Source organism: Nonomuraea sp. NPDC004702 (genome assembly GCF_053601695.1).
In genome coordinates, this window is sequence record NZ_JBSGCE010000018.1 from 1 (window position 1) to 109893 (window position 109893).

At 71.6% G+C, this 109893-nt stretch carries 111 protein-coding genes (1 of these 111 only partly in view); 55 read left to right on the forward strand and 56 right to left on the reverse strand.

Translation table 11 applies throughout. The features are described 5' to 3' along the window. Positions 1-159: 159 nt before the first annotated feature. Both ACWEJ6_RS22830 and ACWEJ6_RS22835 read right to left on the reverse strand, forming a co-directional pair. On the reverse strand, positions 160-366 hold the full coding sequence (locus tag ACWEJ6_RS22830; protein ID WP_452425982.1) for a DUF397 domain-containing protein: 207 nt from the start codon (positions 364-366) through the stop codon (positions 160-162). Beyond that, positions 354-1169 carry a helix-turn-helix domain-containing protein gene (locus tag ACWEJ6_RS22835; RefSeq protein WP_452425984.1) on the reverse strand — a complete coding sequence of 272 codons (816 nt, stop codon included), beginning with the start codon at positions 1167-1169 and terminating at the stop codon, positions 354-356. The genes ACWEJ6_RS22830 and ACWEJ6_RS22835 overlap by 13 nt, the downstream gene beginning before the upstream one ends. A gap of 246 nt (positions 1170-1415) precedes the next feature. Between ACWEJ6_RS22835 and ACWEJ6_RS22840 the strand changes: the two genes are divergently transcribed. Next, positions 1416-1835: an ATP-binding protein gene (locus ACWEJ6_RS22840; protein WP_452425986.1), complete on the forward strand. Its 420-nt coding sequence runs from the start codon at positions 1416-1418 to the stop codon at positions 1833-1835. On the opposite strand, the gene ACWEJ6_RS22845 is transcribed toward ACWEJ6_RS22840, so the two are convergent. After that, positions 1804-2403: a dihydrofolate reductase family protein gene (locus tag ACWEJ6_RS22845; protein ID WP_387669026.1), complete on the reverse strand. Its 600-nt coding sequence runs from the start codon at positions 2401-2403 to the stop codon at positions 1804-1806. The two genes, ACWEJ6_RS22840 and ACWEJ6_RS22845, sit on opposite strands and share 32 nt — an antisense overlap. A gap of 179 nt (positions 2404-2582) precedes the next feature. Here ACWEJ6_RS22845 and ACWEJ6_RS22850 point away from each other — a divergent pair, with 179 nt between their 5' ends. The 7 genes from ACWEJ6_RS22850 (at position 2583) to ACWEJ6_RS22880 (ending at position 9961) form a co-directional block, all read left to right on the forward strand. Then, entirely contained in the window at positions 2583-3833 is a 1251-nt protein-coding gene (locus ACWEJ6_RS22850; RefSeq protein ID WP_452425989.1) for a 6-phospho-beta-glucosidase, read from the forward strand. Then, entirely contained in the window at positions 3827-4804 is a 978-nt protein-coding gene (locus ACWEJ6_RS22855; protein WP_452425991.1) for an N-acetylglucosamine kinase, read from the forward strand. The genes ACWEJ6_RS22850 and ACWEJ6_RS22855 overlap by 7 nt, the downstream gene beginning before the upstream one ends. A 112-nt stretch (positions 4805-4916) precedes the next feature. Next, a complete protein-coding gene (ngcE, locus tag ACWEJ6_RS22860; RefSeq protein ID WP_358282445.1) occupies positions 4917-6344 on the forward strand; it encodes an N-acetylglucosamine/diacetylchitobiose ABC transporter substrate-binding protein in 1428 nt (475 codons plus the stop codon). 3 nt (positions 6345-6347) lie between these two features. Beyond that, positions 6348-7229: a carbohydrate ABC transporter permease gene (locus ACWEJ6_RS22865; RefSeq protein WP_452425993.1), complete on the forward strand. Its 882-nt coding sequence runs from the start codon at positions 6348-6350 to the stop codon at positions 7227-7229. A gap of 1 nt (position 7230) precedes the next feature. Continuing rightward, positions 7231-8052 (forward strand): carbohydrate ABC transporter permease, encoded by an 822-nt coding sequence (locus ACWEJ6_RS22870; protein WP_358282444.1) that lies wholly within the window; start codon positions 7231-7233, stop codon positions 8050-8052. Positions 8053-8054: 2 nt separating this feature from the next. Next, positions 8055-9191 (forward strand): ROK family transcriptional regulator, encoded by a 1137-nt coding sequence (locus ACWEJ6_RS22875; RefSeq protein ID WP_452425996.1) that lies wholly within the window; start codon positions 8055-8057, stop codon positions 9189-9191. 8 nt (positions 9192-9199) lie between these two features. Next, positions 9200-9961 (forward strand): PIG-L deacetylase family protein, encoded by a 762-nt coding sequence (locus tag ACWEJ6_RS22880; protein WP_452425998.1) that lies wholly within the window; start codon positions 9200-9202, stop codon positions 9959-9961. A gap of 10 nt (positions 9962-9971) precedes the next feature. Here ACWEJ6_RS22880 and ACWEJ6_RS22885 read toward each other — a convergent pair whose 3' ends face one another. Together ACWEJ6_RS22885 and sigJ are read right to left on the reverse strand one after the other, a co-directional pair. Beyond that, positions 9972-10472 (reverse strand): carboxymuconolactone decarboxylase family protein, encoded by a 501-nt coding sequence (locus ACWEJ6_RS22885; RefSeq protein ID WP_452426000.1) that lies wholly within the window; start codon positions 10470-10472, stop codon positions 9972-9974. A gap of 66 nt (positions 10473-10538) precedes the next feature. Next, on the reverse strand, positions 10539-11432 hold the full coding sequence (sigJ, locus tag ACWEJ6_RS22890; RefSeq protein ID WP_452426002.1) for an RNA polymerase sigma factor SigJ: 894 nt from the start codon (positions 11430-11432) through the stop codon (positions 10539-10541). Positions 11433-11601: 169 nt separating this feature from the next. Between sigJ and ACWEJ6_RS22895 the strand changes: the two genes are divergently transcribed. After that, complete coding sequence (locus ACWEJ6_RS22895; RefSeq protein WP_452426004.1) at positions 11602-11979, forward strand: hypothetical protein; 378 nt, start codon at positions 11602-11604, stop codon at positions 11977-11979. On the opposite strand, the gene ACWEJ6_RS22900 is transcribed toward ACWEJ6_RS22895, so the two are convergent. The 3 genes from ACWEJ6_RS22900 to ACWEJ6_RS22910 all read right to left on the reverse strand — a co-directional run bounded on the left by ACWEJ6_RS22900 (position 11913) and on the right by ACWEJ6_RS22910 (position 13761). Then, a complete protein-coding gene (locus ACWEJ6_RS22900) occupies positions 11913-12416 on the reverse strand; it encodes an N-acetyltransferase family protein (protein WP_452426006.1) in 504 nt (167 codons plus the stop codon). The two genes, ACWEJ6_RS22895 and ACWEJ6_RS22900, sit on opposite strands and share 67 nt — an antisense overlap. Positions 12417-12478: 62 nt before the next feature. Then, positions 12479-12868 carry a VOC family protein gene (locus ACWEJ6_RS22905; RefSeq protein ID WP_452426008.1) on the reverse strand — a complete coding sequence of 130 codons (390 nt, stop codon included), beginning with the start codon at positions 12866-12868 and terminating at the stop codon, positions 12479-12481. Positions 12869-12948: 80 nt separating this feature from the next. Next, positions 12949-13761 (reverse strand): helix-turn-helix domain-containing protein, encoded by an 813-nt coding sequence (locus tag ACWEJ6_RS22910; RefSeq protein ID WP_452426010.1) that lies wholly within the window; start codon positions 13759-13761, stop codon positions 12949-12951. 89 nt (positions 13762-13850) lie between these two features. Between ACWEJ6_RS22910 and ACWEJ6_RS22915 the strand changes: the two genes are divergently transcribed. Together ACWEJ6_RS22915 and ACWEJ6_RS22920 are read left to right on the forward strand one after the other, a co-directional pair. Then, positions 13851-14297, forward strand: coding sequence for a hypothetical protein (locus tag ACWEJ6_RS22915; protein WP_364326095.1), 447 nt, complete (start codon positions 13851-13853; stop codon positions 14295-14297). 39 nt (positions 14298-14336) lie between these two features. Further along, positions 14337-14723 carry a DUF5713 family protein gene (locus ACWEJ6_RS22920; protein ID WP_364326098.1) on the forward strand — a complete coding sequence of 129 codons (387 nt, stop codon included), beginning with the start codon at positions 14337-14339 and terminating at the stop codon, positions 14721-14723. 4 nt (positions 14724-14727) lie between these two features. On the opposite strand, the gene ACWEJ6_RS22925 is transcribed toward ACWEJ6_RS22920, so the two are convergent. Then, positions 14728-15555: an AraC family transcriptional regulator gene (locus ACWEJ6_RS22925; protein ID WP_452426013.1), complete on the reverse strand. Its 828-nt coding sequence runs from the start codon at positions 15553-15555 to the stop codon at positions 14728-14730. Between ACWEJ6_RS22925 and ACWEJ6_RS22930 the strand changes: the two genes are divergently transcribed. Then, entirely contained in the window at positions 15554-16099 is a 546-nt protein-coding gene (locus tag ACWEJ6_RS22930) for a TIGR03086 family metal-binding protein (RefSeq protein ID WP_452426015.1), read from the forward strand. The genes ACWEJ6_RS22925 and ACWEJ6_RS22930 overlap by 2 nt on opposite strands. Positions 16100-16127: 28 nt before the next feature. On the opposite strand, the gene ACWEJ6_RS22935 is transcribed toward ACWEJ6_RS22930, so the two are convergent. Together ACWEJ6_RS22935 and ACWEJ6_RS22940 are read right to left on the reverse strand one after the other, a co-directional pair. Beyond that, positions 16128-16634, reverse strand: a complete 507-nt coding sequence (locus tag ACWEJ6_RS22935) for a DoxX family protein (RefSeq protein ID WP_452426017.1) — start codon at positions 16632-16634, stop codon at positions 16128-16130. Between the two features lie 139 nt (positions 16635-16773). Further along, positions 16774-18168 carry an NAD(P)H-quinone dehydrogenase gene (locus ACWEJ6_RS22940; protein WP_352325471.1) on the reverse strand — a complete coding sequence of 465 codons (1395 nt, stop codon included), beginning with the start codon at positions 18166-18168 and terminating at the stop codon, positions 16774-16776. 247 nt (positions 18169-18415) lie between these two features. On the opposite strand from ACWEJ6_RS22940, the gene ACWEJ6_RS22945 reads away from it, so the two are divergent. Beyond that, positions 18416-18841: a gamma-glutamylcyclotransferase gene (locus ACWEJ6_RS22945; RefSeq protein ID WP_387669057.1), complete on the forward strand. Its 426-nt coding sequence runs from the start codon at positions 18416-18418 to the stop codon at positions 18839-18841. Here ACWEJ6_RS22945 and ACWEJ6_RS22950 read toward each other — a convergent pair. Further along, positions 18838-20142: an MFS transporter gene (locus tag ACWEJ6_RS22950; RefSeq protein ID WP_358282416.1), complete on the reverse strand. Its 1305-nt coding sequence runs from the start codon at positions 20140-20142 to the stop codon at positions 18838-18840. The genes ACWEJ6_RS22945 and ACWEJ6_RS22950 overlap by 4 nt on opposite strands. 114 nt (positions 20143-20256) lie before the next feature. On the opposite strand from ACWEJ6_RS22950, the gene ACWEJ6_RS22955 reads away from it, so the two are divergent. From ACWEJ6_RS22955 to ACWEJ6_RS22970, 4 genes are read left to right on the forward strand one after another with little or no spacing between them, the layout of a single operon-like run. Beyond that, positions 20257-21237: an Lrp/AsnC family transcriptional regulator gene (locus ACWEJ6_RS22955; RefSeq protein ID WP_352361981.1), complete on the forward strand. Its 981-nt coding sequence runs from the start codon at positions 20257-20259 to the stop codon at positions 21235-21237. Continuing rightward, complete coding sequence (locus tag ACWEJ6_RS22960) at positions 21234-22538, forward strand: M20/M25/M40 family metallo-hydrolase (protein WP_358282414.1); 1305 nt, start codon at positions 21234-21236, stop codon at positions 22536-22538. Before ACWEJ6_RS22955 ends, ACWEJ6_RS22960 begins: the two co-directional genes overlap by 4 nt. 3 nt (positions 22539-22541) lie before the next feature. Beyond that, positions 22542-23345, forward strand: coding sequence for a purine-nucleoside phosphorylase (locus ACWEJ6_RS22965; RefSeq protein ID WP_352361985.1), 804 nt, complete (start codon positions 22542-22544; stop codon positions 23343-23345). A gap of 47 nt (positions 23346-23392) precedes the next feature. After that, complete coding sequence (locus ACWEJ6_RS22970; protein ID WP_387669272.1) at positions 23393-25027, forward strand: phospho-sugar mutase; 1635 nt, start codon at positions 23393-23395, stop codon at positions 25025-25027. A gap of 34 nt (positions 25028-25061) precedes the next feature. Here ACWEJ6_RS22970 and ACWEJ6_RS22975 read toward each other — a convergent pair whose 3' ends face one another. Then, on the reverse strand, positions 25062-25430 hold the full coding sequence (locus ACWEJ6_RS22975) for a YciI family protein (protein WP_364338275.1): 369 nt from the start codon (positions 25428-25430) through the stop codon (positions 25062-25064). A 157-nt stretch (positions 25431-25587) separates the two neighbouring features. Here ACWEJ6_RS22975 and ACWEJ6_RS22980 point away from each other — a divergent pair, with 157 nt between their 5' ends. Next, positions 25588-27093, forward strand: coding sequence for an MFS transporter (locus tag ACWEJ6_RS22980; protein ID WP_452426021.1), 1506 nt, complete (start codon positions 25588-25590; stop codon positions 27091-27093). Positions 27094-27101: 8 nt separating this feature from the next. On the opposite strand, the gene ACWEJ6_RS22985 is transcribed toward ACWEJ6_RS22980, so the two are convergent. Genes ACWEJ6_RS22985 through ACWEJ6_RS22995 form a run of 3 tightly spaced genes read right to left on the reverse strand, consistent with a single transcriptional unit; the run spans position 27102 to position 29352 of the window. Next, a complete protein-coding gene (locus ACWEJ6_RS22985; protein WP_452426023.1) occupies positions 27102-27587 on the reverse strand; it encodes a GyrI-like domain-containing protein in 486 nt (161 codons plus the stop codon). 14 nt (positions 27588-27601) lie between these two features. Next, a complete protein-coding gene (locus tag ACWEJ6_RS22990; protein ID WP_452426025.1) occupies positions 27602-28573 on the reverse strand; it encodes a sigma-70 family RNA polymerase sigma factor in 972 nt (323 codons plus the stop codon). After that, positions 28534-29352, reverse strand: coding sequence for a MerR family transcriptional regulator (locus tag ACWEJ6_RS22995; RefSeq protein ID WP_387669064.1), 819 nt, complete (start codon positions 29350-29352; stop codon positions 28534-28536). The genes ACWEJ6_RS22990 and ACWEJ6_RS22995 overlap by 40 nt, the downstream gene beginning before the upstream one ends. Before the next feature lie 111 nt (positions 29353-29463). Between ACWEJ6_RS22995 and ACWEJ6_RS23000 the strand changes: the two genes are divergently transcribed. The 3 genes from ACWEJ6_RS23000 to ACWEJ6_RS23010 are packed head-to-tail and all read left to right on the forward strand — an operon-like array spanning position 29464 to position 32313. After that, positions 29464-30141 (forward strand): TetR/AcrR family transcriptional regulator, encoded by a 678-nt coding sequence (locus ACWEJ6_RS23000; protein ID WP_452426028.1) that lies wholly within the window; start codon positions 29464-29466, stop codon positions 30139-30141. After that, entirely contained in the window at positions 30101-31588 is a 1488-nt protein-coding gene (locus ACWEJ6_RS23005) for an AMP-binding protein (RefSeq protein WP_358282403.1), read from the forward strand. The genes ACWEJ6_RS23000 and ACWEJ6_RS23005 overlap by 41 nt, the downstream gene beginning before the upstream one ends. Continuing rightward, the gene (locus ACWEJ6_RS23010) at positions 31585-32313 is read left to right on the forward strand and encodes an enoyl-CoA hydratase/isomerase family protein (protein ID WP_452426030.1); all 729 of its coding nucleotides are present in this window, start codon (positions 31585-31587) and stop codon (positions 32311-32313) included. Before ACWEJ6_RS23005 ends, ACWEJ6_RS23010 begins: the two co-directional genes overlap by 4 nt. Positions 32314-32375: 62 nt before the next feature. Here ACWEJ6_RS23010 and ACWEJ6_RS23015 read toward each other — a convergent pair whose 3' ends face one another. The 4 genes from ACWEJ6_RS23015 to ACWEJ6_RS23030 form a co-directional block, all read right to left on the reverse strand. Further along, entirely contained in the window at positions 32376-33011 is a 636-nt protein-coding gene (locus tag ACWEJ6_RS23015) for a PH domain-containing protein (protein ID WP_358282399.1), read from the reverse strand. Further along, positions 33008-34081: an adenosine deaminase gene (locus ACWEJ6_RS23020; protein WP_364338267.1), complete on the reverse strand. Its 1074-nt coding sequence runs from the start codon at positions 34079-34081 to the stop codon at positions 33008-33010. The genes ACWEJ6_RS23015 and ACWEJ6_RS23020 overlap by 4 nt, the downstream gene beginning before the upstream one ends. A 132-nt stretch (positions 34082-34213) precedes the next feature. After that, the gene (locus ACWEJ6_RS23025) at positions 34214-34564 is read right to left on the reverse strand and encodes a cupin domain-containing protein (RefSeq protein ID WP_352324870.1); all 351 of its coding nucleotides are present in this window, start codon (positions 34562-34564) and stop codon (positions 34214-34216) included. A 5-nt stretch (positions 34565-34569) separates the two neighbouring features. After that, the gene (locus tag ACWEJ6_RS23030) at positions 34570-35172 is read right to left on the reverse strand and encodes an AMIN-like domain-containing (lipo)protein (RefSeq protein ID WP_364338266.1); all 603 of its coding nucleotides are present in this window, start codon (positions 35170-35172) and stop codon (positions 34570-34572) included. Between the two features lie 124 nt (positions 35173-35296). On the opposite strand from ACWEJ6_RS23030, the gene ACWEJ6_RS23035 reads away from it, so the two are divergent. Continuing rightward, positions 35297-37240 (forward strand): hypothetical protein, encoded by a 1944-nt coding sequence (locus ACWEJ6_RS23035; RefSeq protein WP_452426034.1) that lies wholly within the window; start codon positions 35297-35299, stop codon positions 37238-37240. 69 nt (positions 37241-37309) lie between these two features. On the opposite strand, the gene ACWEJ6_RS23040 is transcribed toward ACWEJ6_RS23035, so the two are convergent. Then, complete coding sequence (locus ACWEJ6_RS23040) at positions 37310-38716, reverse strand: MFS transporter (RefSeq protein WP_452426036.1); 1407 nt, start codon at positions 38714-38716, stop codon at positions 37310-37312. Between the two features lie 87 nt (positions 38717-38803). Between ACWEJ6_RS23040 and ACWEJ6_RS23045 the strand changes: the two genes are divergently transcribed. Further along, the gene (locus ACWEJ6_RS23045) at positions 38804-39199 is read left to right on the forward strand and encodes a MarR family winged helix-turn-helix transcriptional regulator (RefSeq protein WP_358282389.1); all 396 of its coding nucleotides are present in this window, start codon (positions 38804-38806) and stop codon (positions 39197-39199) included. 60 nt (positions 39200-39259) lie between these two features. Here ACWEJ6_RS23045 and ACWEJ6_RS23050 read toward each other — a convergent pair whose 3' ends face one another. The 6 genes from ACWEJ6_RS23050 to ACWEJ6_RS23075 all read right to left on the reverse strand — a co-directional run bounded on the left by ACWEJ6_RS23050 (position 39260) and on the right by ACWEJ6_RS23075 (position 46124). After that, positions 39260-40531: a thymidine phosphorylase gene (locus ACWEJ6_RS23050; RefSeq protein WP_352324864.1), complete on the reverse strand. Its 1272-nt coding sequence runs from the start codon at positions 40529-40531 to the stop codon at positions 39260-39262. Between the two features lie 2 nt (positions 40532-40533). Continuing rightward, on the reverse strand, positions 40534-40929 hold the full coding sequence (locus tag ACWEJ6_RS23055) for a cytidine deaminase (RefSeq protein WP_387669077.1): 396 nt from the start codon (positions 40927-40929) through the stop codon (positions 40534-40536). Next, positions 40926-42215, reverse strand: coding sequence for an ABC transporter permease (locus tag ACWEJ6_RS23060; RefSeq protein ID WP_358282385.1), 1290 nt, complete (start codon positions 42213-42215; stop codon positions 40926-40928). Before ACWEJ6_RS23060 ends, ACWEJ6_RS23055 begins: the two co-directional genes overlap by 4 nt. Continuing rightward, complete coding sequence (locus ACWEJ6_RS23065; protein ID WP_352362017.1) at positions 42212-43354, reverse strand: ABC transporter permease; 1143 nt, start codon at positions 43352-43354, stop codon at positions 42212-42214. The genes ACWEJ6_RS23060 and ACWEJ6_RS23065 overlap by 4 nt, the downstream gene beginning before the upstream one ends. After that, a complete protein-coding gene (locus ACWEJ6_RS23070) occupies positions 43354-44961 on the reverse strand; it encodes an ABC transporter ATP-binding protein (protein WP_387669082.1) in 1608 nt (535 codons plus the stop codon). The genes ACWEJ6_RS23065 and ACWEJ6_RS23070 overlap by 1 nt, the downstream gene beginning before the upstream one ends. Positions 44962-45056: 95 nt before the next feature. Beyond that, on the reverse strand, positions 45057-46124 hold the full coding sequence (locus tag ACWEJ6_RS23075) for a BMP family lipoprotein (RefSeq protein WP_357702386.1): 1068 nt from the start codon (positions 46122-46124) through the stop codon (positions 45057-45059). 289 nt (positions 46125-46413) lie between these two features. Between ACWEJ6_RS23075 and ACWEJ6_RS23080 the strand changes: the two genes are divergently transcribed. Then, the gene (locus ACWEJ6_RS23080; protein WP_452426041.1) at positions 46414-48294 is read left to right on the forward strand and encodes a Xaa-Pro dipeptidyl-peptidase; all 1881 of its coding nucleotides are present in this window, start codon (positions 46414-46416) and stop codon (positions 48292-48294) included. 47 nt (positions 48295-48341) lie between these two features. Here ACWEJ6_RS23080 and ACWEJ6_RS23085 read toward each other — a convergent pair whose 3' ends face one another. Then, positions 48342-49565 (reverse strand): M20 family metallopeptidase, encoded by a 1224-nt coding sequence (locus tag ACWEJ6_RS23085; protein WP_364389280.1) that lies wholly within the window; start codon positions 49563-49565, stop codon positions 48342-48344. Between the two features lie 486 nt (positions 49566-50051). On the opposite strand from ACWEJ6_RS23085, the gene ACWEJ6_RS23090 reads away from it, so the two are divergent. Then, the gene (locus ACWEJ6_RS23090; protein ID WP_452426043.1) at positions 50052-51443 is read left to right on the forward strand and encodes a peptide ligase PGM1-related protein; all 1392 of its coding nucleotides are present in this window, start codon (positions 50052-50054) and stop codon (positions 51441-51443) included. Here the strand turns inward: ACWEJ6_RS23090 and ACWEJ6_RS23095 are convergent. Next, positions 51415-51645, reverse strand: coding sequence for an SCO4848 family membrane protein (locus ACWEJ6_RS23095; RefSeq protein ID WP_352326812.1), 231 nt, complete (start codon positions 51643-51645; stop codon positions 51415-51417). The genes ACWEJ6_RS23090 and ACWEJ6_RS23095 overlap by 29 nt on opposite strands. A 198-nt stretch (positions 51646-51843) precedes the next feature. On the opposite strand from ACWEJ6_RS23095, the gene ACWEJ6_RS23100 reads away from it, so the two are divergent. Further along, the gene (locus tag ACWEJ6_RS23100) at positions 51844-52836 is read left to right on the forward strand and encodes a D-alanyl-D-alanine carboxypeptidase family protein (RefSeq protein ID WP_452426045.1); all 993 of its coding nucleotides are present in this window, start codon (positions 51844-51846) and stop codon (positions 52834-52836) included. A 25-nt stretch (positions 52837-52861) separates the two neighbouring features. Here the strand turns inward: ACWEJ6_RS23100 and ACWEJ6_RS23105 are convergent, their stop codons facing one another. After that, on the reverse strand, positions 52862-53872 hold the full coding sequence (locus ACWEJ6_RS23105; RefSeq protein WP_452426047.1) for a YihY/virulence factor BrkB family protein: 1011 nt from the start codon (positions 53870-53872) through the stop codon (positions 52862-52864). A gap of 34 nt (positions 53873-53906) precedes the next feature. After that, positions 53907-55187: an amidohydrolase family protein gene (locus tag ACWEJ6_RS23110; RefSeq protein ID WP_452426049.1), complete on the reverse strand. Its 1281-nt coding sequence runs from the start codon at positions 55185-55187 to the stop codon at positions 53907-53909. A gap of 61 nt (positions 55188-55248) precedes the next feature. Here ACWEJ6_RS23110 and ACWEJ6_RS23115 point away from each other — a divergent pair, with 61 nt between their 5' ends. Next, a complete protein-coding gene (locus ACWEJ6_RS23115; RefSeq protein WP_452426051.1) occupies positions 55249-55755 on the forward strand; it encodes a MarR family winged helix-turn-helix transcriptional regulator in 507 nt (168 codons plus the stop codon). Positions 55756-55812: 57 nt separating this feature from the next. Here ACWEJ6_RS23115 and ACWEJ6_RS23120 read toward each other — a convergent pair whose 3' ends face one another. After that, positions 55813-56673 (reverse strand): haloalkane dehalogenase, encoded by an 861-nt coding sequence (locus ACWEJ6_RS23120; RefSeq protein WP_387669096.1) that lies wholly within the window; start codon positions 56671-56673, stop codon positions 55813-55815. A 92-nt stretch (positions 56674-56765) separates the two neighbouring features. Here ACWEJ6_RS23120 and ACWEJ6_RS23125 point away from each other — a divergent pair, with 92 nt between their 5' ends. The 3 genes from ACWEJ6_RS23125 (at position 56766) to ACWEJ6_RS23135 (ending at position 58860) form a co-directional block, all read left to right on the forward strand. Then, the gene (locus ACWEJ6_RS23125; RefSeq protein ID WP_452426054.1) at positions 56766-57239 is read left to right on the forward strand and encodes a MarR family winged helix-turn-helix transcriptional regulator; all 474 of its coding nucleotides are present in this window, start codon (positions 56766-56768) and stop codon (positions 57237-57239) included. A 134-nt stretch (positions 57240-57373) separates the two neighbouring features. Then, complete coding sequence (locus ACWEJ6_RS23130) at positions 57374-58564, forward strand: helix-turn-helix domain-containing protein (RefSeq protein WP_387669099.1); 1191 nt, start codon at positions 57374-57376, stop codon at positions 58562-58564. A 95-nt stretch (positions 58565-58659) separates the two neighbouring features. Next, on the forward strand, positions 58660-58860 hold the full coding sequence (locus ACWEJ6_RS23135) for a hypothetical protein (RefSeq protein WP_358282364.1): 201 nt from the start codon (positions 58660-58662) through the stop codon (positions 58858-58860). 40 nt (positions 58861-58900) lie between these two features. Here ACWEJ6_RS23135 and trpS read toward each other — a convergent pair whose 3' ends face one another. Both trpS and ACWEJ6_RS23145 read right to left on the reverse strand, forming a co-directional pair. Next, positions 58901-59905, reverse strand: coding sequence for a tryptophan--tRNA ligase (gene trpS / locus ACWEJ6_RS23140; RefSeq protein ID WP_364338250.1), 1005 nt, complete (start codon positions 59903-59905; stop codon positions 58901-58903). 14 nt (positions 59906-59919) lie between these two features. Further along, positions 59920-61233, reverse strand: coding sequence for a hemolysin family protein (locus ACWEJ6_RS23145; protein ID WP_452426057.1), 1314 nt, complete (start codon positions 61231-61233; stop codon positions 59920-59922). Positions 61234-61319: 86 nt separating this feature from the next. Here ACWEJ6_RS23145 and galE (ACWEJ6_RS23150) point away from each other — a divergent pair, with 86 nt between their 5' ends. After that, positions 61320-62270 carry a UDP-glucose 4-epimerase GalE gene (gene galE, locus ACWEJ6_RS23150; RefSeq protein ID WP_387669103.1) on the forward strand — a complete coding sequence of 317 codons (951 nt, stop codon included), beginning with the start codon at positions 61320-61322 and terminating at the stop codon, positions 62268-62270. 219 nt (positions 62271-62489) lie between these two features. Beyond that, positions 62490-63722, forward strand: a complete 1233-nt coding sequence (locus ACWEJ6_RS23155) for an MFS transporter (protein WP_452426060.1) — start codon at positions 62490-62492, stop codon at positions 63720-63722. Between the two features lie 34 nt (positions 63723-63756). Here the strand turns inward: ACWEJ6_RS23155 and ACWEJ6_RS23160 are convergent, their stop codons facing one another. The 3 genes from ACWEJ6_RS23160 to ACWEJ6_RS23170 all read right to left on the reverse strand — a co-directional run bounded on the left by ACWEJ6_RS23160 (position 63757) and on the right by ACWEJ6_RS23170 (position 67711). Beyond that, on the reverse strand, positions 63757-64731 hold the full coding sequence (locus ACWEJ6_RS23160; RefSeq protein WP_452426062.1) for a malate dehydrogenase: 975 nt from the start codon (positions 64729-64731) through the stop codon (positions 63757-63759). Positions 64732-64786: 55 nt separating this feature from the next. Then, positions 64787-66889: a serine/threonine-protein kinase gene (locus tag ACWEJ6_RS23165; RefSeq protein WP_452426064.1), complete on the reverse strand. Its 2103-nt coding sequence runs from the start codon at positions 66887-66889 to the stop codon at positions 64787-64789. 288 nt (positions 66890-67177) lie between these two features. Beyond that, positions 67178-67711, reverse strand: a complete 534-nt coding sequence (locus ACWEJ6_RS23170) for a hypothetical protein (protein ID WP_452426066.1) — start codon at positions 67709-67711, stop codon at positions 67178-67180. Positions 67712-67779: 68 nt separating this feature from the next. Here ACWEJ6_RS23170 and ACWEJ6_RS23175 point away from each other — a divergent pair, with 68 nt between their 5' ends. Together ACWEJ6_RS23175 and ACWEJ6_RS23180 are read left to right on the forward strand one after the other, a co-directional pair. Next, a complete protein-coding gene (locus tag ACWEJ6_RS23175; protein WP_452426068.1) occupies positions 67780-69444 on the forward strand; it encodes a hypothetical protein in 1665 nt (554 codons plus the stop codon). Then, the gene (locus tag ACWEJ6_RS23180) at positions 69441-70523 is read left to right on the forward strand and encodes a hypothetical protein (RefSeq protein WP_452426070.1); all 1083 of its coding nucleotides are present in this window, start codon (positions 69441-69443) and stop codon (positions 70521-70523) included. The genes ACWEJ6_RS23175 and ACWEJ6_RS23180 overlap by 4 nt, the downstream gene beginning before the upstream one ends. Here ACWEJ6_RS23180 and ACWEJ6_RS23185 read toward each other — a convergent pair. After that, the gene (locus ACWEJ6_RS23185) at positions 70517-71545 is read right to left on the reverse strand and encodes a polysaccharide deacetylase family protein (protein WP_397165237.1); all 1029 of its coding nucleotides are present in this window, start codon (positions 71543-71545) and stop codon (positions 70517-70519) included. The genes ACWEJ6_RS23180 and ACWEJ6_RS23185 overlap by 7 nt on opposite strands. Positions 71546-71653: 108 nt before the next feature. Then, complete coding sequence (locus tag ACWEJ6_RS23190; protein ID WP_452426072.1) at positions 71654-72151, reverse strand: SgcJ/EcaC family oxidoreductase; 498 nt, start codon at positions 72149-72151, stop codon at positions 71654-71656. 66 nt (positions 72152-72217) lie between these two features. Between ACWEJ6_RS23190 and ACWEJ6_RS23195 the strand changes: the two genes are divergently transcribed. After that, positions 72218-72676, forward strand: a complete 459-nt coding sequence (locus ACWEJ6_RS23195; RefSeq protein ID WP_397170516.1) for a MarR family winged helix-turn-helix transcriptional regulator — start codon at positions 72218-72220, stop codon at positions 72674-72676. A 102-nt stretch (positions 72677-72778) separates the two neighbouring features. Further along, positions 72779-73294: a pyridoxamine 5'-phosphate oxidase family protein gene (locus ACWEJ6_RS23200; protein ID WP_452426074.1), complete on the forward strand. Its 516-nt coding sequence runs from the start codon at positions 72779-72781 to the stop codon at positions 73292-73294. Positions 73295-73319: 25 nt separating this feature from the next. Here ACWEJ6_RS23200 and lysA read toward each other — a convergent pair whose 3' ends face one another. Continuing rightward, positions 73320-74555 (reverse strand): diaminopimelate decarboxylase, encoded by a 1236-nt coding sequence (gene lysA / locus ACWEJ6_RS23205; RefSeq protein WP_452426076.1) that lies wholly within the window; start codon positions 74553-74555, stop codon positions 73320-73322. A gap of 122 nt (positions 74556-74677) precedes the next feature. Between lysA and ACWEJ6_RS23210 the strand changes: the two genes are divergently transcribed. Genes ACWEJ6_RS23210 through ACWEJ6_RS23230 form a run of 5 tightly spaced genes read left to right on the forward strand, consistent with a single transcriptional unit; the run spans position 74678 to position 79492 of the window. Continuing rightward, positions 74678-75547, forward strand: a complete 870-nt coding sequence (locus ACWEJ6_RS23210; RefSeq protein ID WP_358282336.1) for an ABC transporter substrate-binding protein — start codon at positions 74678-74680, stop codon at positions 75545-75547. Further along, a complete protein-coding gene (locus ACWEJ6_RS23215; protein WP_358282334.1) occupies positions 75544-76374 on the forward strand; it encodes an amino acid ABC transporter permease in 831 nt (276 codons plus the stop codon). The genes ACWEJ6_RS23210 and ACWEJ6_RS23215 overlap by 4 nt, the downstream gene beginning before the upstream one ends. A gap of 1 nt (position 76375) precedes the next feature. Further along, positions 76376-77128 (forward strand): amino acid ABC transporter ATP-binding protein, encoded by a 753-nt coding sequence (locus ACWEJ6_RS23220; RefSeq protein ID WP_387669274.1) that lies wholly within the window; start codon positions 76376-76378, stop codon positions 77126-77128. Positions 77129-77159: 31 nt separating this feature from the next. Beyond that, positions 77160-78743 (forward strand): amidohydrolase family protein, encoded by a 1584-nt coding sequence (locus ACWEJ6_RS23225; protein ID WP_397165229.1) that lies wholly within the window; start codon positions 77160-77162, stop codon positions 78741-78743. Next, entirely contained in the window at positions 78740-79492 is a 753-nt protein-coding gene (locus tag ACWEJ6_RS23230) for a serine hydrolase (protein ID WP_452426079.1), read from the forward strand. The genes ACWEJ6_RS23225 and ACWEJ6_RS23230 overlap by 4 nt, the downstream gene beginning before the upstream one ends. Here the strand turns inward: ACWEJ6_RS23230 and ACWEJ6_RS23235 are convergent. After that, on the reverse strand, positions 79461-80384 hold the full coding sequence (locus ACWEJ6_RS23235; protein WP_357969738.1) for a LysR family transcriptional regulator: 924 nt from the start codon (positions 80382-80384) through the stop codon (positions 79461-79463). The two genes, ACWEJ6_RS23230 and ACWEJ6_RS23235, sit on opposite strands and share 32 nt — an antisense overlap. Positions 80385-80436: 52 nt before the next feature. Here ACWEJ6_RS23235 and ACWEJ6_RS23240 point away from each other — a divergent pair, with 52 nt between their 5' ends. After that, complete coding sequence (locus ACWEJ6_RS23240; protein ID WP_452426081.1) at positions 80437-81018, forward strand: GNAT family N-acetyltransferase; 582 nt, start codon at positions 80437-80439, stop codon at positions 81016-81018. Positions 81019-81116: 98 nt separating this feature from the next. Here ACWEJ6_RS23240 and ACWEJ6_RS23245 read toward each other — a convergent pair whose 3' ends face one another. The 3 genes from ACWEJ6_RS23245 to ACWEJ6_RS23255 are packed head-to-tail and all read right to left on the reverse strand — an operon-like array spanning position 81117 to position 83805. After that, positions 81117-82334 carry an NADP-dependent isocitrate dehydrogenase gene (locus ACWEJ6_RS23245; RefSeq protein WP_397218350.1) on the reverse strand — a complete coding sequence of 406 codons (1218 nt, stop codon included), beginning with the start codon at positions 82332-82334 and terminating at the stop codon, positions 81117-81119. Between the two features lie 53 nt (positions 82335-82387). Continuing rightward, positions 82388-82687 carry a DUF3017 domain-containing protein gene (locus ACWEJ6_RS23250; protein WP_358282322.1) on the reverse strand — a complete coding sequence of 100 codons (300 nt, stop codon included), beginning with the start codon at positions 82685-82687 and terminating at the stop codon, positions 82388-82390. Further along, a complete protein-coding gene (locus ACWEJ6_RS23255) occupies positions 82684-83805 on the reverse strand; it encodes a citrate/2-methylcitrate synthase (protein WP_387669126.1) in 1122 nt (373 codons plus the stop codon). Before ACWEJ6_RS23255 ends, ACWEJ6_RS23250 begins: the two co-directional genes overlap by 4 nt. A gap of 181 nt (positions 83806-83986) precedes the next feature. Between ACWEJ6_RS23255 and ACWEJ6_RS23260 the strand changes: the two genes are divergently transcribed. Next, positions 83987-84637, forward strand: coding sequence for an FHA domain-containing protein (locus ACWEJ6_RS23260; RefSeq protein ID WP_352362084.1), 651 nt, complete (start codon positions 83987-83989; stop codon positions 84635-84637). 233 nt (positions 84638-84870) lie between these two features. Here ACWEJ6_RS23260 and ACWEJ6_RS23265 read toward each other — a convergent pair whose 3' ends face one another. After that, positions 84871-86283, reverse strand: a complete 1413-nt coding sequence (locus ACWEJ6_RS23265) for a glycoside hydrolase family 10 protein (RefSeq protein ID WP_387669128.1) — start codon at positions 86281-86283, stop codon at positions 84871-84873. Between the two features lie 205 nt (positions 86284-86488). Here ACWEJ6_RS23265 and ACWEJ6_RS23270 point away from each other — a divergent pair, with 205 nt between their 5' ends. Next, entirely contained in the window at positions 86489-87919 is a 1431-nt protein-coding gene (locus tag ACWEJ6_RS23270) for a glycoside hydrolase family 3 protein (protein WP_452426085.1), read from the forward strand. Beyond that, a complete protein-coding gene (locus ACWEJ6_RS23275; RefSeq protein WP_352328557.1) occupies positions 87904-88776 on the forward strand; it encodes a MurR/RpiR family transcriptional regulator in 873 nt (290 codons plus the stop codon). Before ACWEJ6_RS23270 ends, ACWEJ6_RS23275 begins: the two co-directional genes overlap by 16 nt. Positions 88777-88815: 39 nt before the next feature. Here the strand turns inward: ACWEJ6_RS23275 and ACWEJ6_RS23280 are convergent, their stop codons facing one another. Then, a complete protein-coding gene (locus tag ACWEJ6_RS23280) occupies positions 88816-89430 on the reverse strand; it encodes an IclR family transcriptional regulator domain-containing protein (RefSeq protein ID WP_452426087.1) in 615 nt (204 codons plus the stop codon). Between the two features lie 59 nt (positions 89431-89489). Between ACWEJ6_RS23280 and ACWEJ6_RS23285 the strand changes: the two genes are divergently transcribed. Both ACWEJ6_RS23285 and ACWEJ6_RS23290 read left to right on the forward strand, forming a co-directional pair. Then, on the forward strand, positions 89490-89627 hold the full coding sequence (locus ACWEJ6_RS23285) for a hypothetical protein (RefSeq protein ID WP_452426089.1): 138 nt from the start codon (positions 89490-89492) through the stop codon (positions 89625-89627). Continuing rightward, positions 89624-91207 (forward strand): thiamine pyrophosphate-dependent enzyme, encoded by a 1584-nt coding sequence (locus ACWEJ6_RS23290; RefSeq protein ID WP_452426091.1) that lies wholly within the window; start codon positions 89624-89626, stop codon positions 91205-91207. The genes ACWEJ6_RS23285 and ACWEJ6_RS23290 overlap by 4 nt, the downstream gene beginning before the upstream one ends. A 6-nt stretch (positions 91208-91213) precedes the next feature. Here the strand turns inward: ACWEJ6_RS23290 and ACWEJ6_RS23295 are convergent, their stop codons facing one another. Continuing rightward, complete coding sequence (locus ACWEJ6_RS23295) at positions 91214-92365, reverse strand: C45 family autoproteolytic acyltransferase/hydolase (RefSeq protein WP_387669132.1); 1152 nt, start codon at positions 92363-92365, stop codon at positions 91214-91216. A 76-nt stretch (positions 92366-92441) separates the two neighbouring features. Continuing rightward, on the reverse strand, positions 92442-93287 hold the full coding sequence (locus ACWEJ6_RS23300; RefSeq protein WP_358282305.1) for a bifunctional methylenetetrahydrofolate dehydrogenase/methenyltetrahydrofolate cyclohydrolase: 846 nt from the start codon (positions 93285-93287) through the stop codon (positions 92442-92444). A gap of 247 nt (positions 93288-93534) precedes the next feature. On the opposite strand from ACWEJ6_RS23300, the gene ACWEJ6_RS23305 reads away from it, so the two are divergent. Beyond that, on the forward strand, positions 93535-94437 hold the full coding sequence (locus tag ACWEJ6_RS23305) for an ROK family protein (protein WP_452426094.1): 903 nt from the start codon (positions 93535-93537) through the stop codon (positions 94435-94437). Between the two features lie 650 nt (positions 94438-95087). Here ACWEJ6_RS23305 and ACWEJ6_RS23310 read toward each other — a convergent pair. Continuing rightward, positions 95088-95573 (reverse strand): MarR family winged helix-turn-helix transcriptional regulator, encoded by a 486-nt coding sequence (locus ACWEJ6_RS23310; RefSeq protein WP_358282299.1) that lies wholly within the window; start codon positions 95571-95573, stop codon positions 95088-95090. Between the two features lie 363 nt (positions 95574-95936). On the opposite strand from ACWEJ6_RS23310, the gene ACWEJ6_RS23315 reads away from it, so the two are divergent. Further along, on the forward strand, positions 95937-97484 hold the full coding sequence (locus ACWEJ6_RS23315) for an FAD-dependent oxidoreductase (RefSeq protein ID WP_452426096.1): 1548 nt from the start codon (positions 95937-95939) through the stop codon (positions 97482-97484). On the opposite strand, the gene ACWEJ6_RS23320 is transcribed toward ACWEJ6_RS23315, so the two are convergent. The 3 genes from ACWEJ6_RS23320 to purN all read right to left on the reverse strand — a co-directional run bounded on the left by ACWEJ6_RS23320 (position 97444) and on the right by purN (position 99919). After that, a complete protein-coding gene (locus ACWEJ6_RS23320; protein ID WP_352323910.1) occupies positions 97444-97620 on the reverse strand; it encodes a hypothetical protein in 177 nt (58 codons plus the stop codon). The two genes, ACWEJ6_RS23315 and ACWEJ6_RS23320, sit on opposite strands and share 41 nt — an antisense overlap. 128 nt (positions 97621-97748) lie before the next feature. Beyond that, on the reverse strand, positions 97749-99293 hold the full coding sequence (gene purH, locus ACWEJ6_RS23325; RefSeq protein WP_452426098.1) for a bifunctional phosphoribosylaminoimidazolecarboxamide formyltransferase/IMP cyclohydrolase: 1545 nt from the start codon (positions 99291-99293) through the stop codon (positions 97749-97751). Further along, positions 99290-99919 carry a phosphoribosylglycinamide formyltransferase gene (purN, locus tag ACWEJ6_RS23330; protein ID WP_352366616.1) on the reverse strand — a complete coding sequence of 210 codons (630 nt, stop codon included), beginning with the start codon at positions 99917-99919 and terminating at the stop codon, positions 99290-99292. The genes purH and purN overlap by 4 nt, the downstream gene beginning before the upstream one ends. A gap of 76 nt (positions 99920-99995) precedes the next feature. On the opposite strand from purN, the gene ACWEJ6_RS23335 reads away from it, so the two are divergent. After that, positions 99996-100415, forward strand: coding sequence for a hypothetical protein (locus ACWEJ6_RS23335; RefSeq protein ID WP_352323906.1), 420 nt, complete (start codon positions 99996-99998; stop codon positions 100413-100415). A gap of 13 nt (positions 100416-100428) precedes the next feature. Here the strand turns inward: ACWEJ6_RS23335 and ACWEJ6_RS23340 are convergent, their stop codons facing one another. The 3 genes from ACWEJ6_RS23340 to sucC form a co-directional block, all read right to left on the reverse strand. Next, complete coding sequence (locus tag ACWEJ6_RS23340; protein WP_358282292.1) at positions 100429-102066, reverse strand: cell division protein PerM; 1638 nt, start codon at positions 102064-102066, stop codon at positions 100429-100431. A 199-nt stretch (positions 102067-102265) separates the two neighbouring features. Next, entirely contained in the window at positions 102266-103141 is an 876-nt protein-coding gene (sucD, locus tag ACWEJ6_RS23345) for a succinate--CoA ligase subunit alpha (protein ID WP_125644468.1), read from the reverse strand. Positions 103142-103144: 3 nt separating this feature from the next. Further along, positions 103145-104326: an ADP-forming succinate--CoA ligase subunit beta gene (gene sucC / locus ACWEJ6_RS23350; protein ID WP_352323902.1), complete on the reverse strand. Its 1182-nt coding sequence runs from the start codon at positions 104324-104326 to the stop codon at positions 103145-103147. 353 nt (positions 104327-104679) lie between these two features. On the opposite strand from sucC, the gene ACWEJ6_RS23355 reads away from it, so the two are divergent. Genes ACWEJ6_RS23355 through ACWEJ6_RS23365 form a run of 3 tightly spaced genes read left to right on the forward strand, consistent with a single transcriptional unit; the run spans position 104680 to position 107219 of the window. Next, positions 104680-105495 (forward strand): hypothetical protein, encoded by an 816-nt coding sequence (locus ACWEJ6_RS23355; protein ID WP_452426101.1) that lies wholly within the window; start codon positions 104680-104682, stop codon positions 105493-105495. A 20-nt stretch (positions 105496-105515) separates the two neighbouring features. Continuing rightward, positions 105516-106286, forward strand: coding sequence for a hypothetical protein (locus tag ACWEJ6_RS23360; RefSeq protein WP_452426103.1), 771 nt, complete (start codon positions 105516-105518; stop codon positions 106284-106286). Between the two features lie 48 nt (positions 106287-106334). Next, a complete protein-coding gene (locus ACWEJ6_RS23365; RefSeq protein WP_452426105.1) occupies positions 106335-107219 on the forward strand; it encodes a hypothetical protein in 885 nt (294 codons plus the stop codon). A gap of 80 nt (positions 107220-107299) precedes the next feature. Here ACWEJ6_RS23365 and galE (ACWEJ6_RS23370) read toward each other — a convergent pair whose 3' ends face one another. Continuing rightward, on the reverse strand, positions 107300-108277 hold the full coding sequence (gene galE / locus ACWEJ6_RS23370) for a UDP-glucose 4-epimerase GalE (RefSeq protein ID WP_452426107.1): 978 nt from the start codon (positions 108275-108277) through the stop codon (positions 107300-107302). 192 nt (positions 108278-108469) lie between these two features. On the opposite strand from galE (ACWEJ6_RS23370), the gene ACWEJ6_RS23375 reads away from it, so the two are divergent. Next, positions 108470-109870 carry a glutamate--cysteine ligase gene (locus ACWEJ6_RS23375; protein WP_387669145.1) on the forward strand — a complete coding sequence of 467 codons (1401 nt, stop codon included), beginning with the start codon at positions 108470-108472 and terminating at the stop codon, positions 109868-109870. Further along, on the forward strand, positions 109867-109893 hold the beginning of the coding sequence (locus ACWEJ6_RS23380; protein WP_358282280.1) for a neutral zinc metallopeptidase. The gene runs 621 nt beyond the window's last position; only the first 27 of its 648 coding nucleotides appear in the window; the start codon lies at positions 109867-109869; its stop codon lies beyond the right edge, outside the window. Before ACWEJ6_RS23375 ends, ACWEJ6_RS23380 begins: the two co-directional genes overlap by 4 nt.

A 109893-nucleotide genomic window follows, 5' to 3' on the forward strand; every position in this document is an offset into this window, starting at 1 on the left:
TTCTTGCCCCGCCCCCCCCCTCTATCTACACCCCCCTACCAACACTCTTCCCCCCCCCCCCGCTCTCCCGTTGGGGCCACCCCCCCCCACCCCCCGGGGGGACCTACCGGTCCCCGCACCCCTCGGACGAACCCGACTCCGAAGCGACAGACGCCTGCCTCAGATGTTGAATTCGCCCTGGTTGGCGCCGTGCAAGAACGCCTGCCACTCCGCAGGCGTGAAGATCAGCGCCGGGCCCTGCGGGTTCTTGCTGTCACGGACGGCGATGATCCCCGGGAGGTTGGTCGCGACCTCGACACACTGCCCGTTGTCGCCGCTGGCGCTGGACTTACGCCATTCCGCTCCGCCGAGGTCTACTGGGTCCATTTTTTGATCGCATCCTCAATCGCCCGTGGTGTGACGTTCTTCGGCTGTGCGTCCGCTCTGATGGTGTCATACCTCTGCCTGAGACGCCGGACCGCGTCGTGATCTCCAGTGACATGACCGGAGAGGACCGAGTCGGCGGAGACCACCTCCGCACCGTCACGCAACGGCGCCAGCGCGAACGCGCTCATGGTGCCCGCCACGCAACCGGCGGCAACCGACACCAGCTGGATGGTGATGCGGGGATGGCAGGTGAGATCCAGCAGGTAGCGGAGCTGTTCCGCCAGGACTTCGCGGCCTCCGATCGGGCGATGCAGGACTCCTTCGTCGATGAGCGCGAGGAAGGCCGGAGGGCAATCGCTGTCGAAGATTCTCATGCGCCGGATGCGGGCCTGAACTCGCTCTTCGACGCGATCCGGCGGGGTGGCGGCGGAGAAGATCGCGCGGGCATAGCCGGCGGTCTGCAGGATGCCGGGGATCAACAGCGGATCCCAGGATTGCAGGATGACGGCTTGCGGTTCGATCTCCTCGACCCACCGTGCGAACCAGCCCAGAGCGGGCGACTGGGAGATGCGTTCGTGGAGGCCGGTGAAATGGCCGTCGGTGCCGAACGCTTTGTCCACCTCGCGCGCGAATTCCAGCGTGGGAACCCGGCGGCCTTTCTCGACATGGCTGACGAGCGATTCATGACAGAGAATGCGCAATGCGAGCGCGGATTGTGTCATTCGAGCCGCTTTACGGCGCTCCGCGAGGTCGCGGGCAAAACGCGCTCTGGGCGACAAATGGTCGCCAACATCGACAGTCATGGCTTCTCCGCAGATCAAGAGCAAGGGGAGGCTTCACGGCAGGCTACTGCGACATTCTTCCGACAATCAATACAGAGCGGGTGTAGCGCTTTGTCGGACGAGTTTCGCCAGCCCGGTGCGCCGCGGAAGCATGTAACCGTTCATGCTTGATCCGGGCGACAGTGTTTCTGTCGCGAGAAACGGCCGCCAGAACCTCCCGATTGGCTTTGGGGTGAAACCATGTCAATTTGCCACACCTACCAAGGCTTGACGCTGCGGCGCGATGACCGAGCTCCCGGAGAAAGTCGGCAGACGATTCGGCGCTGGCTGGCGGCCGTCGACTCGCTGGTTCGCGACGACGCCCTGACGGTCGTATCAGAGCTGGTCACCAACGCGGTCCGGCATGTGCCGCCGGGCCCCGAGCGCGACTGGGTCATGGTGCTGCTCGGGATCGGGGACGGATTCGTACACCTCGAAGTGGTCGACCCCGGGACGGCGGACCGGGAACCGCGCTTCGTCCCGCTGGACGCGGGGTCCCTGCGGGAGTCAGGTCGCGGCCTCGGCCTGGTGGCCGCGTTGTCGGTCAGGAGCGGCACGCACGTCGCCGGACCGCACGGCCACCGCGTCGTCTGGGCCGACCTGGAAAGAACGACCGCTAGCGGACCACCCGGTACGTCAGATGCGTGACCAGGGCGGTGCCCGTGGGCGGGGCGGCGGGGGTGAGGGTGATGTCGCCGGCGTCGGCCAGGAGGCGTTCGCCGCGGCCGAGGATCACCGGCGCGACGTGCAGGCGGAGCTCGTCGATGAGGCCGGCGGCCAGGTACTGGTTGACGGTGGCGGCGCCGCCGGCGATGGCGATGTCGCGGTCCCCCGCCGCCTCCCGCGCCATGGCGAAGGCGGCCTCGATGCCGTCCGTGACGAAGTGGAACGTCGTGCCGCCCTTCATGGGCAGCGGCTCGCGCGGGTGGTGGGTGAGGACGAACACCGGCGCGTGGTACGGCGGCTCCTCCCCCCACCAGCCGGTCCAGTTCGGGTCGAAGGCGCCGCGGCCGGGGTCGAACATGTTGCGGCCCATGATGAACGCCCCGGCCGCCGTGATGGCCTCGATGACCTCGGCGTGCTTCTCGGGCTCGGCGAACATCCACTCGTGCAGCCGGTCGCCCACGCCGTCGCCGAACGGCTGCTCCAGGCTCTGGTTCGGCCCCGCCACGTAGCCGTCGACGGACATCCCCATGTCGCACGTGACCTTGCTCATCCTGGTTCGTCTCCTGTTCTCCATGGCGCCCGTCCGGCGCCTTCGCCAGGGAGTCGGAGCCGATGCCGGGCTCTCTACATGGCGAGCGGAAATTTCCGGGAACGGGGTGGGAGGAGTCGGATCGGAGGCGGTCGGGTAGGTTCGGCGGTTAGGAAAGTTTCCTAATTGAGGAGTTGCACATGAGACTCGCCGTGATCGGGGGCGGTTCGACCTACACCCCCGAGCTCATCGACGGCTTCGCCAGGCTGCGCGACGAGCTGCCGCTCACCGAGATCGCGCTGATCGACCCGGACGCCACGCGGCTCGACCTGGTGGCGGGCGTGTCCCGCAGGATGTTGCGCAGGGCCGGGCACCCGGCGAAGGTGATCGCCACCGCCGACGTGGCCGAGGGCGTCGCGGGCGCGGACGCCGTGCTCTTCCAGCTCAGGGTGGGCGGCCAGGCCGCGCGGAACGTGGACGAGACGCTGCCGCTGGAGTGCGGCTGCGTCGGCCAGGAGACGACGGGCGCGGGCGGTCTCGCCAAGGCCCTGCGCACGGTCCCGGTCGTGCTCGACCTGGCCGGGCAGGTCCGCGCCCACGCCCCCGACGCCTGGATCGTCGACTTCACCAACCCGGTCGGCATCGTCACGAGGGCGCTGCTGGACGCCGGGCACCGCGCGATCGGCCTGTGCAACGTGGCCATCGGGTTCCAGCGCCGCTTCGCCCGGCACCTCGGCGTGCCGCCGGAGCGGGTCGCGCTCGGGCACGTCGGGCTCAACCACCTGACGTGGGAGCGGTCGGTCGTGGTCGACGGCGTGGACGTGCTGCCGCGGCTGCTCGCCGAGCACGGGCAGGAGCTGGCCGACGACATCGGCCTGCCGGTCGGGCTGCTGCGCCGGCTCCAGGTGGTCCCGTCCTACTACCTGCGCTACTTCTACGCCCACGACCTGGTGGTGAGCGAGCAGCGGGCCAAGCCGTCGCGCGCGGCCGAGGTCGCGGCGATGGAGCAGCAGCTGCTGGAGCTGTACGCGGACCCGGCCGTGGACACCAAGCCGGACCTGCTGGACAAGCGGGGCGGCGCCTACTACTCCGAGGCCGCCGTCGCGCTGATCGCCTCGCTGCTCGGCGACCGGGGCGACGTCCAGGTGGTCAACACCCGCAACGACGGGACGCTGCCGTTCCTGCGCGACGAGGCGGTCATCGAGGTCCCGGCCAGGGTCTCGGCGTCCGGGGCCGCGCCGCTGCCGGTCGATCCGGTGGAGCCGCTGTACGCGGGCCTGATCGCGAACGTCTCCGCGTACGAGGAACTGGCGCTCGACGCGGCGCTGCACGGCGGCGCGGACCGGGTGCGCAACGCCTTGCTGGCCCATCCGCTGATCGGCCAGGAGGCCGTCGCGGACGAGCTGACCGGCCTGCTGCTGGCGGCGAACGAGCGGTACCTGCCATGGTGATCATCGCCGTGGACGCGGGCAACAGCAAGACGCACGTCGTCGTGCTCTCGGGCGACGGCACGATCCTGGCCCAGGGCGACGGCGGGCCGTTCGAGCCCCAGACCGTCGGCGTGCCGGCGGCCGTGGACGTCGTGGAGGAGGCCGTGCGACGGGCACTCGGACCGGCGGCGGCTCCCCCGTACGCCGACCAGCTCTACGCCTACCTGGCCGGGGCCGACCTGCCGGTGGAGGAGGAGGCCCTGGCGGCCGAGTTCCGCGCCCGCGGGATGGCGGCCGACGTCGTCGTGGGCAACGACAGCTTCGCGCTGCTGCGGTCGGGGGCGTCCGGGCCGAGCGGCGTCGCGGTGGTGTGCGGCGCGGGCATCAACGCGGTCGGCGTCTCGCCCACGGGCGGGGTGGCCCGCTTCCCCGCGCTCGGCCGGATCAGCGGCGACTGGGGCGGTGGCGGCGGCCTGGCCGAGGAGGCGTTGTGGCACGCCATCCGCGCCGAGGACGGCCGGGGCGCCCCCACCGCGCTCGCCGGCCTGATCAAGGAGCACTTCGGCACGCGGACGGTCGAGGAGGTGGTGCTCGGGGTGCATTTCGGGCAGATCGAGCGGCATCACCTGACCGCGCTCGCCCCCAAGGTGTTCGAGGCCGCCGCGTCGGCTGACGCGATCGCGCTGGAGCTGGTCACCCGGCTGGCCGACGAGATCGTGGTGATGGCCGAGGTGTGCCTGCGCCGCCTGGACCTGCTGGAGACGCCGACGGAGGTCGTGCTGGGCGGAGGCGTGCTGCACGCGCGCATCCCGCTGCTGGTCGCGATGCTGGAGGAGCGGTTCGCCGTACGGGCTCCGCTGGCCAAGCAGGTGATCCCGGACCAGCCGCCGATCGTCGGGGCCGCGCTGAACGGCCTGGACCGCATCGGGGCGTCAGAGGAGGCCAAGGCTCACCTTCGAGCGCAGTTCCAGAAGGTCCGGGCAGCGTCCTGAGAATCCGAGCGCAGTTCTAGAGAGGTGTTGACGCACGTGGAGCGGTAAGTCTAAAGTCAGCCGCCAACCGTCTGGAAAGTATCCGGACGGTTGGCGGTCAAGGAGGCCCCCCATGTCCACCAACCCCAGCCGACGTGAGGTTCTTCGACGTATCGGACTCACCGCCCTGACGGCGGGCCCGGGCGCAGGGCTGCTCGCCGCGTGCGCCACGGGCCGCTCCGCCGCTCCGGTCGCCTCCACCTCGGCCGCGCCCACCTCGGCCGCCAACCCCCTCGGCGTGGACGCCGCCAGGCAGCTGGAAGTCGTGATCTTCAGCGGCGGCAACGGCGACGGCTACGCGACCGACCTGCACGAGGCCCTCTACAGCAAGGCGTACAAGACCGCCAAGATCAAGCACGTGCCCACCCAGAAGGTCGGCACGCAGCTGCGCCCCCGCTTCATCAGCGGCGACGCGCCCGACGTGGTCAACAACTCCGGCCCCGACGCCCTCGACCTGCAGTCGCTCGTCGCCGAGGGGCACCTCGCCGACCTGACGCCGCTGTTCGACGCCCCCTCCCTGGCCGACCCGGCCAAGAAGGTGCGCGACACCCTGGTCGGCGGCGTCTACGAGAACTCGCTGATCGACGGCGTGCCCCGGGTGCTGCAGTACACGGTCGCCCACCGCGCCCTGTGGTACAACGCCAAGCTGTTCGACCAGCGCGGCTGGCAGGCGCCGAAGACGTGGGCGGAGTTCAACGCCCTCGGCGAGGAGGCCAAGAAGGCCGGCATCGCGCTGTTCGCCTACCCGGGCCAGGTCGGCCCGTTCTACCAGCTCTGGAACCTGGTCTACAGCGCCGCCAAGATCGGCGGCAACAAGGTGATCGTCGACATCGACAACCTCGCCGACGGCGCCTGGCAGGCCGAGCCCGTACGGCAGGCCGTCGCGGCGTGGGCGCAGGTGCAGCGCGACTTCGGCGACAAGGCGTACTTCGGGCTCGACCACACCCAGACACAGGTCAAGCACCTGCAGGACAAGGTGCTGTTCTACCCCTGCGGCTCCTGGCTGGAGAACGAGATGGCCAAGGACCGGCCGGCCTCGTTCGAGTACGCGATCGCCCCGGTGCCCAGCATCACCGCCGCCGACGCGATGCCGTACGAGGCGATCATGATCGGGGTGAGCGAGGCGTTCTTCGTGGCGGCCAAGGGCAAGAACCCGCAGGGCGGCCTGGAGTACCTGCGCCTGATGTTGTCGCGGGAGGGCGCGCGCGGCTACACCGAGCTGACCAAGAACCTCACCGTCGTCAACGGCGTGGTGGACGGCCTCGACCTGACCTCGGCCGTGCGCAGCGCGGCCAAGGCCCAGGAGGCGGCCGGGACGAACATCATCACCGACGCCCGCTTCGAGGGCTGGTACAAGGAGCTGTTCGACCACGGGCAGGTCCAGACCAACTCGGTGATGTCCGGACGCATCACGCCCGAGCAGTTCTGCGCGAACATGCAGAAGAAGGCCGACGAGCTCAAGGCGGACTCCGCGATCGCCAAGCAGACCAGGAGCGTCTGAGCGATGAGGCGGCACGGCTTCGTCGCGGGCTTCCTCGCCCTGCCCGTGGTCCTTTACGCGGTGTTCGTGATCAGCCCGTACGTCCAGGCGTTCCAGATCGCGCTGACGGACTGGCGCGGGGTGTCGGCGAACCTGAACTTCGTCGGCCTGGACAACTTCCGGCGGATGCTCGGCAACGACACGTTCTGGCAGGCGGTCCGCAACCACGCGGTCCTGCTGGTCGCGCTGCCGTTGGCGACCATCGCGCTCGCGCTGGTCTTCGCGTACCTGCTCGGCGACTCGGCGGGCACGCCGGGGGCCCGGTTCTACCGGGTGATCTTCTTCCTGCCGCAGGTGCTGGCGGTCGCGGTGGTCGGGGTGCTGTTCAAGGCCGTCTACCGGCCGGACGCGAGCGGCGTGCTGAACGGCGCGCTGGCGAAGCTGGGCGTCGAGCCGGTCGGCTGGCTGACGGACCAGAACCTGGCGCTGTGGTCGATCATCGCGGTGATGGTGTGGCAGGCGGTCGGCTTCTACGTCGTGCTGTTCTCGGCCGGGATGGCGGCCATTCCGAAGGACGTGTTCGAGGCGGCCGCCCTCGACGGCGCCGGGCGGCTGCGCACGTTCTTCTCCATCACGCTGCCCCTGGTGTGGGACACCGTCCAGGTGGCCTGGGTCTATCTGGGGATCGCCGCGTTCGACGGGTTCGCGCTGGTCAACGTCCTGTCGGTGGAGCAGGGCGGGCCGGACGGCGCGACCACCGTGCTGGCCACGGAGATCTACAAGAACGCCTTCTCCTACTCCCGGTTCGGCTACGCCTCGGCCATGGGCGTGGCGCTGTTCTTCCTGACCCTCACCTTCGCCGCGCTGACGTTGCGCGTGACCCGCCGCCAGAAGGTCGTCTACTGAAATGTTCCGAAAAATCAGCATCCAGGCTGTTCTCGGCCTCTGGGCGTTGCTCATCATCGCCCCGCTGCTGTGGACCCTGCTGGCCTCGTTCAAGAGCAACGCCGAGATCTTCGGCGACGCCCTGCAACTGCCCGGCGAGCTGCGCTGGGACAACTGGGCGCGGGCCTGGGAGCGGGCCAACATCGGTCGCTACCTGCTCAACACGGTCATCGTCGTCTTCTTCGGCGTGGCCGGGACGATGCTGCTCAGCTCGATGGCCGCGTACGTGCTGGCCCGCTACCGCTTCCCGGGCAACCGGCTGGTCTACTTCCTGTTCGTCTCCGGCATGGCATTCCCGGTCTTCCTGGCGCTCGTGCCGCTGTTCTTCGTGGTGGACGGGCTCGGGCTGCTCAACAGCCACGTCGGCCTGGTCCTGGTCTACGTCGCCTACTCGCTGCCGTTCACGGTGTTCTTCCTGACGTCCTTCTTCAGGGCGCTGCCGGACGCGGTGGCCGAGGCGGCGATGATCGACGGGGCCTCGCACACCCGCACGTTCTTCCAGGTCATGCTGCCCATGGCCCGCCCGGCGCTGGTCAGCCTGACCATCTTCAACGTGCTCGGCCAGTGGAACCAGTACCTCATCCCGCTGGTCCTGCTGCCCGGCGACAAGAGCCTGTGGGTCATCACCCAGGGCGTGGCCGACATCTCCACCATCGCCGGGTACGAGGCCGACTGGCCCGGACTGTTCGCCGCCCTCAGCATGACGGTGCTTCCCGTCGTGCTGATCTATATCGTCTTCCAGCGACATATCCAGTCCGGGCTGACCTCAGGAGCGCTGAAGTAGGAATGTCTTCAGGAAACCCCACCGTCTTCCGCACGCTCAACGAGCGCGCCGCGCTCACCCTGCTCCTTGAGCACGGCGGCCTCACCCGCGCCGAGCTGGAACTGCACACGGGCCTGTCCAAGGCGTCGGCGGCCGAGGTGCTGCGCAGGCTGGAGAACAGCGGGCTGGCCAGGAAGGCCGGCCTCAAGCCGGGCAACGCCGGGCCGGCCGCGCAGATGTGGCAGCTCGACGGCTCGGCCGCGCGCGTCGCGGGGGTCGATCTCACCACGAGCTCGATCGAGGTGTCGGTCGCCGACCTGACCGGCCGGGTGCTCGGCACCCATCGCACCGAGGCGACCGGCGACGCCCGGCGGCTGCTGGCCGAGACGGTCGCCGCGGCCGGCTTCGAGCTGGACCGGCTCGACCAGGTCGTGGTGGGCGTGCCGGGCGTGGTGGAGGCCGACGGCCGGCGGCTGCGGCAGGCCGTGCAGCTGTCGGGCTGGTCCGGCCTGGACGACCTGCCGGGCAACGTGCGCCTGGAGAACGACGTCAACCTGGTCGCCATCCGCGAGCTCCAGGAGCACGACGACAGCAGTTTCGTGCTGTTCTGGGTGGGCGGCGGGGTCGGCGCGGGAGTCGTGCTCAACGGCGCGCTCTGGCGGGGCGTCACCGGGCGCGGCGGCGAGGTCGGCTCGGTCATCGTGCCCGACCCGGTGACCACCGGCCGCCGCTACGGGCAGGACGGCGGCCCGCTCGGCGCGCTGCTCGGGGCCGAGCCGCTGGCCGCGCTGGCGCAGGCGCACGGCCTGCCCGGCGACCCCACGCTCACCGCCGTGAGCCGCACGCTGGCCGAGGCCCCCCAGGGCTTCCTGGACGACGCCGCCGCGCGGGTGGCGCTCGGCGTGACGGCCGCGATCGGGGTGCTGGACCCGGGCCTGGTCGTGCTGGCCGGGCCGCTGTGCGTCGCGGGAGGCGAGCCGCTCAGGGCGCGGGTCGCCGACCGTCTGGCCTCGACGCCGCTGGTGCCGGTGACCGTCGCCCTCAGCGCCGTGAACGGCAACGCCGTGCTCGGCGGCGCTCTCAGCTACGCCCTGGACCTGACCCGCGAGCGGGTCTTCCAAGCCGGTACGGCCGGTCGTACCGGTGAATCCAACCCCTAAGGACGCACATGTTGAGAACCCTCGTGATCGCCGCTCATCCCGACGAGCCCGAGATCTACGCGGGCGGCACGGCCGCGCTGCTGGCACAGGCCGGCCACGCGGTGAAGTTTTTGACGCTCACCAACGGCGACGCCGGGCACCACGAGCTGGAGCGCGGCCCGCTGGCGCGCCGCCGCGCCGAGGAGGCGTGGCGCGCGGCCGACGCGCTGGGCGTGGTGGACTACGAGATCTTCGACGTGCACGACGGCATGCTGGAACCCACCGTCGAGCTGCGGTTGCGGGTGCTGGCGCAGATCCGCGCCTGGCGGCCCGACCTGGTGATCGCCCTGCACGCCGACGGCGGCGGCCACCCCGACAACCGGGCCGCCGGGCAACTGGCCGCGCACGCGGTCGAGTTCGCGATGACGCGCAACCTGGAGGTGGGCAAGCCGGCCCTGCGGCGCATGCCGGTGTGCCTGCTCATGACCGACTACGCCTCCGCCCCCGTCCACCGGCCCGACGTGGTGGTGGACGTGTCCTCGGTGCTGACGGCCAAGCTCGACGCGTGCCTGGCCCACGCCTCCCAGTTCCTGGAGTTCGCGCCGTGGCAGCGGGGCTTCCTGGACAAGGCTCCCCCGCCCGGTGACGTGGCCGCCGGACGGGCGTTCGTGCTCGAACACTGGGCGGAGTTCCTGAAGGAGGAGACCTTCCAGTTCGCCGGATACGGCAGGAAGGCCGACCGGGAAGAGGTCGGCCGCCTGCTCGCCGGGACCGCCGTCCCGGTCGCGTAGCCGCCCGGCGTCAGCCGGTGTAGTTCTTGCCGGGGGGCCTGCCGGGGATCGGCTTGGCTATGACGGCGACGGGGATGAAGAAGCAGATCTGACTGATCGCCAGGACGAGCGTCCACAGGGCCTTGTCGTCGTAGTGGGCGGCCGCCCTGGTGTACAGCTCGTCGGGGACGCGTTCCCCGGCCGGGTTCGCGGTGAGGACGGCCTCCACCAGCTCCAGCGCCACCCGTTCGGCGTCGGAGAAGTAGGGGGCGTCCCGCCACGACGCCACGGCGGCCAGGCGCTCGTCCGGCTCCCCCGCCCGGCGCAGCAGGTCGGCCTGCCGGACCGTGTGGTACGTGCTGCCGACGATCTGCCCGGCGCGCAGCTGCACCAGGCCGACGGTGCTCCCCGGGATCGCGCCGTTGCGGGTGGCCTTGGTCATGGCCACCGCGATCTCCCCCAGCTCGGGGAAGAACCTGGAGGGATCGGGCAGACGCGACTGGAGGTTCTCCTGCTCGGTCGTCGTGGACATCGGCTTCCCTTCTTCTGCGAATCCTGTCTCGGCGGTCCGACGACGCAGCGTCCGGGAATGTGAGGGTCAGGCCGCCGTCCAGGGGTGCAGCTTGTCGGGGTTGCGCACCGCCCACAGCCGCTTGATCCGGCCCTCCGCCACGTCGAACGCCACGACCATCACGGTGACCCCGTCGCGCTGGGCCACCAGGCCGGGGCGGCCGTTGACGGTGCGCTCCAGCAGCGTCATGGCCGGCGCCCTGGTGGCGATCTCGACGGCGTAGCGGGCCACCCGCGCGGCGCCCTCGATCGGCCGCAGCACGGCGTTGACCACGCCGCCGCCGTCGGCGACGCCGACCACGCCGGGGTCGAGCAGGGCGATGAGGGCGTCGATGTCCTTGGCCTCCCACGCCTGCTTGAACTCGCGGACGATGCCGGCCTGCCGGGCCGCCGGCGTCACCGAGGTCCGCGCGGCGTCGATGCGGTGCCGGGCGGAGGAGGCCAGCTTGCGGCAGGCGGCCGGGGTGCGGCCGACGATCGTGGCCACCTCGGCGAAGGGGTAGCGGAAGACGTCGTGCAGGACGAACGCGACCCGCTCGGCCGGCGTCATCGACTCCAGCACGACGAGGAAGGCCATGTTGACCGACTCGTCCAGGGTGACCCGGTCGGCGGGGTCGTCGCCGGCCCATTCCGTGCGGTCGGGCAGCGGCTCGGGGATCCATTCGCCCACGTAGCGCTCGCGGCGGGCGCGGGCCGAGCCGAGCACGTCGAGGCAGATGCGCCCGGCGACCCTGGTCAGCCAGGCGCCCGGCGACTCGATGGCCTCCTGCTGCCGGGGTGACATGGCGTACCAGCGGGTGTAGGTCTCCTGGACGACGTCCTCGGCGTCGGCCAGCGAGCCGAGGAGGCGGTAGGCCAGGTTGATGAGCTGCCGGCGCTCGCTGATGATCGCGTCCAGGCCGGGGTCGGGTGCGGTGGTCATGATGTGGACGACTCCCTTAGTCGCATTTGCCCTAGTGTGTCCGACGAGACGGCGCGCCCGGATGTGAGGTCACCGCGCCACCTCACATTTCCGGCGGTCACGTCGTCGGACTTCTCGAAGGCAAGCCCCAGAAGCGGACCGCCGTCACCCGGCGGTCGAGGAGTACCCCATGTTGCTGCGTGTCGCGATCATTCTGCAGACCCTGGCCCTGTTCGCCGCGCCGGTCACCGCCGGGCTGCTGTTGTCGGTGCCCAACGGGCAGCCGCTGCACAGCGCCGCCGCGTACACGGTGTTCGTCGTGGCGGTGCTGCACCTGGTGGCCGCGATCCTGGCGTGGCGGCCGGGCGGCGGCCCGCCGAAGCCGATCATGCCCGCGGCCGGGTTCCTGGTGCTGGTCAGCGCCCAGGTCGCGCTGGGCATCGCGCATGTGACGGCCCTGCACGTGCCGCTGGGCGTGCTGCTGTTCGCCGGCAGCGTGCTTCAGCTCAGCCGGGTCTGGACGGCGCGGTCCAGCGACCGGGCCAGCCGCACGCTCTCCTCCGTGTAGCCGAGAGCGGCGTAGAACCGGCGGGCTGTGGTGTTGGCGGCGCCCGTCTCCAGGGTGAGGTGGCGCAGCCCCTGGTCACGGGCCCAGTCCTCGGCCGCCGCCATGAGCCGGCGGCCCAGGCCCGCGCGGACGGCGTCCGGGGCGACGGCCAGCTCGCCGACGTAGGCGTCCTCGTCGCCGGTGAAGTGCCGCTGCCGGTCCACCGAGACGACGCCGACCACCCGGGAGCCGCGCACGGCGACGAAGACCGCTCCCCGTCGTTCCTCCGCCGCGGCGACGGACCCGGCGAGCCACCGCTCCGCCGCCCGTACGGCCGCGCCGGGGTCCCGCCAGGCCGCGACCCCCTCCGCCAGCCGGGGCGCCAGCGCCAGCACCCCCGGACGGTCCTCTTCGCGGTAGGGCCGGATGCGGACGTGCGCCTGAGCCATGTCCTCCATGCCGAGCAGCATGACAGGCCGGACCTGCGGGAAAAAAGGGCCACCGCGCCGCCCGGCGCGCCTCAGCGCGGGTCGCCGGTGAGGATCCACAGGTGGCCGTACGGGTCGCGGAGGCGGCCGGAGCGCAGGCCGTAGGGCCGGTTCTCGATCGGCACGACCGTCCGCGCGCCCTGGGCGGTCATGCGCTCGCCGATGGCGTCCGGGTCGGCGACGACGATCTCCAGGAGCACCGGCGAGCCGCCCAGGTCGTCCGGCGAGAGCCAGCCCCAGTCGGCGACGGCGGGCGAGACCCGGAACGCGGCGCCGCCGAGGCGGTGCTCGATGACGGTGGGCCGCCCGTCGTCGCCCGGCGCGGCGCGGAACACCTCCTCGCTGCCCAGGGCATCCCGGTAGAAGGCGGACGCCCGGTCAGGGTCGGGCACGATGAGGCGAGGAACGAAATGCAGGTCCATGCGGCCATCGTGGCGGCGCGCGGCGGCCTGGGTCTTGAACAAATGGGCACGGACCACGGCGGGCGCCGCAGGCCCGGGGGTCAGTGTGGAACTGGAGGAGGCGGGGCGGGCGGGCCTTCGGCGCGTAGCCATTCCGTGGGCGTGCAACCGGCCATCGCGCGCCACTCCCTGGTCAGGTGCGCCTGGTCGGCGAAGCCAGAGGCGGCGGCCACCTCCGCGAGCGCCGTCCGTCCGGAGCGTGCGGCGGCCACCAGCCGGCGCCGGGCGGCCTCGAAGCGGACGAGCCGCTGGTACTCCTTCGGCGTCACCCCGAACTCGCCGCGCACCGCCCCGCTCAGGTGCCGCCGCGAGCACCCGAGCAGCCGGGCGGCCTCCTCGACCCGGGCGGTCCCGGACAGGGCCGCGAGCGTGGCCCGCGAGGCGCGGCGGGCGGCGCGGTCGCCGTGGCGGGCCAGCCCCGCGAGCAGACGGTGTTCGACCAGGGCGCGGCGCTGGGCCCAGGACCGGCAGCCCGCCAGCCGCTCCGGCAGGTCGGCCAGCGCCGGGACGACGTCGGCGAGGTCGGCCACCTCCCCGGCCAGCGCCGAGGCGGGGACCCCCAGCAGGGCGGCGGCGCCCGGCGGGGTGAGCGTCAGCCACACCCCGCGCGTGCCCGCCGGCTGCCGCAGCTCGGCCGCGTCGAGGTGCAGCCCGGCCACCGCGGCGCGCAGCCGCCGACCCGGCCCCGGCCGCCCGATCCAGGCGATGTCGACCGGGCCGTCCTCGGGGATCGTGACCGACAGCGTGGACGACGGCAGCCCGCGATGAACCCCGCCCGAACCGGGCCCGAGGTCGTAGGCGGCCAGCGTCGTCACGTACGGCGACAGCGCGGCGGACATTCCATCGGCGCTCACCCTGCCACGGTACGGCCCGAAGGCCGCGCGCCGGTCCCCCAGTCCGGCGCGCGGGTGACGGGCGGGCCGGTCGGGGTAGCGGCCAGGGCATGCACACACTCGTCAAGGGACTGATCGCGGGAGCGGCGGGCACCACGGCGCTCAACACCGTCTCCTACCTGGACATGCTCGTCCGGGCGCGGGCCGCCAGCAGCACGCCGCGGCAGGCCGTGGCGAAGTTGTCCGGCCTGACGCACACCGACCTCGGCGAGGGCGACCGGGCCGCCAACCGCACGGAGGCGCTGGGCTCGCTCATGGGGTACGCGACCGGCATCGCCTCGGCCATCGCCTACGGGTTCCTGTCGGGGCGGCGCAGGTCGTGGCCGGTCGGGGTGCTGGCGCTCACCGCTCTGGCCATGTCCGGCTCGAACGTGCCGCTGACGTTGCTCGACGTCACCCATCCGAGCGAGTGGCCGGCGGGGGCGTGGGTCTCCGACGTCGTCCCGCACCTCGCGTACGGGATCACGGCGTACGCGGCGTACGAGCTGATGCGCTGACCTGGGCGCGTCCGGCGGATTCTGTCGGTGGCGGCGGGCATGATCGAGCCGTCCGACCGCGTCCGCACGGAAATGGAGATCGGGTTGTCCCCCACGCATCCGCAGGTGATCGGCCACGCCTTCCTCAAGGCCCTCTACGCCGACGGCTACTACCCCGACCACGTCGTCGACAAGGGCAGGGCCGTCCTGCTGCGGCTGTGCGAACGCGTCGAGACCGAGCGGCCCGGCGACCTGGCCTCCCTCTACGCGCTGACGCATGCCGCCACGGAGGAGTTCAACGCGCTCGACGAGGAGTTCCACGAGGCCGGCAGCGAGATCGAGACCGTCGCGCGCGAGGCGATCGCCGAGGAGTTCTGGTTCGTGGCCACCACCTACGGCTTCCCGGAGGCCGACGTCGAGGAGCTGATCGCCACCCGCGAATGGTGACGCGTCAGGCGCGGGCGTTGAGCCGGGCGTAGGCGGCGGGCGGCACGCCGACGGCGGCGGTGAAGTCGCGGGTCAGGTGGGCCTGGTCGGTGTAGCCCAGCTCGGCGGCGAGCGTGGCGAGGTCGAGGCCCTGCCGCACGCGTTCGGCGGCCTCGTGCAGCCGGAAGCGGCGGATCACCCATTTGGGGCCGATGCCGACATAGTCCCGGAAGAGCCGTTGCAGCGAGCGCACCGACCGGCCCGCCCGCGCGGCCAGCTCGTCGACCCTGGTCACGGTCACGTCGTCCTCGGCCAGCCCCACCAGGGCCGCGGCCTCCTCGGCCGACGGGTCCGGCGCCGGCCCGAGCGCCCGCAGGAACGCCTCCACCAGCGCGATGGCGGCCCCCGGGTCCGGCTCGGCCAGCACGCCTTCGACCAGCGCCGGGCCGGTGGCCGGGAACATCTCGCCGATCTCCGCGAACCGGCCGGTGAGCTCGGACACCGGGCCGCCGAGGAACGTCCGGAAGCCGCCGGGGCGGAAGCGGGTGCCGAGCGCGCGGCCGGTGCCCCGCATCGTGTACGAGAAGCCGCCGTCGATCACCCCCGCGATCCGGTGGAAGTCCTGGGCGATCGTCAGGTTCACCGTCGGGTGCGACACGATGCGCTGCTCGTACGGCTCGGCGAGGTCGGTCCAGGTGACGACCCAGAAGTGGTCGACGTACGCCGCCAGCTCCGGCGACGGCGCCTGGCGCGCGAAGTCGAAGGCGGCCAGCCCCGCGTAGGGGTTGACCCAGCCGCGCTGTCGCGTTTCTACAAGCCGCGCCCGAGGCAGGCGGGACATCATGTCTGCCATGGAAGACATGATGCCGCTGATGACCCGGGCCACCCACCGGACCGCCGGCCTGGTGGCCGCCGTGCGGCCCGAGCAGTTCGGGTCCCCGACGCCGTGCGCGGAGTTCGACGTCAAGGCGCTGGTCAACCACCTGGAGTGGGTGGCGGAGATGTTCGCGTCGCTGGCGCACGGCGGGGAGCGCACCGAGCAGGGCCCGTACGCGGGCGACTTCCCCGAACGCGCCGAGCGCATGCTGGCCGCCTGGTCGCGGCCGCAGGCGTGGGAGGGCACGTGCGCCGCCCTGGGCGGCCTGCCGATGACCATGGTGGCCCACCTGTGGCTGGTGGACATGGTCGTGCACGGCTGGGACCTGGCCAGGGCCACCGACCAGGCGTACGAGCCCGACGCCGACGCCGTCGCCCGCGCGCTGGGGTTCACGGAGCAGTCGGTGGAGATGGGCCGGCAGAGGGGGGCGTTCGGGCCGCCGGTGGCGGTGCCGGACGACGCCCCGCCGTTCGACCGGCTGCTCGGCCTGATCGGCCGCGACCCGGCCTGGAAGCCCTGACCGGCCCACCCGCGAAGGCGACGACGGGTCAGCGGGCGGCGGGCACGGGCCGCACGCCCTCCCGGACGACCACGGCCCGCCGCCAGGCGGCGAAGAGCGCCGCGGCGATGTACAGCACCTGCTCCGGGACGCGCTCCCACAGCGGCGTGGCCTCCCCGCCCGCGAACGGCACGTCGGAGACCGCCGCGTAGACGTTCGCCGGGAGCAGGCCGACGAACAGCAGGGCCAGGCAGATCCCGGCCGCCCGGCGGGTGGCGGGCAGCACCAGCCCGATCGCCCCGGCCAGCTCCAGCACGCCGGTCAGGTGGACCACGGCGGCGGGGAACGGCACGAAGGGCGGCACCATGCGCACCAGGTCGCCGTGGTTCGGCATGAAGGTCACCCCTTCAGGGACGAAGTGCGCGCTTCCCGTCATGACCACCATGACGGCCAGCCCGTGCGCCACGGACACCTGCCACGTGCCGAACCGCCGCACGCCGAGCGCGCCCAGCAGCCGGAAGCCCAACGTGGCCACCAAAAGAACGATCACCGTCACCGGAGCACCTCATTGGATAGTACCGTTATCCGATCTTGGATAACACTACTATCCAACGGGCGCGGAAGCAAGCGCGGACAGCAAGAAGCCGTGCGGGTCAGGACGACCCGCACGGCTTCGCGCGTTGAGGAGGGGGCGGCTAGATGCCGATGGCGGCCTCGGGCTGCATGAGGCGGCGGGCCGCCTCGGTGATCGAGCCCGACAGCGACGGGTAGACCGCGAACGAGTGGGCGACCTGGTCGACCGTCAGCCGCTGCTGCACGGCCAGCGACACCGCCAGGATCAGCTCCGAGGCGCGCGGCGCCACGACCACGCCGCCGAGCACGATGCCGGTGTGGGGGCGGCAGAACAGCTTGACGAATCCGTCGTTGAAGCCCTGCATCTTGGCCCGCGCGTTGGTGGCCAGCGGCAGCTTGACCACGTTCGCGTCGATCTCGCCCGCCTCGATCGAGCGCTGCGCCACGCCGACGGCCGCGATCTCGGGGTCGGTGAAGATGTTGGAGGCCACCGTGGCCAGCCGCAGCGGCTGGACGGCCTCGCCCAGCGCGTGCCACACGGCGATGCGGCCCTGCATGGCGGCGACCGAGGCCAGCATGAGCACGCCGGTGCAGTCGCCGGCCGCGTAGACGCCGGGCGCGGACGTGCGCGAGACCTTGTCGACCTTGACGAAGCCGTTGCGGTCGAGCTGCACGCCGGCCTCCTCCAGGCCGATGCCACCGGTGTTGGGGACCATGCCGACCGTCATCAGCGCGTGGGAGCCCTCGGCCGTGCGGCCGTCCTCCAGGGTCACCACCACGCCGTCGGCCGTGCGCTTGACGGAGGAGGCGCGCGAGCGGCCCATGACGTTCATGCCGCGCCGCCGGTAGACCTCCTCCAGGACCTCGGCGCCGTCGGCGTCCTCGTTGGGCATCATCCGGTCGCGGCTGGAGACCAGCGTGACCTCCGCGCCGAGCGAGCGGTAGGCGCCGGCGAACTCCGCGCCGGTCACGCCGGAGCCGACCACGATCAGGTGCTCGGGCAGCTCCTCCAGGTCGTAGAGCTGCCGCCAGGTGAGGATGCGCTCGCCGTCGGGCTCGGCCCCCGGCAGCACGCGCGGCGTCGCGCCGGTGGCCACGAGCACCACGTCGGCCCTGATCGTACGGTCGCCCGCGCGCACGACCTGCGGATCGACCAGCCGCCCCCGCGCCTTGATGATCTCGACGCCCTCGGCCTCGACCCGGGTCGCGATGTCGGCCGACTGGGCCTGGGCCAGCTCCTTGACCCGCTTGTTGACCAGCGGCAGGTCGACGCCGACCACGCCGGCGTCGCCGTCGGGGCCGCCCGAGAACGACACGCCGAGCGAGGGCGCGTCGAGCAGGGCCTGCTTGCGGACGGAGGTGGCGATCAGCGTCTTGGACGGCACGCAGTCGGTGAGCACGCAGGCCCCGCCCGGCCCGTCCTGCTCGACCATCGTGACCTGTGCGCCTAGTTGGGCGGCCACCAGCGCCGCTTCGTAGCCGCCCGGCCCGCCACCAATGATCACGATCCTCGTCACGTGTCCCATTCTCCCGCACGTGCCCCCGGAAGCCGCAACCGGCCCATGACGGGATCACGCTCCGGCGGACATGGGGGACACATGGGCCTTCCGTGCCCGGCTTGATGGACCGACACGCCGGGTCAGCGTGGCAGGATGGCGCGGTAGCTGGATGACGAGCGGCACCCGGCGAGAGGGGTGGATCGTGGCGTGGCTTTCGGATCAATCAGGGAAGCCGAATGATCTACGGCTTTATGCCTCCTACGGGATGAACATGGACCCCGAGCAGATGGCCATGCGCGCCCCGCACTCCCCGATCTGGGGTGTCGGCTGGCTGACCGGCTGGCGGCTGACCTTCGGCCGCACCGACAGCAAGTGGGAGAGCTCGATCGCCACCATCGTGGAGGACCCCGACGAGCACGTCTTCGTCGTGCTCTACGACGTGCCCGAGTGGGAGGAGACCTCGCTCGACCAGTGGGAGGGCGCGGTCCGCGGGGCCTACCACAAGGTGCGGCTGCGGGTGCAGACCCTCGACGGCGAGGTCGTCGCCTGGTTCTACGTGCTCGACGGCTACGAGGGCGGCCTGCCCTCGGCCCGCTACCTGTGCAACCTGGCCGACGCGGCCGAGCGCGCGGGCGCCCCCGACGACTACGTCAAGGAGCTTCGGGAGCGCCCCTGCACCTCGGCGCCCTAGCGGAGCGGCTCGTCCTTGGTCTCGCGCAGCACGAAGACGTACACGAGCGTGGAGATCAGCGCCAGGGCGGACATGTACCACGGGAACATCCCGGGGTTGCCGGCCTTCTGCAGCGCGGTGCCGATCAGCGGCGCGGTGCCGCCGAAGATCGCCACGGTCAGCGAGTACGGGAACCCGGCCCCCGCCGCCCGCACCCGGGTCGGGAACAGCTCCGAGTTCACCGCGGCCGAGACCGAGGTGAAGCAGCCCAGGAACACCATGCCGATCATCTGCACGACGAGCAGGCTGGCGAAGGAGTCGGTGAGCAGGCCGAGCAGCGGCACCGGCAGGATCAGGAAGCCGAGCCCGAACGCGATCAGCATCGGCTTGCGCCCGATCTTGTCCGACAGTAGGCCGAGCAGCGGCTGCAGCAGCATGAAGAACACCAGCGAGATCGTGCCGACCTGGAGCGACTCGGCCTTGTCGAAGGAGACCGTGATCTGCGCGTAGGTGGGCAGGAAGCTGGTCCAGGTGTAGTAGGCGACGGTGCCCGCGATCGTGATGCCGACGATGGTGAGCGCGGACCTCGGGTGGTGCTTGAGGAACTCGAACATGCCCGGCCGCTTGACCTCGCCCCGCTGGATCTCCTCGGCGACGGCCGAGGTCTCGTCGGCGCCCTTGCGGATCCACAGGCCGACCAGGCTGAGCAGCGCGCCCACCAGGAACGGGATGCGCCAGCCGTAGGAGCTCATGTCCTCCTTGACCAGCGTCGAGGTGAGCACCGCGGCCAGGCCGGAGGCGATGAGCTGGCCGATGGTGGTGCTGACGTACTGGAAGGAGGAGAACAGGCCGCGGCGGCGCGGCGGGGCCGACTCGACGAGGAACGTGGTGGCGGCGGCGAACTCACCGCCCACGGACAGGCCCTGGATCAGCCGGGCCAGCGTCAGGATGACCGGCGACAGCAGGCCCACGGCCTCGTAGGTGGGGGTCAGGCCGAGCAGCAGCGAGCCGCCGCCCATCAGGATGATGGTGAAGGTCATCGCGGACTTGCGGCCGTACCGGTCGGCGAACGCGCCCACCAGCAGGCCGCCCAGGGGCCGCATGAAGAAGCCCACCGCGAACACCGCGAACGAGCTCAGCAGCGGCACCAGGCTGTTGCCGGAGCTGTCGGGGAAGATCTGCGCCGAGAAGACCGTGGCCAGGAAGGTGTAGGCGTACCAGTCGTACCACTCGACCACGTTGCCGATGCTGGCCGCCATGAGCTGACGGACCCTGCTCTTCGGTATGCCGAGCGGCGATTGCACGACGGGGGAGGTCGACACGGCATGTGCTCCTTTTGCTGACACGTGGAGTGATGGCTTACTGTGCATTCGGAAGACCGAAACAGTCAAATGTCTGGGCAATTATTTACAAACCCGACACGGAAGCGGTTGCAGGTGGACGTTCTCGACCGGCGGCTCGTGGCCGCGCTGCAGGTGAGCCCGCGGGCCTCGTGGGGCGAGATCGGCAGGGCGGTCGGCGAGCACGAACGCACGGTCGCCCGCCGGCTCCAGCGGCTCATCGCCGACGGCGTCGTCCGCGTCACCGCGATCTACGACGACCTGCGCACCGGCCACGGCCGCCCCGCGCACCTGCACGTCCAGGTGCGGCCCGGCACGGCGGCCCAGGTGGCCAGATCGCTCACCGACCGGCGCGACACGCGGTCGGTCTACGCGCTGACCGGGGCCGCCGACCTGGCCTGCGAGCTGGTGCCGCCGTCCCGGCAGGATCTGCACACCATCCTGGCCCACGACATCAGCGAGATCGACGGCGTGCTCCAGACGCAGACCCAGGTCGTGCTGCACACGTTCACCACCGTGGCCGAGTGGCACGCGCCCTTCCTCACCGAGCGGGAGGTGGCCGAGCTGCGCCCCGCGCCGCCGCCCCCCGACCTGCCCGACGAGGACGGCCTGTCGCCGCTGGAGAAGGAGATCGCCGAGCTGCTGGCGGCCGACGGCCGGGCCGCCTTCACCACGATCGCCGAACGGCTCGACCTGTCCGTGCCGACCGCGCGCCGGCGGGTCGGCTCGCTCATCGACCGCCGGTTACTGCTGCCGCGCGCCGAGGTCGAGCCCGCGCTGCTCGGGCTGGAGGTCGAGGCCATGCTCTGGCTGAAGGTGCGGCCGTACGGGCTGGGCGAGACCGGCCGGCGCCTGGCCGAGCACCCCAACGTGCGTTACTGCGCCGCCACCTCGGGCACCCACTCCCTCATCGTGCAGGTGGCGGTGGCCCACGAGGCGGACCTCTATCGTTTCATGACCGACGTGCTGGGCCGGCTCGACGAGATCACCGACAGCGATCTGACCCTCATCACCCGCGCGTACAAGCGCGGTCACCTCCACAAGTCCGGACTGCTCACCCTGGAGAAGACGCCATGACACCTGCCGAGAACGAAGTCGCCGACCTGTGCGTGGAGCTGATCCGCGTCGACAGCAGCAACTACGGGGACGGCAGCGGCCCCGGCGAGCGGGCCGCGGCCGAGGTCGTCATGGCCAGGCTGGACGAGGTCGGCATCGAGGCGACGTACGTCGAGAGCGAGCCGGGCCGCGGCAACGTGGTCACCCGCGTCGAGGGCACCGACCCGTCGCTGCCCGCGCTGCTCGTCCACGGCCACCTCGACGTGGTGCCCGCCAACGCCGCCGACTGGTCGGTCGACCCGTTCGCCGGCGAGGTCAAGGACGGCTACATCTGGGGCCGCGGCGCCGTGGACATGAAGGACATGGACGCGATGATGCTGGCCGTGCTGCGCCAGATGAAGCGCGAGGGACGCCGTCCGCGCCGCGACATCGTCTTCGCCTGGGTCGCCGACGAGGAGGCCGGCGGCGTGTACGGCGCCAAGTACCTCACGGCCAACAACCGCGAGCTGTTCGAGGGCGTGACCGAGTCCATCAGCGAGGTCGGCGGCTACTCGCTGGAGGTCGACCCGTCGCTGCGGCTGTACCTGATCGAGACCGCCCAGAAGGGCCTGGCCTGGATGAAGCTGGTCGCCGACGGCACCGCCGGGCACGGCTCGATGCTCAACTCCGACAACGCGGTCACCGAGGTCGCCAAGGCCGTGGCCCGGCTCGGCGGGCACGAGTGGCCGCTCACCTACACGCCGACCGTGCGCCAGTTCCTCACCGAGGTCGCCGACGCCTTCGGCCTGCCGTTCGACGAGGACGACCCGGCCCCGCTGCTGGACAAGCTCGGCCCGCTGGTGCGGTTCGTCGGCGCGACGCTGCGCCACACCACCAACCCGACCCAGCTCGACGCCGGCTACAAGTCGAACGTCATCCCCGGCCAGGCCACGGCCGTCGTGGACGGGCGTTTCCTGCCCGGCTTCGAGGAGGAGTTCTTCAAGACCGTCGACTCGCTCATCGGGCCGAACGTGCGCCGCGAGTTCGTGCACCACGACATCGCGCTGGAGACGACGTTCGACGGCGCGCTGGTCGAGTCGATGATCGCGGCGCTGAAGGCCGAGGACCCGACCGCGCGGGCGGTGCCGTACTGCATGTCGGGCGGCACCGACAACAAGACCTTCTTCGCCGACCTGGGCGTGCGCGGGTTCGGGTTCGTGCCGCTGCGGCTGCCCGGCGACATGGACTTCGCCTCGATGTTCCACGGCGTGGACGAGCGGGTGCCGGTGGACGCGCTGCAGTTCGGGGTGCGGGTTCTGGACAGGCTGCTCCTAAACTACTGAGATGTGAGCAACGACGCATACACCCTGGCCGCAGAGGCCGCCGCCGCCCTGACCGGCGCGGCCGGCCTCGACACCTTCGACGTGGCACTCGTCATGGGGTCGGGGTGGGTCCCCGCCGCCGACGCGATCGGGCAGACCGTGGCCGAGATCCCGTTCACCGATCTGCCCGGCTTCCGCGCCCCCGCCGTGGCCGGGCACGGCGGCAAGATCCGCGTCGTGCGCACGCCGTCCGGGCGGCACGCGCTGGTCTTCCTCGGCCGCACGCACCTGTACGAGGGCCTCGGCGTCGACGCGGTCGTCCACGGCGTGCGCACGGCGGCCGCGGCGGGGGTGCGCACGGTCGTGCTGACCAACGCGGCGGGCGGCCTGCGGCCGGAGACCCAGAACGTCGGCGACCCGGTGCTGATCAGCGACCACATCAACCTGACCGGCGCCAACCCGATCACCGGCACCACCTTCATCGACCTCACCGAGGTCTACTCGCGCCGCCTGCGCGCCCTGGTCCGCGAGATCGACCCGACCCTGGCCGACGGCGTGTACGTGGCCTTCCGCGGCCCGACGTACGAGACGCCGGCGGAGATCCGGATGTTGCGCACGCTCGGCGGCGACCTGGTGGGCATGTCCACCGTGCTGGAGGCCATCGCCGCCCGCGAGGCGAACCTGGAGGTGCTCGGCGTCTCCCTGGTCACCAACCCGGGGGCGGGCCTGTCCGGCGAGCCGCTCAACCACGAGGAGGTCCTGGAGGTGGGCCGCGCCACGGCCGCCCGCATGGGCGTGCTGCTGGCCAAGGTGGTGGACCGCCTGTGACCGCCGGCATCCCGCCGGAGGCCGACGGGGACGTCCCGCTCCCGCCCGTGGACGCCGACCTGCTGCGCCGCGCCCGCCAGTGGCTGGCCCAGGATCCCGACCCCGACACCCGGGCCGAGCTGTCCGACCTCCTGGAGGACGACGACCTGCCCGCCCTTCGCGAGCGGTTCCAGGCCAAGCTGGAGTTCGGCACCGCCGGCCTGCGCGGCGAGCTGGGCGCGGGCCCCAACCGGATGAACCGGGTCACCGTCATGCGCGCCGCCGCCGGCCTGGCCGGCGTGCTCGGCGCCGGCAAGCACGTCGTGATCGGCTACGACGCCCGGCACAAGTCCGACGTGTTCGCCAGGGACACCGCCGCCGTCCTGACCGGCGCGGGGCTGCACGTCTCGTTGCTGCCGCGCCCGCTGCCCACGCCGGTGCTGGCCTTCGCCGTGCGCCATCTCGGGGCCGACGCGGGCGTGACGGTCACCGCCAGCCACAACCCGCCCAGGGACAACGGCTACAAGGTCTACTGGGGTGACGGCTCGCAGATCGTGCCGCCGGTCGACCGGGAGATCTCGGCCGCCATCGACGCGGTGGGCCGGGTCGACCAGCTCCCTCTCGACGGTCCGGGCACGCTCACCGAGCTGGGCGAGGACATCGTCGACGACTACATCGACGCGGTGACCGCCCTGCCGCTGGGCCAGGCGCGCGAGCTGCGGGTGGCGTACACGCCGCTGCACGGGGTGGGCTCGGGGACGCTGACGGGGGCCTTCCTCGCGGCGGGCTTCGAGACGCCGATGGCCGTGGAGGAGCAGCGCAACCCCGACCCCGACTTCCCGACGGTGGCCTTCCCCAACCCCGAGGAGCCCGGCGCGATGGACCTGGCGGTCGCGCTGGCCGCCAAGCTCGGCTCCGACCTGGTGCTGGCCAACGACCCCGACGCCGACCGGTGCGCGGTCGGCGTGCCGCTGCCCGACGGCACGTGCCGCATGCTGACCGGCGACGAGGTCGGCGGCCTGCTGGCCGAGCACGTGATCACGCACACCACCGGCGACCGGCTGGTGGCCACCACGATCGTCTCCTCGACCCTGCTGAGCAAGATCGCGCAGGCCCACGGCGTGCGCTACGGCGAGACGCTGACCGGGTTCAAGTGGATCGTCAAGGCGGGCGAGGGCCTGGTCTTCGGCTACGAGGAGGCCATCGGCTACTGCGTCGGCTCCGACGCCGGCCTGCCGGTCCACGACAAGGACGGCATCGGCGCGGCCCTGACCGTGGCCGCCGTCGCCGCCGCCGCCAAGCGCGCCGGCCGCACGCTGCTCGACCTGCTCGACGACCAGGCCGTCCGGTACGGCCTGCACGCGACGTCCCAGCTCAGCTTCCGGGTCGCCGACCTGTCGCTGATCTCCGGCGCGATGGACCGCCTGCGCGCCGCCCCGCCCGCCACGCTGGGCGACCACACGGTCGAGGCCGTGGACGACCTGAGCCGCGGCGACGGCGGCCTGCCCCCGACCGAGGGCCTGCGCTTCCACCTGTCGGACGGCGGGCGCGTCGTGGTCCGCCCGTCGGGCACCGAGCCCAAGCTGAAGTGCTACCTGGAGGTCGTGGTGCCGGTGACCGGGGAGGTGGCGCAGGCGCGCGCGTTCGCCGCCCGCGACCTCGACGCCCTCAAGGCCGACCTGACCGCCTGCCTGGGCCTGTAGGCCGGTGGGCCCGCGCCGCGGGCCCACCGCCCGGTCACATGTCGGCGCCCGCCGAAAACATGATCGGCCGGACCTCGATCGCCAGGCCCTCGATCTTGCTGTCGGGGATCATCCCGGCCAGCTCGATCGCCCGCTCGCGGCTCTCGCAGTCGACGATGTAGTAGCCGCCCATGTACTCCTTGGCCTCCAGGAAGGGGCCGTCGGTCACGGCCGGCAGGCCGTTGCGGGTGCGGACGACCGCGCTCGTGGACGGGTCGCCGAGCGCCTGCGTGCCGATCATCTCGCCCGACTCCTGGATCGTCTTCATGAACGCGCCGTGGCCGCTCATGATCAGCTCGCGCTGCTCCTCGCTCAGGGTGTCCATGACCTGCTGGTTCACCTGCATGATCAACAGAAACTTCATCGTCTCTCCTCTTGGTCTGGCGAGTTCCGTCGTGCTGGGGTCGGAGCCGGCGCGTCCCTCTCGACATGCCCCGCGAAACTTTTCCGGAAAGCACGTCGAGCGCGCGAGCCGGGCTCCGACCTCCTGGTGAAACGGACGACACCAGGAGGCTCCCGACATGCCGCATCTCACCGAGACCGCCGCCGAACCCAGGGCCGGGCGGCGCGAATGGGCCGGGCTGGCGGTGCTCGCCCTGCCCACCCTGCTCGTCGCGGTCGACATCAACGCGCTGTTCCTGGCGCTGCCCCGGCTGAGCGTGGAGCTGGGGGCGAGCGCCGTCCAGCAGTTGTGGATCATCGACATCTACGGGTTCATGGTCGCCGGGCTGGTGATCACGATGGGCGGCCTCGGCGACCGGATCGGCCGCCGCCGGCTCCTGCTGACCGGCGCGGCGGCCTTCGGCGTCGCCTCCCTCGTGGCGGCGTACGCGGCCAGCCCGGCCATGCTGATCGCCGCGCGGACGGTGCTGGGCGTCGCCGGCGCCACGCTCATGCCCTCCACGCTCGCGCTCATCACGAACATGTTCCGCGACGCCCGGCAGCGCGGCACGGCCATCGCCGTCTGGGCCACCTGCCAGTTCGCCGGGGCCGCGCTCGGGCCGGTCGTCGGCGGGCTGCTGCTGGAGCACTTCTGGTGGGGGTCGGTGTTCCTGATGGCCGTCCCCGTGATCGCGGTGCTGCTCGTGGGCGGCGTGCTGCTGCTGCCGGAGTTCCGCGACCCGGACGGCGGGCGCATGGACCTGGCCAGCGTCGCGCTGTCGATGCTGGCGATCCTGCCGGTGGTCTGGGGCGTCAAGGAGCTGGCCGCCTCGTCGGCCTCGGCCGGGCCCGGCGCGCCGCTCGCCGCGATCGCGGCCGGTCTCGCGTTCGGGGCGGCGTTCGTACGGCGGCAGCTCACGCTCGACGCTCCCCTGCTCAACCTGCGCCTGTTCGCCCAGCGTCCGCTCACCCTGATCCTGACCGCGCTCGTGCTGGCGGGCATCGCCATGGCGGGCACCGGGCTCCTGGTCACCCAGTACCTGCAGTCGGTGCTGGGGTACACCCCGGCGCAGTCGGCGCTGTGGTTCGCGCCCATGGGGCTCGGCGTCGCGCTGGGCACCACGCTGACCCCGGCCCTGACCCGCCGCGTCGCCCCCCGCGCCGCCGTCATGGGCGGCCTGACGCTGTCGGCCGCCGGGGCGGCGCTGCTCACGCAGGCCGAGGCCGGGCTGCCGGTGGTGATCATCGCCATCACCGTGCTGGCGCTGGGCACCGGCCCGCTGTTCGCCCTGGGCACGGGGATCGTGGTCGGCTCGGTGCCGCCCGAGAAGGCCGGGTCGGCGGCCTCGCTGGCCGAGTCGGGCAACTTCCTGGGCGGGACGCTCGGCCTGGCCCTGCTCGGCACGGTCGCCGCGGCCGTCTACCACCACGCCCTGCCGGCGCACGTGCCCGACGCGGCCAGGGAGACCCTGGCGGGCGCGGCGGCCGTGGCCGGAAGGCTCGCCCCGGCTCAGGCTGCCGAGCTGCTGGCGGCCAGTCACGCCGCGTTCTTCAACGGGATCGTGGCGATCGGCCTGGCGGGCGCGGCCCTGTTCGTGCTGGCCGCGCTGCTGACCTCGCTGCTGCCCCGCGCGAACGCGGCGTGACAGCCGGCTCAGGCCAGGCGGAACTGCAGGTCGATGTCCCAGTTGTTCAGGTCGGGCTCGATCCGCGGGTCCGTCTGGTAGAGCTCCAGCCGGCAGCCCCAGTGCTCGATGCCGTCCTTCTCGGTCATGTCCCAGGTCAGGCCCTGCTCGGCGGCCCACGTCAGCACCGACTCGATGACGCCGGAGAGCCGGTCGGGGTGGCCGTGGTGGGACTCGGTGAGGAAACGGCCCGCGGGCAGCGTGCCCGCGTGGAACTCGCCCTCGCCCTCCACAGGCTCGGTGACGGGCACGCCCGCCTCCACCACCAGCCGGTCCTGCGGCATGTCGATGCTGTGGTACCGGAAGAACGGGGCTCCGGCCATCGTGTGCCCGCGCTCGGCGAGCCAGCCGATCATCTCCGCGATCCGGTCTCCGACGAGACCAAAACTGGTCATCGTGACGGTCTTCCTGATCCCGAGGTAAGGACGCTCGGGAAGTTCGACGATCTGTGGCATGTGTCTGTCCTCCTTCACCTGTCAGTACGGAGCGGCTGTCCGAAACTCATCGGCAGGCCGAAGGACGGCACGAGCCGGGGATCGAGAAAGGTGGTCACGCCGGTGACGACTCCGCCGCTGATCTCCAGGACTACCAGGGCGAACGCCTCCCCGTCCCGGTACTGGGCGAAGGCGGGCGCGCCGTTCGCCCGGGCCGGCAGCAGGCGGTCGTTCGCGCAGGGAGCTCCGGCGGCCGACAGGACCGCCCTGACCGCCTCCCGGCCGCGCAGCCACCACGCGAACGGCGGCATCGACATCGTCGCGTCCTCGTGCAGCAGCGAGACCAGCGCGGCCACGTCGTACCGCTCGAAGGCGGAGACGTAGCGGTCGAGCAGCCTGCCGTCCACCTCGGCGTCCTCCGGGGCGTCCTCCGGGGCGACCGCGGGGAGCCGGGCGCGGGCCCGTTGCAGCGCGCCGTTCACGGACGCGACGCTCGTTCCCAGCAGGTCCGCCACCTCGGCGGCCCGCCACTTCAGCACGTCGCGCAGGATGAGCACGGCCCGCTGGCGCGGCGGCAGCCGTTGCAGCGCGGCCACGAACGCCAGCCGCACGCTCTCCCTGGCCACCGCCAGCTCCGCCGGGTCGGCCGGCAACACGCGCCCGTCGGGCACCGGCCACACCCAGGCGTCCCCCGGCAGCGGATCGCCGAGCGGGTCGCCGGGACGCGCCGCCGGCCCGAGGTCCATCGCCCGCGCCCGCCGCTGCGGCCCGCGCAGCATGTCCAGGCAGACGGACGTGGCGAGCCGGAACAACCACGGGCGCAACGCCCCCCGCCCGGGCTCGTACGTGCGCCACGCCCTGACGAACGCCTCCTGCACCGCGTCCTCGGCCTCGAAGCCCGAGCCGAGCATCCGGTAGCAGTAGCCGGTCAGCTCGACCCGGTGGTGTTCCAGCTCGCTCGCCTCCACTAGGCCGGGGCCACCTCGATCTGCAGCTCGTGCACCCATTCCGCGCGGTCCTCCGGGCAGTGCAGCGACACCTCTCTCGCCAGGGCGAGCGAGCGGTAGCCGTTCTCCTCGATCCAGTGGGCCAGGGCCTGGAAGGTCGGTCCGACGGCCTCCATCGTGCCGTGGTGGATGATCGTGGCCGCCGTGCCGATCGCGGGCAGGTCCCTGATCTCGAAGTCGTGGCGGGGGTCGGGGTCCACGTTGACCGGCAGGCAGGCGTGGACCATGACCGAGCCGTCGTCCTCCTGGCGGTAGTAGGCCAGGCCGGGGCCGGCCACCCGGACGTCCGCCCGCTCCACGCGGGCGCAGATCTCCTCGAACAGCGGCCCGATCACCGGGCCGACGTCCTCGCCCTCGTAGCTGGCCGCCCTGGCGCTGAGCTGCGCGACCCGGACCGGGTCGACCTTCTTCAGCACGACTTCCGCGGTTCTCATGTGCCCCTCCGTCTCGATGCTGCGGAGTCTCGCCTCGACGCCGCGCAGCCTGGCCAGGTCGGCGTTGATCTGCGCCTCCAGCTGGGCGCGGCGCAGCCGTACCATGCCGTGCAGCTCCTCGGTGCTGACCTTCTCGTCCAGGATCGTCCGGACCTGTTCCAGCGTGAAGCCCAGGTCCTTGATGGCGACGATCCGGTTGAGTCTGGCCAGTTGCGCGGCCTGGTAGGACCGGTAACCGGTGAGCGGGTCCACGTGCGCGGGGCGCAGCAGGCCGATGGCGTCGTAGTGGCGGAGCATGCGTACGGACACGAGCCCCAGCCGAGCGAAATCTCCGATGCTGAACATGTCGGGTCCAGAAGTAGGGGCTCACACGGTGTCAGAGTCAACCTATGGCGATTTCTAGGGACATGGGGTATTTTTCAGCGTAAGAAGCAACCGAACGTTCGTTAGGTCGCCATGGACGTGGACCCACTGCTCCGGATCAGGACGGCCGCGGTGCGGCTCTTCGCCCAGCAGGGCTACGCCGCCACCGGCATCAGGGACCTGGCCAGGGCGGTGAACCTGACCAACGCCGGCGTCTACCACCACGTCCACAGCAAGGAAGCCCTGCTGGCCGGCCTCATGCGGACCGGCCTGCAAGGACTGATCGACTCGACCGCCCGCGTCCTGGACGGGGCCACCCGTCCCGCCGACCGCCTCGCCCTGCTGATCACCTCGCTCACCGCCCTGCACGCGCTCACCCCCCTGACCAGCCGCGTCATGGACGGCGAGCTCCGCTCCCTGACCCCCGGCTCGCCCGCGCACACCGAGGTCATCGCCCTGCGCGACGCCTACGAGAGCCACTGGAAGAGCGCCCTGGCCGACGGCGTCGCCGAAGGCGTCTTCCACGTCGCCGACCAGAAGCTGACCCGCCTCGCCCTCATGTCCATGTGCACCGGCACCAGCGAGTGGTACCGCCCCGACGGGGACTCGACGCTGGAGCAGGTGTGCGCGGAGTTCGTCACGATCGGCCTGGCCGCCGTACGCGCCGCCGGCCCGGTCGTGGCGCCCCTCGATCGAAGCCTGCTGCCCGTCTTCCCGTGGGAGCCGCCGGATGCACACCACGATCCCCGACCTGCTGAGGCACGCCGCTAGCACGTACGGCGAGCGCGAGTTCCTCCGTTTCCCCGCTTCCTCACCCGCCCTCCCAGCGGCCTCGCTGAGCTTCGCCGAGGCCGACGCCGTCTCCGACCGCCTGGCCCGCGCGCTGGCCGGCCAGGGGGTACGCCCCGGCGACCGGGTGGCCGTCATGCTGGACAACGAGCCGTGGTGGCCGTTGAGCTGGTTCGCCGTCCTGAAGGCGGGGGCGGTCACCGTCCCCGTGAACGTGCGGTACCAGGCCGCCGACCTGGAGCACGTCCTGCGCGACTCCGGCGCGGTCGCCACCCTGACCGGCGCGGAGCACGCCGCGCGCGTGCCGGGCGTGGTGCACCTCGTGGACGAGCTGACGGATGGCCCACCTCTCGACATATCCCTCAGCGCGGACAATGTCGCCAATTTTCAGTACACGTCGGGGACGACGGGGTTCCCCAAAGCCTGCCTGCTCACCCACGACTACTGGGTCAGGACCGCCCGCGTCGTCGCCGACCTCGTCCGCCTGCGCGACGACGACGTCCTGCTGATCGCCCAGGCGTACTCGTACATGGACCCGCAGTGGACCACCCTGCTCTGCCTGCTCGGCGGCATCCCGCAGGTGGTGCTCCCCCGATTCTCCGCCTCGGGCTTCTGGCCCGCCGTCCGGGAGCACGGCGCGACCCTCACGTACGTGCTGGGCACCATGCCCCTGCTGATGCACAAGCAGCCGCCGAGCCCCCTCGACCGCGACAACCGGATGCGGCTCGTGCTCTGCTCGGGCATCGCGCCCGGCCTGCACCGCGCGTTCGAGGAGCGCTGGGGCGCGCCCTGGCGCGAGCTGTACGGCTCCACCGAGAGCGGCTGCGACCTGATGGCCGACCCGGACGCCGACGACACCGTCGGCACCGGCGCGCTGGGCACGCCGCCGCCCGGCAAGGAGGTCCGGCTCGACGAGGAGACGGGCGAGATCCTGGTCCGCGGCACGCCCATGATGACCGGCTACTGGAACCACCCCGAGGCCACCGCGCACGCCTTCCGCGGCGGCTGGTACCACACCGGCGACCTCGGCGTCCGCGACGCGCGAGGCCGCATCCGGCACGCCGGGCGGCTGAAGGACATGGTCCGCAGGGGCGGTGAGAACATCTCGTGCGCCGAGGTCGAGAGCGTGCTCGCCGGGCATCCCGCGGTCCTGTCCGCGGCCCTGGTGCCCATCCCCGACGACCTCTTCGGCGAGCTGCCCAAGGCGTTCCTCCAGCTCCGCCCCGGTCACGCCGCCGACGCCGGCACGGCCGCCGCCGTCATCGCCCACGCCAGGGAACGCCTGGCCCGCTTCAAGGTGCCGGCGTACGTGGAGTTCGTGGAGTCGTTCACGCTCACCCCGTCCGCCCGCATCGAGAAGCGCCACCTGCTCCGCCCCGGCCGCGACCAGCGCGCCGCCCCCGCCATCCCCACGGAGGACCCGGCATGATCGACGTGACCGTACGCGACGAGGTGGCCCTGATCACCCTCGCCCGCCCCGAGAAGCTGAACGCCCTGACCGCCGGCATGCGCAAGGACCTGGCCGCGGCCGTCCGCGCGCACGGCCGCACCGCCAGGGGCATCGTGGTGACCGGCGCCGGCCGGGCGTTCTCGGCAGGCGAGGACATCGCCGAGGCGGCGGGCAAGCCGCTGGAGGCGGAGGTCGAGCTGTTCCACGACATGACCAGGGCCGTGCTGGAGACCCCGGTGCCGGTGGTCGCCGCGGTCAACGGCCTGGCCGTCGGCGGCGCCGCCGAGTGGACGCTCTGCTTCGACAGCCGCATCGGCGCCACCGCCGCCGAGTACTTCTTCCCCGAGAACCACCTCGGCCTGTCGATCTCGAACGCCGCAAGCCACCTGCTGCTCCGGCTGGCCGGCGGCCGGGCGCTGCGGCTGGTGCTGGACTCGGCCCGGCTGAGCGCCGCCGACGCGCTGGCGGCCGGGCTGCTGGACGAGCTCGTGCCCGCCGAGGAGCTGGTGGAGACGGCGATCGCGCGGGTGCGCCACTGGACCCGGCCGGGCACCGCCACCGCCGTGCACCTGGGGCTGCTGCGCCCGCAGCCGGCCGAGGTCGAGCGCGCCTTCGAGGCCGAGACCGTGGCCGCCCGGCAGGTGGAGCAGTCGGGCCTGGCCCAGGCCGGCATGACCCGCTTCCTAACCCGCCGAACCCCCTGACCCGCCACCCCCTCTGGCTCGCCGACCCTGCCCCTAGGCCCGTGCCTTCGGGCCGGGGGCGGTCAGGCGATGACGATGGCGGCGATGATCAGGGCGACCGCGACCACGAGGACGGCGATCGAGTCGTAGGACCAGGTGACCTTGACCGGTGCCGCCGCGGCCGCCGGGTCCGCGCGGCGGTGGGCGGCCTCGGCGCGGTCGCGGATCTGGTCGCCCACGAAGTCGGCGTGGGTCTTGCCGGTGAACGCCTCGGCGGCGGCCTGCTCGGCCTTGCTGACCGTGGCCTCGACCCGGAACCGGCCGCCCCGCTGGGGCTTGGGCACGCCGCGCCGCTGCGCCTTGGACCGCTCTCTGGCGCTGCTCATGGGCGTCCACAACCGCAGCACCTGCTCGTCGGCGCCCTCGCCGCCGTAACGGACCGCGATGGAGTGGGTGACCGTCACCTCGCCCACGGACGCCCACGGCAGGAACGTCGTGCGCAGCGGGTTGCGGGCCAGCAGCCCCTCCTCGCCGACCACGGTGGCGGGCCGGACCGCGATCGCGTAGACGAGCGCCGTCATCGCCCCGAGCACGGCCAGCGCCACCATGGACGGCTTGCCGTTGTAGTGGGCCGTCAGGTCCCACACGTTGAACGCCACGAAGACCAGCCAGGCGCAACCCAGCACGAACCCGGTCTTGGACCGGTAGGTGTGTTTCACGGCTGCCACTTGATCTGCGCGAACCCCGGCTTGATCACGCCGTTGATCAACGCCAGCCGCTCGTCGAACGGCAGGAAGGCCGACTTCATCGCGTTGACCGTGAACCACTGCAGGTCGTCCCAGCCGTAGCCGAACGCCTCGACCAGCTTGGCGAACTCAAGGGACACGCTCGTCGAGCTCATCAGCCGGTTGTCGGTGTTGACGGTGACCCGGAAGTGCAGCCTGCGCAGCAGCCCGATGGGGTGCTCGGCGATCGAGTCGGCGGCCCCGGTCTGGAGGTTGGACGTAGGGCACATCTCCAGCGGGATGCGCTTGTCGCGCACGTACGCCGCCAGCCGCCCCAGCTTGGCCGACCCGTCGCCGGCCACGGTGATGTCGTCGATGATCCGGACGCCGTGGCCCAGCCGGTCGGCGCCGCACCACTGGATGGCCTGCCAGATCGACGGCAGCCCGAACGCCTCGCCGGCGTGGATCGTGAAGTGCGCGTTCTCCCGCTGGAGGTATTCGAAGGCGTCGAGGTGCCGGGTGGGCGGGTAGCCGGCCTCGGCCCCGGCGATGTCGAACCCCACGACGCCGACGTCGCGGTAGCGGACGGCCAGCTCGGCGATCTCCATCGAGCGGGCCATGTGGCGCATCGCGGTCAGCAGCGTGCCGACCCGGATGCCGCGACCCTGCGAGCCCAGCGTGAACCCTTCGAGCACCGCCTCCACCACCTGGTCGAGGCTCAGCCCCATGGTGGTGTGCTGCTCGGGGGCGAAGCGCACCTCGGCGTAGACCACGCCGTCGTCGGCGAGGTCGCGGGCGCACTCGGCGGCCACCCGGACCAGGGATTCGCGGGTCTGCATGACCGCGACCGTGTGGTCGAAGGTCTCCAGGTAGCGCTCCAGCGAGCCGGAGTCGGCGGCCTCCTCGAACCAGAGGCGCAGATTGTCGGGGTCGGTGGAGGGCAGCCGCCCGTAGTCGATCTCCCGTGCGAGCTCGACGATCGTCTCGGCGCGCAGCCCGCCGTCGAGGTGATCGTGCAACAACACCTTGGGAGCCTGCCGGATCTTGTCAAGCGTGGGGCTCATCTGGCCATGATATGAGCACACTCCTCCGCCGCCGCACACGTCGCGGCCGCCTGTGGACAACCCTTCCGACACACCCGTGAGGCACGGCCGTCAGCCGCTCGTGAGGCGCGCCCGTCAGGGAGGCGCGCCCGGTCAGTCGCGGCCGGCGCTCTCCGGCGTGAAGGCGGGCAGGCACACGGCGACGTACTCGGCGCCGTCGGGGCCCACGCTGTAGCGCACCTTCTCCCCCGGCGAGGTCACCACCGACTGGCCCGCGCCGACCTCGACCGTGCCGCCGTCGTGCTCGACGAGCAGGCTGCCGCGCAGGACCACGGTGTACTCGGTGAACGACGGGGTCTGGGCGGGCTCGGCCCAGCCGGGCGGGGCGGTCATGTGAGCGATCGAGACCTGCTCGTCGCCGCTGTTGACGCGCCCCACGTGCTCGTCGATGATCTTGCCGCCGGGGACGGGGATGCGGGTCGGGCCCTCGATCTTTCTCACCACGGGCTTCAGTGTGCCACGTCGAGCACCAGCCGGCTCGGCGCGGACTGCTCCTTCACCCGGAAGCCGGCCCGGCGGGCGAGCGCCAGGCCGACGCCCACGCGTCCCTCGAAGTCGCCGGTCCTGACGACGTGGGAGACGTTCCTGAGGCCGGCCCGGTAGACGGGTCCGCCCTTCCAGGTGGGGTAGCCGTCGTCGTCGTGCGCGTTGGCGGGGAAGAGGGTGAGCTGCAGGTACGCGCCGCCCTGGACGCCCATGGGCTCGCCGGAACCGTCCTGGAGGAATTCGTCCACCCATTTCACCTTGTAGCCGGGGATGTCGCCCTTGAGGTCGATCACCACCCGGTCGTAGCCGTCGTGGGTCGCGTACCGGACGCCGGTCACCACGGCCGGGTCGAGGCCGTCGCGCTCGACGTCCACCTCGGCGGTGCTGGTGGGGACGTCCGAGGGGGCGCTGCGGGGGGTGGCGGTGCCGGGACCGGTGTCCGCGGGGGTGTCCAGCCGGGCGGTCTGGGAGGAGGTGCCGCACGCGGTCAGGACGGCGAGGCAGGCGAGCGGGACGGCGAGGCGAAGGCGCGACGACCGCTCGCCGGCCGGGGATGACGGGCGCATGCCCGGTAGATGCCCAGCCCACGGGCCTGCAAGCGGCTTGGCGGCGGATCGGCCCGGGTTTCCCGGGCACTTCCGTGGAGCCGGGACTGCCTCTACGCTGATCAACCTCCAAGGAGTCATACAAGTGAGCAAATCCCACGACTTATCGGCTTTTCTGGCGTCTTATGCCCCCTCTTTCGCTCGCACGGCCTACCTGCTGACGGGCGACGCGGACAAGGCCCGCGAGCTGGCCACCGCGGCCCTCGTCGCGTCCTGCCGCCGGTGGTCCGCGATCCGCTACCACCGCCCGGCCGACGCGGTGCTGCGCGAGCTGTACGGACGGTTCCTGGGCGCGACGGGCGCGCCCTGGCCGGTCCCGGCGGACCACCTGCTCGCCGGGCTCGCCCCGAGGACCCGCGCCGCCGTCGTCGTCACCTTCCACGACGGGCTGAGCCTGCCGCACGCGGCCCAGGTCACGGGCCTGTGGATCGGCGCGCTGGACGACGAGCTGCGAAGAGCCCGCACCCAGCTCCGCGCCACCCACCCGACCTTGTTCGAGAACCCCGCAGACCTGACCAAAGACCCCGCGAACCCGTCTGAGGAACGCGCGAACCCGTCTGAGGGCCCGGCGAACCCGGTCGAGGACCCGGCGGACCCCGCCGACGACCATGCAGACCCGGCCGAAGAACGCGCGAACCCGTCCGAGGACCCGGCGAACCCGGCCGAGGACCATGCGAACCCGGCCGGGGGTCGCCAGGGCGACCGGTCGCGGGAAGGCGCGACGTCCGCCTCCCCCTGGACGCTCGCCCCCGCTCCCGAACCCGCCACCCCTTGGACGCTCGCACCCGCTCCCGAACCCAACGCCCCCTGGACGCTCGGCCCCGCTCCCGAGCTCGCCGCCCCGGCGGCGGGCCTCCACGACGCCGCCCCCGGGGATCCGGCCCTGCGGGCCGCCCTGCTCGGCCTGGCCGCCGGGATGCCGCGCGCCGGCCTCGCCGACCTCGCCGAGACCGTGCTGCGCCGGGTCACGGCGCGGCGCCGGATCCGGGCGTCGGTGTGGATGTTCGCCTCCCTCGGCCTGGTCGCCGCGATGGTCGCGGCGGCCGCCGCGGGGCTGTCCGCGCTGGCCGCCCGCATGGACGAGGCGACGGACCGCTCCCCCTTCGCCCCCGGGACGCGGGCCCCCGCCCAGGAGATCCGCGACCCGCTGCCCGCCGCGCTCCCCGACCCGGTCCGCTTCGCCTACCCGGGCTACTGCCGCGACGCCGAGGCGGACGCCCGCGACCCCCAACCCTGTGGCCAGTGGGTGCTCACGACCCGCTCGGGCGCGGAGTGGCGGCTGCCGGACGCGCGGGCCGGCTACGACCCGGCCACCGGCGAGTACATGCCGCTGGCCCTCAGCCAGGACGGCCACCGGCTCCTCTACCAGACCCCGCAGGGCCGTTACCTGGTCCACGACCTGCCCACGGGCGTGGTCAAGCGCATCGACGCCACGGCGGGGGACGGCGAGGCGCACATCAGCTCGTCCCCGGACGGCCGCTACTTCGCGCTGTCCTTCGGCGACGCGGACGACAGCGCGGTGCTCGACTTCCGCACGGGCACGACCCGCACGGTACGCGGCGCGGACGTCGAGATCCTGGCCGTCCACGACGACGGCACGCGGGTGGTCGCCGAACGCCGGGACACCACCGCCGTCCCCGGCCACGCCTCCGTCAGCACGCTGAGGCTGGACGGCGCGGGCGCCCGTACGAAGGGCTTCCGGATCGACCCCGCCCTCATCGAGCACGGCGCCGCGCTCGCCCCCGACGGCCGCTCGCTGGCCCTGGTGACGGCCGACGACCGGCTGGTCACCATGGACGCCCGCACCGGCCGCGTCACCGGCCCCCGCCCCCGCCTGGACGTCGACGACCTCGAAGTGATCCGGGTGGAGCGCTGGCTGAGCCGCGACAAGGTCCTCGTGCGCCTGTGGGACGAGGAGGACGTCCACCTGGTCCAGGTGGACGTCCGCACCGGCGAGAGCGCCGACCTCGGCGACTCGGCGACGGAGTGGATCGACTACTCCGACCCGCTCGGCGCCCTGGAGAGATGAGGAAGGCCCTGGAGAAACGAGGAAGAGGGTCCCGCCCCCGGCGGAACCCTCTTCCCGATCACAGGAAGGTCAGACGGCCTCGAAGACCTTCACGTCCTCCGCCTCGACCGCGGCGGCCTTGCGCGAGCGCAGCCCGGTGGCCGAGATCACCAGACCGACCAGGGCCAGCACCAGCGCGACCACGATCGCTGAGCGCAGCGCGCCGATCGACAGCGTCTCGCCGCCCGAGGTCAGCACGGCGGTCACCACGGCCAGCACGATCGCGCCGCCGACCTGGCCGGAGGTGTTGAGCAGCCCGGAGGCCAGGCCCTGCTCGTCGTCGTCCACGCCGTTGGTGGCCTGGATGTTCAGCGAGGGGAAGGACAGGGCGAACGCCACGCCGAGCAGGACCATGCCGGGGAGCACCATGCCGCCCAGGCTCGGCGTCTCGTCGATGCCCAGGAAGATCGCGTAACCGCCGGCCAGGGCCGCGGCGCCGATGACGATCAGCTTGCCGGTGCCGAACCGGTCGGCGAAGTCACCCATCTTGGTCGAGCTGACCGCGACGAGCAGGCCCGCGGGCAGGAACGCCAGGGCCGTGCCGAGCGCCGACCAGTGCAGCAGGTTCTGGAAGTACTGCATGGCCACGAACTGGAAGGCCACGTACGAACCCATCAGGATGAGCAGCCCCAGGTTGGCCCGGACGATGTGGCCCGAGCGCAGGATGCCGAGCCGCACCAGCGGGTGCTTCATCCGCAGCTCGGTGAGGACGAACAGGCCGAGCAGCACCGCGACGGCCACCAGCGAGCCGATCGTCTGGAACGAGGCCCACCCGGCCTCGGGAGCCTGCACGACGGTGAAGACGAGCAGCAGCATCGAGGCGGTGATCAGCACGGCGCCGACGAGGTCGTGGCCGCCCTCGGCCCGCTCCTCCTGGCCCTTCGGCAGCACCTTCAACGCGGCGATCAGCGCGATGATCGCGACCGGCACCGGCATGAGGAGCGTCCACCGCCAGCCGATCTCGGTCAGCAGGCCGGAGAGCACCAGGCCGAGCGAGTAGCCGCTCGCGCCGCAGGCGGTGAAGATGCTCAACGCCTTGTTGCGCTCCGGGCCCTCCGGAAACGTGGTGGTGATGATCGACAAAGCGGCGGGCGCGGTGAACGCGGCGGCCACGCCCTTGACGAACCGGGCGGCGATCAGCAGGCCCCCGTCGTCCACGACACCACCCAGCAACGACGCGACGGCGAAGACGCCCAGAGCGACCAGGAACACCCTGCGCCGCCCGAGCAGGTCGGCGGTCCTGCCCCCGAGCAACAGAAGACCGCCGTAGCCGAGCACGTAGCCGCTGACCACCCACTGCAGGGAAGACGTGCTGAGGCCCAGATCGTGCTGGATGGCCGGCAGGGCGACACCGACCATGGAGACATCAAGGGCGTCAAGGAAGATCACTGCACAGAGCACGGCGAGCGCGCCCCAACGGGATGAGGAAGAGGACATGAGTCAGAACAATACATGCACCAGCATCTAATGCAAGCGCATTTAATGCCGTTGCATGAATCTTCCCGAGATGGTAACCTCCGCGACATGGACGAGGAGTTCGTGGTCGAGACCTGGCATTACGTCCTGGCCAAACACGCGAAGGCCATGTGCGCGCTGGAGCGGGAGCTGGGCGAGCGGCACGGGCTCGGGCCCAGCGAGTTCGAGGTGCTCGACCGGATCGTCCACCACGACAGGAAGCTGCGCATCCAGGAGCTCTGCGAAGAGGTCCACCTGAGCCAGAGCGCCCTGTCCAGGGTCGTGGCCAGGCTGGAGAAGAGCGGGTTCGTCACCCGCGGCACGTGCGACTCCGACCGCCGGGGCGTGTTCGTCTGCATCACCGACGAGGGGCGCGCCCGGTACACCGAGGCGCTGCCCACGCAGCGCGCGGTGCTCGCGGGCGTGTTCACCGACGTGCCCGAGGTCCCCGCCGTCACCACCTGAAGGCGGCGGCGGCCGTCCCCGGGCAGGGGTCCGGCCGCCGCGTACGAGTGCTTCCGGTGGTCAGCCGATGCGGTCGATGACCAGGGGCAGCAGCTCGCGCCCCGACTCGGCGACCTCGTAGCCGCCGTCCAGCGCGTCCAGCGCCCGCTCGAACCTGGCCGTCTCGTCCGCGTGCAGCGTCAGCAGCGGCTGGCCCTCGCGCACCAGGTCGCCGGGCTTGGCGTGCAGCACGATCCCGGCCCCGAACGACACCGGGTCCTCCTTGCGCGCCCGTCCGGCGCCGAGCCGCCAGGCGGCCAGCCCCACGGCGTACGCGTCGAGGTGGGCCAGCACGCCGGACGACGGCGCCGCCACCGTCATGCTCTCGGCCGCCCGCGGCAGGACCGCGTCGGGGTTGCCGCCCTGGGCGGAGATCATCCGCCGCCACGCGTCCATGGCCGAGCCGTCGCGCAGCGCGTCGGCCGGGTCCTTGCCGGAGACCCCGGCCGCCGCCAGCATCTCGCGCGCCAGCCGTACGGTCAGCTCGACCACGTCGGACGGCCCGCCGCCGGCCAGCACCTCGATCGACTCCTCGACCTCCAGCGCGTTGCCCACCGCCCGGCCGAGCGGCCGGTCCATGGCCGTCAGCAGGGCGACCGTGCGCACGCCCGCGTCGCTCCCGAGCGCGACCATGGTCTCGGCCAGCTCGCGGGCGCTCTCGGTCGTCTTCATGAACGCCCCGGAGCCCACCTTCACGTCGAGCACCAGCGAGCCGGTGCCCTCGGCGATCTTCTTCGACATGATCGACGACGCGATCAGCGGGATCGACTCGACGGTGCCGGTGACGTCGCGCAGCGCGTAGAGCTTCTTGTCGGCCGGGGCCAGCCCGGAGCCCGCCGCGCAGACCACCGCGCCGGCCGTGCGCAGGACGTGCAGCATCTGGTCGTTGGAGAGCGAGGCCAGCCAGCCCGGGACGGACTCCAGCTTGTCCAGGGTGCCGCCGGTGTGCCCGAGGCCGCGCCCGGACAGCTGCGGCACGTACGCCCCGCACGCCGCCACCAGGGGCGCCAGCGGCAGCGTGATCTTGTCGCCGACGCCGCCCGTGGAGTGCTTGTCGGCCGTGGGCCGGTCGAGCATCGACCAGTCCATGCGCTCGCCCGACCGGATCATGGCCTGCGTCCAGTCGGCGATCTCGCGCCGGTTCATGCCGTTGAGCAGGATGGCCATGGCCAGGGCGGACATCTGCTCGTCGGCCACGTCACCGCGGGTGTAGGCGGCGATCACCCAGTCGATCTGGGCGGTGGTGAGCTCGCCGCCGTCGCGCTTGGCGCGGATGACCTCGATGGCGTCCATGGTCACGTACTCCTGCTGAGGTCGTCGGGGCCGAACGCGTACGGCAGGATCTGCGCCATGCGCTTGGGGCCGTCGACGGTCTCGACCAGCAGGTTCTCACCGCCGAACTCGTACAGCAGCTGACGGCAGCGCCCGCACGGCATGAGCAGCTCGCCGTGGCCGTCCACGCAGGTGAAGGCCACCAGCCGGCCGCCGCCCGACATCTGCAGCGCCGACACCAGGCCGCACTCGGCGCACAGGCCGAGCCCGTACGAGGCGTTCTCGACGTTGCAGCCGGTGACGATCCGGCCGTCGTCGACGACCGCCGCCGCCCCCACCGGGAACTTGGAGTACGGCGCGTAGGCGTTGCGCATGGCCGTGGCGGCCTCGGCGCGCAGGCCGTCCCAATCGATGTTCAATGTTGATCCCCCCGACGGAAGCGTACGCCGTCGGCCTTGGGCATCCGCAGACGCTGCGAGGCGACCAGGAGCACGAGCAGCGTGAGCACGTGTGGCGTGATGAAGACGAACTCGCCCGGCAGCGTCTCCACGGTCCGCCAGAGCCAGAACAGCAGGAGCGCGCCGACCGCCGCGGCGGCGATCACGGTGTAGTCCTTGACGCCCCTGGCCACGATCTCGGCCGGCTGGCTCGGCACGACCAGCCTGCGGATCTGCAGCGCGAGGTAGACCACCAGCAGCAGCGCGCCGAACAGGAAGAACGTGGTGACCGCGTTGGCCTCGCCGGAGCTGCGCAGCTGAAGACCGCTGGCGTAGCCGAACAGGGACGAGCCGGCCGCGAGCCCGCCGGGCCGCCAGTTGCCGAAGATCATGGCGGCCAGGCCGATGAAGCCGCGTCCCTGCGTCTGGCCCTCGACGTACTTGTTGGAGACGAAGACCAGGAACACGCCGCCGAGCCCGGCGAACGCGCCGGAGACGACGACCGCGAGGTACTTGATCCGGTAGACGTTCACGCCCAGCGACTCGGCCGCCCACGGGTTCTCCCCCGCCGACCGCAGCCGCAGCCCGAACGACGTGCGCCAGAGCACCAGGTACGTCACCGGCAGCAGCAGCACGGCCAGGATGATCAGCGCGTTCACGTCGTGGGTGAGCCCGCGCAGGATGCCGGCCAGGTCGGAGAGCAGGAACCAGTGGGTGCTCTCCAGCTTGCCGAGCAGGTCGGGGCCGTCGGACAGGACGGGCAGGCTCACCTCGGGCGCACCCGAGCTGATCGCCGGCGAGGTGGTGATGCCGGCGCCCTTCGCGCTGGCCGAGGTGCCCTCGCCGTAGAGGACCTCGGACAGGAAGCGGGTGATGCCGGGGCCGAGCAGGTTGATGGCGACGCCGCTGATGATGTGGTCGACGCCGAACGTGACGGTCGCGATCGCGTGGATGAGCCCGCCGAGCGCGCCGCCGAGCAGCCCGGCGACCAGCGCGGCCACGGCGCCCCACTGGTATCCGGCCCAGCCGGCGAACCAGGTGCCGAGCACCATCATGCCTTCGAGGCCGATGTTGACCACGCCGGCCCGCTCGGCCCACAGGCCGCCGAGACCGGCCAGGCCGATCGGCACCGCGAGCAGCAGCGCCGCGTTGAACGTGCCGGAGGAGGTCAGGTCGTCCTGGCCGGAGATGATCCGCACCAGCGACAGCAGCAGGATGAGCGCGGCGACGCCGAGCAGCGCCAGATGGTATTTGCCGACCCTGCTCATGCTGCCACCTCAACCGGTCTGTTCGTGTCGAGCTGCCGGGCGGCCCGCTGCTCCTCAAGCCGCATGGCGATGCGGTTGGTCACCTCGTTCGCGATGACCACCAGCAGGACGATGACGCCCTGGATGATCGTGATGACCGACGAGGGCACGTCCGCGATCTGCAGCGCGCCCTGCGCCCGGTCGAGGAAGGCGAACAGCAGCGCGGCGATCGCGATGCCGACGGGCTTGTTCCTGCCCAGCAGCGCCACCGCGATGCCGAGGAAGCCGAGGCCGGCGGTGAAGTTGGAGTTGAAGGCGCCCTTGTCGCCGAGGATCTCGGGCAGGCCGATGAGCCCCGCGATCGCGCCGGACAGCACCATGGCCGCGATGACCATCTTCTTCGGGTTGACGCCCGAGGCGAAGGCGGCCGGGCCGTTGAGCCCGCTGGCCTTGACGTTGAAGCCGAAGCGGGTGCGCTCCAGCACGACCCAGACCACCAGGCCGAGCACGACGGCCACGAGCAGGAAGCCCCACACGCCGCCGCCGCGGGTGGGCGCCAGCAGCCCGAACCAGTCGAAGACGAAGTTCAGGTTGGGGAACATGGCCGACTCGGGCAGCTGCGGCGTGGTCGTGGTGAGCTGGCCGGCCGCCCGCTGGCCCGCGAACGGGCCGCGGACCAGGTAGGAGGCCAGGGCGATCGCGATGTAGTTGAGCATGATCGTGGAGATCACCTCGTTCACGCCGCGGGTCACCTTCATCACCGCGGGGATCAGCGCGTACGCGCCGCCCACGACGGCCGCGACCACGATGATCACCAGGATCTGGATCGGCTTCGGCGCGGTGAACGTCGAGCCGACGTAGGCCGCGCAGATGGCCGCGATGCGGTACTGGCCCTCGACGCCGATGTTGAACAGGTTCATGCGGAAGCCGACGGCCACCGCCAGACCCGCGATGAACAGCGGCACCGCCCGGTTGAGGAACGCCGCGATGCCGTTGGACACCGAGCGCGCGGTCTCGCCGAAGTCGAAGAAGGCGGCGAACGCGTCGATCGGGCTGGCGCCCGCCGCGATGATCGCCACGCTGGAGATCGCGATCGCCAGGATGATGGCGACGACGGCGCCTGCGACGGTGAGCAGCGCCCGGTTGAGCCCGGCGGGCATCACGTCTCCTCAGTGCCGGCGATGGCGCCGGTCATGTAACCGCCAAGCCGCTCGGGCGTGACGTCGGAAGGATCGAGTTCGGCCACGAGCCGGCCGCGCAGGATGACCCTGATCGTGTCGGACAGGCCGATCAGCTCGTCGAGGTCGGCCGAGATCAGCAGCACGGCCAGGCCGGCGGCCCGCGCGTTGCGCAGGTGGTCCCAGATGGCGGCCTGGGCGCCGACGTCCACGCCGCGGGTGGGGTGGGCGGCGATGAGGAACGAGGGCTCGCCGCTCATCTCGCGTCCGACGATCAGCTTCTGCTGGTTGCCGCCGGACAGGGCCAGGGCCAGGGTCTCCACGCTGGGGGTGCGCACGTCGTACTCCTTGACGATGCGCTCGGTGTCGGCCTTGGAGGCGCGGCGGTCGACCCAGATGCCGCTGCGCGCCGGGGGCCTGGTCTGGTGGCCGAGCACCCGGTTCTCCCACAGGGACGCCTCCAGCAGCAGGCCCTGCCGGTGGCGGTCCTCGGGGATGTAGCCGATGCCGGCCTCCCTGCGCTTCAGCGTGGACCAGGCGCTGATGTCCACGCCGCCGAGGGTGATCGTGCCGTGGGCGGCACGCATGCCCATGATCGCCTCGATCAGCTCGGACTGCCCGTTGCCCTCGACGCCGGCGATGCCCAGGATCTGGCCCGCGTGGATGTCGAAGGAGACGTCGTCGAGGATCAGGCGCTTGCCCTCTTCGCGCAGCTTGTCGACGTACAGGTCGACGGAGGCGCCCCTGGGGACGGGACGGAAGCCGTCGGCCTCCATCGTCAGCCGCGACACGCTCAGCGTGACGCTCTCGCGCACGGTGGACTCGCGGGTCTCCGGCGTGGGCAGCTCGCTGCCGACCATCAGCTCGGCGAGCCGGCGGGCGGTCACCTCGGCGGGGTTGACGCTGGCGACGGTGGTGCCGCGGCGGATCACGGTGATCGCGTCGGCGATGTTCAGCACCTCGTCGAGCTTGTGCGAGATGAAGATGACGGTCAGGCCCTCGGCCTTGAGCTCGCGCAGGTTCTCGAACAGCTCCTCGACCTCCTGCGGCACGAGGACCGCCGTCGGCTCGTCGAGGATGAGGATGCGGGCGCCGCGGTAGAGGACCTTGAGGATCTCCACCCGCTGGCGGTCGCCGACGCCGAGGTCCTCCACCAGCGCGTCGGGGTCGACGCGCAGGCCGTGGCTGCTGGCCAGCTCGGCGATGCGGGCCCGCGCCCTGCCGGTGTCGAGCACGCCGGCCCTGGTGGGCTCGGCGCCGAGGACGATGTTCTCCAGCACGGTGAAGTTGTCGGCCAGCATGAAGTGCTGGTGGACCATGCCGATGCCGACGTCGATGGCGTCGCTGGGGGTGCGGAAGCTGACCTCCCGGCCGTTGACCCTGATCGTGCCCTCGTCCGGCTTCTGCATGCCGTAGAGGATCTTCATCAGGGTCGACTTGCCCGCGCCGTTCTCCCCGACGATCGCGTGGACCGTGCCGGGTTCGACGGTGATGCGGATGTCGTGGTTGGCGACGACGCCGGGGAAACGCTTGGTGATGCCCTCCAGCTCTACGGCGGGTTGCACCGCGGCGAGGGTGTCCGAGCTCATTTCGCCTCTCCTAGAGCATGGGGGGCGGACGGGGCGGATAGCCAGAAGGCCCGAAGTGGGGACTCCGGGCCCTCGGTCGTCCGTTCCTACCCAGATTACGGCTTGGACGGAACCGTGATTTTGCCGTCGACGATGTCCTTCTTGGCAGCGTCGAGCTTGTCCTTGATGTCGTCGATCTCGCCACCGGTGGTGGACAGGCCCACACCGTCGACCTTGAGGTCGTAGACGGTGTTGCTGCCGCCCTTGGCGCCGCCCTGGAAGGCCTTGACGAACTCGAAGACGCCGACGTCCACGCGCTTGAGCATCGAGGTCATGATGACCGACTGGAGGTCGGTCTCCTTGACCGTCTGGCGCTGGTCGGAGTCGACGCCGATGGCCTTCTTCTTGGCCGCGGCCGCCGCCTGGAACACGCCGAGGCCGGAGTCGCCGGCGGCGTGGTAGACGATGTCCGCGCCGTCCTGGTACATCTTCTCGGCCGCGACCTTGCCCTTGTCGGGGGCCTTGAAGCCGGAGAAGTCACCGTCGGGGGTGAGGTACTTGATGTCGATCTTGATGTCCGACTTGACGGACTTGGCGCCCATCACGAAGCCCGCCTGGAACTTCTTGATCAGGTCGTTCTCGACGCCGCCCACGAAGCCGACGTGGCCGGCCTCCGACTTGGTCGCCGCGGCGACGCCCGCCAGGTAGGAGCCCTGCTCCTCGGCGAACAGCAGGCCGGTCACGTTCGGGCCGTTGGAGGCCGAGTCGACGACGGCGAACTGCACGTCGGGGTACTCGGCGGCGGTCTTCTTGATGTCGTCGCCGTAGGCGAAGCCGACACCGATGATGGGGTTGTAGCCCGCGTCCGCGAGCTGGCGCAGCAGGTCGCCGCGGTTGGAGCCGTCAGCGGCCGGGCTGAGCTCCTTGATGTCGGCGTTCAGCTCCGTCTTGGCCTTCTCCAGGCCGGCGTAGGCGGCGTCGTTGAACGACTTGTCGCCACGGCCGCCGACGTCGAACGCCAGGCCGACCTTCAGGCCGCCCTTGGGGGCCTCGCTGCTGGCGCCGGAGCTCGGCTGCGTGCTCGCCGAGGTGCCTCCGCCCTCGCCGCCACAGGCCGCGACTGCCATGAGCATGACGCCGGCTACCGAGCCGACGGCAATCCTGCTGAATCGCTTGCCGAGCAAGGCGACTCCCTTCCATTTCCTCGCCGTCGAACTTCATCGCAGGCGCGAAGAAACGTACGGCACCTGCACGGAAGATAGTTGCTTGACCAGGGCAGACCAAACCGGCACACAGGGTCGCAACCTCTCCGTTATCGACATCAAGCGCGTCCGTGACCTGAATCTGGGTTCAGGCACTTGGGACGGCCCCCGGAAGATTTTGCCCAAGTTTGGTATGGAAGGGGCCCTTGCCGAGCGGTCGATCATGGCAGAGATTCCGATCAACGGTGGAAATTTCGTATCGGAGCCCCGTATGCAGCCTTGGAAGACACTGGCCGTACCGCTGGTCGCGATCCTCGCCGTGACCTTGGGCGGGCCCGCCCCGGCGACGGCCGCCACCCCCACCCTCAAGATCGAGAACAACGCCACCCAGCCCGTCTTCTCCCGCGCCGACGCCGTCAAGCAGACGGTCTTCGTCGAGGTGGCCGGGACCGACAGCGACGACGACGGGCAGCCCGACCGCGTCGCCATGGACATCCTGCGCCCCAAGGAGACCGACCAGGGCCTCAAGGTCCCGGTGATCATGGAGGCCAGCCCCTACTACGCCCCCGGCAACGACGTGCCCAACCACCCGGTGGACGTCGACGCGAACGGCAACCCGCTGCCCACCCTGAAGTCCCTGTCGAACAAGCTCGCCGGCGAGCCCTTCGACGGCTACTACGACAACTACTTCGTGCCCCGCGGCTACGCCATCGCCCTGGTCGAGAACGTCGGCAGCGCCCGCGCCACCGGGTGCCCGTCCACCGGCGACCGGAACGAGACGGCCGGCCCGAAGGCCGCCATCGACTGGCTGAACGGCCGCGCCCGCGGCTTCGACGCCGGCGGCAACGAGGTCAGCGCCACCTGGTCCACCGGCAAGGTCGGCATGATCGGCGTCTCCTACAACGGCACCCTGCCCAACGCCGTCGCCTCGACCGGCGTCGAGGGACTGAAGACGATCGTGCCGATCGCCGCCATCTCCAGCTGGTACGACTACTACCGGGCCAACGGCGGCGTCCTGGCCCCCGGCGGCTACCAGGGCGAGGACCTGGACGTCCTGGCCAAGTTCGTGCTCACCAGGGACCGGGGCTTCGAGGTCTGCGGCGCCAAGATGGACGCGCTGACCGCGAGCCAGGACCGGATCACCGGCGACTACGGCCCGCTCTGGGACGCCCGCAACTACCTCAACGACGTGGACAAGGTGAAGGCCAGCGTCTTCCTCGTGCACGGGCTCAACGACTGGAACGTCAAGACCAAGCAGTTCGCCCAATGGTGGTACGCCCTGGCCGAGCGGCACGTGCCGCGCAAGATCTGGCTGCACCAGGGCACCCACATGAACCCCTTCAACCTGCGCACCGCCGAGTGGCTGCGCCAGTTGCACGGCTGGTTCGACTACTGGCTGCAGGGCATCGACTCGGGCATCATGCGCGAGCCGCAGGCCGACGTCGAGATCGGCGTCGGCGAGTGGCAGCAGCACGCCTCCTGGCCGCTGCCCGGGGCCACCACGGTCGCGCTGCACCCGGCCGCCGGCGAACGGCTCGGCCTGCTGCCCCGGCCGCTGTCGCCCTCGGAGTCCTTCGTGGACCAGAGCGCGCGGACGGCCGAGCAACTGGTGGAGGCGGCCGGGCCGGACCCGAACCGGCTGGCGTACCGGACCGGCGAGCTGCCCGCCGACGTGCGCATCTCCGGCACGCCGACGGTCTCGGTGCGGGCCTCGTTCAAGGACGGCGCCTCGCCGTACCTGACGGCGTTGCTGGTGGACTACGGCACCGACGTGCGCCCGGACGGCACCCTGCTGTCGACCGGCCAGACCTACTGCTACGGCGAGGGCGTCCCGGGTGACACGGGCTGCACGACGCTCAGGCGGCTCGGCACGGCGACGACGGCGTACAAGATCGTCTCCAGAGGGTGGCTCGACGTGCGCAACCGCCACCGCGCCGACCGCACGCAGCCGCTGCGCCCCGGCAAGGAGTACACCTTCACCTGGGACTTCCAGCCCAAGGACTACCTGTTCAAGAAGGGCCACCGGCTGGGCCTGGTGATCATCTCGACCGACCGCGACTACACCCTGCGCTATCCGGCGGGCACCCGGGTCACCGTGTCGCCGGGGCACTCGTCCCTGCGGCTGCCGGTGGTGTTCGGCAGGCTCGGCTGACATGCCGACGGCCCGCCGCGCGACGCGGCGGGCCGTCGGAGCGGCGCTCAGGCCATGGCGTTGCTGATGGAGTCGATCGGGCCGACGTCCCACAGCGCGGTCAGCGCGGTGGCGGCCATCACCCGCACGCCCATCGCGATCGCCTTCTCGTCGACGTCGAAGGTGCCCTGATGGATGTCGTACGTGACGCCGTCGGGCGAGCGCGTGCCGAGCCGGGCGAAGGCGCCGGGGATCGACTCCAGGTACCAGGCGAAGTCCTCGCCGCCGAGCGACTGCTGGGTGGGCACCACCGCGCCCGCGCCGAGGGCCCGCTCGGCCGCCTCGGCCAGCATCTCGACGCTGACCTCGTCGTTGACGACCGGCGGCACGCCGCGCGTGTAGTCCATGACGGCCTCGACGCCGTACGCGCCGGCGACGGACTCCAGCAGGGCCTTGATCAGGTCGGGGGCGGCGTGCCAGGCGTTCTCGTCGAGGCAGCGGATCGTGCCCTCGGCGATGCCGTCGTCGGGGATGGCGTTGGCCGCCGAGCCCGCCTCGACCCGGCCCCAGACGAGGCTGAGCGAGGAGCGCGGGTCGATCCGGCGGGAGAGCGCGGCGGGCAGCTCGGTGAGGATCTTGGCCAGGGCGAAGACCAGGTCGGCCGTCAGGTGGGGACGGGCGGTGTGGCCGCCGGGGCCGGAGACCCTGACCACGATCTTGTCGCAGGCCGAGGTGATCGGGCCGCTCCGGAGGCCGAGCTGGCCGACGTCGACGCGCGGGTCGCAGTGGAGGCCGAAGATGCGGTCGACGCCGCTGATGCCGCCGTGGGCCATGACCTCAAGGGCGCCGCCGGGCAGCTCCTCGGCGGGCTGGAAGATCAGCCGGACCCGGCCGGGCAGCAGCCCGGCGGCGGCCTGCTGGGCCAGGAAGAGCGAGGTGCCGAGCAGGACGGTGGTGTGCACGTCGTGCCCGCAGGCGTGGCACGCGCCGGGGACGGTGGAGCGGTAGGGCACGTCCTTCTCGTCCTGGAGCGGCAGCGCGTCGATGTCGGCCCGCAGCGCGATGGTCGGCCCGTCGCCGCTGCCCACGTCGCAGATCAGACCGGTGCCGCGCGGCAGCACCGAGGGCGTCAGCCCCGCGGCGGTCAGCCGGTCGGCGATGCGCTGGGTCGTGCGGTATTCGGCGAAGGCGAGCTCAGGATGCATGTGAAGGTCGCGACGGAACGCCACCAGCTCCTGCTCGATCTCCGCCAGGAACGCGTCCAGCTCTCCCCGCAGCTCACGTCCCCGCATATGTCACCATCCATCCCGTCGAGGCCGCGCGTCCCACGCACGGACGTCGGCTCATAACGCTCTCGAAAAAGTCCATCCTGCGGCAGCCACCTGGTTGAGGCGGCCGTTCGGCGAATCAAAAGCCACACCCGTAGGTTTCGGTGCGAGATCGTCAGCACGGGCTTCGCGTTCATCGGTCGCAGCAGCCCGGGTGCACGGCGGTAAGCCGCGAGCCCGGTGGCGATGCTTCTGACTTTATCGCTCCCGTGCGCCTTCGCGCCGACAGATACACCAAAAGTTGGCCGACGGCATGCCCGTAACCGCAGGTGGTCACGTTCCGCACATGCCTACCTGATCCGGAAAATAGTCACAAGGGATCATTAGATGGTGACCCGATGTCGCCACTTCCAAACGTGCTCACCGATTTCGAATCCTGTCACCTTCTGTCATGGTCATGACACTTTGGCGCTTGCTGCATTTGTGAAGAATGCGTGTTTCACTCGCTATATGATCACTAATATCCCGTTCGGGGAGAAGTATGCCGGGTTGAGCATCTTCGAGCCGAGCGAGGGGACCCTGGTGGTCGTACCCTCGCTCTCCCTGCCGCAGGACGAGCTGCGCCGCATCACGGCAGCCCGGTCGTACGAGGAGCGCCTGCTCTTCCTCCTCCTGACGCTCCGGGAACCCGGGGTCAAGGTGATCTACCTCTCCTCCGCGCCGATCGATCCCGACATCATCGACTACTACCTCGGCTTCCTCCCCGACCCGGACGACGCCGCCAAGCGCCTGGAGCTCATCAGTCTCGACGAGCCCTGGTCGCAACCCCTCACCCGGACGCTGCTGCGCCGACCCGACGTCCTCGACCGGTTACGGTCGGCGATCGACGCCGACACCTGGCTGGTGCCGTTCGTCCTCAGCGAGACCGAGGAGGAGCTGGCCGCGTCACTCAACGTCCCCATCTACGGCCCCGCCACCGCGCTGGCCTACTACGGCTCCAAGAGCGGCGCCCGCGAGGTCGGGCACGAGGCCGGCGTGCCCATGGCGCGCGGTTTCGGCGACGTGCACAGCATCATCGCGATCGACGAGGCCATCGACTCGCTCCCCGGCGAACGGGTGATCGTCAAGCTCAACGACGGCTACTCGGGCCTCGGCAACGCCATCGTCGACAAGGCCGACCGCTCGCTGACCCGATTTTCGGCGGCCGGGGAGACCTGGACGAGCTTCACGACGAAGATCAGGGAACGCGGCGCGGTGGTGGAGGAGTTCATCGAACATCGCCCGCTCTACTACCCGAGCGCCCTGGCCCGAATCACGCCGGGTGGGCACGCGGCCGTGCTGGCCACGCACGACCAGGTGCTCGGCGGCCCCAACAACGACGTCTACCAGGGCTGCACGTTCCCCGCCGCCCCCGAGTACCGGCACGAGGTGGGCGAGTCGGCCGCGCGCATCGCCGGCATCCTGGCCGAGCGGGGCGTGGTCGGCCTGTTCGGCATGGACTTCTTCGCCCTCAAGGCCGACGCCGGGTACGCCGCGCTGCTGTGCGAGATCAACCTGCGGATCGGCGGCACGACGCACCCGTACGGCGCGGTGGTGCTGACGACCGGGGCCAGGTACGACCCGGCCACCGGCCTCCTGATGGCCGGGGACCAGCCGAAGTACTACACCGCGACCGACAACTGCTCCTCCTCCTGCCTGCGCGGCCGCACGCCGGGCGAGGTCATGCGCACCGCCCGGCGGCTCGGGATCGGCTTCGACGCCGACCGGCGCACGGGCAACGTCTTCCACCTGCTCGGCGCCATCCCCGAGTACGGCAAGCTGGGCTTCACCTCCATCGGCGACTCCCGCGAGGAGGCCGACGAGCTGCACGCGCTCACCCGCCGCCTTCTCTGCGACGCCTGATCCCCGCCTCCCGCAGTCCGCGCCACCCGATCACGGCCAGCACCGCACCGAGGATCACGTTGACCCCGATCAGGATCCCGTGCACGACGTAGAAGCCGGTGGGATGCCCGTCGGCCAAGTTAAACCCGAGGTTGATCCACTCGACGATCATGAACACGCCGAGGATGACGAGGAAACCGGCGATCTTTGGTGACATGGTCATCTCTCCAGTATCGAAGGCGGATCATCCGGGGAATGTGTCGCCACATGGGCATTCACACGGAGCTACGCTGAGACCGCCATGTGGACGAAATTTGTGCCGGTTACGGCACTTCTCGCCGCGGTCACGCTCACGAGCGGGACCGCATCCGCCGCCCCGGCGACACCCGTCGGCGGTGACGCGCTGGGAAGCCGTGGGCTGGTGCAACCCAAGGGTGTCAAGGCGCCCCCCGAGAGCAAGGCTACTTCCTACGTCATCGCGGACGTGGAGACGGGTCAGGTGCTCGCCGCGAAGGACGCGCACGGCCGCTACCTGCCGGCGAGCACGCTCAAGACGCTCACGGCGCTGACGCTGCTGCCGAAGCTCGACAAGAACCGCAGGGTCCGGCCCAGCCAGAACGCCTGCAACCAGGAGGGCACGGCGGTCGGGCTGACGCCCAAGATGACGTACAAGGTCGACGACCTGTTCCGGGCGCTGATGATGTCCTCCGGCAACGACGCGGCCATGGCCCTGGCCGAGACGAACGGCGGCGTGGCCCAGACCATGCGCGACATGAACGCCGAGGCCAGGCGGCTGCAGGCGTACGACACGGTGGCCAAGACCCCGAGCGGCCTGGACAAGCCCGGGCAGAGCAGCTCGGCGTACGACTTGGCGCTCATCGCCCGCGCCGGCCTCGCAAACCCCGATTTCAGGCGATATATCAGTACAAAGGTTGCCAAGTTTCCGGCGCCCAAGGACTACTACGAGATCAGCAACCACAACAAGCTGCTCTGGCGCTACCAGGGCATGATCGGCGTCAAGAACGGCTGGACGTCCAAGGCGCAGGGCAGCTTCGTCGGCGCGGCCACCCGCGGCGGCCACACGATTCTCGTCACGATCATGCGGCACGAGGGCTACTTCTGGGACGAGGTGGCCAAGCTGCTCGACTGGGGCTTCACGGTCAGGGGGAAGGCGACCCCCGTCGGGCGGCTCGTCGAGCCGGTGCCCGAGCAGGTGCGGGCCGCGCCGCAGGCGTCGGCGCCCATGTCGCGGGTGACGCCGGCCGCCCAGCCGCCGCTGCTGGACGCGGCGGCCTCCAAGCAGACCGACTCCACCCGGACGGTCGGCTCGGCCGTCATCGGCGGCGGCCTGCTGTTCGGGCTGGTCTGGCTCGGCTTCGGCATCCGCCGCAAGCGCAACAGGTCCCGCCTCTGACGCCAGGGGGCGCGTCAGGGCCGGGTCAGGGCTCCGAGGTCGGGTGCGGGGTCGTGCCCCTGCACTCGGGACCGGCCGCCTGGCGCGGATCGGCCGCCGGCACCTCCAGCGGGTCGCCGATCGACGGGATCGGCGACGGGGACGGCGGCGGGCACAACCCCGTGGTGGACGTCCACGCGGCGGCCAGCAGCACGAGCCTGGCCGAGAAGTTCATCCACACCAGCAACCCCACGATGGCGGCGAACGCGCCGTAGACGGGGTTGCTGAGCGTGGTGCTGAGCAGCAGGCTCGCCACCTGCTTGAGCAGCCCGAACCCGATCGCGCCGAGCAGCGCGCCCCTGACGATGACCTTGAACGGCTCGGCCGGCTTGGCGACCCAGCCGAGCAGGATCACGAACAGCACCCAGTCGGCCACGACGCTCGCCACCACCACGAAGATCCGGAACGCCTCGGTGCTGAGCGGCGAGTTGTCGCCGAAGACGTGGTCGAGCACCTTGTCCGTGACCGTGGTCGCGGCCCCGGACACCAGCGTGGACACGACCAGCGTCGCCCCGAGCAGGATGACCGAGATCAGGTCGCGCAGTTTGCCCAGGAAGTAGTTCGGGGGCGGCACGGTGGTCATCGACATCTCGCGCAGCGCCGCGCGCAGCGCGTCCATCGCGCCGAGCCCGGCGTACAGGAGGCCGAGGAGGCCGATGATGCCCGCCGTCGTCCTGGCGCCGGCGATCTGCTCCAGGTTGAGGTCGGTCGCCATGCCGGGGAGCCGTTCGTTGATGGCGGTCTCCAGCGCCTCCCTGGTCGCGCTGCTGGCGTCGAGGGTGTAGCCGAGCACCGCGTACCCGAGCGCGAGCAGCGGGAAGAAGGACAGGAACGAGAAGTAGGTGACCGAGCCGGCCAGCCGGTCGCCTCCCTGGAGCTGGTAGCGGCGCACGGCTCTGACCAGGTGGTCGATCCACAGCCTGCGGACCCGCCAGTGGTCGAGCGTCGTCCGGCCCCAGGCGCGCAGCGACGCGATCCGCTCGGTCAGACTCGCCATCACGCCCTCACCCCCGCCCGCCGGAGGCGAACGATCACCTCGTCACGGCGTCGGCCGATTCTGTCAGTGACGCGAGGACCGCCGCCAGATCCTGGTGGAGCATCTGCCCATCTCGCTTGACGACACGCCCGCCGACCAGCACGGTTTCCACCACACTGGGGTCGGCGTTGAGCACGACGGCGCCGATCGGGTCGTGCGCCGCCGCCATGCCGAGGGTGTCCGTGCGCAGCAGTTGCAGGTCGGCCTGCTTGCCCGGCCGCAGGGAGCCGACGACGTCGCCCAGGCCCACCACCTCGGCCCCCTCGACGGTGGCCATGCGCAGCACGTCGCGGGTGGTGAAGCCCATGCCGCCGCCGTCCGGCCGGCCGCGCTCCAGCAGGTACGCCGCCCGCATCAGGCTGAACATGTCGCCCGGCGCGCAGCTCACCGTGTCGATGCCGAGGCCGGTCGGGGCGCCCGCCGCCCTGGCCCGCCCGCTGACCGGGTAGCCGAGGCCGAGCGTCATCTCGTCCACCGGCGAGACCGACACGTTGCCGCCACTGGCCGCGACGCGCTTGAGGTCGTCGTCGGTGTAGCTGTTGGCGTGCACGTACGTGGTCCGCGGCCCGAGCAGGCCGTTCGCCTCCAGGAACGCCAGGCCGCGGGCGGCGCTGTCCGGGCCGCCCACGCCCATGTGCACGGTGACCGGCAGGTCGAGCTCGCGGGCCAGCCGCCATTCCGCCAGCGCGTGCTCCTCATCCACGATCTCCGGCCCGAGCGCGGCGACGACCATGGTGACCAGGCCGCCGCCCGCGCCGAAGTGCTCCTCGTGCACCCGCAGCCCCTCGCGGACGAGCCCGCCCGGCTCGCCCCCGTGGCACCAGCCGAGCACGGCCCTGATCCCCGACTCGCGCAGCGCCCGCACGGTGGCCTCGGTGTGGGCGGGCGAGAGCTGGATGTGGGACCAGTCGAGCAGCGTGGTGATGCCGGTGTCGAGGCATTCCAGCGCGCCGGCGAGGTTGCCCGCGTAGACGTCGGCCGGGCGGTGGGCTGGGGCCAGCTCGCCGAGCACGCGGCTCAGGTAGCCGTCGAAGGCGACGTCGGGGGCGACCGCCCTGATGCCGGCCTGCCAGGTGTGCCGGTGGGTGTCGACGAACCCGGGCAGCACGATCCGCCCGGTCGCGTCGATCACCTCGGCGCCCGGGACGTCGGGCAGGCCGGGGCCCACCTCGGCGAGCACGCCGTCCTCGACGCGCACATCGACCTGGCCGAGCACCACGGGCTCGGGCTCGGTGTCGATCACGGTGCCGTTCTTGATCAGCAGAGTCTTTGTCATAGCGAAAAGCTTCTCATTAAGCTTTCAAGAAAGCAATCTGGCGGTGGGTATCCTCGTTGGCGTGAAACCGGATGAGATCGACGCGATGGTGCCGCGCTGGGTGGAGTCCGGGCTGTCGTCGTCGCTGATCGCCGGTCTGGAGCTGAGCAAGCGCCTGTCCCGGCTGCACCTGGTCTTCGAGCAGGCGATCAAGGCGGAGCTGGCCGAGCTGGGGCTGACCTACGCCGAGTTCGACGTGCTGGCCGCGCTCGCCCGCACACCCGCGCCGCACCGGATGAAGCCGAGCGAGCTGTCCAAGGCGCTGCTGCTCACCTCGGGAGGCATCAGCAACGTGCTCCAGCGCCTGACGGCCGCAGGTTACGTCGAGCGGGAGGCCAACGCGGGCGACGCGCGCAGCCGGTGGGTGCAGCTCACGGCCGAAGGGCGCCGGGTGGCCCTGGCGGCCCTCGACGCCTCCTCGCGGGCGCACGAGGAGGTGCTGGCCGGAGTGCCGGAGCAGGACGTCAGAGCCGCCGCCGACGCCCTGCGCGAGGTGCTCGCCCTCGTCGGCCGCCGCCGCTTCCGCTAGCCCGCCGTTCCGCCGTTCCGCGCGCGGATCCGTCCGCCAGGCCGCCGGACGCGCCCGCTAACTCGCGCGCAGGGCGTGGCGGTCGGCCCAGGAGCCGATCGCCGCCGCGATGGCCTCCGGCTGGTCCTCCGGGGCGTGGTGACCCGCCGGGCCCAGGTGCTCGATCTCCAGGGCCGAGATGGTGCGGGCGCACCAGTCGAGCACCTCGCCCTGGATCAGCAGGGTCGGCGAGGAGTCGAAGGTGAGCAGCAGCTTGGGCACCTCGTCGCTGTCGGCCAGCCACTTGTCGTAGCGCTCGACGGCCTCGGCCACGTCGGCCGGGTCGCCGTCGAGCGGGATCGAGCGCGCCCACTGCAGCAGCGGCCGGCGGCTCTCCCTGGTCGCGTACGCCTCCAGGTACGGCCGCAGCTCCTCCTCGCCCAGCGGGTTCAGCACCCCGCCCGTGTACGCCGTCCGCACCAGGAAGTCGTCGTCGAGCACCAGGCGCTCCCCCGCCTCGCTCCTGATCAGCTCACTGCGGGCGCGCGGCCCCTCGCCCAGTTCGCTCCAGCTCATCGGCCGCACGATGGTCTCGAAGAAGGCCACCCCGCGCACCCGGCCCGGATGCCGCGCCGCCCAGTCGAAGGCCAGCGCGCCGCCCCAGTCGTGGCCGACCAGCACGACCTCCTCCAGGCCGAGCTCGTCGAACCAGGCGTCGAGGTAGCGGGCGTGGTCGGTGAAGCGGTAGGCGAGGTCGGGCCGCCCCGAGCGGCCCATGCCGATCAGGTCGGGCGCGAGCAACCGGCCGGAGCCCACCCCGGGCAGCACGTTGCGCCACAGGTGGGAGGAGTTGGGGTTGCCGTGCAGGAAGACGATCGGCACGCCCTCCCCCCGGTCCTCGTAGTACATGGTCGAGTCCAGCACCTCGGCAACAGGCATGACACGCCTCTTTCGTTCGTCGCACTAACGTTTATGATACTAACGAAGTTACATCGTTAGTGCGACTAACGCAACGGGATAGGATCACCGGCATGAGCCACGACATGTCCGACGCCGCCGACGGGGCCGTCCCCGACCGCCTGCGCGGCCTGCCGAGCCGGCTGCTGGCCCACGTCGCGATGCAGGCCGACCGGCTGGTCAGCGACCGGCTCGCGGGCGCGGACGCGCGCAAGTGGCACTACGCGGTGCTCGTCGCGCTGCGCGAGTCCGGCCCGGCCAGCCAGGCCGAGCTGAGCCGGCTCACCGGCATCTACCGCAGCGACATGGTCGCGCTGCTCAACGAGCTGGCCGAGCGCGGCCTCGTCGAGCGCGCACCCGACCCCGCCGACCGCCGGCGCAACGTCATCTCCATGACCGAGCGCGGCCGCGACCGGCTCACCCGGCTCGACGGGCTGGTGGACGACGTCCAGGACGAGCTGCTGGCGCCCCTGACCGGCCCCGAGCGCGACCAGCTCGTCGGGCTGCTCGGACGGCTGCGCGACCACCACTCCCGATCAGCCCAATAGCGGGCAAAGACTGGTAAAAGCCGAGGCGTGGGAGCTTGCCGACATACCTCCTGACCAGGGGGAACGCATGGCAGGGCCGCTCCGGTGACCCTAGCCTGTGCTGTGTTGGGACCGAGCCAGGAGGCGTCACCCCCATGACCGACATCAGCACCGGGCAGATGGTGCGACTCCAGCGCGAACGAAGGGGCATGAGCACGACCGCGCTGGCGACCCAGTCCGGCTGCACCACCCGGCACATCGAACTGATCGAACACGGAAAACGCACCCCCTCGCTGCCCCTTCTCCGCGAGATCGCCAAGGTCCTCGGCGTACGGACCGCCGTGCTCCTGGGCGAGACCCCCCGCGACTCCCACGAGCCCAGCAGGCCGCAGATCCGCGACATCGAGCGCGCCCTGTTCGCCTGCCGCGCCGGCGAGCCCGACCTCGAACCGCCCGACGCCGAGCAGCTGACCGAACGCGTGGCGGCGGCGCGCAACGCCTGGTTCACCTCGGCCCGCCGGTACTCGATCCTGATGGCCGCGCTGCCCTCGCTGGTCTCCGACGCCGAGAGCCTGGCGGCCGAGCGCACCCCCGCGGCCTACCGGACCGCGACGGACGCGTACATGCTGGCCAGAGGGGTGCTCAAGCACCTGCAACGGGTGGACCTCGCGCACCTGGCCGCCGACCGGGCCATGCGTTACGCCGAGGAGTCGGCCGACCCGCTGATGCTCGCCTGGGCCCACTGGAACCTCGGCCAGTCGATGCTCTCCGACGACATGCACCAGATCGCCCACGACGTGGCCCGGCGCGGCATCGAGATCCTCGAACCCCACGTGGCCGACGGCGACGTACGGCACATCAAGGCGCTCGGCGCGCTGCACCTGCTGGCCGCCATCAGCGCGGCCAGGGGCGGCGACGACGAGCAGGCCAGGGAGACCGTGCGCGGCGCCGCCGCCCGGCTCGCCGACCGCGCCGACGACCACTCCGACGCCTACGACCTGGCCTTCTTCGGCCCCACCAACGTCGCCATCCACATGGCCAGCATCGAGCACGACACCGGCCGCCCCGAGGCCGTGCTGCGGCTGGCCGACGACATCGACATCCGCAGGACCCCGTCCATCGAGCGGCGCACCACGCATCTGTGCCAGGTCGCCCGCGCCTGCGAAGACCTGGGCGACGACGCCGCGAGCCTGGTCTACCTGCTGCGGATCGAGCGCGAGAGTCCCGAGGAGCTCGACCACAAGCTGCTGCTGCGGGAGATGGTGCGCTCGCTGGTGCGCCGCGCGCGTCCGTCGTGGGCGCCGGAGGTGCGCTTCCTCGCCGAGCGCCACAACATCGACGTGTGAGGCCGTCCACCGAACTCTGAGTTCGCTCCGGCCGAACGAGGAGATCTGTCGCCGCGGTTCGTCACGCAGCGGGCCCGGCGTGGCACTGTGCGTCCATGACCACAACGCCGAGTGCTGACGTCGTCATGGAACGCCTGCTGGAGGAGGCCATGCGCGAGTTCCCCGGCTGGGCGTTCAGCCGGGGACGGTCGGGCTGGACCGCCGTGTCGGGCGGTGTGCGGCTGACCGGCCGCAGCCTGGCCGCGCTCCGCGCACGCCTGCGCGTACGCCCCCTCGACCAACGCGCACGCCTGTGACGACCGGAGGAAGGGCGGCAGGCCCGCCGCCCTTCCCGCGTCACACCTTGGGCAGGAAGCCCACCCGGTCGCGAACCTCGGCCATCGTCCGCCGGGCCACGGCGGCGGCGCGCTCGGCGCCGACGGCCAGCAGGCGGTCGAGCTCGACCTCGTCGGCCAGCAGCTTCTCCGTGCGCTCGCGGATCGGCGTGAACGTCTCCACGACCGCCTCGGCGACGTCCTTCTTGAACGTGCCGTAGCCCTGGCCCGCGTAGCGGGCGACCAGGTCGGGGATGGGCGTGCCGGTCAGCGCCGACTGGATGCGCAGCAGGTTGGAGATGCCCGGCTTGTTCTCCTCGTCGAACAGCACCTCCGAGCCCGTGTCGGTCACCGCGCGCATGACCTTCTTGCGCAGCGGCCCCGGCTGCTCCAGCACGTCGAGGATGCCCGCCGGGCTGGAGGACGACTTCGACATCTTCGCCGTCGGGTCCTGGAGGTCGGTGATCTTCTCGACCTCCTTGAGGATGTACGGGTCGGGCAGCGTGAAGGTGTCGCCGAAGCGGTGGTTGAAGCGCTGGCCCAGGTCGCGGGTGAGCTCCAGGTGCTGCTTCTGGTCGGCCCCCACCGGGACGGCGTTGGCCTGGTAGAGCAGGATGTCGGCGGCCTGCAGGATCGGGTAGGTGAACAGCCCGACGCTGGCCGCGCTCTCGCCGAACTTGGCCGACTTGTCCTTGAACTGCGTCATCCGGGCAGCCTCGCCCATGCCGGTGAGGCAGATCAGGATCCAGGCGAGCTCGGTGTGCTCGCGCACGTGCGACTGCACGAAGACGGTCGAGCGCTCGGCGTCGAGGCCGGCGGCGAAGAGCTGCGCGGCGGCCACCCGGCTGCGCCGGCGCAGGGCGGCGGGCTCGGTCGGCACGGTGATCGCGTGCAGATCGACCACGCAGTAGAAGGCGTCGTGGGTCTCCTGCATGGTGACCCACTGACGGACCGCACCCAGGTAGTTGCCCAGGTGGAAGGAGTCCGCGGTGGGCTGGATGCCGGAGAGAACACGAGGTCTGGCCATAGCAGGCAATTGTGTCAGGAATCCTGGTCGGGCGGCGACTCGGCGGCGGCCCGGCGTTTCACCCGCACCCGCGCGATCCGGCGACCGTCCAGCTCGGTGACGGTCAGCTCGAAGCCCTGGATCTCCACCTGCTCGCCGGCGGCCGGCACGTGCCCCAGCATGGCCATCACGAACCCGCCCAGCGTCTCGTACGGGCCGTCGGGCAGCCGTACGCCGGTCTCGGTGGCGAAGTCGTTGAGGTTGGTCAGGCCGTCGATCTCGATCTCGCCGGCGGGCAGGACGACGACGTCCTCCTCGACGTCGTACTCGTCCCTGATGTCGCCGATCAGCTCCTCGACCAGGTCCTCCATGGTGACGATGCCGGCGGTGCCGCCGTACTCGTCGACCACGATGGCCAGGTGCTGGCCCTCGTCGCGCATCTCGTTCAGGGTGCTCAGCAGGCGCTTGGAGGCGGGCACGAACTTGGCGGGCCGGATCGGCACGACCGCGCTGATGGGCTCGGTACGCCCGATCAGCTGGGGGTCGAGCAGGTCGCGCACGTGCACGAAACCGATGACCTCGTCGTATGAGTCGCGGTAGACGGGGAAGCGGGAGTGCGGGAGCGCGGCGGCCAGGTTCGCGGCCTCGGCCAGCGGCGTCTCGGCGTCCATGAACTCGACCTCGGTGCGGGGCAGCATGACCTCGCGGAGCTGGCGCTTGCCGGCGGCGAACACCTCGGCGATGAGCTTGCGCTCGTCGGCGGTGAGCTCGGCGTGCCCGACGACCATGTCGCGCAGCTCCTCGGTGGTGACCTCCTCCCGGTCGGCCTCCGGGTTGCCGCCGAGCAGCCGGACGACCAGGTCGGTCGACTTCGACAACATCCAGATGATCGGGCGCGACAGGGCGGCGATCCGGTCGAGGAAGGGCGCGACGAACAGCGACAGCCCCTCGGTGCGCTGCAGGGCCAGCCGCTTGGGGGCCAGCTCGCCGAGCACCAGCGAGACGTACGAGATGGCCAGCGTCACCAGCACGAGCCCGAGCACGGGCGCGACCCCCCGCGGCACCCCCCAGCGTTCCAGCACCGGGACGAGCTCCATCCCGAGCCGGTCGGCGCCGAAGGCGGCCGAGAGCATGGTGGCGACGGTCACCCCGATCTGCACCGCCGACAGGAAACGGTTGGGGTCGCGGGCCAGCTTGGCCACCCGCTCGCCCCTCCGGCCGCGCTCGGCGAGCTTGCGGACCTGGCTCTCGCGCAGGGAGACCATCGCGATCTCCGCGCCCGCGAAGAACCCGCCGACCAGGATGAAGAGCAGGACCAGGGCGATGTTCGCCGCGAGGGTGTCAAACATGGTGGTTGGCAGCGTACTCGGCGGGTTTCCCGCGTATGCTGAACGGCAAGCCGTACAAAATTAAACATATGTAAACAGGAGTACACATGAGGCTGTTGGTCACCGGAGGCGCCGGGTACGTCGGCAGCGTCGTCGCCGCGCAGCTCGTCGAGGCGGGGCACGAGGTGACCGTGCTCGACGACCTGTCCACGGGCCACGAGGACGCGGTGCCCGAGGGCGCCCGGTTCGTGCGCGAGTCGATCACGAACGCCCACGACGCGCTCGACGGCATGGACGCCGTGCTGCACTTCGCGGCCAAGTCCCTGGTGGGCGAGTCGGTGGAGAAGCCCGGCCTCTACTGGGCCGGCAACCTCGGCGGCACGCTGGCTTTGCTCGACGCGATGCGCGACAAGGGCGTGCGCCGGATCGTCTTCTCCTCCACGGCGGCCACGTACGGCGAGCCCGAGCGCTCCCCCATCGAGGAGGACGACCCGACGCGCCCGACCAATCCCTACGGCGCCTCGAAGCTGGCCGTGGACACCGCCCTGAGCGCCTACGCGGGCATCCGCGGGCTCGGCGCGGTGAGCCTGCGCTACTTCAACGTGGCCGGCGCCTACGGCCGCTTCCGCGAGCGCCACACGGTCGAGACCCACCTCATCCCGAACGTGCTCAAGGTGGCCACCGGCGAGCGCGACTCGGTGAGCGTCTTCGGCACCGACTACCCCACCGCCGACGGCACCTGCGTGCGCGACTACGTCCACGTCGGCGACCTGGCGCGGGCGCATCTGCTGGCGCTGGAGGCGGTCGCCGAGGGCGAGCACAAGATCTACAACCTGGGCAGCGGCACCGGGTTCAGCGTGCAGGAGGTGATCTCGGTCTGCCGCGAGGTCACCGGCCACGAGATCCCGGCCGTCGTCGGCGACCGGCGGCCCGGCGACCCGGCCGTCCTGGTGGCCTCGTCCGCGCGGATCCAGCGCGACCTGGGATGGAAGGCGGAACGGGCGGCGCTGCGCGACATCGTCTCCGACGCGTGGACGGCACTTTCCGGGAACGCCTGATCCGGGCGGCGTTTATATGCTGTGATACCGAAATGTGAGGAGCTTTTCACCAAGGGTCACGAAGCTGCTCTTTGGTGCCCTCATCCTGCTGGGCAGCCTCGCCGCGGCGGCCGGGGTGATCTACGCGACCTCCCAGCCCGCGCCGGCCGCCCAGCTCGTCCCTTCCTGTCCGGGGGCGGATGAGAAGGACGTTTCCCCACACAAGTAGCCTGTTCCGCCGTGTCACTCCTCCCCGAGAGCGGGCCCGTGCGCGCGCTCACGTACGCCACACTCCTGCGTGCCCTCGGCCGCGGCCTGTTCGTCACGGTGAGCGTGCTGTTCTTCAAACTGTCGGTCGGCCTGTCGGACGGCGAGATCGGGCTGGGGATGACGATCGCCGCGGCCGTCGGGCTCGCCGCCGGGCTGCCCGCCGGGCGGCTGTCCGACCTGGTCGGGCCGCGCGGGGTGCAGATCGCCTTCTCCGCCGCGGGCGGGTTGCTGGTGCCGGTGTACGCGCTGGTGTCGGGGTTCGCCGGGTTCGTCGTGGTGGCCACTCTGGTGACGTTCGCCGAGGCCGGTGAGGGCACCGCGCGGGCGGCGCTGGTGGGGGGCGCGGTGCCGGCGGCCGACCGGGTGCGGGTGCGCGCGTACCTGCGGGCCGTGACCAACGTCGGCTGGTCGGTCGGCGGGCTCGGGGCGGGTGCGGCGCTGCACTTCGACAGCCGTCCCGTGTACCTGGGGATGATCTTCGGGTGCGCGCTCTGTTATCTCGGGAGCGCGCTGCTGGGGTTCCGGGTGCCGGCCGTCGCGCCCGTTCCGCGCAAGGCGGGCGAGCCGGTCTGGATCGTGCTGCGCGACCGGCCGTACGCGGTGCTGGCGCTGCTCAACGCGGTGCTGTTCATGCAGAACGGGCTGCTCACCATCGCGATCCCGCTCTGGGTGGCCGGCCGGACCTCGGCGCCCACGTGGACGGTGGCGGCCGTCGCCATGATCAACACCGTCACCGTCACGGTCCTGCAGGTGCGGCTCAGCCGCGGCACCGACGACGCGGCCGGCGCGGCCCGCGCCCAGCGCCGCTCGGGCGTGTTCCTGCTGCTGGCCTGCGTGCTGCTGGCCCTGGCCGCCGGACAGCCGGCCTGGGTGGCGGTGGTGGCCCTGTTCGGCGGCGCGCTGCTGCACGTCTTCGGGGAGCTGCTGCAGGCCGCCGGCTCGTGGGGGTTGTCGTACGAGCTGGCGCCGCCGCACGCCATCGGCCAGTACCAGGGCCTGTACGGCATGGGCCAGCAGGTGTCCAACATCGTCGTGCCCGCCGTCATGACCACGGTCATCGTGGGCTGGGGGCTGCCGGGCTGGCTGCTGTTCGGCGGGGTCTTCCTGGCCGCCGGGCTGGCCGTGCCGCCGGTGACGCGCTGGGCCGAGCGCACCCGCGGGGCCGCGCTCCCCCTCACGACGGCGGACGCGCGCCCCCGCTGAGCCGGGGACGCGCGTCCGAGGTGTCGCGCCGGGTTCAGATGAGGCCGAGCTCGCGGACGGCGTCGCGCTCCTCGGTCAGCTCGCGCACGCTGGCGTCGATGCGCTCGCGGGAGAAGGAGTCGATCTCCAGGCCCTGGATGATCTCGTACCGGCCGTTGACCGAACGCACCGGGAAGGACGAGATGAGCCCCTCGGGCACGCCGTACGAGCCGTCGGAGACGACGGCGGCCGAGGTCCACTCGGTGCCGTTGACCCAGTCGTATACGTGGTCGATCGCGGCGTTGGCGGCCGAGGCGGCCGAGGAGGCGCCACGGGCCTCGATGATGGCGGCGCCGCGCTTGGCGACCGTCGGGATGAACGTCTCGCGCAGCCACTCGCCCTCGACCTGCTCGGCCGCGATCTTGCCGCCGACCTCGGCGTGGAACAGGTCGGGGTACTGGGTGGCGGAGTGGTTGCCCCAGATGGTCATCTTCTTGATCTCGGTGACCGGGACCTGGAGCTTGGCGGCGAGCTGGGACAGCGCGCGGTTGTGGTCGAGGCGGGTCATCGCGGTGAACCGCTCGGCCGGGACGTCGGGCGCGTGCTGCTGGGCGATGAGCGCGTTGGTGTTGGCCGGGTTGCCCACGACCAGGACGCGGATGTCGTCGGCGGCGTGCTCGTTGATCGCCTTGCCCTGGGGGCCGAAGATGCCGCCGTTGGCGCCGAGCAGGTCGCCGCGCTCCATGCCGGCCTTGCGCGGCATGGCGCCGACCAGCAGGGCGACGTTGGCGCCGGCGAAGGCCACGTTGGCGTCGTCGGTGATCTCGATGCCGGACAGCAGCGGGAACGCGCAGTCGTCGAGCTCCATGGCGGTGCCCTCGGCCGCCTTCACCGCCTGCGGGATCTCCAGCAGGCTCAGCTTGACCGGGACGTCAGCGCCGAGCAGCTGTCCCGACGCGATGCGGAACAGCAGTGCGTAGCCGATCTGACCGGCGGCCCCGGTGACGGTTACCTTGACGGGCGTGGCCATGGCCTTCCCCTAACTCGCTGGATGAATTCGTTGGACTTTCGGATGTTACCGCTCGTCATCCGCAGGGCTCCATCGCGGGCACCTTCAGCTCGGGCCGGAAGTCGACCTTGTCGAAGTGGCTGCTCAGGAGCTTCTTGATGGCGCCCGTGCGGTAGAGGTCGGCGATGACGCCCTTGACCGCGGTGCAGGTCTTGGCGTCGCCGTCGCGGATGCCGACCGCGTACCGCTCGTTGTCGAGCTTGGCGCCGATGATCTTGTAGCGCATGTTCTCCCGGCTGGCGAACCCGGCCAGGATCAGGTCCTCGCCGGGCACCGCGTCGACCTTGCCGTTCCTGAGCAGGTCCATGCAGGCCGCGTAGTCGCCGGCGGTCACGGGCTCGACCTTCACCCGGTCCTGCACCTCGCCGACCGTCGGGGTGTCGAGCGCGCAGATCTTCTTGCCCTTGAGGTCGTCCAGCGAGTCGATGCCGGTGCCGGCGCGGACCAGCACGTCGCGGTGGGCCACGTAGTACGGCCCGGCGAACCTGGTCTCGCTCTTGTCCACCGAGTACGTGGCGACGACCAGGTCGACCCTGCCCTCGGCCAGCGCGGCCGCCCGGTCGTTCCGTCCGACCCGGGTGAACACCGTCTCCTCGGCCCCGAGCGCGGCGGCCACGAGCTTGGCCACCTCGACGTCGAACCCGCTGAAGTCGTCGCCGTTCTGCAGGCCGACGCCCGGCAGGTCGCCCTTGACGCCGACGATGATCTTTCCGGTCTGGGCGACCTTGTCCACCACCGAGGCGAACGTGGGGGGCCGCGAGTTCTTCTTCCCCGTCGGCACGGGGGTCACGACCTCGCCCTTGAACGCCAGCGGCGACCAGCCGTTCGCCATCGCCGCGACGGCCACGACCGCCAGCATGACGAGCGCGGCGGCCAGCGCGAGCCACACCTTGAGCCGCCGCCGGCCGCCGGACGGCACCGGCTCGTCAAGGGGCCTCGCCGCCGGGCCCTGGCCCTGGCCCTGGCCCTGGACTTGGCCCTGGCCGGACTGCACGGTCTCCACACGCCCGGAGACACCGGTCCCGGTGCCGGTCGTGTGCGGGGTGCCGGTCGTGTGCGGGGTGCCGGTGCCGGTCGGGTGTGCGGACCTGGCGCCGGTCGGGTGCGCGGAGCCGGTGCCGGTCGTGGCCGGGTGGGCGGGGGCGGTGCCGGCGGCCGTGCCGGACGGGGGGCCGGCGGGGTGGCCGGTGGCCTGCGTGGCGGGCCGGTCGGTGATGGACGTGGCCGACACCCGCGTGAACGGCGTCGTGTCGTCGCCGGCCACCTGCACGCCCCTGGTGAGCACCGCCGTCGAGGCCCCGGCCGCCGTGCCGGTCTGCCCGAGCAGGCGCAGCAGGAGCTGGTCGGCCGAGGGACGCTCGTCGGGCGACTTGGCCAGCGCCGAACGCACCACGCCCCGCAGCGGCTCGTGCATCATCTCCACGTCGACCTCGTGGTTCAGGATGCGGTTGAGCACCACGGCGATCGACTTGCCCTCGAAGGCCGCCTTCCCGGTGGCCGCGAAGGCCATGGTCGCGCCCCAGGCGAACACGTCCGTGAAGGGCCCGATGTCGTCGCCGGCGATCTGCTCGGGCGCCATGTAGGCGGGCGTGCCGATCGCGCGGCTGGTGATCGTGCCGGTCGAGTCGATGATGCGGGCGATGCCGAAGTCGACCACGCGCGGCCCGTCGGCGGCGATGAGCACGTTGTCGGGCTTGAAGTCCCGGTGGACGATCGAGGCGTGGTGGATGGCGGTGAGCGCGGTGGCCGTGCCGATGGCCAGCCGGTCGAGCACCGTGCCGCTGAGCGGGCCGTCGGTCTCGACGATGTCGCGCAGCGCCCGCCCGTCGATGTACTCGCTGGCGATGTACGGCGTGTCGCCGTCGAGGTCGGCCTCCATCACCCGCGCGGTGCAGAAGGAGGCCACCCGCTGCGCCGCCTTCAGCTCCCTGGCGAAGCGCGACCTGGCGATCGTGTCACCGCTGAACTTCACGTGCAGCAGCTTGATCGCGGCCCGCTCGCCCTGCTCGTTGACGCCCAGGTAGACGATCCCCTGGCCGCCCTCGCCGATCCGTCCGGACAGCCGGAACGATCCCAGCAGCGCTGGATCGCCGGCCACCAGCGGCGCGATCTGCGGCATTCGTCTTTCCCCACGTTCACTGAACCCCAACCACGCAAACTTTACGACGCTCAGCAACTTCCCAGGGATCCGTTAACCGTTCGTGACTCACCGGTTTTTGCACAAAGCCCGTACACAGCGTCCATTCGGACCCTGTAACAGCGGTCTTGACTGGTTGGTCGCAGATCACGGATCGGGTCTTCGACGACCTCCTCGCACGCCGCGGACATCAGGCTGCAATCAGGAAATCCTCCTTCCAACCTGGCGTCCCAACTCTGCCGGTCGCTACGGTTGATCAACATGAGCCGGTCACCGGCAGCTGAGGTCCGCCGCATGGAACGAGTCACCGATGGTCTCCGGTCGCACGGCGACGCTCCCCCACCAGCGATCGACCTCCAGCACCACATGGGGACCCGAGGAGGTGGCGGCATCGCAGTCCGTGACGACCAGGCCGAGGCTCAGCGACACGCCCTGCCCGGCGGGGATCGTCAGGGGCAGGGCGCGGCCGTCCTCGCCCCGCGCCGACGTCACCGTCAGCCCCGCTCCCTCCACGCCCACCCCGGTGACCGTCACGGGGAAGTGGCCCTGGTTGTGGAAGTACCGGCTCACCGTGCCCTGGAGACCGGTCGGCCGGCCGAGCTCGTCCTGGTACATCCTGACGGAGGAGTGTCCCAGCCCCAACTCCTCGACGCGCGGGAACAGGGCACCGCTGGACCAGCCGGCCAGGACGAGGAGCACCGTCGCCACGCCGGCGGCGGCGACCGCGCGCCAGCGCCACGCCTGCCGGCGGGTGAGCATGCCCGCCCGGTGGTCGAGCCGTTCCCAGATCTCCGGAGAAACCACGCCAGCCCCTTCCGTCCCGGAAAGGCGTATTGTGCACCCTTCCTGGGCAGGCCGAAAGACGCCTCTTCATGGTGATCGCGATCGTCGTCGCCGTCGCGGCGCTGTCGGCGGCGACAGCGGCGCTCATCGCGAACAGGCCGATGAGCCGTGCCGCCGCGAACCGGTTCTCGGCCCGGCAGCAGGTGCTCTTCACCGCGTTCAACGGCCCGGTGATCCTGCGCCACATGCAGGTCACCCGGCGGTTCCGGTGGGCGGGGGCGAGTGCGGGAACGGTTCTCATGGCCCTGCCGCTGGTCTCGGGCGACGTCGGCCTCCGCCTCTTCCTGCCGGTGGGCGGCTGGACCCTCGGCGTGCTGGCCGGCGAGCTGTCCAAGGGCCGCGGGCCGAGGCCACGGACGGTCCGCGCGCCGCGGCCGGACCTCGGGTCACGGCCGCTCGTCATCGTCTGGCGCATCTGCGCCGCCCTCTCCTGCGGCGTCGCGCTCTCCGTGGTGGCACGTTCCTTCCTGGGTGACGTCGGATCCGCCGGACGCGCCGCCGCCGCGTGGACGCTCGCGGTCGTGGTGATCGTCCAGGCCGTGCTGCACGATCTGGGCCGGCCCCTCGCGCAGGGGCCCGCCGATCTGGTCGCCGCAGAGGCGGCCATGAGGTCGGACACGGCCCGGGCGCTGATGGCGGGCGGGAGCGCGGCAGCGCTGTGGGCGGCGCCGCTCTCCGAGCTGCCCGATCTCCGCGACGACCTGCTTCTCCTCAGCCACGTGGCGGTTTGGGGACTGCCCCTGCTCGCCTGGATCCTCTCCGGACGTTTCCGGCCCGGTGTGCCGGGCCGGTGGCGGGCCATACTGGCGGCGCTGGTCACCGTCTGCCTGATCACGGCCTGGAACGGCCTCGTGGTCCGGCGCTACAGCTCTCCCCCTCCTCCCGCGGCGCTCACCGGGCCGCTCCCCGCGCCCATCGGCTACGCCGACGTGAGCCGCTACCAGTGGCGGTTGCACCTGAGACGCGCCGGCTCATGGCAGACGGTCGACCTTCCCCAGGCCCGCACGGTGGTGCCGATCAGCAATCGCCGGGCGCCGCTCGTGATCAGCGGCGACGGCTACCGCCTCATCTACCTGGACGCGGCGACCGGCCGTCTCGTGCTGCACGACCTGTCCGCCGAGAAAGCCGCGCGCCCGCTGACCGGGCCCGGCGAAGGCGTGCCCGACGCGGCCTTCGGCCAGGACGACCGGCACGTCATCCTGACCTGGCCGGACGGAGTCGACCTGGTGGACGCCGTCACTGGGGCCCGGAGGCGGCTGCCCGGCATCGGCCGCGTGATCGGCGTCGTGCCCGGCAAGGTGGTCGCCACCACCGGCCGACGGGCCCTGGAGGGCGCCCCCGACACCGAGCTGGTCACGCTCGACGCACAGGGGGCCGTACGCGCCAGGACGCCCTTCGACCCGGCGTTGCAGGCGCTGCTCACGCCCGACGGCGACCGCCTGGTCCTCGTCTCGGACAACGAGGTGCTGACCATGGATCCGCGCACCGGCGGCCGGGTGCGGGGCCGCGCGACGCTGGGCGGGCCGGGCGCCGAGGCCGAGCTGGTGCGGTGGACGGAGGACGGGCGCCTGCTCGTCATGCTCGGCTGGGACGATCCCGTCCTGTACCTCGTGGACCTGGAGACGGGGAAGAGCCGCCAGGTGAAGAACGTCCCCTCCCGCCTCGGCGAGGTCGTCGTCGGCAGGCTGGCGTGACGCGCCGCCGGAGGCGTCCCTGGCGGGCGGGGGCCGCCGCCCTGAGCGTGGCTCTGGCCGCCGCGTGGGTCGCCGCGCCCCTGTCGGCGGAGCCCGGCGTGCGGTTCGTCCGCTCCCAGCCGGTCACGCCCGGCAGGACGGCCAAAGAGCCGGCGAAGCCCGCGAAGCGCACGAAGTACGCCACCTCGATCCGCTACGCGTACGTCCCGAGCTGCGAGGAGTGCGCGCACATGATCCTCGTCGGGGACGGCGTGGAGCGCGGCCGCCTGCCGTACAGCTTCGACCAGACGATGTTCGCCCTCAGCCGGGACGGCCGGCGTGCCGCCTTCCTGAGGGACAGCGACAACACCTACGTCGTGGCCGACCTGCGGACGGGAGCCGTCGAACGGCTCCCCGTCAGGCAGCCGCGCGGGACCGTCACGGCGTTGTTCGGCGCTCAGCCACCGCTGTTCTCCCTGGACGGCCGGCACGTGCTCCTCCAGCCCGACCATCTGACCAAGGACACCGACGTGGTGCTGGAGCCGCCCGTGATCGTGGACGTCGCGCGCGGCACCGCCACCCGCCTCCCGGACCGCGGGCAGGTCACCGGATGGACGTCGGAAGGTCTCGTCATGAAGAGCGTCGAGCCCACCCGCCGCTCCCCGGGCCACCTCAGGTCGGTGTGGTTCGCCGTCTACTCGCCCAAGGGCGACCTGCTGCGCAGCTACACCATGCCGGGCAACGTGGAGTGGGCCATCGAGCCGTCCCCCTCCGGCCGCCTGATCGCGTCACGGCACCGGGAGCTCACCCCCGGCGGCGTGCTCCCGCAGGGCCTCGCCCTGTGGGACACGAAGACCGGCGAACACGTGCGCACGGTCACGCCGCGGCTGGCCACCGGCTGGTGGCTCGCCGCCCTGCTGCGCTGGGAGGACGAGGACACCCTCACGGTCAGGGCGAACGGCCCGCTGGGCGAGACCGCCTACCTGGTGCTGGACCTGCGCACCGGGGCCGCCCGCCCGATCGGCGTCACCGGCGAGGTGGCCGACTTCATGCTGCAACCCGCCGAGCTGAGCGTGGCGCTCGGGCGCGTCCGTCAGTAGGGCAGGCTCCAGGTGGTGAAGGACTTGCGCAGGTACGGGTTCTTGAACTTCGGGTACGCGACCGTGCTGACGTCACCGTCCGAGGTGTAGCGCATGTCCGGGTTGTTCTTGAGCCAGTCGAGCCAGGCCGCCGAGCAGAACTGCGCGCAGTCGCCCTTCTTCTCCATGACCCGGATGCGCGGGATGCCGCCCGGGTCGAACGCCTTGCTGAACGGCGACGGCGCGGGCGTGTATCCGGCCAGGAACGCGCCGGCGTGGTTGTAGAGCTTGCCGTGCAGCGCCCAGTTCTTGTTGCGCGGCTGGTTGCCGTACGGCAGGGCGATGGAGTTGGGCTTGACCTTGGTCAGGTCGTCGATCTGCTTGGCGATGCCGCCGATCTGGTCCTCCACCTCCTTCTCCGAGCGTCCGTGCAGGTTGACGTGGTCACGGGTGTGGTTGCCGATGTCGAAGCCGTTGTCCTTGAGCCAGCCCAGCGTCTGGGCCTGCTCCTCGCGCACGGTCTTGCCGAACATGTCACGGGTGACGTAGAAGGTGGCGGCCGGCCGGAAACCCGGGTGCTTGGCGGCCACCTCGCGCAGGATCGCCACGGCGGTGTCCGGCTGCGGGACGCCCATCTCGTTCAGCGTGAGCTGCGAGGGCGAGGAGTCGTCGAACGTCAGGACCACGGGATGCTTGCCCGCCGGGACGTTGATCTTCCCGGTCACCATCTCCGACGCGCTGATCGGGACGTAGTCCTCCTTGACCAGCCGTTCCAGGTCCGAGCGGAACTGCTGCGGCGTCCTGTCGTCGGTGGTGGCCGGGTTCTTGATGACCCGGTGGAACATCAGCACCGGGATCTGGCCCAGCTCGTTCGCCTTGACCTTGCGCGCCAGCGCGATCTTGGCCGCCTTGCTCTGCTTCAGCTTGGCCGCGGCCTCGGCCTTGCTGTCGGTGATCTTGGCTGTGTCGGGCGGCGAGTCGCACCCGGTCAGGACGACGGCGGCCGCAAGGAGCCCCGCTCCTGTCAAAATACCCAGTCGCATCCGAACCCCCCGAGACGCGTACGACTGTTACAGGTTGGGCCTTACCCAGATGATCAACTGCGCCACGCCGCGACCTCGTCAAAGAAGGGTCAGGGATTGCGAAAAGCGTCATCCCCTGCCGAGGCCGAGCCTGCGGGCGACCCGGGCCATCAGCTGCGACATCCGGGACGGGAACGCGTCCGGCTCCGGGACGGTGACCGGCCGGACCCGGCCGTTGTGGATCGCGCCGATGCGCCAGCCCTGGCCCGTCCGCACCACGACGACGGTCTGCCGGGACAGCCGCCGCCTGGGCAGCGTGGACCGCCAGGGCATCAGGACGGAGGCCGTGCCGTGCACGACCGCCACGTCGGGGGTGAGGAAGCGCACCGACTCCAGGTCGCCGACGAGCGCCGAGCCGGCCAGGACGCCGCGGAAGAGCTTGTCGTGGTTGAGCTCGTGCGCGCGGCGGCCGCGGGCGATCGTGCCGTCGTAGGAGACGTAGTCGGAGTCGTCGGTGAACAGGGCGCCGAACGCGCGGGCGTCCCCGGCGGTCCAGGCCGTCATGAAGTCGGCGAACAGGCGCTGGATCTCGGCGGTGTCGGACGCGGCGAGGGTGGTCGAGCGCATGGCGGTGCCTCCGGAAGTGATATCGTCATTTCGACTGACGAAAAGTACGATACCAGAAAGGTTCGAATGTCGAAACGTGCCGTCATCGGAGAGATCGCCATGGAGCTCCGGCAGTTGCAGCAGAGCTTCGACGCCTTCGACGAGGCCGCCGCGGCCCGGCTCCGCCTCAACCGCACCGACCTGCGCTGCCTCGACGTCGTCCTGGCCGAGGGCCCGGTCGCCGCGGGCGCGCTCAGCCTCGCGCTGAAGCTGAGCCCGGCGGCCGTCACCACCGTCATTGACCGGCTGGAACGCGCGGGCATGGTGGCCCGCGCGCCCGATCCGGGCAACCGCCGCCGCGTCCTGGTCGCCGCCACCGACGCCGCCCGCGCCGCCGAGGCCGAGATCTTCGTCCCGGTCGGCCAGGCGGGCGCGCGGGCGCTGGAGGGGTACGGGCCGGACGAGCTGGCGGTGATCCTCGGCTTCCTGCGCACCGCTCGCAGGGTCCAGGAGGAACAGGCGGCCCGCGTCAGAGATTCGTCCTGAGTTCCGGAAAACACGACACAGGGTGTCGGGTTTCCGGTCGAGCATGGTCCCACCGGCCGGCGCCGACCGCGGGCCGGTACGTACGTACAGACAAGGACCTCAATGCGCGAAACCCCGCAGGAGCTCGAAGAGCTCCAGGCGCTCCTGGACGCCTCGCTCTCCCGCTCCACCTCGCACCTGCGCTCGATCGTCACCGAGCGCACCCTGACCGCCGAGCAGCTCACCGGGCTCCTGACCGGCATGCGCGTCCTCGCCGTGTCCACCGTGACGGCGAAGGGCGAGCCGCGGATCAGCGGCGCCGACGGCCACTTCCTGCACGGCAAATGGCACTTCGGCACGGCCCGCGGCGCCGCCAAGGCACGCCACCTCGCCACCCGCCCGGCGGCCAGCGTCGCCCACATGCGCGGGGAGGACCTGGGCGTGTTCACCCACGGCAGGGTGGAGATCCTCAACCCGCGGGACGGCGAGCCGGCCGCCGACTGGCCGGCCATCCTGGACTACTTCAAGGACTTCTACGGCGCGGACGCCTTCGACTGGGAGAACGACGTGGTCTACTACCGGCTGCACCCGAGCTGGATGACCGCCTACGCCCCCGACCTGGCCAAGCTCACGCCCTGAGCGCCGGCGCGGCTTCGCGGCCGCGTCACAGGTAGAGCCGCAGCAGGTCCTCCTCGCTCTCGCGGCGGACGATGACCCGCGCCTGCCCGTCGCGCACCGCGACCACCGGCGGCCTGGGCACGTGGTTGTAGTTACTGGCCATCGAGCGCTGGTAGGCGCCCGACACCGGGACGGCGAGCAGGTCGCCGGGCCGCACGTCGCCAGGCAGCGCGATGTCCCTGACCAGCACGTCCCCGCTCTCGCAGTGCTTGCCGACCACGGTGAACGCGCTCGTGGGGGCGTCGGAGGCGCGGTTGGCCAGGGCGGCGGTGTAGGCGGCGCCGTACATGCCGGGGCGGGGGTTGTCGCTCATGCCGCCGTTCACGCTCACGTACCGGCCCTTGATCGTGCCGATCTCGTACAGGGCGACCGTGGACGGCCCGGCGATCGACCTGCCGGGCTCGACGGCCAGGTGCAGGCCCGCGGTCTCCTTCCTGAGCACGGCGAGCAGCTCGGCGGGCGTGGGCGGGGTGGGGTCGTCGGGCGTGTAGGCGATGCCGAGGCCGCCGCCCAGGTCGAGCCTGGTGACGCCGGTCTCGGCGGCGAAGGCGGCCATCCTGGCGGCGGCGGTGCCGAAGCCGTCCAGCTCGAAGATCTGCGAGCCGATGTGGGAGTGCAGGCCGTACAGCTCCAGCGCGGGCTCGGCGGTCACCTGCGCCACCGCGAGCGCGGCGGCGCCGGCGCTCAGCGAGAAGCCGAACTTGGAGTCCTCGCCGCCGGTGGCGATGAAGGCGTGGGTGTGCGGGTCCACGCCCGGCGTCACCCTGATCATCACCCGCTGCCGGACGCCCAGGGAGGCGGCGATCTCGGCGAGCCTGGCGATCTCGGCGAAGGAGTCGACGACCACGCAGCCGATGCCCCAGGCCACGGCCCTGCGCAGCTCGTCGGCCGACTTGTTGTTGCCGTGGAAGACGACCCGCTCCGGCGGCATCCCGCCGGCCATGGCCACGGCGAGCTCGCCGCCCGTGCAGACGTCCAGGGACAGGCCCAGCCGGTCCAGCCAGCGCACCACCTCGGGGCAGAGGAACGCCTTGCCGCCGTAGTGCACGTCGCCGTCGGGCAGCGCGTCCAGCCAGGCGCGGGCGCGGGCGGTGAAGTCGGCCTCGTCCAGCACGTACGCGGGCGTGCCGTGCTCCCGGGCCAGTTCGACCGCGCCGATCCCGCCGAGCCGCAGCTCCCCGTCGTGCCATGTGGCGGTCTGGGGCCAGATGTCCAAACTCATGAGGGGCGAGCGTAGACAACCGCGAGGGCATGAAGGGTCGAGCATCGACGGATTCGTTGCTGAGGGTCGCATGCCTTCACGAGGCTTGGTGCCGCCTGACGGCCTGGCCACGATGACATGCCATGCGAACACACCTGGTCATCGCCCTGGTGGCGGCCTGCGCGCTCGGCGCGGGATGCGGGAGGTCCACCTCGGGTACGGCGGCGGCCCCCACGCCGCCCTCCTCGACCGGCAAGAGCGCCAAGGACCTCGTCCCGGATTCCGTACGGAAGTCCGGCGAGCTCCGCATGGCGACCTCGGAAGGCTATCCCCCGATGGAGATGTACAAGCCGGGCACCCAGGAGATGACCGGCGTCGACGCCGACCTGGCCGTGGCGGTCGGCGAGCGGCTCGGGCTGAAGACCCGGATCATCAACGCCTCCTTCGACGGCCTCATCCCCGGCCTGCAGGGCGGCCGGTGGGACATCGCCATGGCCGCGCTCAGCGACCTCGAACAGCGCCGCAAGGCCGTCGACTTCGTCGACTACTTCAACGCCGGCGGCTCGATCATGGTCAAGAAGGGCAACCCCGAGGGCATCAAGACCCTTGAGGACCTGTGCGGCAAGAAGGTCGTCCTGGCCAAGGGCAGCTCCAACCTGGAGATCGGCAAGCGCCAGAACGAGAAGTGCGCCCAGAAGATGGAGATCATGCAGAGCGAGGACGCCCCCACCGGCCTGCTCACCATCGACTCCGGCCGTACCGTCGCCACGATCGTCGACTCCCCCGTGGCCGCCATGTACGCCAAGGAGACCGGCAAGTACGAGGTCCTGGCCGAGCAGTACGACGCCGGCCCCTGGGGCATCGCGATCGACAAGAAGCAGACCGGCCTGCGCGACGCCGTCGCCAAGGCGCTCCAGGAACTGATCGACAGCGGCGAGTACGGCAAGATCCTGGAGAAGTACGGCACGACGGCCAACGCCGTGCCCAAGGTCACGATCAACACCGGCGCATGATGGAACTCCCGATCGAGGCGGTGAAGCCGCCCAGGCCCGGGCGGCTCGTCGCGGCGGTGGTCGCGGCGCTGGTGATGGCGTGGCTGGCCTACACCGTCATCGTCAACCCCAACCTCCACTGGGACGTCATCGCCGAGTTCCTGCTGGACGGCCGCGTGCTCGGCGGCCTGTGGATCACGATCGCGCTCACCGCGCTGTCCATGGTCATCGGCGTCGCCCTCGGTGTGGTCGCCGCCGTCATGCAGCTGTCGGACAGCCCGGTGCTGCGCGGCGCGGCCGGCCTCTACACCTGGTTCTTCCGGGGCACGCCGCTGCTGGTGCAGCTCATCTTCTGGTTCAACATCGGCCTGGTCTTCCCCGAGATCGGGCTCGGCGTGCCGTTCGGCGGCCCGATGTTCCTCCAGTGGCCGGCCAACGAGCTGATCACGCCGTTCACGGCGGCGCTGCTCGGGCTGACCATCAACGAGGGCGCGTACATGGCCGAGATCGTCCGCGCGGGCATCCGTTCGGTGGATCCCGGGCAGCGGGAGGCGGCCGAGTCGCTGGGCATGACGCACCGGCAGATCCTGCGCAGGGTCGTGCTGCCGCAGGCGATGCGGGTGATCATCCCGCCGACCGGCAACCAGTTCATCTCCATGCTGAAGACCACCTCGATGGTCTCGGTCATCTCCGGCGCGGAGCTGCTGACCGTCTCCCAGCGCATCTACCTGGACAACTTCGAGGTGATCGCGCTGCTGGTGGTCGCCTCCACCTGGTACCTGCTGCTCACCACCGTGGCCACCTTCGGCCAGCGCTCCCTGGAGAGGAGGTTCAGCCGTGGCCACTAGCATGGTGAAGATCGAATCGGTCCGGAAGCGCTTCGGCCAGCTGGAGGTGCTGAAGGGCGTCAGCCTCGACGTGCCGGCCGGCGCGGTGGTCTGCGTGGTGGGCCCGTCCGGGTCCGGCAAGTCGACGCTGTTGCGCTGCGTCAACCGGCTGGAGACGATCGACGCGGGCCGGGTGTGGGTCGACGGCGAGCTCATGGGCTTCAGCGAGCAGGGCGGCAAGCTGCACCTGCTGCGGCCCGGCGAGCTGTGCCGCCAGCGCCAGGAGATCGGCATGGTCTTCCAGCGCTTCCACCTGTTCCCGCACATGACCGCGCTGGAGAACGTCATGGAGGGCCCGTGCACGGTCAAGCGCCTGCCGAAGGCGAAGGCGGCCGAGCGCGCGATGACGCTGCTCGACCGGGTGGGGCTGGCCGACCGGGCCGGCCACTACCCCAGGCAGCTGTCGGGCGGCCAGCAGCAGCGGGTCGCGATCGCGCGCAGCCTGGCCATGGACCCCAAGCTCATGCTGTTCGACGAGCCGACCAGCGCGCTCGACCCCGAGCTGGTGCAGGAGGTGCTGCAGGTCATGCGCGACCTGGCGGCCAGCGGGATGACGATGATCGTGGTGACCCACGAGATGGGCTTCGCCAGAGAGGCGGGCGACCACCTGGTGTTCATCGACGACGGCGTGATCGTGGAGGAGGGGCCGCCGCGCGAGGTGCTGTCCGCGCCGCGTCACGAGCGCACCCGCGCCTTCCTCGGGCAGGTGCTGTGAACGGCTCGCTTCTCAGGGAGGGTTCGGCCACGTGAGCCTCGACATGCTGATCAGCGGTGGCCTCGTGGCCGACGGGACGGGCGCGCCGCTGCGCCGGGCCGACGTCGGCGTCCGCGGTGACCGCCTCGTCCTGCTGCCCGGAGGCGGCCCGTCCGACGGCGGCGGGGGGCGGGTGATCGACGCCGCCGGGCTGGTGGTCGCGCCCGGGTTCATCGACGTGCACACCCACTCCGACGCGGTCACCCTGCTCGGGGAGGCGGGCCGGGAGCTGGCCGCCGCGCCCGTGCTCATGGGCGTCACGGTGGAGATCTGCGGCAACTGCGGGTCGAGCCTGTTCCCGGCGCTGCCCGAGCGGGTGCCGGCGCTGCGCCGGTCGAGCCGGGCCGGTTTCGGCGGCGACATCCCGATTTTTGAGGACTACGACGGGTTCGTCGCGGCGCACGAGCGGGCCCCCCGGTCGAACCACCTGACCTCCCTCGTCGGCCACGGCACCCTGCGGGCCGGCGTGCTCGGCTACGAGGACCGCCCGGCCACCCCCGCCGAGCTCGCCACCATGTGCGCGCTGCTCGACGAGGCGCTGGCCGCCGGCGCCGCCGGGCTGTCCACCGGCCTCATCTACACCCCCGGCACGTACGGCGACACCGCCGAGGTGGTCGCGCTGGCCCGCGTCGCGGCCCGGCACGGCAAGCCGTACGTCACCCACCTGCGGGACGAGATGTCGCGCGTGGAGGAGGCGCTGGAGGAGGCCGTCGAGATCGCCCGCAGCAGCGGGGCCGCGCTGCACGTCAGCCACCACAAGACGGCCGGCAAGCACGCCTGGGGCAAGACCCTGCGCACGCTCCCCCGCATCGCCGCGCTGCGTGCCCAGGGCATGGACCTCACCTGCGACGTCTACCCCTACACCGAGGGCAGCACGTCGCTGTCGGCGATGTTCCCTCCGTGGGCCAACGACGGCGGCACCGAGGCGCTGCTCGACCGGCTGCGCGACCCCGGCCAGCGCGACCGGATGCGCGCGGCCATCGAGGACGGCGTGCCGGGCTGGGAGAACACGGTCGGCAACGGCGGCTGGGACCGCATCTCGGTCGCCTGCGCCACCCGTCATCCCGAGGCCGAGGGCCGCACGATCGCCGAGCTGGGCGGCGACCCGGTGGACGCGGCGGCCGAGCTGCTGCTCGCCGAGGACGGCGAGGTGACCATCATCAGCCACTCCATGCGCGAGGACGACGTCCAGCGGGTCCTGGCGAGCGAGTACGTCATGATCGGCTCGGACGGCGTGCCCAAGCCGGGCCATCCGCACCCCCGGCTGGCCGGCACCTTCCCCAGGGTGCTCGGCCGCTACTCCCGCGACCAGGGACTGTTCCCGGTGGAGACCGCCGTCCACAAGATGACCGGCATGGCGGCCGACCGGTTCGGGCTGGCGGACCGGGGCGTCGTGCGCGACGGAGCGCACGCCGACCTGGTGCTCTTCGACCCCGCGACGGTGGCCGACGGCGCGACCTACGCCGACCCGCTGCTGCCTCCCGTCGGCATCAGGGCCGTCGTGGTGGCCGGACGGCTCGCCGTGGAGGACAACAGGCTCACCGAGGACAGACCAGGAAGGATCATCGGGCGGTGAACGACATCACGCTCGCCGTCGCGACGCGCGATCTGGTGACGGGCGAGTTCCACGGCGTCAACGAGGACGCCGAGCTGCCGCTGGCCAGCGTCGGCAAGCTGCTGCTGCTGGCCGAGGTGGCGATGAGCGTCGAGGGCGGCATCCTGGCCCCCGACACGCCCGTGACGCTGCACGACGACGACTACTGCGGCGGCTCCGGGCTGCTCACGTCGCTGTCCGCGCGCGTCTGGACGATCGGCGACCTCGCCCTGCTGACCGCCGCCGTCAGCGACAACACCGCCACGAACGCGCTGCTGCGCACGATCGGCCTGGACCGGGTCAACGCCGCCGCCGCGGCCCTCGGGCTGTCGCGGACCAGGCTGCTCGACCGCATCAGGGAACCGCGCACCCCGCAGGACCCGCCGACGTTCGCGATCGGCACCGCGGCCGAGCTGTCCGGCCTGGCCGCGCTGCTCGCCGGTCCGGGCGGCTGGCAGGCGCTCATGCGCGGCTGGATGCGGCAGAACACCGACCACGGGCTCGTCCCCGCCCTGGTCAGGCACGATCCCGAGGGCGACTGGCTGGCCAACAAGACCGGCACCGACGAGGGCGTCCGGTCCGACGTCGGCATCATGGACGGCCGCATCGCCTACGCCGTCCTGGCCCACGGCCCCGCGGGCAGCGAGCACGACCTGACCTCCGCCGTACGGCGGGCCGGCCTGGACGTCGCCGCCCGCCTCAGCGCAGCGACGGCTCCAGCGAGTTCCTGAGCTGGGCCGAGGCCGTACGCAGGTACGCCAGGAACGACCGGGCGGCCGGGTTGGGATTGGTCGGCCGCCTGGCCACGCCGATCCGGCGGAACAGGTTCGGCGTGGTCAGCCGGCAGGTGTGCAGCCCGGTCGCGCCCTGCAGGCCGAGGCTCGGCACCAGCGCGACGCCGAGCCCGGCCCGTACCAGGCCGATCGTCACCTCGTAGTGGTCGCTGCGGCAGCGGATCCGCGGCGAGAAGCCCTCCAGCGTGCTGGCCCGTTCCAGGATCGACACCGGGTGCTCGGCGCCGAACGTGGTGATCCACGGCTCCTCGGCCAGGTCCGCCAGCCGCACCTTGGGCCGCTGGGCGGCGGCGTGGCCGGTCGGCAGGACCAGCAGCTGCGGCTCGTCGAACAGGTGGACGACCTCCACCCCTTCCGGGCACTGCCACGGATCGAGCGCGTGCTCGAAGACCACCAGCACGTCGAGCGCGCCGCGCTCCAGATCGGGCAGCAGCTCGTACGGCTGGCCCTCCACCAGGTCGAGCGCCACCTTGGGATACCGGGAGGCGAACCGCGACAACGCCAGCGGCAGCAGCCGGTACCCGGCGGAGGCGAAGAAGCCGATGCGCAGCTCGCCGGCGTCCACCCTGGCCTGGGCGAGCAGGTCCTTCTCGGCCGCCTCGATGATGTCGACGACCTCCTGTGCGCGGATGGCCAGGCGGCGTCCCGCCTCGGTCAGCCGCAGGCTCTGGGCGTTGCGCTCGACCAGCCCGACCCCCGCCTCCTGCTCCAGCCGGGACAGCTGATGGGACACCGCGGACGGCGACAACTTCAGCACCCTGGCCGCACCGGCGATACTGCCCGTCCTGAACACCTCAAGCAGGACACGCAGCCGGTTACTACTCAACACGGGACCAAGAGTACGAGCTCCCCCACCTCACCCCGCGCATAAGATGTTCCCGGTGATCGACTCCACCCACCTGCCGCCGGTCGAGCTGCGTACCGAGCGCCTGCTGTTGCGGCCCTGGCGCCCCTCCGACCGCGAGCCCTTCGCGGAGCTCAACGCCGATCCCGAGGTCATGGAACACTTCCCCGCCACGCTCAGCCGCGAGCAGAGCGACGCGCTCGCCGACGCCAGCGACGACCTGATCACCCGGCAGGGCTGGGGACGCTGGGCGCTGGAACGGCTGGACACCGGCGAGTTCATCGGCTTCACCGGCCTGCACCGGCCGACGTTCGAGGCCCCCTTCATGCCCGCGACGGAGATCGCCTGGCGGCTTAACCGCGGGTCGTGGGGGCACGGCTACGCGAGCGAGGCGGCCGGCGCCGCGCTCGGCTTCGCCTTCGACCGGCTCGGCCTGGCGGAGGTGGTCTCCTTCACGGCCACGGTCAACACCCGCTCCAGCGCCGTCATGCGCCGCCTCGGGATGGTCCACGACCCCGAGGGGGACTTCGACCATCCCGTCCTGCCGCCCGGCCACCGGCTGCGCCGCCACGTCCTGTACCGCCTCACCGCGAGCGACTGGCGCCGCGCGAACCGGTGACCGGTTGAGCGGGTGAGCCGGGACGGCCCGCGGACGGCCCCGGACATGCGAAACGGCCCCTACCGTGCGACGAAGCCGCAGGTAGAGGCCGCTTTCTCTCAAGCAGACATCTTCTTCTTGAGGTTCTCGTCCAGGGCGGCCAGGAAGTCCTGGGTGGTGAGCCACTTGGCGTCGCCGCCGACCAGCATGGCGAGGTCCTTGGTCATCTGACCGCTCTCGACGGTCTCGATGCAGACCTGCTCCAGCTTGTTGGCGAAGTCGGTCACGGCGGGGGTGTTGTCCAGCTTGCCGCGGTGGGCCAGGCCACGCGTCCACGCGAAGATCGAGGCGATCGGGTTCGTGGAGGTGGGGTTGCCCTTCTGGTGCTCGCGGTAGTGGCGGGTCACGGTGCCGTGGGCGGCCTCGGCCTCGACGGTCTGGCCGTCGGGGGTCATGAGGACGGAGGTCATCAGGCCGAGCGAGCCGAAGCCCTGGGCGACCGTGTCGGACTGCACGTCGCCGTCGTAGTTCTTGGCGGCCCAGACGTAGCCGCCCTCCCACTTGAGCGCCGCGGCGACCATGTCGTCGATGAGGCGGTGCTCGTAGGTGAGCCCGGCCTTCTCGAAGTCGGCCTTGAACTCGGTCTCGAAGACCTCGGCGAAGATGTCCTTGAAGCGGCCGTCGTACGCCTTGAGGATGGTGTTCTTCGTCGAGAGGTAGACCGGGTAGTTGCGGGCCAGGCCGTAGCGCATGGAGGCGCGGGCGAAGTCGCGGATCGACTCGTCGAGGTTGTACATAGCCATGGCGACGCCGCCGCCCGGGAAGTCGTACACGTCGAGCTCGATCGGCTCGGAGCCGTCCTTCGGCGTGTACGTGAGGGTCAGGGTGCCCTCGCCGGGGATGACCAGGTCGGTGGCGCGGTACTGGTCGCCGAAGGCGTGACGGCCGACGACGATCGGCTTGGTCCAGCCGGGCACGAGCCGCGGCACGTTCGACATGATGATCGGCTCACGGAAGATCACGCCGCCGAGGATGTTGCGGATGGTCCCGTTCGGGGACTTCCACATCTTCTTGAGCCCGAACTCCTCGACCCGCGCCTCGTCGGGGGTGATGGTGGCGCACTTCACACCGACGCCGTACTTCTTGATGGCGTTGGCGGCGTCGATGGTGACCTGGTCGTCCGTCGAGTCCCGGTACTCGATCCCCAGGTCGTAGTACTTCAGGTCGACGTCGAGGTAGGGAAGGATCAGCTGGTCCTTGATGAACTGCCAGATGATCCTGGTCATCTCGTCGCCGTCGAGCTCGACGACCGGACCCTCCACCTTGATCTTGGGCATGCGAATGGTTCCCCTTCAATGAATGGATGCGTTGAGGCTATCGGACCGTCCCGTCAACCGGCCAAAAGGGACAGGAGCCAGGCCTTGAACCCGTTGTTGTACAGCGCGAGCGAGGTCAGGGCCATGAGGAAGCCGAACGCGATCAGCGTGATGACGTCCGTCTTCTTGTCGCGGACGGCCAGTTGCCCGTCGAACCCGGCGAACCGGAGCGCGGCGGCGACCATCAGCACACCGCCCAGCGCGAACCCGCCCCAGCGCGGGTCCACCAACAGGATCACGAGCACGGCGGCGACCGCTCCCGCCACGATCAGCGGGAACGGTCCCCAGCGTTCACGTTCGTTCTCTCGGCTCAACGCTCTTCTATTGGCTTCCACTTCTGATCGCGCTCGCCAATGTATTCACTGTCGGGCCGGATCAGCCTGTTGTCGGCATGCTGCTCGATCACGTGCGCGGTCCAGCCGGACATGCGGCTGATCGAGAAGACGGGGGTGAACAGGTCCGTCGGAATGCCAAGGTAGTGGTAGACCGACGCCGCGTAGAAATCGACGTTCGGATAGAGGCCCTTCGTCTCGAAGACGACCTCCTCCATCTCCTTCGACATCCGGTAGTAGGTGTCGTCGCCGGCGGCCTCGGCCAGCTCGGCGGACATGCGGCGCAGGTGCGTCGCGCGCGGGTCCTCGGTCTTGTAGACGCGGTGGCCGAAGCCCATGATCTTCTCGCCCGCGGCGAGCTTGTCGCGCACGGCCTGGGCCACCCCGCCCGGCGGGATCGACTCCAGGGTCTTCATGACCTGCTCGTTCGCGCCGCCGTGCAGCGGGCCCTTGAGCGTGCCGATGGCCGCGACGATGGCCGAGTGCATGTCCGACAGGGTCGCGGCGCAGACGCGGGCGGCGAACGTCGAGGCGTTCATCGTGTGGTCGGCGTGCAGCACCAGGCACTCGTCGAAGATCTCTACCGCACGCCGCTCGGGGGCGCGTCCGGTGACCTGGAGCAGGAAGTTGCCGGCGATGCTGAGCTCGGGGTCGGCCTCGGGGGCCGCGCCGCCGGTGCGCGCGGCGTGGTAGCGGGCGACCAGCACGGGCTGCTGCGCGGTCAGGCGGGCCGCCTTGCGCAGGTTCGCGTCGGGGGCGGTGGAGTCCTTGTCGGGGTCGTCGGCGCCGGAGAGTGAGACGAGGGAGCGGAGCGCCTCCATGGGTTTCTGCTTCTCGGCGATCTCCGCCACGTTGGCGGCGACCAGCGCGCCGAGCTCCCTGCCCTGGGCCAGGTCGGCGCCGTACGCCTCCAGCTGGGCCCGGTCGGGCAGCCTGCCGCGCTGCAGCAGGTACGCGGTCTCCTCGAACGTCGCTCGGCCGGCCAGATCGTGGATGTCGTATCCACGGTAGAACAGGCGACCGGCCTTGCCGTCGATGTCACTCAGCGCTGTGGACGCGGCGACGACATCGGCCAGGCCTTTCGTGGGCTTGTCCGCCATGAGTGTTTCCTCCGCTTATCTTCCTCCGAAGTCTACCCGTGAGCAGGTAAAACCGTCCGCAGAGGTCCAGACCAATTTCACGGGGGATTCTCCTTTCGGCAAAGGAGATTCCGCATCCCCTCGGTTGGGTAAGCCGGAGCTGTAGTAATAGTTACGGCGGGCTACCTGGGGAGGAACTGCCGTGGAGGGGCCGTTCATACGCATCGAGGACACCGGCGACGTGGTCCCGTTGCGCCCCGAGATCACGACGGTCGGGAGAGGCCGGGGTGTGGACATCCGGCTCACCGACCCCAGTGTGTCTCGACTCCATGCCGAGTTCGTCAGACGAGGACCCTACCTGTACGTCGTTGATCTGGGCCTGTCCCGCAACGGCACACGGGTGAACGGCAGGCCGATCGCCCGGAGGGTCCTTGACGACGGAGACGTCGTCTCGTTCGGCGCGGCGCGGGGTCGCATCGGTGGAGTCCCCCGTGAGGACTTCACCCCCGAGGTCGAGCTGCGCAGGGCGGCGGCGCCCGAGCTGACCAGGCGCGAGGTCGATGTGCTGACCTCGCTCTGCAGGCCGGCGCTGTCCGACGAGGCGTTCGTCGCTCCGGCGACGGCGCGCGAGATCGCCGACGACCTGGTCGTGACCGAAGCCGCGGTCAAGCAACACCTGCTGCGGCTGTACCAGAAGTTCAGGATTCCTGAGGGCACCAACCGCCGCACGCGCCTCGCCAACGAGGTCGTCGCGCTCGGGCTGGTGCGCCCGACCCCTGTGGTGCCACCACAGCGGTCGGCGGGCGCCGCGGCTGAGCAGCAGCCGTCGGCGGCCGGTAGGAGGGCTTCCTAGAGGGAGCCAGATCGCGACCGGGGCTTCGGCGAGGGGTTCCGGCAGCGTCGGAACCATCGAGAGATCACTGCGCTCACCCCTGCTGGGCGCGGAACGGGCGACGGCGGGCGACCGCGGGCCGACAGGCCGGTGGCGCGCGCCGTGCTCGACGCCGGTCAGGGAACGCGCCGGCGACGCGCGCTGGTGAGCCATGCGCGCGACGCCGGAGGTCAGCGTGCCTTCACCGGTGTCCTTCAGATCACCCGGAAACCGTGGCTGGGCTTGCTGGTCCTGTTGGCCCGGTCGACGGCGACCGCGTAGTAGTGGTCGCCGCGCTTGCCGTCGGGGTCCGTCCAGCGGATCTGGCGGTCGGCGGGCACGACGGCGACCAGGTTGCGCGCGTCGGCGAAGGCGTTCTGGCCGGCCTCGTCCGGGAAGCGGAAGATGGCGAACTGGAACGGCTCGTCCCGGCCGGTGGCGACCACGCGCACCTCGACGCCGCCGGTGCGGCGCAGCGCGTACGCCACCACCGGGCGGCGCGGCGGCTCGCCGTTCGCCAGGCGGGGCAGCACGGGCGCGAGCGCGGGGCGCTGGTAGTGGTCGTTGACGGCGGTCGTGATGGAGGCGAGCCGGTCCACCTTGACGTCGTTGGCGTTGTACCAGATGTCGCCGCCGACCTCGGGGTGGGCGCGGTTGAGCGTCAGGTGCCTGGACAGCTCGTCCGGCTTCTGCCATTCGGCGGCCTGGGCCGGGTCGCCCGCCTTGTACGCCGCCTGCCCGATCCACAGCAGCGTGTTCGTGCCCGCGGCCACGTCCGACCACCACGGGACGAGCTTGGAGTAGTCGGCCGGCGGCTGCCCGATGTACCAGTAGAGCTGCGGCGCGATGTAGTCCAGCCAGCCCTTCTTGACCCAGCCGCGGGTGTCGGCGTGCAGGTTGTCGTAGGACTGGCCGCCGTTGGTCTCGGAGCCGAGCGGGTCGGTGCCCTTGTTGCGCCAGATGCCCGACGGGCTGATGCCCCAGGCGATCTCCGGCTTGGCCTGCAGGACGCGCTGCTGCATCTCGCTGACCATGAGGTCGACGTTGTTGCGCCGCCAGGAGGCCAGGTCGGGGAAGCCGGCGCCGTACTTGGCGAAGGCGGCGCTGTCGTCGAAAGCAGTGGTGTTGGTCGGGTAGAAGTAGTCGTCGAAGTGCAGGCCGTCGATGTCGTAGCGGGTGATCGCGTCCATCATCGCGTCCTGGCAGAACTTGCGGACCTCGGGCATGCCCGGGTTGTAGTAGAGCTTGCCGCCGAACGGCAGGATCCAGTCGGGGTTCTTGCGGCCGGGGTGATCGGGGTGCAGCTTGCCCGGGTCGGGCTGCATCGACACGCGGTAGGGGTTGAACCAGGCGTGGAAGGCCAGGCCGCGCTTGTGGGTCTCCTCCACGGCGAACCCGAGCGGGTCGTAGCCGGGGTCCTGGCCCTGGGTGCCGGTCAGGTACTGCGACCAGGGCTCGAACGGCGACGGCCAGAACGCGTCGGCGGTCGGCCTGATCTGCACGAACACGGAGTTGAGCTTGCGCTGCACGGCCACGTCGAGCCAGGCGAGGTATTCGGCCTTCTGCTCGTCGGCGCTCAGCCCCGGCTTCGAGGGCCAGTTGATGTTGACCACGGAAGCGATCCACATGCCGCGCATCTGACGCAGCGGGGGGACGTAGTCTGCCTGGGCGAAGGCCGGCAGCGGCACGGCTGACGCGGCGGCGGCGAGAGCGAGACCCTTCAGGAGAGTCCTTCTGCTGGGCATGGGGGGTGGCCTCTCGACAATGGTTGTGTCGAGGGCGACGATGACAGAAAATTACCTTCAGATCAACAACCGTGAAGGAAAATGCCGCATGAGCGCAGAGCTGGTCCGACTTGCGATGACGGTGCTCCAGCCGGGGTTCGAAGGGACGTCGCCTCCCGACTGGCTGCGCCGCGCGCTGGGCGAGGGCCTGGGCGGCGTCATCCTGTTCGCCCGCAACTCCATCGGCGAGCAGCTCGTCCGTTCGGTGCGCGCCGAGAACCCCGGCGCGATCGTCGCGATCGACGAGGAGGGCGGCGCGGTCACCCGGCTCGAAGTGCTCGCCGGCAGCTCCTTCCCCGGCAACCGGGCGCTGGGCGTGGCCGACGACGTCGAGCTGACCGAGCGGGTCGGCCGGCAGATCGGCCGGATGCTCGCCGAACTCGACATCTCCCTCGACTACGCCCCCTCCGCCGACGTGAACGCGAATCCGGAGAACCCGGTCATCGGCGTGCGCTCGTTCGGGCCCGACCCCGAGCTGGTCGCCCGGCACACCGTCGCGTACGTGGCCGGGGTGCAGGGCGCGGGCGTGGCCGCCTGCGCCAAGCACTTCCCGGGGCACGGCGACACGACCACCGACTCCCACCTGGCGCTGCCCACCGTGCACGCCTCGCGGGCGGTGCTCGACGAGCGCGACCTGCCGCCGTTCCGGGCCGCCATCGCGCACGGGGTGCGCTCGATCATGTCCGGCCACCTGCTCGTGCCCGCGCTCGACCCGTCGATGCCGGCCACGCTCAGCCACAGCGCCCTGACCGACCTGCTCAGGGGCGAGCTCGGCTTCGACGGCGTGGTGGTCACCGACGCGATCGAGATGCAGGCCGTGGCCGCCATGTTCGGCCCCGGCGAGATCGCGGTGCGCGCGCTGGCCGCCGGCGCCGACACCATCTGCGCCGGCCGGGCCGACGAGCGCAGCCTGCACGAGATGCGCGACGCCATAGTCGAGGCGGTGCGCACGGGCCGGCTGGCGGAGGAGCGGCTGGCCGAGGCGGCCGGCCGGGTGCTCGCCCTGTCCGCCTGGTACGCCGAGCGGTCCGAGCTGCGCGAGAAGGCCCGCGCCGACATCGACGAGGGCGTCGGCCTGGAGGCCGCGAGGGCCGCGCTGACCACCACCGGCACCGCCGTGCTCGACCGGGGGCCGCTGGTCGTGGAGGTCAACACCCGGCTCAACCAGGCGGTCGATCCCGCCACGCCGACCGGCATCGCGGCCGCGCTGGCCGCCCGGCTGCCGAACACCGCCAGGGTGCGCCTCGACCGCGACGGCGAGCTGCCCGCCTTCGACGACCGTCCCGTGGTGCTCGTGGTGCACGACGCGGCCCGGCATCCGTGGGTGCGCGAGGCGCTGGCGCGGGCGCTGGCCGTCCGGCCCGACGCGATCGTGGTGGACACCGGCATCAGCGACGCGCCCGTCGGAGCCGCCCATCTCGCCACGCACGGCATCTCCCGCGTCTCCGCGCAGGCGGCGGCCGAATGGCTGACCCGTTGAACACCGAGCCCGCGAACCCGGTCGCCACCGTGCGGGCGGTGCTGCCGTCGCTGACCCCGGCGGCGCAGGCCATCGGGCGCATCATCCTGGACGACCCGGGGCTGGTCGTGCGGAGCACGATCACCGAGTTCAGCGCGGTGTCGGGCACCAGCGAGGCGACGATCGTGCGCACCGCGCGGGCGCTCGGCTTCGCCGGTTACTCGCAGATGCGCTTCGCGCTGGCCGCCGCCGTGGCCAAGCAGCCCGAACGTCTGGTGCCCGGCGACCTGGCCCCCGACGACCCGCTGACCGACGTGATCGCCAAGGTGGCGCGGGCGGAGTCCGACGCGCTGGCGGACACGGCGGCGCAGCTCGACCCCGACCAGCTCGGCGAGGTCGTCCAGGCCATCGCGGTGGCCCGGCGGGTGGACGTCTACGGCGTGGCGGCTTCCGGGCTGGTGGCCGCCGACATGTCGCAGAAGCTGCTGCGCATCGGCCTGTCCAGCCATCCGTTCAGCGACGCCCACCTGGCCCTGACCAGCGCGGCGCTGCTGCGGGACGGCGACGTCGCGGTGGCCATCAGCTGCAGCGGCGAGACGCCCGACGTGCTGGTCCCGGCCCGTACGGCGGCCGAGGCGGGGGCGCTGATCGTGGCCATCACCAACAACCCGCGCTCGTCGCTGGCCGACCTGGCCAGCCACACGCTGGTGTCGGCCGGCCGGGAGACCGCCTTCCGGCCCGGCGCGCTGGCCAGCCGGATCAGCCAGCTGCTGATCGTCGACTGCATCTTCGTCGGCCTGGCCCAGCGCACCTACGACCGGGCCGAGGCGGCGATCCGGGCCACCCGCGACGCGACCGACCGCTACCGCAACCGGTGACGGACGACCGGCGACCGGCAGGAGGGCGTCAGGCGCGGGTCACCGAGACCTTCGCCAGGTCGGCCTCGTGCGCGCCGCCGTGGCCAGGAGCTCCGGCAGCAGCCCCGTCCTGACCTGGTGCAGGCTGGTGCGGCCGGCGTGCGTGGAGACGTTCACGGCGGCGACCGTACGGCCGGCGTGGTCGCGTACGGGCGCGGCGACGGACCGCAGGCCCTCCTCCAGCTCCTGGTCCACCATCGCCCAGGCGCGCAGGCGCACCTGCTCCAGCTCGGCCCGCAGCGCGTCGGGCCGCACGATCCGGGCGGTGGCGACGCGGGCGACGTACACGACGTCCTCGCCGTCGAGCACCGCGACCGAGGCGGACTCGTGCACCTCGGCGGCCAGGCGTTCCAGGTGGGGGCCGGCGACCTCGGGCAGCGACAGGCCGGACAGGTAGGCGTACCCGAGCTCCAGGACGCGCGGGGTGAGCGCGAACAGCCGGCCGTCGTTGCGCACGTGGCCGAGGTCGGCGAGCGTGACGAGGAAGCGCCTGGCGGCGGCGCGGCTGAGGCCGGTCGCCCGCGCCACCTGGCTGAGCGTCAGCTCGGGCGCCGCGGCGCTGAACGCGCGGATCACCGCCTGCCCTCTGGCCGGCGACTGCACATGATCGACCATGGTGATCCCTTGACAGAAGCCGACAAGGGCGTAGTTTCCGCCACGAGCCGTTCGCCGCCGTGGGCGCGCAGACCGGGGCCTACCTGGAGGACCTGGCCATCGACCTGCCGCGCGACGGGGACCCGCTCACCACCCGGTCGCTGCCGCGTTTCGGCGAGCTGCGCGGGCAGGTCCAGCAGGCGAGAGGGGCACGATGAGCACAGTGCGGGCGGCGGCGTTCGAGGTGCTGCGGCGGTACGGCCTGACGACGATCTTCGGCAACCCCGGCTCGACCGAGGTGTCGCTGCTGACCGGCCTGCCGGACGACCTCCGCTTCGTGCTCGCGCTGCACGAGGGCTCGGTCGTCGGCATGGCCACCGGCTGGGCCGTCGGGCACGCCGAGCCCGCGCTGGCCGTGCTGCACACCACGGCCGGGCTGGGCAACGCGGTGGGCGCCCTCGCCACGGCCCGGGTGAACCGGGCGCCCCTGGTCGTCCTGGTGGGGCAGCAGGACCGGCGGCACCTGGCGCTGGAGCCGTTCCTCGCCGGGCGGCTGGCCGGGCTGGCCGGCGACTACCCGGTGTGGACCGACCAGCCGGTGCGGGCGCAGGACGTGCCCGGCGCGCTGGCCAGGGCCTTTCACGAGGCGGTCACGCACCGGGGCCCCGCCCTGGTCGTGGTGCCGATGGACGACTGGGACGCGCCCTTCGCCGGCGAGACCCCGGCGGCCCCGGCCCGGGTGCTGCGGCCCGCCGCCGTGCCCGACGCCGGCCTGGCGCCGCTGGTCGAGCTGCTGGCCGGGGCGCGGTCGCCGGCGATCGTGGCGGGGGCGGGGGCGGCTTGGGGGCCGCTGGTGCGGTTGGCCGAGCGGCTGGCGTGCCCGGTGTTCCAGGAGTCGTTCGGGGCGCTGGCGGGGTTCCCGCAGGACCATCCGCAGTACGCGGGGGTGCTGCCGGCCGACCGGGAGCGGCTGCGGGCCGTGCTCGCGCCGCACGACGTCGTGCTGGCCGTGGGGGCGCCGGTGTTCCGGCAGTACCCGTACGCGCCTGGGCCGCTGGTCGAGCCGGGGACGGCGGTCGCCGTGGTCACCGACGACCCGGCCGAGGCGCACCGGAGCCCGGCCGACCTGGCCGTCCTGGCCCCGCCGGGGGCCGTCTGCGAGCGGCTGGCGGCCCTGCTGCCGGCCCGTCCCGCCGCCGCGGCGGCCGTTCCACCGGCCCCGGCTCCTGAGGTGCCCGGCGGGGAGCCGTTGCGGCCCGCGTACGTGCTGCGCGAGCTGGCCCGGCGGCTGCCCCGCGACGTCGTGCTGCTGGAGGAGACCCCGTCGTCCCGTCCCGACCTGCACCGGCTGGTCCCGGCCAGGAACCCGCTGGGCTTCGTCTCGGCGGCCATGGGCGGGCTCGGGTTCGCCGTGCCTGCCGCGGTCGGCCTGCGCATGGCGCTGCCCGGACGCCCGGTGGTCGCGGTCGTGGGCGACGGCTCGGCGCTGTACGGCGTGCACGCCCTGTGGAGCGCCGCCCACTACCGGGTGGGCGCGCTGTTCGTCGTGCTCGCCAACGGCCGCTACGCGGTCATGGACCGGCTGGCCGACCGGCAGGGCGGCAAGGCCCCCTGGCCGCCGTTCGCGGAGGTGGACGTGGCCGCGCTGGCCAGGTCGCTGGGCTGCCCCGCCCGGCGGGTGGACGGCCCCGCCGAGCTGGGGACCGTGCTCGACGAGGTGATCCCGTCGCTGGCCGCCCGCGAGGAGCCCCTGCTGCTCGACGTCACCGTGGCCGTGGACCGGGACTTCCGGCCGTGAGCCGGCTCACCAGGCCGGAGGGCGGCGACCGTCGTCGGCTGCCGGGTCGAAGCAGAGCTCGGGGGCGGCGTCCGGCTTGAAGACCTCGTCCAGGGCCCACCGCTCGTACGGGCGGGCGCACGGCGGCGCGCCGGCGATCGCCAGCTCGCGGGCGTCGAGGTCCATGACGACGGAGTAGACCGTGTGGCACTCCTCGGCCGGGCCGGCGTCGGGGTCGAGGTGGCGGCAGACGCCGTCGGGGAAGGAGTAATGGTCGCGCAGGGCGGCGACGACGTGTTCGAGGCCGACCGCGCGTTCGGCGGCGGTGTCCTCCAGCAGGTGGCGCACGCGTTCGGGGCGCAGCAGGGTCAGGCCGGACCTGGCCGCCTTCATGTCCTCCAGCGGCAGCTCGGCCTCGAAGTGGTTGGCGTGGGTGAGCAGGCCGTCGCGCGGCAGCAGCGCGCCGAACGCGCCCGGAGCCACCTCCAGGTCGATGGCCTCGCCTCCGGCGTCGGCGATGAGCAGGTTGCCCGAGGAGACGCGCGGCACGTCGAGCACCTTGCGGTGGGCCCGGCTCATGCGGTCGGACTGCAGCACCCCGCGCAGCAGGAAGTGGTACGGGACCCCCGCCCCGGCCTGGTCGCGGTCGGACTGCAGGCGGTTGGCGCACACCCCGAGCCCCGCAGAGTTGAGCCCCGACTTGGCGAGCATGCCCGCCTCGGCCAGCGTGAGCACCGCGAACCCCTCGGTGTCGCGGGTGGCCAGCAGGAAGGTGACCGCGCCCTGCTCGGGATGCCAGTCCCAGTTCTGGGCGAGCAGGGTGTGGCCGTCGCGGGTGTACTTGGGCAGGACGGCCAGCGCGGTGCAGCCGTCGTCGTGGTAGCCGGTGCCGTCGAGCAGCTCGGTACGGGCGTTGAGCGCGGCGATGTGCTCGACCGGCTGCGCCGCGCCCGCCGCCAGGCCCTCCAGCATGGCGGCGATGCTCGGGTCGTACGCCCTGGCCACGTCGAGGAAGGTCTGGCCCCAGCGCAGCACGTCGGCCGAGGAGAGCCCGGACTTGTCGCGGAACCGCCGCAGGTAGGTCTCGACGCTCCGCGCGACCAGGTCGGCGGTACGGTGGCCGACCTCGGCCCCCATCTCCTCGTAGGTGCCCTCGACAGCGATGAGCGGGGTGTCCATGAATCGGCCTTCCGTGATGGGGGTAGGGCTGGCTCTTCTTCCCATTCCCCCCATCAGGGCTTCATCCCCCGATCACTCAGGAACGCTCGGCCGCCTCCACGACGTTGGACAGCAGCAGCGCGCGGGTCATCGGCCCGACCCCGCCCGGGTTGGGGGTGAGGAAACCGGCGACCTCCTCGACGTCGGGGGCCACGTCGCCGGCGATCTTGCCGTGGACCCGGGACACGCCCACGTCGAGGACGGCCGCGCCGGGCTTGACCATGTCCCGCGTGATGAGCTCGGGCACGCCCGCCGCGGCCACGACGATGTCGGCGCGGCGCACGTGGGCGGCCAGGTCGTGGGTGCCGGTGTGGCAGAGGGTCACCGTGGCGTTCTCGCTGCGGCGGGTCAGCAGCAGGCCGAGCGAGCGGCCGACGGTGATGCCGCGGCCCACCACGACGACGTCGGCGCCCTTGATCGGCACGTCGTACTCCTGGAGCAGCAGCACGATGCCGTGGGGCGTGCAGGGCAGGGGCGCGTCGACCATGTGGACGAGGCGGCCGAGGTTGACGGGGTGGAGGCCGTCGGCGTCTTTGGCCGGGTCCATGCGCTCCAGCAGCGCCATCGTGTCGATCTGCTTGGGCAGCGGGAGCTGGACGATGTAGCCGGTGCAGGCCGGGGACGCGTTGAGCTCGTCGACGGCCGCCTCGACGTCCTTCTGCGTGGCGGTGGCCGGGAGGTCGACGCGGATGGAGGCGATGCCGACCTCGGCGCAGTCGCGGTGCTTGCCCGCGACGTAGATCTGGCTGCCCGGGTCGTCGCCCACCAGGACGGTGCCCAGGCCGGGCGTGATGCCGCGGTCCTTGAGCGCGGCCACCCGGGTCGCGAGGTCTGCCTTGATCCTGGCGGCTGTCGCCTTGCCGTCGAGTTTCACTGCGCTCATGCCGTCAATCCTTCCATGACTGGTCGGCTTCCCGGCACCGGCCGCGCGTCCGTCCACAGTTTTTCCACAGATGGGAGGCAGGCGGCGTCCGTTGTCCACAGGGGAACGATGACATCGTTGTCATCGATCAAGGAAGGGCATATCGTGTCGGGCGCCGGCACCCTGTCCCACGGAGGTTCCCCTTGCGCGCCCGCTGCCCCCTGCCACGCCTCGGCGGCCTCCGCCGGCCCGGCCACCCCATACCCGGATGACCTGCGTACTCGCCGTCGACATCGGCGGCACCAAGCTCGCCGCCGCGCTGGTCGACGAGGCCGGCTCCCTGCTGCGCTCCGCCGCGCGGCCCACGCCGCGCTCCGACGTCATGTCCGCGCTGGCGGCCCTCGTCGCGGAGGTGACCGGCGGGGGCCCGGCACCGCACGCCGTCGGCGTCGGCTGCGCGGGCCCGCTCGACCTCACCACGGGCACGGTGAGCCCGGTGAACATGCCGAGCTGGCGCGGCTTCCCGCTGCGCGACGAGCTGCGGCGGCTGACCGGCCTGCCCGTGGTGCTGGCCGGCGACGCCCAGTGCATGGCGCTCGGCGAACACTGGCTGGGGGCCGGGCAGGGCAGCACGTCGCTGCTCGGCGTCGTCGTGTCCACCGGCATCGGCGGCGGCCTGGTGATCGACGGCGCGCCGCTGCTGGGCCCGGCGGGCAACGCGGGGCACGTCGGCCACATGAGCGTCGATCCCGGCGGCGAGCGCTGCGAGTGCGGCGGCCGGGGCTGCGTCGAGCGCTACTCCAGCGGCCCCAACCTGGCCCGCTGGGCCCTGGAGAACGGCTGGGCGCCCACCGGCGACCGCGACGCCAGGGCGCTGGCCGCCGACGCGTCCGCCGGGCATCCGGTGGCGCTTTCGGCCTTCGAGCGCGGCGCCAGGGCGCTGGCCGGTCTGATCGCCTCCACGGCGGCCGCGGTCGAACTCGACACCGTGGTCATCGGCGGCGGCGTGTCGGCGGCCGGCGCGGTGTTGTTCGGGCCGCTGGAGCGGGCGCTCGACGACGTGGCGGGGCTGGCGTTCGTCCGGGCGGTCCGGGTGCGGCCGACCACGCTGGGCGTGCGCGCGGGCCTGGCCGGAGCCGCCCGGCTGGCCTGGCGCCTGTCCGGCCAGTGAGCCGGCCGCGAGCGGCGGTCCGGCCAGAGCGCCGGCCGCGAGTGGCGGTCCGGTCAGTGAGCCGGCCGCGAGTGGCGGTCCTGCTGCCGGCTCGACCAGGTTGAGCGCTGGTTCGCCGAGCTGGAGCGCCGCCGGCCCTCCGCGTCCACCCGGCCGCGCCGGCCGAGGCCGCGTCAGACGCCGGGGGCGGCTCTTGCAGTCCGGGCGTCGTTCGGCCGGCTCGGGCGAGATGGTGGAGCGCCGGGCGGAGGCCGGCCCGGCTCCTCGCGCGGAGCCGGGCGGGAGGCCGCGTCAGACGGCCTGCGCGGTGGACAGGAGGGTGATCTCGGTGAGGTTGACGTCCACCTGCGCGAAGCCGGGCGGGAGGCCGCGTCAGACGGCCTGCGCGGTGGGCTGGAGGGTGATTCGGTGAGGTTGACGTTCACCTCCGCGAACCCGTCGGCGAGCCGGCGATCGCCAGTCCCGACTTCCGCAGGGTGCGGGCCGCGGCCGAGCCGTCCGGCAGTCACTTCCACTAGCCCGACATCGGCGATCGTCGGCCGGGGCGAGCACGTCCTGCAGGTCGCGCTCGGCACGCCCGTCGTCGCCGAGCCGGTCGACAACCTGGCGCAGCAGGCGATGGCCGGGGGCGGCCCGCCGGCTTCGACGCCCTAGCCGCTCTCTTCCTTGTCGGCCGCGGACATGGCGAGCATGTCGTCGACGCACCTGCGCATCAGTTGCTCGAACTGAACGAGGTCCCGGTCGCTCCATTCGGCGAACGCGGAGTCCACGAGCCGCTGCCGGGCCTCCTCAAGCGCGTCCGTCACGCGACGGCCCGCGCTGGTGATCACGGCTTCCTTGACCCGTCGGTCCGCCGGGTTCGGACGCCGCTCGATCAGGCCGAGCTCGGCGAGCTTGGCCACCTGCCGGCTGACGGTGGTGTGGTCGCGTCCGGCCCGTTCGGCGAGTTCGACCACGCCGATCGGCCCGAACCGCCGGATTCCGACGATCAGTTTGAACAACGCGCGGTCGAGATCGATGCCCGCTTCGGCCATGAGGACCTCGTCGCGTTGCGGCAGGTTCATGAGCGCGATCAGGTCGACGAGCGATTCATGCAGGCGCCGGAACGTGATGTGCCGGCGGTGTTGGGAAGCCATGCTCGCCACCGATGCCTTACGTGCCCTTGCGGACGGGGAGGTGCCAAGGATACCGGCAGCCTCCGGGCAGCCCTGCGGAGACGCCGCCTTCGCACGGCAAGGACTCGAAGATGCGCTCACAATACACATAATTTCCAGGCATCGGGACAGCGCGATCACAATACCCGGATCGGAGTTTTCTCCCTGCATGACTGGCCACGAAAGAGCAGCTCAAGTCGGTGTGTTCGATGACCGGGAAGCCGCGTCGACCGTGGCCGGCGGCTTGACGGCCGCTCCGGCCACGGATCATACTCCGTGCTTAATACACATAAATTTGCGCCGGACGGGCCGACCCGCCCGGCCGCCACCGACGGAGAGTGAACCGTGGCACGCAACGAAGACCTTGATGTGATCATCTGTGGATCCGGTCCGGCGGGATTGACCCTCGCCATCGATCTCGCCCGCAGGAACGTCGCGTTCCGGTTGATCGACAAGGCGCCGCATCCGTTCATCGGCTCACGCGGCAAGGGCATCCAGCCGCGCACCGAGGAGGTGTTCGAGGACCTCGGCGTGGTCGACCGGATCGTCGCCTCGGGAGGCGAATATCCTCCCCTGCGCACCTACACCCCCGACGGACCGGTCGACAAGCACGCCGGGATCCTGCCGGAGCCGACGCCCGCCGAGCCGTACCAGATCCCGCTGCTCGTTCCGCAGTTCCGCACCGAGCGCCGGTTGCGGGAGCGGCTGGCCGAACTCGGCCACGCCCCGGAGTACGGCTGCGAACTCGTCGGCTTCGACCAGGACCCCGACGGCGTGACCGCGCGGATGGCCACCTCCGGCGGGGAGCGGACCGTGCGAGCCGCCTACCTGGTCGGCGCCGACGGCGGATCGAGCTTCGTCCGCAAGGCCCTCGGCATCGAGTTCCGCGGGAAGTCCCTCGGCGTGCGGGCGCTCGTGGCCGACGTGCGGGCCGACGGCGCCTCGTCGCGCGTCTGGCACCGCTGGGGCGACGAGCAGCCCGAGCGCAGCGTCTCGCTGTGCCCGCTCCACGGCACCGGCATGTTCCAGTACATGGCCCCGGTCCCCCTCGACGTGGACGTCGACCTCTCGGCCGAAGGGCTCACCGCCCTGCTCCACGAGCGCGGCGGCCAGGACGACATCGTGATCCGCGAGGTGTCCTGGGCATCGGTGTTCACGATGCAGGCCCGGCTGGCCGACGCCTACCGGCGTGGGCGCGTGCTCCTGGCCGGGGACGCCGCGCACTGCCATCCGCCGACCGGCGGGCAGGGCCTGAACACCAGCATCCAGGACGCCTACAACCTCGGCTGGAAGCTCGCCGCCGTGCTCGACGGCGCGCCGGAGTCACTGCTGGCGACCTACGAGGAGGAGCGCCGGCCGGTCGCCGAGTCGGTCCTCGGCCTGTCCGAGAAGCTGCTCGAAGCGGCCAGGAACCGGGAGATGCGCCGGGGCCGCGAGGTGACCCAGCTCGATGTCGGCTACCCGGACTCGTCGCTGTCGCTGACCGGCCTGGAGCCCTCCAAGGGCGTGGCGGCCGGCGACCGCGCGCCCGACGCCCCCGTCACCGGCGCGGGCGGGCCGGCCACGCGGTTGTTCAGCCTGTTCCAGGGACCGCACTGGACCCTGCTCGGCTACGAGCCCGGCGACGCCGCGGTCCCGGAACCGCGCAGGGGCCTGCGCATCCACGTCATCGGCGACGACGTCCTCGACACCGGAGGCCATGTCCGGAGCGCGTACGGGCTGTCGCCCGAGCAGTGGGCGCTCATCCGGCCGGACGGATACGTCGCGGCCGTGGTCGGCACCGCCGAACTCGGCGCGATCGAGACCTACCTCGACGGCGTCGGCGTCCGTCAGCAGATGCGAGAACCGGCGGCTAGTCGCGCTCGGCGAAGCGGGCCTCGCGGCGCTCGATGATCCGGCGGGTGTACGGGATGAGCTCGACGACCCGGCTGCCGAGGTAGGCACCGATGAAGGCGAGGACCAGCAGGACGAACGGGCTGGTCGAGAAGCCGTTCATGGTCACGAAGGCATGCAGGGTCGCGTCGAGCATGGAAACTCCGGGGGAATCAGCACAGCAGGGCGGCAATCAGGGTAACCGGGGAGTGCCGATGCTCGCCGCCAAAACGGATAAAGGGCAACAAGTGATCTCTTGTTGCCCTTTATCCGATGAACCGGTGATCAGTGGAAGAAGTGGCGGGTGCCGGTGAAGTAGAGGGTGACGCCCGCCTGCTCACAGGCGTCGATCACCTCCTGGTCCCGGATCGAGCCGCCCGGCTCCACGATCGCCTTGACCCCGGCCTCGATCAGCACCTGCGGCCCGTCGGCGAACGGGAAGAACGCGTCGGAGGCGGCGACCGAGCCGGCCGCCCGCTCCCCCGCCCGGCTCACCGCGAGGCGGCAGGAGTCGACCCGGTTGACCTGGCCCATGCCCACGCCCACCGTGGCGCCGCCGGCGGCCAGCAGGATCGCGTTCGACTTCACCGAGCGCGAGGCGCGCCAGGCGAAGGCCAGGTCGGCCAGCAGCTCGGGCGAGGCGGCCGCGCCGGTCTTGAGCTCCCACGCCGACGGGTCGTCGCCGCCGGCGTCGATCCGGTCGACCGCCTGCAGCAGCAGGCCGCCGTCGACGCGGCGGAACTCCAGCGGCTGGGACGGCCCCTCCGGGCAGCGCAGCAGGCGCAGGCTCTTCTTGGCCCGCAGCACCTCCAGCGCCTCCGCGCTGAAGCCGGGGGCCACGACGACCTCGGTGAACACGTCGGCGATCTGCCGGGCCAGCTCGACGGTGACCTCGCGGTTGACCGCGATCACGCCGCCGTAGGCCGAGACGGGGTCGCAGGCGTGGGCCTTGCGGTGGGCCTCGGCCACGTCGGCGCCGACGGCGATGCCGCACGGGTTCTGGTGCTTGATGATGGCCACGCACGGCTCGGCGAAGTCCCAGGCCGCCCGCCAGGCGGCGTCGGAGTCGAGGTAGTTGTTGTAGGACATCTCCTTGCCGTGCAGCTGCTCGGCGTTGGCCAGGCCGCCGGAGCCGGCGGTGTAGAGGGCGGCGCGCTGGTGCGGGTTCTCGCCGTAGCGCAGGGTCGCCTTGCGCTCGTACGCGACGCCGGTGAACTCGGGGAACTCCTCCTCCCCGCCCGCGTACGGCCCGGCGAACCAGTTGGCCACGGCCACGTCGTAGGCGGCGGTGTGGGCGTAGGCGACACCGGCCAGGCGGCGGCGCTCGTGCAGCGTGAAGCCGCCCTCGTCCAGCGCGGTGAGCACGTCGCCGTAGGCGGCGGGATCGACCACGACCGCGCAGGTGGCGTGGTTCTTGGCGGCGCCCCTGATCATCGCGGGCCCGCCGATGTCGATCTGCTCGACGCACTCCTCGTCGGAGGCGCCGGAGGCCACCGTCTGCTGGAACGGGTAGAGGTTGACCACCACGAGCTGGAACGGGTCGATCTCCAGCTCGTCGAGCTGGGCCACGTGGCTGGGCTTGGTGAGGTCGGCCAGCAGGCCGGCGTGCACGCGCGGGTGCAGCGTCTTGACCCGGCCGTCGAGGCACTCGGGGAAGCCGGTGAGCTGCTCCACCTTGGTCACCGGGATCCCGTGGGACGCGATCGCGGCGGCCGTGCCGCCTGTCGACACGATCTCCACGCCGGCGCCGTCGAGTGCCCTGGCCAGCTCTTCGAGCCCGGACTTGTCGTAGACAGCGATCAGCGCGCGCCGGATGGCGATGCGAGTCACGTGCTTTCCCCTCCTGATTGGTTGCCGATGCGGACGGTGCGTCCGCTGACCGTCCAGCCCTCGCGGGCCATCCGGCCGACGATGTCGACGAGCAGGCGGCGCTCGACGGTCTTGATGCGCTCGTGCAGGACCGGCTCGTCGTCGTCCGGCAGCACGGGCACCGCCTCCTGGGCGACGATCGGGCCCGTGTCGATCCCCGCGTCGGCCAGCATCACGGTGCAGCCGGTCACCTTCACCCCGTGGGCCAGCGCGTCGCGCACGCCGTGGGCGCCGGGGAAGGACGGCAGCAGCGCCGGATGGGTGTTGAGCACGGGGAACGCGTCGAGCGTGGGCGCACCCAAAATCTTCATGAAGCCCGCCGACACCACCAGGTCGGGCTCGTACGATGCGATCCTGGCGGCGAGAGCGGCATCCCAGTCCGCCCGAGTCGCATGATCGCCCAGTTTTTCAACAAATGTCGGGACATTTGCCCTGGTGGCCCTGGCCAGGCCCTCTATGCCGTCCCGATCCGCGCCCACCGCCACCACGCGCGCACCGTACGACGGGTCGGCGGAAGCGTCCAGCAGGGCCTGTAGGTTGGTTCCAGAGCCGGAGACGAGGACGACGAGCCGCCCAGCCTTTGACACGCACACTCCAAAGAATGGAAACAGGGTGGGGCTGACAGGGTATCTGTTCCTCGCCCGGCGACGCAGAGGAGGTCAGGTGTCGACACCGGTGCAGGCACCGGCGGGTCAGCAGCCCGCCGATTCAGCGGGTCGCCGTGCGATCTGGTTGTCCATCGCGGCGCTGGCCATGACGTTCATGCTGCCGCTCGCCGGCCTGGTCATGGCCCTGTTCGCGCTCATGTCGGGCATCCGCGCGCTGCCGCGGCTGCGCAGCGCCCACAAGCCCACCGGCACGGCCGTCGGCGGCATCACGATCTCCTCCATCGCGCTGGCCCTGTCGGCGATGGCCACGGGGATGCAGCTCTACCTGATGGACGAATACTCCGCCTACCAGGAGTGCATGAAGGGCGCGGGCACGGTCTCGGCCCAGGGCGAGTGCTTCACCCAGTTCAGGGACGCCGCGCAGCGCAAGCTGCCGCCCGACGTCCTCCAGCTGCTCGGGGCGATGCAGTCCTAGCCCCGCGCCCCGGCTAGTCGCGGTCCCAGGCGTAGGGGTCGACGTAGATGACGTGACCGCCCCGGTCGTCGGACTCGTCCACGATGTCCTTGCGCGGCGGGCGGGCCGGGCCGTCCGAGGGCTCGGCCGGGCGGGGGCGGGCCTGGGCCAGGGTCTCGGCCTCGGCGGAGGCGTGCTCGTCCTGCCAGTCGTCCCTGATGACCGGGATCTCCTGGGTGTCGGCCTCGGTGGCGTCCATCCAGTGGCCGGGCAGGGGGCGCGGGTCGGACTCGGCCAGGCCCACCTTGCTGGCCGCCTTGGCGATGGCCGCCCCCGCCTTGCGGACCGGGGCGGCGGCCTTGTCGAGCGGCGCGCGGGCCTTCTTGTTGAGCAGCAGCAGATTGGCCACGCCCGCCGAGATGCCGGCCGCCACGCCCACCTCCAGGGCCACCGACAGGGCCACCTCCCAGGGGGACGGGCCGATCGCCGACAGCCGGCCCCCGCCGATGGGCCCGCCGGACAGCGCGGCCAGCAGGCCGGCGACCAGGCCGGTGGAGACGCCGGTCAGGAAGCCCCACAGGGGGGCGGCCTCGTACGAATGCGAGGGCGAGATCCGGGCCACGAACACGCCCGCCACCGCGCCCGCCGCGAACGGCAGCGCGATCACCGCCATCATCCACGCGGGCACGGGCCCGCTCTCGGGCAGCGCGCCCAGCAGCGGCAGGCTCGGCACCGTGCCGAGCTCGACGCCGGTCGGGGCGACCAGCGTGTCCGCGCCGATGGCGAAGCCGGGGCCGGCGATGTAGGAGGAGGCCCAGATCACGGCGTTGAGCAGGTAGAGGAGCTGGAGCAGCAACAGCAGCACGCCGCCGACGAAGCCGGGCGCGAGCACGTTCGACAGGTCCCTGACCTGGCCGAAGTTCAGCACGACCGCGACCAGCACCAGCCCCAGCCCGGACGCCAGCAGGGCGGTGGTGGCGACCGCCGTGCCGACCGTGACCGCACGCAGCCGCTCGGGCAGCAGCTTGAGCATGATCCGCCACGGGCCGATCATGCGCGCGGTGGCCAGCGAGCCCGCCAGGAAGGCCAGCACGAAGTGGCTGAGCAGCGCCTCGCCGATGAACGGCTGGGTGATCTCGTTGCTCGCCACCAGCGCGATCAGCCCGGCCAGCAGCGCGTAGGGGGCCGCCAGCGAGACCCCGGCCTGGCCGACCAGCACGAGCTGCGCGCGGCGGCGGGCGTTGGCCTGCTCGCGCGGGCTGTTCTTGGGCAGCCGGGCGGGCAGGCGCAGCCGCAGGTCGGCGTCGCGGGCCATCCACCGGCCGGCGCGGTAGAGCAGGAAGGCGGGCAGCACCATCAGCCCGAGGGGCAGCAGCCCGACCCGGCCGCCGGGCATCGCGAACCCCGCGTGGTGCGCGGCCAGCCAGAGCTGCGCCGCGGCGCGGAACACGCCGGGCAGGCCCGCGCCGAGCGTGCCGCGCGGCGCGGCGATCCAGCCGACGAGGGTGAGCGTGGTGAGCACGGCCAGGCCGACGCCGAGCGTGCAGGCGGCGGCGAGCATGCCCGACACGGGTAGCGGCCGCCTCGTCTCGTCGTCGTCGGTCGAGACCCCGGGGAGCTTGCCGAGCACCGACTTGGGGGCGGTACGCAACTGGTCGAGAATGGCCGTCACAGATGTGATTTTCTCAATCTTTCCCAACCATCGCTTGGTTGACGCGCCGCAGCGGGTCCACTTTGTCGCCGTGAGACCCCCGCGAACGCGCCCCGCGCCCTTTTCCCGCCCTTTACCCGCCGCCCGGCGGGCCCTGGGACGCCCGGCGGCATGGAAAAGCCCCGCATGGCGGCGGCCAGGCGGGGCTTTTCCAGCGTGACTAGCGGGACTGCATGATCTCGCGCATCAGGCGGGCCGTCTCGGAGGGGGTCTTGCCGACGCGGACGCCGACCTTCTCCAGGGCCTCCTTCTTGGCCTGGGCGGTGCCGGCCGAGCCGGAGACGATGGCGCCGGCGTGGCCCATCGTCTTGCCCTCGGGGGCGGTGAAGCCCGCGACGTAGGCCACGACCGGCTTGGTGACGTGCTGCTCGATGTAGGCCGCGGCACGCTCCTCGGCGTCGCCGCCGATCTCACCGATCATCACGATCGCGTCGGTGTCGGGGTCGTCCTGGAATGCCTGGAGCGCGTCGATGTGCGTGGTGCCGATGACCGGGTCGCCGCCGATGCCGACCGCGGTCGAGAAACCGAAGTCGCGCAGCTCGTACATGAGCTGGTAGGTCAGCGTGCCGGACTTCGAGACCAGGCCGATGCGGCCGGCGGTGGTGATGTCGGCGGGGATGATGCCGGCGTTGGACGCGCCGGGCGAGGCGATGCCGGGGCAGTTGGGCCCGATGATGCGGGTCTTGTTGCCCTTGGCCACCGCGTACGCCCAGAACTCGGTCGAGTCGTGGACCGGGATGCCCTCGGTGATCACGACGCAGAGCGGGATCTCGGCGTCGACGGCCTCCTTGACGGCGGCCTTGGTGTGGGCCGGCGGCACGAAGACGACCGACACGTCGGCGCCGGTCTGCTCCATGGCCTCCTTCACCGTGCCGAAGACGGGCAGGCCCTCGTGCGTGATGCCCGCCTTGCGGGCGTTGACGCCGCCGACGACCTTCGCGCCGGAGGCGAGCATGCGGCGGGTGTGCTTGGTGCCCTCACCGCCGGTCATGCCCTGAACAATGATCTTGCTGTTCTCGGTCAGCCAGATAGCCATGACTCACGCACCTACCGCAGCGAGCTCGGCGGCCCGCTTGGCCGCGTCGTCCATCGTGTCAACCAGCTCGACCCGCGGGAGCGCGGCGTCGGCCAGGATCTGCCGCCCGAGCTGGGCGTTGTTGCCGTCGAGGCGGACCACCAGCGGGTGCGTCACGGCCTCGCCGCGGCTCTCCAGCAGCTTGAACGCCGAGACGATGCCGTTGGCCACGGCGTCGCAGGCGGTGATGCCGCCGAAGACGTTCACGAAGATCGACTTGACGCTCGGGTCGGAGAGGATGATCTCCAGGCCCGCGGCCATGACCTCGGCCGAGGCGCCGCCGCCGATGTCGAGGAAGTTCGCCGGGGACGGCTTGCCGGGGAACGCCTCGCCCGCGTAGGCCACCACGTCGAGGGTGGACATGACCAGGCCCGCGCCGTTGCCGATGATGCCGACGTTGCCGTCGAGCTTGACGTAGTTGAGGTCCTTCTCCTTGGCCTTGGCCTCCAGAGGGTCCTCGGCGGCCTTGTCGGCCAGCGCCTCGTGGTCGGCCTGGCGGAAGCCGGCGTTCTCGTCGAGGGTGACCTTGCCGTCGAGGGCCTTCACCTGGCCGTCGGCCGACAGGATCATCGGGTTGACCTCGACCAGCGTGGCGTCCTCGTCGACGAAGCAGTGCCACAGCTTCTCGATGAGCTCGGCGGCGCCGTCGAGCGACTTCTCGGGCAGCCCGCCGGCCACCGCGATCTCGCGGGCCTTGGCGCGGTCGATGCCGTCGAGGGCCGAGACCGGCACCTTGGCGACCTTCTCGGGCGTGCTGTGGGCGACCTCTTCGATGTCCATGCCGCCGGCGGCGGAGCAGATCGCGAGGAAGGTACGGTTGGCGCGGTCGAGCAGGAAGGAGAAGTAGTACTCCTCCGCGATCGCGCTGGCCTCCTCCACGAGCACCTTGTGGACCGTGTGGCCCTTGATGTCCATGCCGAGGATGGCGGTGGCCTTCTCGACGGCGTCGGCGGCGTCGTCGGCCACCTTCACGCCGCCGGCCTTGCCGCGACCGCCGGTCTTGACCTGGGCCTTGACGACAACGCGGCCGGTCAGCTCCTCAGCCGCCGCCCGCACCTCCTCCACGGTGTTGGCGACGATGCCGCGTGGCACCGGGATGCCGTAGTCAGCGAAGAGCTCCTTCGCCTGATGTTCGAACAGGTCCACGAGGGTCCGTCCTTGCTTATCCGACTGATGTTCGACGGCCCGGGCAACTGCGCTGACGGTCGCGTCCGCTCGCCGCTCGTGTCGGCTTCGTGCCTCGCTCTCTCACGGCGAGCTCCTACGCTCAGGGGTGCGTGCCGGGCGTTTCCGCCAGTGAAGCCTAGCCCCAAGCTTGACCTGCACAGGTCATCGGGGCACGGTTCTTCCGCTATGTGACGGTGATCTCACTTCACCATGTCCTCCTCTGCACCGAAAGTGCACCAATTTGCTGCCTTATGCGGTGTCTGTCGATATATGGTCGTGATCTTCAATTGGCAGGATTCCTGCTCCCCTCATTCTTGATCTGAAGGAATCGGATGAAGCGAATTATCGCGGGCCTGGCCCTGGCCTCCGCGGCGGCGCTCGTGACCGCGACCCCGGCCCAGGCCGCGCCCGCGGATCCGGCGAAGGCGCTGAAGAAGCAGTACGTCGCCGGACACGGCGTACGGTTCACCGAGACGTCCCGCTCCTCGATGGACGGCAAGAGCACCGGAACCATGAAGACGTCCGGCGTTCTGGAGTTCGGCAGGTCCGGAATCGTCGCCTCGGACGTACGCAATCGCAGCACCGGCAAGAACGCCGACCTGTACGCGTCACTGCTGCCGTCGCGGACCATCACCGTGGGCAAGCACGTATATGCGCAGGGCGGCCTTTACAGCGAGGGCCTGCCCGAGGGCAAGAAGTGGGTCCGCTACCCCGACACCGGCCTGCGGATGAGCACCTCCAACCAGATGCTGGACGTCTTCGAGCCCAAGGTGCTGAAGATGCTCGTCTCCCACGCCGCGAGCACCAAGGGCGGGATCTACCGCGGCTCGGTCACGGTGAAGGAGCTCGGCAAGATCTACGGCCAGAGCGTCGAGAAGAAGATCGCCAAGGTCAAGGTCTCGTACCTGCTCGCCGTGAACTCCAAGGGCCTGGTCACCAGGGTCGTCAGCGACTGGACCCTCGACTTCGGCATCCTCGGCGCCAGCCACAGCACGACCGAGACCCGCTTCACCGGCTGGGGCGCCAAGGTCAAGGTCAAGGCCCCGCCGGCCGACCAGGTGGCCGACATCACCGAACTCTCCGACGACAGCGCCGTTCCGCAGGACATCCCGGACGGCTCCCTCAACTCCCTGGGCAGCATCAGGTAGCCCCCCTCCTAAGGACACTCATGAAGCGATTGCTCGCGGCCGCGGTGACGGCCGCGGCTCTCATCCCGGCCGTCCCCGCACAGGCGGCCGTGGACCCGGTCGCCGCCCTGAAGCGGCAGTTCGTCCCCGGACACGGAGTGACGATCTCCGAGACCGCGCGGACCGAGTCGAAGCGTCCGCGCGACGGCCAGGTCACCCGCATGGCCGGCTCCGTGGAGTTCGGCGCCTCCGGGCCCGTCGCGGCCGACGTCGTGTTCCGGACGATCGGCGCGGACGACAGCCGGCAACGCTGGATCAGCGTCGGCGGCAAGGTCTACGTGCAGGCGGCCGACCTGGCCGACGTCCTGCCCATGGGCAGGACGTGGGTGCTCATGGAGCACCTCAAGGGCAAGGTGATCACCTCGGCCCAGCCGGTCGACGTGCTGGCGCCCAGGACGGTCAAGGCCCTGGTCTCGCATGCCGCCGGCGTCAAGGACGGCCTCCGCCAGGGCGCGCTGACCCTCGCGCAGGCGCGCGGCGCCGGCGCGTACGAAGGCTTCCACTACCGGCTGGGCCTGAACGCCCAGGCGCTGCCCGACCGCGTCGTCACCGGCCAGAGCCTCACGCCGGGCTCGCGGAGCGTCGTCGAGACCCGGCTCTCGGGCTGGGGCGCGAAGGTCAGCGTCAAGGCCCCTCCGGTGGACGAGGTCATCACCTACAAGGACCTGATGGCCGAGAAGCGGGCGAGAGCCGAGAAGCTCCGCCAGGCCATCCCCGATGGTTCCACCAGCTCGCTCGGCCTGTTCGACTGAGCCGCCGAGCTGTCGACAATCCCCCTCGAATCAAGGACACAACCGCACATGAAGCGAACCCTCACCGGCGTCGCGCTGGCGACGGCCGCCGCCCTGGTGGCCGCCACCCCCGCGCTGCTCGCGACTCCGGCCCAGGCGGCCGCGCCCAAGAACCCCGTGGCCGCCGTGAAGAAGCAGCTCGTCCCCGGCAAGGGGGTGAAGTTCAGCGAGCGCATCAGCATCACCGACGGCTCGCGCAGCGAGGTCTTCATCCGGCGCACGGGAACCTTCCAGTTCAGCAGGTCGGGTGTCGCCGCCTCGGACATCACGGGCAAGTTCGCCCTCAACCTGTCCGACCTGAGCGACGAGGCGCCGGAGGAGCTCAAGGCCCTCGCCACGCCCGAGCGCACGATCCGGATCGGCACGACGTCGTACCTGTCCGGCGGCCTGTGGACCACGGTCCTGCCCGAGGGCGAGACCTGGTTCAAGGCCAAGAACGGCCCGACGGGCGGCATCTCCGGCACGTTCGGCCAGCCGGTGAACGTCGCCGAGCAGGCCACGCTCAAGACCCTGCTCAAGACCGCCAAGCCGGTGAGCGGCGGCTACGCCGGCACGATCACCGTCCGCGACCTGCGGAAGGTCTCGCCCTGGTACCGGGCGACCGCGATCGACCCGCGGCCCACGGCCAAGGCGCTGAAGAGCGTCATCAGCTGGAAGCTCACGCTCAACGCGGCCGGCCTGCCGGTGCGCCTGGTGGCCACGTTCCCGCAGACCGCGATCACCGGCTCCGGTTCCAAGAAGGACGGCGTGCGGGTCGACACCCGCTTCACCGGCTGGGGCGGCGCCGTGTCGATCAAGGCTCCGACGGCTGAGGACGTCTCCAGCGAGTTCGAGAACGGCAAGGACGACATCTCCTCCCTCGACCTGCCGTTCGGCGTGAGCGTCGCCAAGTAGCACCCGCCCGTGCCGAGGCCCGCGCCCGTCCCGTCGCCGCTTGGCGGGACGGGCGCGGCGCCCGGCCCGCCGGGCGCGGGTCAGGCGAGGCGGGAGTCGCGCAGGGCGGCCCACTCCAGCGAGTGCCTGATGCCCTCCTCGACGGTGAACCTCGTCTCCCAGCCGAGCAGCCGCCGCGCCCGGTCGCTGCGCGTGTACGCCCCCGCCACGTCACCGGGCCGGGCGGGCGCCTCGACCACGTCGATCGGCCGGTCGACGACCCGGTTGAACGCCTCGGCCAGCTCGCGGACCGTCGTGCCCGCGCCGGTGCCGAGGTTGATCACGTCGGCGTCCAGGGAGTCGAACCGGCGCAGCGCCGCCACGTGCGCGGCGGCCAGGTCCCAGACGTGGACGTAGTCGCGGATGCCCGTGCCGTCGCTCGTCGGGTAGTCGGTGCCGGTGATCGCGAACGGCACGCCGTCCTCGTACGCCTCGATCATCTTGCCCAGGGCGTGGCTGGGACGGCGCAGTTGCAGGCCCGTGCGCATCGCCGGGTCGGCCCCGATCGGGTTGAAGTAGCGCAGCGACAGGATGCGGATCGGCCGGGTGGCGGCGATGTCGGCGAACATGGCCTCGCAGACCGCCTTGGTCCGCGCGTACGGGCTCTGCGGGGCGAGCGGCGAGCTCTCGTCCACGGTGTGGTCCGCGCCGGCCTGGTAGATCGACGCGGACGAGCTGAAGATCATCCGCTCGCAGCCGTTGCGCAGCAGGTGGTCGGCGAACTCCAGGCTCTTGGCGACGTTGGCGCGGTAGTAGCCGACCGGGTCCGCCACGGAGTCGGGCACGACGATCAGGGCCGCGCAGTGGACGACGGCCTCGATGTCGGGGTGCTCGGCGAAGATCTTGTCGACGAGGGCGCCGTCGCCGATGTCGCCCTCGTAGAAGATCCGTCCGTCGGCGAACTCCCTGTGGCCCGTCACGAGGCTGTCGAGGATCACGGGCTCGATGCCGGCGTCGAGGCACGCCGACCCGATCGTGCTGCCGATATAGCCCGCCCCACCGGTAATCAATACGCGCATGCCCGAACCCTACGGGGATGTCAGGGGGGCGCGCGCCGTCTCGATGATCTTCGTGTGGTCCGGCCCGCGGGAGACATCGTGTCGATCTCCGGCTGGTCATGACGGCCCAGCCGTGCGACATTTCCTGGTATGGGCAGGGACGTGCCAGTCGTCGTGTTCAGCCGGGACGATCGCCGGAAATATCGGGAAAAGGTGCGTCGATGTCTCGACGTCTTCGCCCAGATGTTGCGCGAGTCCCGCTTCGAGTTCGACCGCCCCCAGGCCGGCCTGGAGATCGAGCTCAACATCGTGGACGCCCGTGGCGAGGCCGCCATGCGCAACGCCCAGGTGCTGGCCGCGATCGAGCAGCCGGACTGGGCCACCGAGCTGGGCCAGTTCAACATCGAGATCAACGTCGAGCCCCGGGAGCTGACCGGCGACGGCCCGCTCCACCTGGAGGCGGACGTACGAAGGCGGCTCAACCACGCCGAGGAGCGCGCCCGCTCCCAGGACGGGCACCTGGTGCTGGTCGGCATCCTGCCCACGCTGCGCGAGCAGGACATCAGCGAGGGCACCCTGTCGGCCAACCCCCGCTACCGCCTGCTCAACGAGCAGATCTTCGCCGCCCGCGGCGAGGACCTGCACCTGTGCATCGAGGGCGTGGAACGCCTCGACACCCACGCCGACAGCGTCGCGCCCGAGGCCGCGTGCACCAGCGTCCAGCTCCACCTCCAGGTCAGCCCGGAGGCGTTCGCGCCGCACTGGAACGCCGCCCAGGTCATCGCGGGCCCCCAGGTCGCCGTCGCGGCCAACTCCCCCTACCTGTTCGGCAAGGAGCTGCACCGCGAGACCAGGATCGCGCTGTTCGAGCAGGCCACCGACACGCGTCCGGCCGAGCTGAAGACGCAGGGCGTGCGGCCGCGGGTGTGGTTCGGGGAGCGCTGGATCACCAGCGTCTTCGACCTGTTCGAGGAGAACGTCAGCTATTACCCGGCGCTGCTGCCTCTGTGCGAGGAGGAGGACCCGCGGGCCGAGCTGGACCAGGGACGCATCCCCCAGCTGCACGAGCTGACCCTGCACAACGGCACCATCTACCGCTGGAACCGGCCCGTCTACGCGGTCGTGGACGGCGTGCCGCACCTGCGCGTGGAGAACCGCGTCCTGCCCGCCGGGCCCACGGTCGCCGACATCGCCGCGAACGCCGCGTTCTACTACGGCCTGATGCGCGTGCTCCCGTCGGCCGAGCGGCCGATCTGGAGCCAGATGTCCTTCCGCACCGCCGAGGACAACCTCGCCGCCGCGGCCCGGCACGGCCTGGACGCCCGGCTGTACTGGCCGGGGCTGGGCGAGGTGCCGGCGGCCGAGCTGATCCTGCGCCGGCTGCTGCCCATGGCGCGCGAGGGCCTGGCCGCGTGGGGGGTGCACACGCCGGTCGCCGACCGGCTGCTCGGCATCATCGAGGGACGCTGCCTGACCGGCCGCACGGGCGCGACGTGGCAGGTCGAACGGGTGCGCGCACAGGGCGGCGATCGCCACGAGGCGTTACGCGCCATGACGTTGGACTACATCGAGCGCATGCACGGCAACGATCCGGTGCACACTTGGGACGTGTGAACCTCGTGCGACCCCGCCTCCTC

Bases quoted from the DNA above. Each gene is read 5' to 3' on its own strand.
- ACWEJ6_RS23130 (WP_387669099.1), top strand. From the start codon at position 57,374: ATGACCGACATCAGCACCGGGCAGATGGTGCGACTCCAGCGCGAACGA.
- ACWEJ6_RS23085 (WP_364389280.1), bottom strand. From the start codon at position 49,565: ATGCGGGGACGTGAGCTGCGGGGAGAGCTGGACGCGTTCCTGGCGGAG.
- ACWEJ6_RS23295 (WP_387669132.1), bottom strand. From the start codon at position 92,365: ATGGACACCCCGCTCATCGCTGTCGAGGGCACCTACGAGGAGATGGGG.
- ACWEJ6_RS23020 (WP_364338267.1), bottom strand. From the start codon at position 34,081: ATGAGCCCCACGCTTGACAAGATCCGGCAGGCTCCCAAGGTGTTGTTG.
- ACWEJ6_RS23030 (WP_364338266.1), bottom strand. From the start codon at position 35,172: ATGCGCCCGTCATCCCCGGCCGGCGAGCGGTCGTCGCGCCTTCGCCTC.
- ACWEJ6_RS23045 (WP_358282389.1), top strand. From the start codon at position 38,804: ATGGACGAGGAGTTCGTGGTCGAGACCTGGCATTACGTCCTGGCCAAA.
- ACWEJ6_RS22885 (WP_452426000.1), bottom strand. From the start codon at position 10,472: ATGTCCACGACGACCGAGCAGGAGAACCTCCAGTCGCGTCTGCCCGAT.
- ACWEJ6_RS23200 (WP_452426074.1), top strand. From the start codon at position 72,779: ATGCGCGAAACCCCGCAGGAGCTCGAAGAGCTCCAGGCGCTCCTGGAC.
- ACWEJ6_RS22925 (WP_452426013.1), bottom strand. From the start codon at position 15,555: ATGGCAGACATGATGTCCCGCCTGCCTCGGGCGCGGCTTGTAGAAACG.
- ACWEJ6_RS23165 (WP_452426064.1), bottom strand. From the start codon at position 66,889: ATGCCGCAGATCGCGCCGCTGGTGGCCGGCGATCCAGCGCTGCTGGGA.
- ACWEJ6_RS23105 (WP_452426047.1), bottom strand. From the start codon at position 53,872: ATGGCGAGTCTGACCGAGCGGATCGCGTCGCTGCGCGCCTGGGGCCGG.
- ACWEJ6_RS22995 (WP_387669064.1), bottom strand. From the start codon at position 29,352: ATGTTCAGCATCGGAGATTTCGCTCGGCTGGGGCTCGTGTCCGTACGC.
- ACWEJ6_RS22835 (WP_452425984.1), bottom strand. From the start codon at position 1,169: ATGACTGTCGATGTTGGCGACCATTTGTCGCCCAGAGCGCGTTTTGCC.
- ACWEJ6_RS23320 (WP_352323910.1), bottom strand. From the start codon at position 97,620: ATGCTCGACGCGACCCTGCATGCCTTCGTGACCATGAACGGCTTCTCG.
- ACWEJ6_RS23305 (WP_452426094.1), top strand. From the start codon at position 93,535: ATGACCTGCGTACTCGCCGTCGACATCGGCGGCACCAAGCTCGCCGCC.
- ACWEJ6_RS22915 (WP_364326095.1), top strand. From the start codon at position 13,851: ATGCACACACTCGTCAAGGGACTGATCGCGGGAGCGGCGGGCACCACG.
- ACWEJ6_RS22990 (WP_452426025.1), bottom strand. From the start codon at position 28,573: ATGGGTGCACGAGCTGCAGATCGAGGTGGCCCCGGCCTAGTGGAGGCG.
- ACWEJ6_RS23255 (WP_387669126.1), bottom strand. From the start codon at position 83,805: ATGGCGGACAAGCCCACGAAAGGCCTGGCCGATGTCGTCGCCGCGTCC.
- ACWEJ6_RS23355 (WP_452426101.1), top strand. From the start codon at position 104,680: ATGAAGCGAATTATCGCGGGCCTGGCCCTGGCCTCCGCGGCGGCGCTC.
- galE (WP_387669103.1), top strand. From the start codon at position 61,320: ATGAGGCTGTTGGTCACCGGAGGCGCCGGGTACGTCGGCAGCGTCGTC.
- ACWEJ6_RS23360 (WP_452426103.1), top strand. From the start codon at position 105,516: ATGAAGCGATTGCTCGCGGCCGCGGTGACGGCCGCGGCTCTCATCCCG.
- ACWEJ6_RS23210 (WP_358282336.1), top strand. From the start codon at position 74,678: ATGCGAACACACCTGGTCATCGCCCTGGTGGCGGCCTGCGCGCTCGGC.
- ACWEJ6_RS22920 (WP_364326098.1), top strand. From the start codon at position 14,337: ATGATCGAGCCGTCCGACCGCGTCCGCACGGAAATGGAGATCGGGTTG.
- sigJ (WP_452426002.1), bottom strand. From the start codon at position 11,432: ATGACCACCGCACCCGACCCCGGCCTGGACGCGATCATCAGCGAGCGC.
- lysA (WP_452426076.1), bottom strand. From the start codon at position 74,555: ATGAGTTTGGACATCTGGCCCCAGACCGCCACATGGCACGACGGGGAG.
- ACWEJ6_RS23245 (WP_397218350.1), bottom strand. From the start codon at position 82,334: ATGCCCAAGATCAAGGTGGAGGGTCCGGTCGTCGAGCTCGACGGCGAC.
- ACWEJ6_RS23090 (WP_452426043.1), top strand. From the start codon at position 50,052: ATGATCACTAATATCCCGTTCGGGGAGAAGTATGCCGGGTTGAGCATC.
- ACWEJ6_RS23145 (WP_452426057.1), bottom strand. From the start codon at position 61,233: ATGTTTGACACCCTCGCGGCGAACATCGCCCTGGTCCTGCTCTTCATC.
- ACWEJ6_RS23000 (WP_452426028.1), top strand. From the start codon at position 29,464: ATGGACGTGGACCCACTGCTCCGGATCAGGACGGCCGCGGTGCGGCTC.
- ACWEJ6_RS23065 (WP_352362017.1), bottom strand. From the start codon at position 43,354: ATGCCCGCCGGGCTCAACCGGGCGCTGCTCACCGTCGCAGGCGCCGTC.
- sucD (WP_125644468.1), bottom strand. From the start codon at position 103,141: ATGGCTATCTGGCTGACCGAGAACAGCAAGATCATTGTTCAGGGCATG.
- ACWEJ6_RS22845 (WP_387669026.1), bottom strand. From the start codon at position 2,403: ATGAGCAAGGTCACGTGCGACATGGGGATGTCCGTCGACGGCTACGTG.
- ACWEJ6_RS22880 (WP_452425998.1), top strand. From the start codon at position 9,200: ATGTTGAGAACCCTCGTGATCGCCGCTCATCCCGACGAGCCCGAGATC.
- ACWEJ6_RS23010 (WP_452426030.1), top strand. From the start codon at position 31,585: ATGATCGACGTGACCGTACGCGACGAGGTGGCCCTGATCACCCTCGCC.
- ACWEJ6_RS22875 (WP_452425996.1), top strand. From the start codon at position 8,055: ATGTCTTCAGGAAACCCCACCGTCTTCCGCACGCTCAACGAGCGCGCC.
- ACWEJ6_RS23365 (WP_452426105.1), top strand. From the start codon at position 106,335: ATGAAGCGAACCCTCACCGGCGTCGCGCTGGCGACGGCCGCCGCCCTG.
- ACWEJ6_RS23135 (WP_358282364.1), top strand. From the start codon at position 58,660: ATGACCACAACGCCGAGTGCTGACGTCGTCATGGAACGCCTGCTGGAG.
- ACWEJ6_RS22905 (WP_452426008.1), bottom strand. From the start codon at position 12,868: ATGGACCTGCATTTCGTTCCTCGCCTCATCGTGCCCGACCCTGACCGG.
- ACWEJ6_RS22900 (WP_452426006.1), bottom strand. From the start codon at position 12,416: ATGGAGGACATGGCTCAGGCGCACGTCCGCATCCGGCCCTACCGCGAA.
- ACWEJ6_RS23050 (WP_352324864.1), bottom strand. From the start codon at position 40,531: ATGGACGCCATCGAGGTCATCCGCGCCAAGCGCGACGGCGGCGAGCTC.
- galE (WP_452426107.1), bottom strand. From the start codon at position 108,277: ATGCGCGTATTGATTACCGGTGGGGCGGGCTATATCGGCAGCACGATC.
- ACWEJ6_RS23220 (WP_387669274.1), top strand. From the start codon at position 76,376: ATGGTGAAGATCGAATCGGTCCGGAAGCGCTTCGGCCAGCTGGAGGTG.
- ACWEJ6_RS23265 (WP_387669128.1), bottom strand. From the start codon at position 86,283: ATGTGGATCGCTTCCGTGGTCAACATCAACTGGCCCTCGAAGCCGGGG.
- ACWEJ6_RS23040 (WP_452426036.1), bottom strand. From the start codon at position 38,716: ATGTCCTCTTCCTCATCCCGTTGGGGCGCGCTCGCCGTGCTCTGTGCA.
- ACWEJ6_RS23005 (WP_358282403.1), top strand. From the start codon at position 30,101: ATGCACACCACGATCCCCGACCTGCTGAGGCACGCCGCTAGCACGTAC.
- ACWEJ6_RS22960 (WP_358282414.1), top strand. From the start codon at position 21,234: ATGACACCTGCCGAGAACGAAGTCGCCGACCTGTGCGTGGAGCTGATC.
- ACWEJ6_RS23280 (WP_452426087.1), bottom strand. From the start codon at position 89,430: ATGGTCGATCATGTGCAGTCGCCGGCCAGAGGGCAGGCGGTGATCCGC.
- ACWEJ6_RS23120 (WP_387669096.1), bottom strand. From the start codon at position 56,673: ATGCCTGTTGCCGAGGTGCTGGACTCGACCATGTACTACGAGGACCGG.
- ACWEJ6_RS22975 (WP_364338275.1), bottom strand. From the start codon at position 25,430: ATGAAGTTTCTGTTGATCATGCAGGTGAACCAGCAGGTCATGGACACC.
- ACWEJ6_RS23270 (WP_452426085.1), top strand. From the start codon at position 86,489: ATGAGCGCAGAGCTGGTCCGACTTGCGATGACGGTGCTCCAGCCGGGG.
- ACWEJ6_RS22855 (WP_452425991.1), top strand. From the start codon at position 3,827: ATGGTGATCATCGCCGTGGACGCGGGCAACAGCAAGACGCACGTCGTC.
- ACWEJ6_RS23070 (WP_387669082.1), bottom strand. From the start codon at position 44,961: ATGAGCTCGGACACCCTCGCCGCGGTGCAACCCGCCGTAGAGCTGGAG.
- ACWEJ6_RS23160 (WP_452426062.1), bottom strand. From the start codon at position 64,731: ATGGCCACGCCCGTCAAGGTAACCGTCACCGGGGCCGCCGGTCAGATC.
- ACWEJ6_RS22985 (WP_452426023.1), bottom strand. From the start codon at position 27,587: ATGCCACAGATCGTCGAACTTCCCGAGCGTCCTTACCTCGGGATCAGG.
- ACWEJ6_RS23080 (WP_452426041.1), top strand. From the start codon at position 46,414: ATGCAGCCTTGGAAGACACTGGCCGTACCGCTGGTCGCGATCCTCGCC.
- ACWEJ6_RS22870 (WP_358282444.1), top strand. From the start codon at position 7,231: ATGTTCCGAAAAATCAGCATCCAGGCTGTTCTCGGCCTCTGGGCGTTG.
- ACWEJ6_RS23300 (WP_358282305.1), bottom strand. From the start codon at position 93,287: ATGAGCGCAGTGAAACTCGACGGCAAGGCGACAGCCGCCAGGATCAAG.
- ACWEJ6_RS23125 (WP_452426054.1), top strand. From the start codon at position 56,766: ATGAGCCACGACATGTCCGACGCCGCCGACGGGGCCGTCCCCGACCGC.
- ACWEJ6_RS22980 (WP_452426021.1), top strand. From the start codon at position 25,588: ATGCCGCATCTCACCGAGACCGCCGCCGAACCCAGGGCCGGGCGGCGC.
- ACWEJ6_RS23310 (WP_358282299.1), bottom strand. From the start codon at position 95,573: ATGGCTTCCCAACACCGCCGGCACATCACGTTCCGGCGCCTGCATGAA.
- ngcE (WP_358282445.1), top strand. From the start codon at position 4,917: ATGTCCACCAACCCCAGCCGACGTGAGGTTCTTCGACGTATCGGACTC.
- ACWEJ6_RS22895 (WP_452426004.1), top strand. From the start codon at position 11,602: ATGTTGCTGCGTGTCGCGATCATTCTGCAGACCCTGGCCCTGTTCGCC.
- ACWEJ6_RS22945 (WP_387669057.1), top strand. From the start codon at position 18,416: ATGAACATGGACCCCGAGCAGATGGCCATGCGCGCCCCGCACTCCCCG.
- ACWEJ6_RS22830 (WP_452425982.1), bottom strand. From the start codon at position 366: ATGGACCCAGTAGACCTCGGCGGAGCGGAATGGCGTAAGTCCAGCGCC.
- trpS (WP_364338250.1), bottom strand. From the start codon at position 59,905: ATGGCCAGACCTCGTGTTCTCTCCGGCATCCAGCCCACCGCGGACTCC.
- ACWEJ6_RS23185 (WP_397165237.1), bottom strand. From the start codon at position 71,545: ATGCGACTGGGTATTTTGACAGGAGCGGGGCTCCTTGCGGCCGCCGTC.
- ACWEJ6_RS23060 (WP_358282385.1), bottom strand. From the start codon at position 42,215: ATGAGCAGGGTCGGCAAATACCATCTGGCGCTGCTCGGCGTCGCCGCG.
- ACWEJ6_RS23290 (WP_452426091.1), top strand. From the start codon at position 89,624: ATGAGCACAGTGCGGGCGGCGGCGTTCGAGGTGCTGCGGCGGTACGGC.
- ACWEJ6_RS23190 (WP_452426072.1), bottom strand. From the start codon at position 72,151: ATGCGCTCGACCACCCTCGCCGCGTCCGACACCGCCGAGATCCAGCGC.
- ACWEJ6_RS22850 (WP_452425989.1), top strand. From the start codon at position 2,583: ATGAGACTCGCCGTGATCGGGGGCGGTTCGACCTACACCCCCGAGCTC.
- ACWEJ6_RS23175 (WP_452426068.1), top strand. From the start codon at position 67,780: ATGGTGATCGCGATCGTCGTCGCCGTCGCGGCGCTGTCGGCGGCGACA.
- ACWEJ6_RS23095 (WP_352326812.1), bottom strand. From the start codon at position 51,645: ATGACCATGTCACCAAAGATCGCCGGTTTCCTCGTCATCCTCGGCGTG.
- ACWEJ6_RS22865 (WP_452425993.1), top strand. From the start codon at position 6,348: ATGAGGCGGCACGGCTTCGTCGCGGGCTTCCTCGCCCTGCCCGTGGTC.
- ACWEJ6_RS23215 (WP_358282334.1), top strand. From the start codon at position 75,544: ATGATGGAACTCCCGATCGAGGCGGTGAAGCCGCCCAGGCCCGGGCGG.
- ACWEJ6_RS23195 (WP_397170516.1), top strand. From the start codon at position 72,218: ATGTCGAAACGTGCCGTCATCGGAGAGATCGCCATGGAGCTCCGGCAG.
- ACWEJ6_RS23275 (WP_352328557.1), top strand. From the start codon at position 87,904: ATGGCTGACCCGTTGAACACCGAGCCCGCGAACCCGGTCGCCACCGTG.
- ACWEJ6_RS23110 (WP_452426049.1), bottom strand. From the start codon at position 55,187: ATGACAAAGACTCTGCTGATCAAGAACGGCACCGTGATCGACACCGAG.
- ACWEJ6_RS22930 (WP_452426015.1), top strand. From the start codon at position 15,554: ATGGAAGACATGATGCCGCTGATGACCCGGGCCACCCACCGGACCGCC.